Origin of the sequence: Streptomyces sp. JH002 (assembly GCF_050916115.1) — a bacterium.
GTDB classification, from domain to species: domain Bacteria; phylum Actinomycetota; class Actinomycetes; order Streptomycetales; family Streptomycetaceae; genus Streptomyces; species Streptomyces xiamenensis.
Map to the genome: position 1 here is coordinate 3,681,841 of NZ_CP087989.1, position 112,445 is coordinate 3,794,285.

A 112,445-nucleotide genomic window follows, 5' to 3' on the forward strand; every position below is an offset into this window, starting at 1 on the left:
GGAGGAGATCGTGCGCCGCGCGTACTCCCCCAGACTTCGTCCGGGAGGTGCCCCCAGGGAGCGCTCGCCTCCTCCGAGGACGCCCGGGACTTCTACGCGGCGCGCGGCTGGCGGAAGTGGCAGGGGCCCACCTCCGTGCTGACGGCCGAGGGCCTGGCCCGTACGGCGGAGGACGACGACGGGGTGTTCGTCCTGCCGGTACGGCCTGCGGCCGACATCCCGCTCGACCTGGCCGGCGAGCTGTCCTGCGACTGGCGGGACGGCGACGTGTGGTAGGTGCGGCGTAGTGTCGGTGGCACAGCCTTCAGCCACCCCTTCACCCAGAAAGCGTGAGACGCATGAGCACGCACTATGACGTCGTCGTCCTGGGCGCCGGACCCGGCGGCTACACCGCCGCCGTCCGCGCCAGCCAGCTCGGACTGCGGACCGCGGTCATCGAGGCGAAGTACTGGGGCGGGGTCTGTCTGAACGTCGGGTGCATCCCCTCCAAGGCCCTGCTGCGCAACGCGGAGCTGGCCCACCTGTTCACCCATGAGGCGCAGACCTTCGGGATCAAGGTCGAGGGCCGGGTCAGCTTCGACTACACCGAGGCGTACAGCCGCAGCCGCAAGGTCGCCGACGGGCGGGTGGCCGGCGTGCACTACCTGATGAAGAAGAACGGCATCACCGAGTACCAGGGCCGCGGCACCTTCGCCGACGACCACACGCTGCGGGTGGAGCTGAACTCCGGCGGCACCGAGACCGTCACCTTCGACCACTGCGTCATCGCCTCCGGCGCCACCACCAAGCTGCTGCCGGGCACCAGCCTCAGCGAGCGCGTGGTCACCTACGAGGAGCAGATCCTGGAGTCGGAGCTGCCCGGCTCCATCATCATCGCGGGTGCCGGGGCGATCGGGGTGGAGTTCGCGTACGTCCTGGCCTCCTACGGCGTCAAGGTGACGATCGTGGAGTTCCTGGACCGGCTGGTGCCGCTGGAGGACGCGGACGTCTCCAAGGAGCTGGCGCGGCAGTACCGCAAGCTGGGCATCGAGGCGCTCACCTCCACCCGGGTCGAGTCGATCGACGACGGCGACCCGGCCGCGCCGGTGCGGGTGACCGTGACCCGCGCGGATGGCACCCGGCAGGTGCTGGAGGCCGACAAGGTGCTCCAGGCGATCGGCTTCGCGCCGCGGGTGACGGGCTACGGGCTGGAGAACACCGGGGTGCGGCTCACCGAGCGCGGCGCCATCGACGTCGACGGGCGGCTGCGTACCTCGGTGCCGCACATCTTCGCGATCGGGGACGTCACCGCCAAGCTCATGCTGGCGCACGCCGCCGAGTCCATGGGCATCATCGCGGCCGAGACGATCGCGGGCGCCGAGACGATGGAGCTCGACTACGTGATGATCCCGCGCGCCACCTACTGCCAGCCGCAGATCGCCAGTTTCGGCTGGACCGAGGCGCAGGCGAAGGAGCAGGCGGCGGAGCGGGGCTGGGACGTGAAGGTGGTGAAGTTCCCCTTCACCGCCAACGGCAAGGCGCACGGGCTGGGGCAGGCCACCGGGTTCGTCAAGATCATCTCGGACGACACGCACGGCGAGCTGCTCGGCGCGCACCTCATCGGCCCCGAGGTGACCGAGCTGCTTCCGGAGCTGACCCTGGCGCAGCAGTGGGACCTGACCGTCCATGAGGTGGCGCGGAACGTGCACGCGCACCCCACGCTGGGCGAGGCGGTCAAGGAGGCCATCCACGGGCTCTCGGGGCACATGATCAACATGTAGCGAGCGGACGGCGGTCGTTCCGGCCGGGCCGTCACCGGCCGGAACTACTCCCGCTGGTGTACGCGCCCGGGCGGCCGCGCCCGTACGGTGAATCGTGTGGCGAGCGTGGCGAGGCGGCTGACGGTCCGGGATGTGGCGCTGAGCGTGGCCGTGGGCTGCGTCACGACGGCGGACCTGGCCGCCGATGTGCCGGGGTCGGGCGAGCCCGACCGGTTCAGCTGGCTGGTGCTGGCCCTGTCCGTGGCCGGCCTGCTGGCGCACCGTGTGCTGCCGCTGTTCTCGGCGGTGGTGACCGGCGCCGGCTCCCTCACCTGGACGCTGTACGGGCACATCGGCGAGCTGCTGAACCTGCCGTTCATGGTGAGTCTGTACTTCGTGGCGGTCTCGGGGCACCGCGGCCGTACGGTGCGGGTCGCGGTGGTGGCCGCGCTGCTGTCCGGGGCGGCGGCGGTGCTCGCCGGGCGCGAGGCGGGCAACGCCGTGCCCTCGCCCGTACTTGAGCTGGCGGTGCCGCTGGTGCCGCTGCTGCTCGGCGAGGCGGTGCGGGGGCGGCGCGAGCTGACCGCCCACTACGCCGAACGGGCCCGGCACGCCGAGCGGGAGCGGGAGCGGGAGGCGGACCGCCGGGTGCGCGAGGAACGGGTACGCATCGCACGCGAGTTGCACGACATCGTCGCCCACACCGTCTCCGCGATGACCGTCCAGGCCGCGGTCGCCCTGGACGCCCTGGACCACAGACCCGAGGTGGCGCGCGGCGCGCTGCGGCAGGTGCGCGCCTCGGGGCGCGAGGCGGTGCGCGAGCTGAGCGCCACGGTGGCGGTGCTGCGCGAGGACGGTCCCGGCGGTGGCCCCGGCGCGGACGGCGGGCCGCCGCCGACGGCGCCCACACCGCGGCTGTCGCAGCTGGAGGAGCTGATCGCGCGGATGTCGGGTGACCGGCTGCGGGTCACCCTGCGCGACGGATCGGGGGCCGGGGCCGCGCTGCCCACGGTGGTGGAGCTGGCGGCCTACCGGATCGTGCAGGAGGCGCTGACCAACGTGGTCAAGCACTCGGCGGCGCGCACGGCGGGCGTGTGGATCCACCGTTCGGGTGAGGGCGGCGCCGGGCCGCTGACCGTCGAGGTGGTGGACGAGGGTCCGCCGGCGGCGGGCGGCGGCCGGGCGGGGGAGGCCGTAGGCGGTTTCGGGCTGCTCGGCATGCGGGAAAGGGCCGCCACCGTCGGTGGCAGTATCGCCTGCGGCCCGACCCCGGACGGCGGCTTCCGGGTCCGGGCCGTGCTGCCGGTCCATCCGTGCGGCACCCCTGCCACCGCCGTCGCCACGAACACCGGGGAGACGTGATGAACGACGGCAGCCGGGTGCGGGTCGTGCTGGCCGACGACCAGCCGGTGGTGCGCGCCGGGTTCCGGGCGCTGCTCGACCTGACCGGGGACCTGGTGGTGGTGGCCGAGGCGGCGGACGGCGCGCAAGCCCTGGCGGCGGTGCGCACCACCCGGCCCGATGTGGTGCTGATGGACATCCGGATGCCCCGCATGGACGGTCTCGAGGCGATCCGGCACATCGCCGCCGACCCCGCGCTGGACGCCGTACGGGTGCTGGTGCTGACCACCTTCGAGGTGGACGAGTACGTCTTCGAGGCGCTGCGGTCGGGCGCGGCGGGGTTCTTGCTGAAGGACATCGAGCCGGAGCGGCTGCGGGAGGCGATCCGCACGGTGGCGCAGGGGCACAGCCTGCTGGCGGCCTCGGTGACCCGCCGGGTGATCGAGGAGTTCGCCCGGCTGCGGACGGCCCGCCCGGTGGACGCGGAACGGCGGCTGGCGGTGCTGACCGAGCGGGAGCGCGAGGTGGTGTCGCTGGTGGCGGCCGGACTGAGCAACGCGGACATCGGCGCCCGGCTGTTCATGTCGCCGCTGACCGCGAAGACCCACGTCAGCCGGGCCATGACCAAGCTCGGCGTGCGCGACCGCGCGCAACTGGTGGTGCTGGCCTACGAAACGGGCCTGGTCACGGCCGGGGCGGGCCGCGAGCGGCGGCCGGCCCGCTGAATACTCCGGCGGGAGTAGCGGCCGACTCCCGCGGGCGGATTCGGGGGGTACCCGGTCGCTCGTAGCGTCGGGGACATGATCGAGGTACGGGAGCTGACCAAGCGATACGGAGCGCGGACGGCCGTGGAGGGACTGACCTTCACGGTGCGGCCGGGCCGGGTGACCGGCTTTCTCGGCCCGAACGGGGCGGGCAAGTCGACGACGATGCGGATGATGCTGGGCCTGGACGCGCCCACGGCGGGCAGTGTGCTGATCGCGGGCCGCGCCTACCGCGAACTGCCCGCGCCGTTAAGGGACATCGGCTCGTTGCTGGACGCCAAGGGGGTGCACGGCGGCCGGTCGGCGTACGCACATCTGGCAGGGCTGGCCGCGAGCAACGGCATCCCGCGCCGGCGGGTGGACGAGGTGCTGGAGATGGCCGGCCTGGACGCGGCCACGGCCCGGCGCAGAACCCGTGGGTTCTCCCTGGGCATGGGGCAGCGGCTGGGCATCGCGGCGGCGCTGCTGGGTGATCCGCGGACCCTCCTCCTGGACGAGCCGGTCAACGGGCTCGACACCGAGGGCATCCGGTGGATCCGGGACCTGATGAAGTCGCTGGCGGCGGAAGGGCGCACGGTGTTCCTGTCCAGCCATCTCATGAGCGAGATGGAGCTGACGGCGGACCATCTGATCGTGATCGGGCGCGGGAGGCTGCTCGCGGACACCTCGGTGCGGGAGTTCATCGAGGCCAACTCGCGGGCCCACACCGTGGTGCGGGCGGGCGAGGGAGCGGGGGAGGCGGAGCGGCTGCGGGCCCTGCTGGAGGGCGAGCCCGGGGCACGGGTGCGGCTGGACTCCGGTGGCGGCTGGCTGGTGGAGGGCCCGGCCCCGGCACGGATCGGAGAGCTGGCGCGGGCCCACGGCGTGGCGCTGGCGGAGCTGACGCCCCGGCGCGCCTCGCTGGAAGACGTCTACACGGAGATGGCGCGTTCGTCCGTGGAGTTCGGGGGAGTGGACCGGTGAGGGGGATGCGGGCAGCGCTGGCCCACGAATGGATCAAGTTCCGCAGCGTCCGCTCCACGGTGTGGACCACCGTGGTGATGGCGGTGCTGCCGGTCCCCGGCGCGGTGTTCGTCGCGGCCACGGAGAGTCTCCAGCCGGACGACACGGTGCTGGGCGGCGCGCTGACGCTCACGGTTCCGGCGCTGATGCTGGCGGCGGTGGTGGGCGCGCTGGTCATGAGCGGCGAGTACAGCAGCGGCACGATCCGCACCACCTTCGCGGCGACACCGCGCCGGCGCACGGTGCTCGGGGCGAAGGCCGTGCTGGTGGCGGGCGGTCTGTATCTGCTGGCACTGCCGTCCGTCAGTTGCGCCTATCTGGTGGGCGGCGCGCTGCTGGGCGACGGGTACGCGCAGGGCGACCCGATGCCGGCACTGTTGGGGGTGGCGGGTGCCTTCTCGGTCGCCGGGCTGCTCGGTCTCGCGGTGGGCACCCTGGTACGGCACTCGGCGGGGGCTGTGACCACCGTGCTCGGGGTGCTGCTGCTGCCCTCGCTGTTCGGTCCGCTGTTCGGCGACGCGCAGCGCTGGGTGGCGGGCATATCGCCCACGGCGGCGCTGGAGAAGCTGATACAGACCTCCGACGCCACGGCGGAGGCGGTGGGGTCCCTGGCGGCCTGGCCGTCCCTGGCCCTGGTCGGCGGGTACACCGTGCTGCTCCTGCTGGCGGCCGATACGGCTCTGGGCCGCAGGGACGCCTGAGCGTGCGCTGCCGGGCTCCAGCCGATGCGCCCGCCCGGCACGCCGCCCCGCCCGGTCGACGGGCGGAACCGGGTGTCATTCCCGCTCCTCGCGGTCCTCCTCGATCTCCTCCTGGAGGCGCTCACAGATGCGGGTCAGCAGCCGGGAGACATGCATCTGGGAAATACCCATCCGGTCGGCAATCTTGCTCTGTGTCAACTCGTCGAAAAAACGGAGATACAGAATGTGCTGGTCCCGCTCGGGAAGACAGCGGAGTTTCGGTTTGACCGCTTCCCGGAAGACCACCTGGTCATATCCGGGATCAGGTACCCCCAGCGTGTCCTTGAGGGAGTAGCCGTCATCCGTGCCCGGGAGTTCCGCGTCGAGGGACAGCGGACTGTAACTCTCCAGCGCCTCAAGGCCGGTCATGACCTCCTCGGGGCTCAGCCCGCTGAACTCGGCGAGTTCCGCCACGGTGGGCCGCCGGTCGTCGGGGCGGCATTCCAGCTGGCGGCTGGCGGCCCGCACCTGATTGCGGAGTTCCTGGGTGCGGCGCGGCACGTGCACGCCCCACAGGTGGTCGCGGAAGTGGCGTTTCACCTCGCCGACGATCGTGGGCACCGCGAAGCTCTCGAAGGCGCTGCCGCGCCCCGGATCGTAGCGGTGCACCGCCTTGACCAGGCCGAGGGCCGCCACCTGCTCCAGGTCTTCCAGGGCCTCGCCCCGGTCGCGGAAGTTGCGGGCCAGCCGTCCCGCCATCGGCATCCAGGCGCAGATCACCTCCTGGCACAGCTCCTCCCGCTCGGGGCAGTCGGGCAGGGCGGCGATGCGGTCGAATTGGCGAGCGGTGTCGGGGGCGTCGTCGTGCGGATGGCGTCCACGCCGCCGCCGGGGGGCGGCAGCGGTGTGCGGGGTACTCCGTGCGGACGTGCTCATGGCACCTCCCTGAGGTCGAGGGCAGTCAGCCGGCTACTCTCTGTTGTTTCCGCAAGATACTGCGGCGGAGCCATTCCCCCGGGGATCCCCCCTGCATCCACGGCACTTTCTGCCCATGCCCGACCGGTGCGGGCATAAACGCCACCCCTGACAAAGTCCCGGAAGAATGGGGAAGATTTCCGCTGAAGGTGCGGAGAGCGGCGGGCCGCTATACGGTGGTTGCTGCCCGGTTCCATCCCCGATCCCCGCTCGTTCCTCCTCCGCTTTTCTGGAGGTTTTCGGCATGGATATTCTCGTACTGATCGGCCGGATTCTTTTCGCGCTGCTGTTCCTCGGATCCGCTTTCAACCACCTGTCGCAGAGCAGAGCGATGGCGGGTTATGTCGAATCCAAGGGCCTGCCCTCGGGAGAGAACCTCGTACGCGGCTCCGGCATCCTCATGCTGCTCGGCGCGCTGAGCGTCGCCTTCGGCATCTGGGCCGACCTGGGTGCGCTCCTGCTGGTCGTCTTCCTGGTCCCCACGGCGTTCCTCATGCACGCCTTCTGGAAGGAGAGCGACCCCGGCACCCGGCAGAACGAGATGACGCAGTTCCTCAAGGACATCTCGCTGGCCGGCGCCGCCCTGGCACTGCTGGGCCTGTTCGCCATCGCCGGCGACAAGGTGGGCCTCACCTTCACCGGGCCGCTCTTCGGCTGACGCGCGCCGCGCACCGCCCGCGCGGACACAGGGTCACGCGGACACACGCTCACAAGGAAGACATCGGGAACCAGCAGGGCATTCACCCACGTTTCCCATCATGACGAGAGGGGCCCCGGTGAATCTGCTCGATGTCATCCTTGTGATCGCCGCGATCGCCTTCGCGATATCGGGGTACCGGCTGGGCCTGGTCGCCGCCCTGATCACCCTCGCCGGGTTCGTCGGCGGCGCGGCGATCGGCGTGTGGCTGCTGCCGCTGGCCGTGGAACACATGGCGCCGGGCACCCTCACCGTCACCCTCACCGCCCTGCTCCTGGTACTGGTGCCCGCCGCCATCGGCCAGGCCCTGGCCGGGGCGCTCGCCGTGCGGCTGCGCGACGGCCTCACCTGGACCCCGGTGCGCTGGGCCGACGGAGCGGGCGGCGCCGTCCTCAACGCCACCGCCGTCCTGCTGGTGGCCTGGATCGCCGCCAGCGCGCTGATCAGCTCCCCCTACCCCGGGCTCAACCAGGCGATCCGGGAGTCCCGGGTGCTCACCGGTGTGCAGGACCGGATGCCCGCCCAGGCGCCGACCTGGTTCAGCCGGGCCGCCGGCGCGCTCAGCGAAGCCGGCTTCCCCCGGGTCTTCAACCCCTTCGAACGCGACGCGTCCGCCCTCGACACCTCCACCGTGCCGGCGGCCGACGAGGTCACCGCCGCCGCCCAGCAGGCCGCCGAGGACAGCACGGTCAAGATCGTGGCCACCTCGGGGGACCAGATCCAGGAGGGCAGCGGCTTCGTCTTCGACGACGGACTGGTGATGACCAACGCCCATGTCGTGGAGGGCGCCATCACCCAGACCGTGCAGGTCGGCGGCTCGGGCGCCGCCCAGGGCGCCGATGTGGTCCTCTTCGACCCCGAGACCGACGTCGCCGTCCTCCAGGTGAGCGGACTCACCGCCCCCGCCCTCGACTTCGCCGGGGAGGCCAAGCGCGGCGACAAGGCGGTGGTGGCCGGCTACCCCGAGAACCAGGGCCTGGACCTCCGGGGCGCCACCGTCGCCGGCCGCACCGACGCCCGCGGCCAGGACATCTACGGCACCAACGTCGTCACCCGCGACGTCTACACGCTGCGGGCCAACGTCCGCCCCGGGAACTCCGGCGGCCCGCTCCTCACCTCGGACGGCAAGGTCTACGGCATGGTCTTCGCCCGCTCCTCCACCGATGCCGACACCGGCTACGCGCTGACCGCCGACCAGATCAGACCGCAGGCCAAGGAGGCGTCCCAGAGCGCCGGCACCGGTCACTGACCGCCCGGCAGCACCGCCTCCACCTCCGGCGCGGACCAGTGCCCGGCCGCCCCCGGGCAGGACGCCAGAAAGCGCGCCACACGCGCCACCGGCCAGCCGTGCGCCTCGGCGATGCCCGAGCCCAGCTGCCGCAGATACGGCCCCGTCGGCGCCACCGGCGGCACCTCGTGCAGCCCCCACGGCGCCGTGAACGTCAGCAGCGGCAGCCCGTCGCGCGTCCCGGCCCGCACCAGCGTCTCGTACCGTCCAGGACCGAGCCGGTCCCGGCCGTGCCGCAGTACCCGGCGCAGGTCCAGATCCGTCCCCGGCGCGCGGAACATCTCCTGATGCGCGATGTCCGAGAACTGGCCCGCCGTCAGCAGATAGGCGCGCGCCGGGATCTCCCCCGCCACCGCCGGATCGTAGAAGGCCCGGCCGCCGCCCCACACCGGTGACGTGGTGGCGAAGTACAGCGCCCCCGGCAGCATGACGCCCACGGTGCGCTCCGGCGGGCGCGGATCCCGGCAGCCCGGGTACGTCCGGTCGCCCCCGTCCGCCGAGCGCCCGCCCCGCAGATACGCGTCCAGCCGCGCCCGGTGCGTATTGGAGCCGTACGCCACGTACCACAGCCGGGAAACAACCGGGGAAGGCTCGTCGAACTCCGCCGCGGACCCTGTCACCGCTGCCTCCTGCGCACGATACTCAGCCAGGCCGTACCCCCCGCGTCCTGGAGGAACCGTGGCCCATCCCAGCAGGCGGCTCGCCCTCACCGCCACCGCCGGCGCGCTCGCCGTCCCCGTCCTCACCGGTGCCCGTCCCACCCCGCCCGCCGAACCCCCCTTCGCGCGCCGCGCCCACGCCATGGGGGTACCTCCCGGACGAAGTCCGGGGGAGATTACGAGCACCCCCGCCCGCTCCACGACGCCCTCGACCACGGTTTCGCCAGTGTCGAGGCCGACATCTGGCTGGTGGGCGGTCAGCTCCTGGTCGCCCACGACGAGATCGACCTCGATCCGGCGCGCACCCTCCAGTCCCTCTACCTCGATCCGCTCGCCGCCCGCATCCGCGTCAACGGCGGCTCGGTGTACCGCTCCGCGCCCCGCCGCTCCCTGCAACTCCTCATCGATCTCAAGACCGCGGGCGAGCCCACCTACCGCGCGCTGTCCCGGGCGCTGCGCCCGTACCGGTCGATCCTCGGCTCCGCCACCGCCGCCGGGCGGGTACGGCGCGGGGCGGTCACCGCTGTCGTCTCCGGGGACCGGGCGGCGCGCGCCCCGATGGAGGCCGAAGCCGTCCGGTGGGCCTTCTACGACGGCAGGATCGAGGACCTGGGCGGCCCGGCGCCCGCCTCCTTCATGCCGCTCATCAGCGGCAACTGGAACAACTCCTTCCGCTGGCAGGGCACCGGACCGATCCCGGCCGCCGAACGGGAGGCGCTGCACGACCTCACGGCCCGCGCGCACGCGGCCGGGCAGACCTGGGGGCACCCCCGGCCGGAGGCTGGGGGAGGTTCTGGGCCACGCCGGACGCGCCCGGCCCGGCCAGGGACGCGGTGTGGGGTGAACTCCTGGCGGCGGGCGCCGACTGGATCAACACCGATGACCTGCCAGGGCTCGCGGCCTTCCTGCGCACCCATGACGCTGTCAGTGGCGGCCGCTAACTTCGGGACGTATGACGATCCCCGCGGTCATCCCCATCCAGCACGAGCCCGGCCACCGCACCGACACCATCGGCCACTACCAGCACGGACAGTTCTTCGCCTCCGTCACCGCGACCCTCGACGAGCAGGAGAGGCGCTGGTACGCCGTGCTCCACCTGTTCGACGGGGCCGGCCGGCACCGTTCCTCCCGGATCGAGGCCACCTGTACCGCGGCTGACGGGCTGACCCGGCTCGGCGACTGGCTGGCGGCGCTGCCCGGGCGCCGGTTCGCGGACATCGCGATAGGCCCGTTCTCCGTCCACCACGAGGGGCAGTTGTTCGGCCTCGTGGTGGAGGAGGACCGGGAATGGGTCGAGCTCTACCCCGACCGGCTGGGATTCTCCGCACCCTGGGACGGCCTGTACGACACCTGACCCGGGGAGGACAGCGCCTGGTCCAGCAGGCCGGTGGGCGACAGCACGCTGCGGACGATCTCCAGCGCCCCGGCGCGCTCGCCCTCCGGCAGCCCCTCGCGGTCCAGCACCTGGGCGGCTGGGACCGCCACGTCCTCCAGGGCACGTACACAGCGGTAGTACGTCAGCCGGTCCGCGTCGAGGTCGGCCGGGCCGTACCCCTCGAAGAACCACGTGCGCTGTTCGTCCGTCACCTGCGCGAAGGGCAGCACCCCGCCCAGCACGAACAGCAGGTCCTGTTCGGGCGCCGCGCACACCGCGTCGTCCCAGTCGATCAGCCAGACCCGGTCACCGTCCCCGAGCAGCACGTTGCCCAGATGCGGATCGCCGTGGCAGATCACCCCGGGCGCGGCCGGGTCGGTGGCCGCGGGACGCAGCGCGCCGGCCCGGGCCACCAGTGCGGCCAGCCGCCCCGACCCCTCCCGCCAGGCGTCGGCCAGCCCTCGCACCAGAGGATCGCCGGCCGGAGCCGGCGCGGCCCCGGACGCGGGCAACAGCCAGCGCTCCAGCGCCCGTACGGCGTCCGCCATCGGCCGGTGGCTCTGCGCCGGGCGCATCCCCGGCGGCACCGGAGCCGCGTGCACCCGCGCCAGCAGCCGGCCGAACGCCCGCCAGTGCCCGGCACCCATCGGGCCCTCCAGCACCGGGGTGCCGCCGATCCACGGCACCACCGACAGCCGGCGCCCGGTGCGCAGGCTCCACCACCCGCCGCGCCGGGCGGGCAGCGGCCCCGGCACCCCCGGCACCTCCTGCGCCGCCAGCAGCCCGGCCACGCTCAGCCCCGCGGTGGAACCACCGCCGCTCAGCTTGACCGCGTACGCCGCGCCCTCCTCCGTACGCCCGCGCCACAGCCGGGCGTTCTCATCGGCGCCGCCCGCCACGTCCTCCAAGGAGACAAGGCCCACCCCGAAGTCGGCCCGTACCCATCGCCGTACCTTCTCCTCCATCACAGGAACAGGCTCCCACGGCGCGGGGACCGGCCGGGCGGTCGGCGCCGGCCACCCGCCACCCGCCGCCCCGGAAACCGCTGTGACGCTACCGTGGGGCGATGCCGAGCCTCCTGGACAGCGCCGTGTGGGCCGAGCACCGGGCGGCGGTGTTCGGGGCCGCCTACCGGATCCTGGGGAGCGTCGCGGACGCCGAGGACATCGTGCAGGAGGTCTGGCTGCGCGCCCACCGCGCCGATCTGTCGCAGGTGCGGGACCTGCGCGCGTGGCTGGTGACCGTGGCCGCCCGGCGGTCCTACGACGAACTGCGCTCGGCCCGCGCCCGCCGCGAGACCTATGTCGGCCCGTGGCTGCCCGAGCCGCTGCTGACCGGTCCCGACGCCGCCGAACCGGTGCTGCTGGACGAGCTGGTGTCCACCGCCGTGCTCCTCGTCATGGAGGAGCTGACCCCCTCCGAGCGGGTGGCCCTGGTCCTGCACGACGCCTTCGGGCTCGCCTTCGCCGAGATCGCCCCCGTCCTGGGCGGCACCCCGGCCGCCGCCCGGCAGCACGCCTCCCGCGCCCGGCGCCGGATCGCCGCCGCCCGCGAGCGGCAGGTCACGGCCGACCGCGCCGAACACGCCCGCGTCCTGGCCGCGTTCCGGTCCGCCTGCGAGAACGGGGACCTGCCCGCCCTCGTACGGCTGCTGCACCCCGACGCCGTCTACCTCACCGACGGCGGCGGCCAGGTGCACGCCGCCCGCAAACCCATCACCGGCGGCACCCGGATCGCCGAGGTGCTGCTACGCGTCGCACGCCGCCGGTTCGGCGGCGAAACGCGCGCCTTCCGCCCCATCGAGGCGGGCGGCGAACCCGCCCTGCTCGTCGTCCACGCCGGGCGTCCCCTCTGCGTGGACACCCTGAGCGTCGAGGACGGCCGCATCACCGTCCTGCACCGGCTCCTCAACCCGGACAAACTCCGCCACCTGCCCCCCGGACTGTGACCGCCGTCACCGTCACATCCGCGGGACCCGCCCCGTCTCCCTGCCGACAGCACCACCCAGCAGCGAGGGAGCACCGACCCATGACCCGTCTGAACATCGCCGAGGCCGCCCCGGCGTCCTACCAAGCGCTCATCCGCAGCCAGCGCGCGGTGCACGACAGCCCGCTCGACAACGCGCTCTGCGAACTCGTCAAGATCCGTGTCTCGCAACTCAACGGCTGCCTGTTCTGCATCGACATGCACACCACCCAGGCCCGCCGGGACGGCGAGAGCGAGCAGCGGCTGCACCACCTGGCCGCCTGGCACGAGTCGCCCCTGTACGACGAGCGTGAGCGTGCCGCGCTGGCCTACGCCGAGGCCGTCACCCGCTGCGAGCACGTCGGCGACGCCCAGTGGGCCGATCTGCGCGCCCGCTTCCCCGCCGAGGAGGAACTGGGCCACCTGGTACTCCAGGTGGCCCTGATCAACGCCCTCAACCGGCTCGCCGTCCCGCTGCGCACGGAACCGCTGCTCGGGTCTCCCCTGGCCTGAGCCGACCGTCCGGGCGGTGACCGGACGCACGGGGGCAGCGGTCATCAGCTGCCCGCCCGGACCGGTCGCCGCCCACCCGGCGCACGCCGGAGCGGCCCCGCGCACGAAAAAGGTGGCGGCCCCGCCCCGTCGGGGGCAGGGCCGCCACCACGGTCCGCTCCGTCGTCACACCCGCGCGTGCCGCCGCCGCCCCCGCTGCGCGGGCGGCGGGTTGCCGTCCCCGTCGTCGTGCCCGTCCCCGGCCGCCGCGGCCGCCCGCTCCTTGCGGTGACCGATCACCAGCACCGTGGCCACCACCACGAAACCGGCCAGCCCCAGCGCCAGCGTCAGCGGCACACCCTCGGTGGGCGCGTACAGCGAGGTGTCGTGCTCGTCCTCACCCTGCCAGGGCCACAGCGCCCGCAGCGCGCCCGCCATCACACCGGTGAGCACGACCAGCGTCACCCGGTGGAAGTTCTCCAGCAGCCAGCGCAGCACCTTCACAATGAGCGCCAGACCGACGAGCAGTCCGCCCATGAAGACACCGAGATAGCCGAAGTCACGCTCGTTCAGCGCCTCGATCGTCGGCTCGTACATGCCGAGCGCCAGCAGCAGGAACGACCCGGAGAGCCCCGGCAGGATCAGCGCGGAGACCGCGATCGCGCCGGAGAAGAACACCACCAGCATGTTGTCCGGCGACACCGAGGCCGACAGCGAGGTCAGCCAGAACGCGGCGCCCGCGCCCACCAGAGCCAGCGGCCACTCGCGCAGCCCCCAGTGCCGCCCCGAGCCGCTGAACGGCACCCACAGCGAGGCCAGCACCAGGCCGAAGAACACGGCGTACGCGTACTGCTTGTGGTCCGTCACCAGCGGCGCCAGCAGCGCGCTGGACAGCAGCAGGCCCGCCACCATGCCGATCATCAGCGGCACGATCATCCGCCAGTCGGCCTGCCGGAACTCGGCACCGGCCCGGCGCAGACCCTGCCCGCGCGGCACGTCCGCGATGCCCAGACGTATCGCGCTCGTCACATGGCTCGCCCCGGCGATCAGCCGTTCGTAGACGCCGACGATCAGCGCGACGGTGCCCCCGCTGATCCCTGGCAACGCCTCCGACGCTCCGACCAGGGAACCTTTGAAGGCATCGGCCACACGGCTGCTGCTGGCTTGCTTCGCCATGAATCTCCACTCTCGGTATACGCCGGGCATGGCGGAAGGCGCCCTGGGGCGCTCTTGAGGCGTTGCGGTGAGGAACATCCTATGCTTCGCATCGTGGGTCCCTCAGTGGGGCCAACCCCACAATTCCGGGAGGCGAGGAGAGCAGCGGAGTGGCCGGCGAGCACAAACGATTCGGCGAGGACGGCGAGGGTGGCGAAGGCGATCCACGGCGTCTGACCACCCCGCAGCTGATCCCCGTGCTGCGCCCCGAAGGCTACGCCCACCCGCAGCCGGTGCCCGAGGCCGACGACCACCCCACCTCCGAGTTCGCGCTCCCCGAGGGCCTGGCCAGGCCGCCCGCGGCCGAGCCGGAAGAGGAGGAGGCTTCCGGGTTCACCGTCCCCGAGGGCCTCACCACCAGCGCGCCCGTCGAGGAGCGCAGCGAGTTCCGCACCCCCGGCGGGGCCACCCCGCCCACCGGTACGGCTCAGCTGCCCGTGACGCTGCGCCGCGCCGCGCCCGGGATCCTGTGGCAGGACCGGATGCGGTCCATCGTGCGCGCCGCCCCCACCACCGAGCGCATCACCCCGGAGCTGCCGCCGGCCCGCGCCGACGAGGAGGCGGGCGAGCAGCCGGCCGTGCCCCGGGTGCTGGATCTGACGCTGCGCATCGGCGAACTGCTGCTGGCGGGCGGCGAGGGCGCCGAGGACGTGGAGACGGCGATGTTCGCGGTCGCCCACGCGTACGGCCTGGACCGCTGCGACGCCACCGTCACCTTCACCCTCATCTCGATCAGCTATCAGCCCTCGCTGGTGGACCCGCCGTTCACGCTCAGCCGCACCGTGCGCCGCCGGGGCACCGACTACACCCGGCTGGCGGCCGTCTTCCGGCTCATCGACGACATCTCCTCCGGCGAGGTCACGATGGAGGAGTCGTACGGCCGGCTGGCGACCATCCGGCGCAACCGGCACCCGTACACCAAGTGGCAGCTGACCTTCGCCAGCGGACTGCTGGCGGGCGCCGCCTCCACCCTGGTGGGCGGCAACTGGGTCGTCTTCCTGCTGGCGATGGTCGGCGCCATGCTGGGCGACCGGCTGGCGTGGCTGGCGTCGGGGCGCGGACTGCCGGAGTTCTACCAGTTCGTGGCCGCCGCCATGGCCCCCGCCCTGATGGGGGTGGGATGGGCGGCCGGGCACGACAACGCCGCCGGGAAGATCCAGGCGGCCGCCATCATCACCGGCGGCCTGTTCGCGCTGATCCCGGGACGGGCCCTGGTGGCCGGCGTGCAGGACGGGCTGACGGGCTATTACCTGACCGCCTCCGCCCGCCTCCTCGAAGTGGTCTATCTGATCGTCGGCATCGTGTGCGGGGTGCTCGCGGTGCTGTACCTGGGCGAGGTGTCCGGCGTCAGCCTGGAGCCCGAGGTGGTGGTACGGCACAGCCGGCCCGTCATCCAGCTGTGCGCCGCGCTGCTGCTGTCCCTGACCTTCTGCGTCCTCCTCCAGCAGGAGCGCTCCACCGTGCTCGCCGCCACCGTCAACGGCGGGATCGCCTGGCTGATCTACGGCGCGATGCGGGACACCGGTGGCCTGTCGCCGTTCGCGGCCACCGCCGTGGCGGCCGGACTCGTCGGCCTGTTCGGGCAGTTGCAGTCGCGGTACCGGTTTACGTCCTCGCTGCCCTACGTCACGGCCGCCATCGGGCCGCTGCTGCCGGGCTCCGCCGTCTACCTGGGGCTGCTCGGCTTCGCGCAGGGCCAAGTCGACACCGGCATCCAGAACCTGCTGCTGGCGGTCTCGCTGGCGCTCGCGATCGCCATCGGGGTGAATCTGGGCAGCGAAATGGCCCGGCTCTTCATCAAGACGCCGGGCCAGACCACTCCGCTGTCCCCGCTGGGCAGGCGGGGAGCCAAGCGGACGCGCGGGTTCTAGCCGCTCAGTGCTCGCCGCCCTGCTCCGCGAGGCGCTTGTACGAACGCTCGATCTCGGCCTCCGCCTCGACCCGGCCCACCCAGTTGGCGCCCTCGACGGACTTGCCGGGCTCCAGGTCCTTGTACACCTCGAAGAAGTGCTGGATCTCCAGGCGGTCGAACTCGCTGACGTGGTGGATGTCCCGCAGGTGCTCCATCCGGGGGTCGGCCGAGGGCACGCACAGCAGCTTGTCGTCGCCGCCCGCCTCGTCGGTCATCCGGAACATGCCGATGGCGCGGCACTGGATCAGGCAGCCGGGGAACGTCGGCTCGTCCAGCAGCACCAGGGCGTCCAGCGGGTCCCCGTCCTCGCCGAGGGTGCCCTCGACGAAGCCGTAGTCCGCCGGGTAGACGGTCGAGGTGAACAGGTGCCGGTCCAGGCGGATGCGGCCGGTCTTGTGGTCGACCTCGTACTTGTTCCGAGAACCCTTCGGAATCTCGATGGTGACGTCGAACTCCACAGGGGGCTCCTTAAGCGATCTGTGCTGGCTACAGGGGTTAAGTTTCCCTCACGCAAGTGTGTGCTCGCGAAAGGGGCTGGTCGCTGTGCCGGTGCGGTGGTCAAGAGCGGTGCATGTGGTGCTGGGCGCGCCCACCCGGCGGCTGGTCACCGCGGCCGGAGTCGCGGGTCTGGCAGCCGCCGCGCTGACCGTCGCGCTGGCCGGACCGTGGGACTCGGGACAGCGTACGGCCGAACGGCAGGCCGCCGCCGGGCTGGCCGCCGAACGCGAGGTCGCCGACCTGGAGAAGATCGTGGCCGGGCTGCCCTCCGCGCCGCCTGTCCTGGACCCGCTGGGCGAACGCGTCTCGGGCTCGGGCCCGGACGCGGTCACCGACCTGAGCGGGGTCCTGTCCCCCCTGAACGACGCGGCGCTGGGCGGCGGCGCCGCCGTCTCGGTGGTCGACATCGCGGACGGCACCGTGCTGTACGCCTCCGGCCCCGACACCGGCAGGACCCCCGCCTCCACCGTCAAGCTCGTCACCGCCGTGGCGGCGCTCCAGGCCCTGGGCCCCGACCACCGGCTGTCCACCACCACCGGCTGGGACGAGGCCGCCCGGCGGGTGGTGCTGGTGGGCGGCGGCGACCCGACGGTGATGGCCGAGGACTACCAGGCGCTCGCCGAGGAGACGGCCCGGGCGCTGGCGGAGCGCGGCGTCGGCGAGGTGAGCGTGGGCTACGACCTCTCGCTGTGGGACGGCGGCGAGGCACTGCACCCGATCGGCTTCAACGACAACATCGCCGCGCTCACCGCCCTCCAGGTCAACGAGGGCCGGCTGGACGGCTCCACGCACGGCCCGACCGTACGCTCCACGGACCCGGCCGCCGACGCGGTCCGCACCTTCACCGGCGCGCTGTCGGCCGCGGGGGTGACGGTCGTGGGGGAGCCGGCCGCCGCGAGCGGCCAGGACACCGAACGGCTGGGCCGGCACCGCTCGGCGCCGCTGTCGGTCCTGGTGGAGCGGATGCTGACGTACAGCGACAACGACCTGGCGGAGGCGCTGGGCCGGGCGACGGCGCTCAAGGCGGGACAGCCGGTCACCTTCGCCGGGGTCGGCCGGGCGATCTCCGACGAACTCGCCGGGCTCGGACTGCCGATGGACCAGGTACGCATCGCGGACGCCAGCGGCCTGGACCGCGAGGGCGTGGTCACCGCGCAGTTGCTGACCGGTGTGCTGACGGCCGCGGCCGACCCCCGGCGGCCCGAACTGCGGCCCGCGCTGACCGGGATGCCGGTGGCGGGCTTCACCGGCACGCTGACCGGCCGGTACGGGGCCGGATCGGACGTGGCGGGCGGCAGTGGGGACGGCGCGGGTGTGGTCCGGGCCAAGACCGGCACGCTGACCGGCGTCAACACGCTGGCCGGCACGGCCGTCACCGCCGACGGCCGGGTCCTGGCGTTCGCCTTCCTGGCCGGCGACACACTCGACGCGAACGCCGCCCAGAACGCCCTGGACGCGGCGGCGACGGGCCTGGCGACCTGCCACTGCGGTTAGGGCCTGTCCTCCGGATCCTTCGTGGGGCCGCGCCGCCATACACGGCACCTCGCCGCATCACCGCATCCCACGAGTACGGCCAGGTATGAGCTGCGATCCGGTGCCTTGCGACGCACCGCGTCCGACGCCGCGGCCTGATCCACGAAGATCCGGAAGACAGGCCCCAGCCGTCCCTTTCGGACCCTCACGGGGCCGCGCTGCCCGAAGGCCGGGGGCACCGGACGGACCCCCGGCCGGTGACGTCGAGCCGGCCGCTCCCGGCCCTGCGGGGCCGCCCGTCCCCCGTACGGCGCAGTCCCCTCCGGGCCCGCCCCGCCCCGCCCCACGGCGGTGAGGGGGGCCAGGAGGGGGCGGGCGGCGGCTACCGGTCCCGGGGGCGGCGCCGTACCGTGGGGCGCATGACGAGTTTCGGCGGTGGCGGTACGGATCTGGTCGACTGGAATCTCGCCGTGTCCACGGCGGCCCGGATGACGCGGCCGGGGCCCGAGGTGAGTCGCGACGAGGCCCGCGCCGCCGTCGCCGAGCTGCGCCGGCACGCCGAGGCGGCCCAGCTGCACGTGAACGGCTTCACCGGCCTCGACAACGGGGCCGCCGACACCCCGGTGCTGGTCGTGGACCGTCCCGGCTGGATCCGCGCCAACGTCGCCGGATTCCGCGAACTGCTCTCCCCGGTGATGGTGCGGATGCGCGAACGCCGCTCCGCCGTCCCCGGCGGCGCGGCCCTGACCGCCGTCGGCTCCAAGGTCACCGGCGTCGAGGTCGGGATGCTGATGTCCTTCCTGTCCTCCCGGGTGCTGGGCCAGTACGAGACCTTCGCGCCGCCCACCGCCGGTCTCCCGGCCCGCCCCGGCGGTGGCCGGCTGCTCCTGGTCGCCCCCAACATCGTCCAGGTCGAACGCGAACTCGCCGTCAAGCCGCACGACTTCCGGCTGTGGGTGTGTCTGCACGAGGAGACCCACCGCACCCAGTTCACGGCCGTGCCGTGGCTGCGCGACCACATGGAGGGCGAGATCCAGGGCTTCCTCAAGGAGTCCGACGTCGACCCCGGCACCCTGGTGGAGCGTTTCCGGCAGGCCGCCCAGTCCGTCACCGGCCGGGCCCCCGAGTCCGGGGCGGACAGCGGGCGCGGCCTGGTCGATCTCGTGCAGACCCCGCGCCAGCGCGAGATCCTGGACCGGCTCACCGCCGTGATGTCCCTGCTGGAGGGGCACGCCGACTACGTCATGGACGGCGTCGGGCCGGCCATCGTGCCCTCCGTCGCCGAGATCCGGGAGAAGTTCACCCGCCGCCGCGCCGCCGGCGCCGGGCGGCTGGACCGGGCGCTGCGCAAGATGCTGGGCATGGACGCCAAGCTGCGCCAGTACCAGGAGGGCGAGCGGTTCGTGCGCACCGTCGTGGAGCAGGCCGGCATGACCGGCTTCAACAAGGTGTGGACCTCGCCGAACACCCTCCCCACCAAGGAGGAGATCACCGACCCGGAGAAGTGGGTGGCCCGGGTACGGCCCGCCGCGGGGTGAGCCACGGGCGGCCCGGCTCGGTGGCGGACCGGCGGGCCCGGCGGCAGGCATACGCACCGATATCACTCGTACGAGGGACCGTCGGGCGATAGTTGGCGTGCGATGCTCGGGTACCAGGGCTCCTCTGTCACCATTTACGCACCCAGCGTGACATTGCTCCCCGAGCCCCCACCCTCCCCAGCTCCCCCGAGCTTCCCCAGGAAGAAGTGATTCGGACATGGGTCCCCACCCCGCGGTCGCGGCGATACGTCTGGCAGTCCGCCGTGTGCTCCACGAACTGCTGCACGAAGCCCCAGACCCCTCCCCACTCGATCCGCCGCACCACCCCCCGCTCGTCCTGGTCGCCGCCTCCGGTGGCGCCGACTCCATGGCCCTGGCCTCCGCGCTCGCCTTCGAGGCCCCCCGGGCCGGCCTGCGGGCCGGCGCCGTCACCGTCGACCACGGCCTCCAGGACGGTTCCGCCGCCCGCGCCGCCGAAGTCGCCGACCGCCTCACCGCTCTCGGCCTGACCCCCGTGGACGTCGCCGCCGTGACCGTGGGCCGCTCCGGCGGCACCGAGGCCGCCGCCCGCACCGCTCGCTACCGGGCCCTGGACACCGCCGCCGACCGCCACCACGCCGCCGCCGTGCTCCTGGGCCACACCCGCGACGACCAGGCCGAGACCGTACTGCTCGGCCTCGCCCGCGGCTCCGGCGTCCGCTCGCTGTCCGGGATGGCCGCCGTCTCCGGCGGCACCGCGGGGCACACCGGCCGCTACCGCCGCCCGTTCCTGGGCATCGACCGGCAGACCACCCGCAAGGCCTGCCTGGTGCAGTCCCTGCCCGTGTGGGACGACCCGCACAACACCGACCCGTCCTACACCCGCTCCCGGGTCCGCCACGAGGCCCTGCCCATCCTGGAGAAGGCCCTGGGCCGCGGCGTCGTCGAGGCGCTGGCCCGCACCGCCGCCCTCGCCCGCGACGACGCCGACGCGCTCGACCTGTGGGCCGCCGACGCCGAGGGCACCGCCACCGCCGAGGACGGCACCCTCGCCATCGCCGCGCTCGCCCCGCTGCCCCCGGCCGTACGCCGCCGGGTGCTGCGCCGGGCGGCCGTCGCGGCGGGCGCCCCGGCGGGTTCGCTCTTCGCCCGGCACATCGAGGAGACCGACCGGCTCATCACCGACTGGCACGGTCAGCGGCCCCTGAACCTGCCCGGCCGCGTGGAGGTCGCGAGGCAGGGTGGCAGACTGGTTCTCCGGCAGGCGGACCGAGCAGACCGGGCGGACCGCTGAGAGCGGCAAGCGGCAGAGAGTGACGCGGGTGCACGAGAAGGACATGGGCGCGGACCTGGAGTCGGTGCTCATCACCAAGGAAGAGATCGACGCGAAGCTGGCGGAGCTGGCCGCGAAGATCGACACGGAGTACGCGGGCAAGGACCTGCTCCTGGTCGGGGTGCTCAAGGGAGCGGTGATGGTCATGGCGGACCTCGCCCGGGCCCTGTCCTCACCCGTCACCATGGACTGGATGGCGGTGTCCTCCTACGGCGCGGGCACCCAGTCCTCCGGGGTGGTGCGGATCCTCAAGGATCTGGACGCGGACATCAAGGGCCGGGACGTCCTGATCGTCGAGGACATCATCGACTCGGGGCTGACCCTGTCCTGGCTGCTGTCGAACCTCGGTTCGCGCGAGCCGGCGTCGCTCAAGGTGGTGACGCTGCTGCGCAAGCCCGACGCGGCGAAGGTCGACATAGAGGTGGAGTGGGTCGGCTTCGACATCCCGAATGAATTCGTGGTGGGATACGGCCTGGACTACGCCGAGAAGTACCGGAATCTCCCCTTTGTCGGTACGCTCGCGCCGCACGTCTACCAGGGCTGAGCGGACCGCGCGGAACGCATCGGGGCCGTCCGGCGTTGCGTGTTTATGGACAAGCGGCCATATCCCACTGTCCCCGGCGCCGCCGGAGGGCCGCTTTGGGGTACGGTCGCGGTTGAACGAGACGTAGGACACCGCCGCGCACAGCGGATCCCAGCCGGGGGCTGTGCCTCTACATGGCAGGAGGGACGGGGCCGCACCGCCCCGTGTGAATAGACGTGAAGCGCTATTTCCGTGGGCCAGTGATGTGGATCGTACTGGCCGTCCTTGCCGTGGTTCTGCTGATGCAGGTGTTCACCTCGTCCGAGGGCTACAAGAAGGTGGACACGGGCAAGGTCGTCCAGGCGATCGCCCAGAACCACGTCCAGTCCGCCGAGCTCACCACCGGCGACGAGCAGACCATCAAGATCGAGCTGAAGAGCGGCCAGGAGATCGAGGGCAAGACCAAGGTCCAGGCCAACTACATCGACGGTCAGGGCGAGAACCTGGCCGGCACGCTCCAGGACAAGCTCGCCGCCGGCGACCTGGAGGGCGGCTACACCGTCTCCCCGAAGTCGCAGAACCCGTTCGTCGGGATGCTGCTGTCCATCCTGCCGTTCCTGCTGATCATCGTGGTCTTCCTGTTCCTGATGAACCAGATGCAGGGCGGCGGCTCCCGGGTCATGCAGTTCGGGAAGTCCAAGGCCAAGCTGATCAGCAAGGACACCCCGAAGACCACCTTCGCCGACGTGGCCGGTTCGGACGAGGCCGTCGAGGAGCTCCACGAGATCAAGGAGTTCCTCCAGGAGCCGGGCAAGTTCCAGGCCGTCGGCGCCAAGATTCCCAAGGGTGTGCTGCTGTACGGCCCGCCCGGCACCGGCAAGACGCTGCTGGCGCGCGCCGTGGCCGGCGAGGCCGGGGTGCCGTTCTACTCGATCTCCGGCTCCGACTTCGTCGAGATGTTCGTGGGTGTCGGCGCCTCCCGGGTCCGTGACCTGTTCGAGCAGGCCAAGGCGAACGCCCCGGCGATCGTCTTCGTCGACGAGATCGACGCCGTCGGCCGGCACCGCGGTGCCGGCATGGGCGGCGGGCACGACGAGCGCGAGCAGACCCTCAACCAGCTGCTGGTCGAGATGGACGGCTTCGACGTCAAGGGCGGCGTCATCCTGATCGCCGCCACCAACCGCCCCGACATCCTCGACCCGGCGCTGCTGCGGCCGGGCCGGTTCGACCGGCAGATCGCGGTCGACCGTCCCGACATGCAGGGCCGTCTGGAGATCCTCAAGGTTCACCAGAAGGGCAAGCCGGTCGCCCCGGACGTCGACCTGGGGGCCGTCGCCCGGCGTACCCCGGGCTTCACCGGCGCCGATCTGAACAACGTCCTCAACGAGGCGGCGCTGCTGGCCGCCCGCGGCAACGCCAAGCTGATCGACAACAAGTTCCTCGACGAGGCGATCGACCGCGTCGTGGCCGGTCCGCAGAAGCGCACCCGCATCATGAGCGACAAGGAGAAGATGATCACCGCGTACCACGAGGGCGGACACGCCCTGGTCGCGGCGGCCTCTCCGAACAGCGACCCGGTGCACAAGGTGACGATCCTGTCCCGCGGCCGGGCGCTGGGCTACACCATGGTGCTGCCGGAGGAGGACAAGTACTCCACCACGCGCAACGAGATGCTGGACCGGCTCGCCTACATGATGGGCGGTCGCGCCGCCGAGGAACTGGTCTTCCACGACCCGACCACCGGCGCGGGCGACGACATCGAGAAGGCGACGGGCACGGCGCGCTCCATGGTCACCCAGTACGGGATGACCGAGCGGCTCGGCGCGATCAAGTTCGGCTCCGACCAGTCCGAGCCCTTCCTGGGCAAGGAGATGTCCCACCAGCGCGACTACTCCGAGGAGGTCGCCGGGCTGGTGGACGAGGAGGTCAAGAAGCTGATCGAGACCGCGCACAACGAGGCGTGGGAGATCCTGGTGGAGAACCGGGACGTGCTCGACAACCTCGTGCTGGAGCTGCTGGAGAAGGAGACCCTCAACAAGGAGGAGCTCGCGGAGATCTTCCGCCCGGTCATCAAGCGTCCGGCCCGCCCGGCGTGGACCGGCTCCGCCCGGCGCACCCCCTCGACCCGGCCTCCGGTGTCCGTTCCGGTGAAGAACGTGCAGCTGGCCAACGGCAGCGGCGAGAACGGCACCACCTCCCTGGAGAAGGTCATCGGCACCGAGCCGGGGGAGCGGCCCGGCACCGAGTGAACCTGGTCACCACGTCGTACCGGCCGTGCCCCCCACGCCTTAGGCTTGGGGGGCACGGCCGTTCATTCGGGCCGATCAGCCGCATTGCCTGACAGAAACAAGGCGGGAAGTACATGACGGACCCGGTGACGGCGCAAGCGGGCCAGATGGGCACGTTCGACGAGAAGCGCGCCGAGAACGCCATCCGTGAGCTGCTGATAGCGGTCGGTGAGGACCCGGACCGCGAGGGACTGCGGGACACCCCGGCCCGGGTGGCCCGGGCCTACCGGGAGATATTCGCCGGGCTGTGGCAGGAGCCGGAGGATGTGCTGACCACCACCTTCGACCTGGGCCACGACGAGATGGTGCTGGTGAAGGACATCGAGGTGATGTCCTCGTGCGAGCACCACCTGGTGCCGTTCGTGGGCAAGGCGCACGTCGGGTACATCCCGTCCTCCAGCGGGAAGATCACCGGGCTGTCGAAGCTGGCCCGGCTGGTGGACGTCTTCGCCCGCCGCCCGCAGGTGCAGGAGCGCCTGACCACGCAGATCGCCGACTCGCTCATGCGGATCCTGGAGCCGCGCGGGGTGATCGTGGTCGTGGAGTGCGAGCACATGTGCATGACGATGCGCGGGGTCCGCAAGCCGGGCGCCAAGACCACCACCTCGGCGGTACGCGGCCAGCTGCGGGACGCGGCGACCCGTGCCGAGGCGATGAGCCTGATCCTCTCCCGCTGAGCGGCCGGGGGGCGGCGCCGGCCTAACCGCGTTCCACGATGCCCTTGAGGGTGGCCAGATCGGCCTCGACCCTTCCGGCGTCGCGGCGGAAGTCCTCGGGGGTGGTGCCCGGCTGCCGGCGCAGGGTGAAGACCACCTCGCAGGTGTCCTCCTCGTCCGGGATCACGCGCATCGGGTTGAGGACCGTCTCGCCGCTCGGCAGGGTCACCTCGTGGTCGAGCACACCGAACGTGTTGCGCGGGGCGAAGGCCACCTCCACCCGGCCCATGGGGGAGGAGGTCGCGATCCACCGGCCTTTGATCAGTTCGATGGAACCGCCGAGTCCGGCGGCCCAGGCGGGCAGATTGACCGGGTCTGCCGCGTAGGCGTAGACCTCGTCGGCGGCGCGGTCGATGTGGATGCTGAGGTGTGTCGACTCCATGCCGGTCACGCTATCCAGCGGCCGGTGGCCCGGCCTTGAACGAAACGGCCGCGCCGCGGCGTCTCAGGGCTTGGCGGTGCGCGGCTTGCCGAAGAAGTCGAACCCGCCGGCGGGCTCGGTGCTCTCCCGGCCGGCGCCGGCAGGCGCCCCCTGCGGCGGCACCGCCACCGGCGGCACGGGGCGGGCGGGCGCTGCGTCGGCCGTACCGGGGGACTCGGCCACCCCGGCCTCCCGCGGTTCGCGCTGCCGCTCCCGCTCCCGGTTCTCCTGCTGCCGGTTCTCCTCCTGACGGGCGCCGTTGCGCGACAGCTTGCCGAGCGCCTCGTACGCCTGGAGGTAGGTCAGCTGCGACGGCGCGCCGCCCGAGGTGCGGTGGTCGGTGGCCCGGGAGGGCAGCGCCTTGGCCGGCTCGGCCGCCTCCAGCGCCAGCTGCCGGCGGCCCTCCAGCGCCTTGGCCCGCTCGGTCTCGGCGTTGGCGTACCGGCGCAGCAGGTCGGCGTGTTCGGAGCGGAGCCGGCCCAGTTCGATGCGCTTGGCCCTGACCTTGGCCTCCAGGGTGGAGACCAGTTCCTGGGACTCCTCCAGCTCGGCCTGCTTCTCCTCGATCTGCCAGCTGATACCGGCCTTCGCGGCACGTTCGCGGGCGACCTTGCGTCCGGCCTCCAGGTCCCAGCGGCGCAGCAGGAGGGCCGCGCTCACGGCGGCGGCCGCGGCCAGCGCGGTCAGGGAGCGCAGGACGACGATCGCGCCGTCGCTGCTGCCGGTGCCCACGAACCAGGCGGCGCCGGCGCTCAGTACGGCGGCGCCGCCCAGCGCGGCAGGAATCAGCACCCGGTGCAGTGGTGCGTTGCGGTGACGTCCACGTGCCATGCCCGAAACTTACCGTGACGCCCGGGGCTGCCGGGACCCACCCGGCGGACCGTTCTCAGGTGGTTACATTCCGCTGTGGTGGGCTCAGTGGCTCAGCAGCCCCTTGTCGTGCAGGTAACTCCCGGCCACGTCAACCGCCTTGAGGCGCTCGGAGTCCACCTGGCGGTTGAGTTCGATCAGATCGTCGGTGGTGAGGGTTGCGGTGAGGCGGTTGAGGGCGGCGGTGATCTTCTCGTCGTCGCCGATGCCGGAGTGGAGCACGGGCAGCAGATTGTCGGCGAGTTGCAGGTTCTGGTCGTCCTCCAGCAGCACCAGGCCGAAGTCGTCCAGGGTGGCGTCGGTGGTGGAGACCAGCACCAGGTCGTCGGTGCCGTCCTTGACGGCCTGCTTGGCCTGGACGGTGCCGACACCCTTGGGGTCTATGCCGGTGATGTCGATGCCGTAGACGTCCTCAAGACCCGGCTGGCAGAACGGGCGTTCGGAGCATTCATCGCCGGCCGCCAGCTTGATCGGCAGCCCGGAGGCACCGAGGTCGGAGAGGGTGCTCAGCCCGTGTTCCTCGGCGAATTCCCGGGTGACGGCGAAGGCGTTCTGGTTGACGGCCTCGCCCGGCTCCAGCACGGTCAGCCCGCGCGGGGTGGCCAGTTCGCGCAGCGCGTCCACGGTGGCGACCGGGTCGGAGGAGGCGATCAGCGGGGCGTCCTCGCCGTTGACCCGGGCGTTGAGGAACTCGGCCAGGGTGGCGGCGTATTCGGGCACGATGTCGATCGAGCCCTTCTCCAGCTCCGGCGCGTACAGTTCGCGGCTCTGCACCGTGATGACCTCGGTGGTGTAGCCGGCGTCCGTGAGCAGCTGGGAGTACAGCTCGGCCATGATGGTGGCCTCGGTGAAGTCGCCGCCGCCGATGGTGAGGGTGTCGGCGGACTGCGAGGCGTCCTGGTCCCCGCCGCCACCGCCTTCCGACTCCAGGCTGTCCCCTCCGCCGCACGCGGTGAGGGCCAGGGCGAGCGCGGCGCTGCCGCAGGTGGCGCCCAGCAGCCGGCGCAGGGGGGTACGGGGGGTGGTCGCGGTCACGTGTCTTGCCCTTCGACGGTGGATGGTGCCCGGCCCGGGGCCGGACGGTTGCCCGGGGACGTCTTCGTCAGGGAGGCGCCCGCCGCGGCCGGTGCCGGAGCGGCGGGAGCCGGCTCCGGCGGGACGTCCGGGGACTCCCGCCCACCGGCCGGGGCCGCGCTGGTGCGGCGGCGCCGGGGCGAGCGGGGGTCGAGCAGCCGCTGGAGCAGTGCCATCAGCCCTTCGACGGTGAGCGCCAGCAGCGCGACGAGGATGGCGCCCGCCACCACCTGGGAGGTGCGGTAGGTGGCGAAGCCGGCGGTGATGATGCGGCCGAGACCGCCGCCGCCGGGCAGCGCGGCCAGGGTGGCGGTGGCCACGATCTGGACGGCGGCGGTGCGCACCCCGGTCATCAGCAGGGGGAAGGCGAGCGGGAGTTCCACCCGGGCCAGGACCTGGCCGCGCGACATGCCCATGCCGCGCGCGGCCTGCACGATGTCCCGGTCGGTGCCGGCGATCCCCACGTAGGCGTTGGTGAGCAGCGGGGGCACCGCGAACAGCACCAGCGCGATGAGGGTGGGGAGTTCGCCGTAGCGGGCGAGCGGGGTGAGGGTGAGCAGCACCAGCACGGCGAAGGTGGGCACGGCGCGGCCGACGTTGGAGATGTTGATGGCCACCGCCCCGCCGATCCGGCGGCCGCCGCCGTGGCCCAGCCACATGGCGAGCGGCAGCGCGATGGCGCAGGCGGCCAGCAGGGCGAGGGCGGTGAGATACAGGTGCTCGCCCAGCCGCTGGGTGATGCCGCCGTCGCCGCTCCAGTGCGCCGCGGTGGTGAGCCAGCTCCAGGCCCCGGTCATGGCGTTCACGCGACAGCGCCCTTCGACGGGCCGGCGGCGGCCCGCGACCAGGGGGTGAGGGCCCGCTGGACGCCGAGCAGCAGCAGATCGGCGGTGACGGCGAGCAGGACGCACAGCACGGAGGCGGTGAGCACCTCGGCCTTGAAGTAGCTCTGCATGCCGCTGTAGATGAGGTTGCCGAGCCCGCCGTGGCCGACGATGGCGCCGACGGTGGTCAGGGAGACGGCGGAGACGGTGGCGATCCTTATCCCGGCCATGACGGCGGGCAGGGCCAGCGGCAGTTCGACGGTGAGCAGCAGCCGGCCGCGCCCGTACCCCATGCCGAGCGCCGCCTCCCGTACCTCGGCGGGGACCGAGCGCAGCCCGGTGAGCATGTTGCGCACCAGCACGGTCAGCGAGTACAGCACCAGGCCGCACACCACGACCGACATCGACAGGCCGAAGAAGGGCAGCAGCAGCGCGTACATGGCGAGCGAGGGGATGGTGTACAGGACGGTGGTCAGCCCCAGGAGTGAGCCGGCCGCCGGCCGCCAGCGGCGGGCCAGCAGGGCGAGCGGGAAGGCGACCGCGACGGCGATGGCGATCGCGGAGGCCGTGATGGCGAGGTGCTGCACGGTGGCGTCGGTCAGCTCCTGGCCGCGGGTGCGTACGTACTCCCCGCAGATCCAGTCGTTCGCCACCAGACAGCTATTCGCACTCATGTCCATGACCCTAGGCGGTAAACCTGACAAACTCATGAACATGCTGCTCTTCGACCACGTCACCAAGCGCTACCCGGACGGCACCCTCGCGGTGGACGACCTGTGTCTGGAGGTGGCGGAGGGCGAACTGGTCACCCTCGTCGGGCCGTCGGGGTGCGGCAAGACCACCACCATGAAGATGGTCAACCGGCTGGAGGTACCCACCTCCGGACGGGTGCTGCTGAACGGTGAGGACATCGCCGGCCACGACCCGGTGCGGCTGCGGCGCCGGATCGGCTACGTCATCCAGCAGGTCGGCCTCTTCCCGCACAAGACGGTGCTCGACAACACCGCCACCGTCCCCGTCCTGCTGGGCGAGCGCCGCACGGCGGCCCGGCGGCGCGCCGCCGAACTGCTGGAACTGGTCGGCCTGGACCCGGCCGTGTACGGCGGCCGCTACCCCGACCAGCTCTCCGGCGGGCAGCGGCAGCGGGTCGGCGTGGCACGGGCGCTGGCCGCCGACCCGCCGGTGCTGCTCATGGACGAGCCCTTCGGCGCGGTGGACCCGGTGGTGCGCGAGCACCTCCAGAACGAATTCCTGCGGCTGCAGGCCGAGGTGCGCAAAACCGTGCTGTTCGTGACGCACGACATCGAGGAGGCGGTACGGCTCGGGGACCGGATCGCGGTGTTCGGGCAGGGGCGGGTCGAACAGTTCGACACCCCGGCCACGGTGCTCGGCGCGCCCGCCAACGACTATGTGGCCTCCTTCGTGGGCAGCGACCGGGGGCTGAAGCGCCTGTCGGTGACCCCCGTGGAGACCGCCGATCTGGAGCAGCCGCCGGTGGTCCATCTGGCCGATCCGATGGCGCTGGCCTGCGACCGGATGCGGGCCGAGGGCGCCCGCTGGGCCGTGGTGCTGGACGAGCACGACGCGCTGCACGGCTGGGTGCCGATACCGCCGGAGGGCACGGGACCGCAGCCGGAGGGCACCGTCGCCGGGCGGGCCCGGCGGATGGAGGCGTGGCTGCCGGTGGGCGCCTCGCTGAAGCAGGCGTTCGCCACGATGCTCCAGTACGACGCGGGGTGGATCGCCGTGCTGGACGGTGACCGGTTCCTGGGCGTGCTCACCCCGGCGAGCCTGCACGCGGCGCTGCGGCGCTCGGTGCAGGAATCGGCGGCCGTGGAGGCGTAGGGCCTGTCCGGCGCGGCGGATCAGATGGGGGAGCCCATCGGTCCGCGCCGGTCGCGGTGGTCGTCGTCGCCGTTGCCGTCCGGGAGCTTGCACACCCGTTCCAGGTACAGGGCGGCGGCGCACACCGCGACGCCCGCGATGACGGACAGGCCCGCGTACAGGGCCTGTTCGCGGCGGTTGGGGACCTCCATCCGCTCCAGCAGCAGGAACAGTCCGAAGCCCCCGTACAACCCGGCCACCAGGGACGAGACGAGCGCGCTCGCCTGGCCGAAGACCACCGCGCGGGCCGCCATGAGCGGCTCCACCGGGCGGGCGCCCTCCCGGCTCCCCCAGCCTTCGGCCGGGCGGTGCCCCCAGGTGCGCTGCGCCCGCAGCCGGGTGCGCAGGGACAGCGCGGTCGCCAGCAGGACGGCGGCGATCAGCGCCAGGACGACCGGGGCGAGCAGCGGGACCGCGGGCAGCGTGCCCAGCGCGTCCCACAGCCCGGCCCCGGCCCAGCCGAAGGCGAACGCGGCGGCGAACAGACCGGCCAGATTTCTGATCCGCAGTTGATTCACCGCTGTGCGTGCCCCTCGTCCGTCAGCTGTTCCGTGCTCGCCCCGCTCAGTCGGGCAGGGCCAGCTTCAGGTCGGCGCGCGCGGTGATGCCCTGCTCCGGCAGCGCCGACAGAAGATCGGCGACCGGGCCGTGCCCCGGCACTTCGGCCGCCGGATCGACATCGTGCCACGGCACCAGGACGAAGGCGCGCTCGTGGGCCCGCGGATGCGGCAGGGTCAGATCCGGGTCCCGCGAGATGACGCCCTGGTAGGCGACGATGTCCACGTCGATGGTGCGCGGACCCCAGCGCTCGTCGCGTACGCGCTCGAAGGCCTCCTCGATGGCGTGCGCGCGCTCCAGGAGCGAGGACGGCGGGAGCGTCGTCTTCACGACGATCACCGCGTTGAAGTACGTGGACTGGCTGCCGGTGGGCACCCCCCACGGCTCGGTCTCGTACACCGGGGAGACGGCTTTCACCCGCAGCCCCGGGGTGTCCTCCAGCGCGTCGATGGCGCCCTGGAGGGTCTCCAGGCGGTTGCCGAGGTTGCTGCCGAGGGAGAGGACGGCGCGTTTGGGGTTGTGCAGGGTGGTGTCGGCGGCGTCGACCTGCTGCACCACGGAGGCGGGCACCGGCTGGACGGTCGGGTCGGGAGTGGACGCGGCATTGCTGGGGGTCATGCTCGGCTCCGCTTGATGGTGATGGTCACGTCGTCGAAGGGAACGGTGATCGGCGCCTGCGGTTTGTGGAGGGTCACCTCTGCCTCGCGCACCGGGCTGAACGCGAGGCAACGATCGGCGATCCGCTGGGCGAGCGTCTCCAGAAGATCGACGGGCTCGCCGGCGACGACGGCGGTGATCTCCTGGGCCACCATGCCGTAGTCCACGGTCTTCGCCAGATCGTCGGTCGCCGCGGCGGGACGGGTGTCCAGGCCCAGTGTGAGGTCAACCGTGAACCACTGGCCCCCCTCCCGTTCGTGCGGGAGCACACCGTGGAACCCCCTGACCCGCAGCCCGCTGAGCGTGATGCGATCCATGGTCTGCTCCCTTCTCCCGGTCGTGCACCGGCGTGTTGCCGCCGGCACATTCGAATCTACCTGCGGATGGTGACAGCCCTTGTCAGCGGCGGCTACCCGCGCACCGCGACGGCTAAGCTCCGCCGCCACCCCATCACGAGGTCCGGGGCGCCGCCGGGCCGGGGTCGCCGCCGCCCGCCGCCGCCCGCCGCGCCCCCGGCCGGACCGGGCGGGGTGCGGGGATCAGCGGTAGCCCTAGGGTGGAGGCATGGCTGAGATGCGTCGTCGGGTGGCCGGGTTGCCGGAGTGGAATCGGTGTGCGGTCATGGGGGTCGTCAACGTGACGCCCGATTCCTTCTCCGACGGCGGGCGCTGGTTCGACCCGGAGACGGCCGTCAAGCACGGACTCGACCTGGTGGCCGCCGGAGCCGATCTCGTCGATGTCGGGGGCGAGTCCACCCGCCCCGGCGCCACCCGGGTGGACGAGGCCGAGGAACTGCGCCGGGTGCTGCCCGTGGTGCGCGAACTGGCCGCCGAGGGGGTGATCGTGAGCGTCGACACCATGCGCGCCTCGGTCGCCGAGCAGTCGATCGCCGCCGGGGCCCGGATCGTCAACGACGTCAGCGGGGGCCGCGCCGACGCCCGGATGGTGCCCGCGGTCGCCGACGCCCGCGTCCCGTTCGTCGTCATGCACTGGCGCGGCCAGAGCATCGACATGAACGACCGCGCCCGGTACACGGACGTCACCGGCGAGGTCGTCGCCGAACTGCGCGCGTCCATCGAGCGTGCCGTCGCCGGAGGCATCGACCCGGCCCGTATCATCGCCGATCCCGGGCTCGGCTTCGCCAAGCGGGCCGAGCACGATCTGGCCCTGGTGGCGGGCCTTGACCGGCTGCGCCGGAAACTGGAGTGGCCGCTGCTGGTGGCGGCCTCCCGCAAGCGGTTCCTCGGCCGGGTGCTGGCCGGCCCCGGGGGTACTCCGCCGCCCGCCGCCGAGCGGGATCACGCCACCGCCGCCATCTCGGCGCTCGCGGCCCGTGTGGGGGCATGGGCAGTGCGGGTACACGAGGTACGAGCCAGCGCGGACGCGGTCCGGGTGGCCCAGGCCGTCGAGGACGCGACGCACGTGCACGCCGGAACGGAAGGGGATACGGCCCATACATGAGTGGTACCCGGACGGACATCGAAGCGGTGGAAGCCGCCAACACCGCGCTGTACGACGCGCTGGAGCAGGGCGATCTGGACGCCATGGCGGACCGCTGGATCGACGCCGAGGAGATCAGCGTCATCCATCCGGGCTGGCCGGTGATCACCGGCCGCGGGGAGGTGCTGCGCTCCTACGCGCTGATCATGGCGAACACCGAGTACATCCAGTTCTTCCTCACCGATGTCGAGGTCTCCGTGATGGGCGACACGGCCCTGGTGACCTGCACCGAGAACATCCTCAGCGGCGGGCCCGCCGAGGAGGACGGCAGCGCCGGGCCGCTGGTGGGCGGCCTGGTGGTGGCCACCAACCTCTTCCGCCGCGCCGAGGGCGGTGAGGGCGAGTGGAAGCTGTGGTCGCATCACGGCTCGCCGGTCCTCATCGACCAGGAGGAGGACGAGGGCGACGAGGAGCAGCAGCCGGACGACGGCGGTGGCGGCACGGTGATCTGACGGGCGGTGGCGCGGCGCCGCACCACCGCCCGCCGCCCCTTCGCCCGGCCGCACCACCGGCCCGGCCGGCGGCCGTCAGCGCGTCAGCCAGCGCTCCGGGGCGGCGTTGCGCCGCCCCAGCCGGGAGCGGTCCGCCTGCGCGGCGACCTCCCGGGCCGCCTCGGCCGCGTCCCGCAGCCGGGCGGTGGCCGTCCCGTTGGCGCCGTGATCGACATGGATGTCGGCCAGCCCGAGCCGCTGCTCCCACGGCCCCTGGGTCATCCGTACGCTCTGCACCTTGGCGTGCGGCACCAGCGTGTAGCGGCGGCTCAGCCGTCCCGCGCGGGCCACGAACACGGCGTCGGTCACCCCGTGCCCGTACCCGTGCCGCCACACCGGGACCGCCCAGCGCGAGCGCCGCGGCACGGCCGTGATGGACGCCATCGTCTTGTCGATGTCGACCTCGGGCAGGATCCGCCCGATCAGCTCACCCGCCTGCGCGCGGCCGGCGACCGGGACGAGCAGCCCGCTCTCGTTGCCCTCACCGGCCACCGACAGTTCCACCCGCACCCAGCCCTGGCGGCGCCACAGCAGCGGTTCGACGATGCGCACCGACTGCACCCGGCCGGGCGGCACGGTGGCGTGGTCGCGCTGGAGCAGCCCGTGGTCCAGCCGGAGCCCGTCCGGGGACTCGCTGACGGTCCAGCCGTACTGGGTGAGGAAGCGGCCCAGGGTGCCGCCCCACACGCCGGCCAGCATCGGCAGCGCGACGGTGAGCGCGACGAACAGGCCCGCCCCCAGCACGTACAGCGTCACGGGCAGGGCGATCCCGGCGACCAGCAGCAGGGCCCAGCCGCCGCTGAGGGACTCCAGGGCGAGGGCCTTGGCCAGCACCGGCGTCGGCACGGCCGCCACCTGGCGGGCCGGGGCCTCTCCGGCGCTGGGCGCGGCGAGCGGGTCGATGCCGGCCGCGCGGGCGAGGAGTTCGGCGCGCAGCGCGGTGGCCTCGGACTCCCCGAGGTAGGCGAGTTCGTCGGAGTCGCCGGAGCCGACCACGTCCATCTTGAGCTTGGCGACGCCGACGGCGCGGGCGAGCAGCGGGCGGGTGACGTCGATGGACTGGATGCGGTCCAGCCGCAGGTGCGCGGTGCGGCGGAACAGCAGACCGGTACGGATGCGCAGTTCGGTGTCGGTGACGAGGTAGCGGGTGACGCGCCAGGACAGGAAGCCGTAGCCGGCGCCGCACAGCATGAGGGCGACCAGCAGGGCGGCGAGCCAGCCCAGGCCCAGGGAGGTGGTCCAGGAGCGGATGTTCTCGGCGTTGTTGAGACCGACCGCGAACAGCCCGGCCAGGGGGGCCCAGGCCCGCCGCCAGGGGGTGACGGGGTGCAGACGCTTGCCGTCGTTCTCCAGCGAGGGCTCGGTGGGCGGGGCCGTCGGGTCCGCGGTCATGGTCACCCCGTTCGTGTTCACAGTCCCGCCGACCGGGCTTCGCCGAGCGCGGTGAGCCGGTCGCGCAGCCGTTCCGCCTCGGCCGGTTCGAGGCCCGGGATGGTGGCGTCGCTGGCGGCCGCCGCGGTGTGCAGCTGAAGTCTGGCCAGGTCGAACTTGCGGTCCAGCGGTCCGGAGGTGACCTCGACGAGCTGCATCCGGCCGTAGGGCACCACCGTCAGCTGCCGCCACAGCACGCCCCGGCTGATCAGCAGATCGTCGTCCCGTTCCTGGTAGCGCCAGGAGCGGAAATTGCGCCCCAGCGCCCGCCACCCCCACGCGCCCAGCAGCAGCGGCGCCAGCGCGGGCAGCGACCACACCGGCGCCCCGAGCAGCGCCGGAATGACGGCCGCGGCCAGTACCAGCGGGCCCAGCCACAGTGCCAGTACCAGCCGCCGCATGGTCAGCAGTCCCGGCCGTACCCCGTGCCAGGCGGCCTCTTCCCCTACCTCGTCCATGCCAAAAGCTTAGAGCGCGCTCACTGATCGTGGTGGGCTGTCCGGGTGAGCTGTCAGACTGTCGCCATGACGGAGACGATGGTCGGGGTCGGCGGCGCCGCCGAGTCCACCGACATGGTGCTCAACATCGGTCCTCAGCATCCCTCCACCCACGGCGTGCTGCGGCTGCGCCTGGTGCTCGACGGGGAACGGATCTCGGCGGCCGAACCGGTGATCGGCTACATGCACCGGGGCGCGGAGAAGCTCTTCGAGGCGCGCGACTACCGGCAGATCATCGTGCTGGCCAACCGCCACGACTGGCTGTCCGCGTTCTCCAACGAGCTGGGCGTGGTGCTGGCCGTCGAGCGGATGCTGGGCATGGAGGTCCCCGAGCGGGCCGTGTGGCTGCGCACCCTGCTCGCCGAGCTGAACCGGGTGCTCAACCATCTGATGTTCCTCGGCTCCTATCCGCTGGAGCTGGGCGGCATCACCCCCATGTTCTACGCCTTCACCGAGCGCGAATCCCTCCAGCACGTGATGGAGGAGGCGTCCGGCGGACGGATGCACTACATGTTCAACCGGGTCGGCGGCCTCAAGGAGGACCTGCCGGCCGGCTGGACCGGGCGGGCCCGGCAGGCGGTCGCGGCGGTACGCGGCGGCATGGACCGGCTGGACGGCCTGATCCTGGGCAACGAGGTCTTCCGGGCCCGCACCCGCGGCATCGGCGTACTGGCCCCGGAGACCGCCCACGCCTACGGGATCTCGGGCCCCATCGCCCGCGCCAGCGGCGTCGACTTCGACCTGCGCCGCGACGAGCCGTACCTGGCGTACGGGGAGCTGGGGGACGTGCTGAGGGTGAGCACCCGCACCGCCGGGGACAGCCTCGCCCGCTTCGAGGTGCTGCTGGAGCAGACCAAGAACTCCCTGGAGCTGGCCGACGCCTGCCTGGACCGGCTCGCCGAACTGCCGCCGGGCCCCGTCAACCAGCGGCTGCCCAAGGTCCTCAAGGCCCCCGAGGGCGCCACCTACGCCTGGACCGAGAACCCGCTGGGCCTCAACGGCTACTACCTGGTCTCGCGCGGCGAGCGCACCCCGTACCGGCTGAAGCTGCGCTCCGCCTCCTTCAACAACATCCAGGCGCTCAGCCGGCTACTCCCCGGCACCCTGGTGGCCGACATGGTGGCGATCCTGGGCTCGTTCTTCTTCGTCGTCGGCGACATCGACAAGTAGCCGGGCCGCCGCCACTCCGCCTGGGCCGGCCGCCGACAGCAGCCAGCCGAAGCCGCCGAGCCCGCCGGGATCGGTCAGCTCCGCCGCCTGTCCGGCCAGCGCCAGGGCGCGTACGTACCCGGCCGGGTCGGTGGCGGCCAGCGCGAGCGGCGGCCGGTCGCCGCGCACCCCGAGACGGTGCAGCGCCGTGCGCTGGGTCAGCCGCCAGGACGGGGCGCCGCCCGGCGCGGTGGCGGCGGCGCAGGCGTCCAGTGCCACATGGGCGGTCAGATCGCAGCCGCCGTCCGGCACCGGCGGCACCTCGCGCCCGTCCCGGAACCCGGTGAGGGAGCCCAGCGGCGGGCGGGTCGCGGCGGTGTGTCCGTAGTCGGCCGCCACCGCCAGGCCGTCGGCGAGGGTGCCCACGGCGGCCGCCCAGGCGGCGTCGCGCGGCCCGCCCGGTTCGGCGCGCAGCCCCGGTTCCGGCGGCAGCGGCCACCAGCGGGCCAGCCAGTCGGCGTCCGGGCCGGTCACCGGGTCGCCGAGCCGTTCCCGGCCGTCGGGGGCGACCAGCACGTACCGGGGGACGCCGTCCCCGTCGACCTCGGCCACCTCCACCGGGACGTTGTCCAGCCACTCGTTCGCGAACAGCAGCCCGCGCACCCCGCGCGGCGGCTGGGCGCACCAGCGCACCCGGGCGTCGAGCCCGGCCGGCCGGGCCGCCCGCTCCACCGCGTACGGCACCACGCGCGCCGCCACCGGTGCCTCCAGCGCCGCCAGGACCCCGGCCGTCAACTCGCCGCGTCCGGCGCCCAGGTCCACCAGGGCGAGCTCCTCGGGGTGCCCCAGCGCGGTGTCGACGCCCGCCAGCAGCCGGGCGACGGCCCGCGCGTACAGCGGGGAGGCGTGCACCGCGGTGCGGAAGTGCGCGGCGGGGGCGTGCCGCACGTAGAACCCGCCGGGCCCGTACAGCGCGCGCTCCGCCGCCACCCGCCACCGTGTCGCCTCACCGCTCATCGGCCACACGGTACGCTCCCCCAGCCTTCGGCCGGGGTGCCCCCAGCTCCCGGCCGGGAGCGCCCCTGGCCTGCCGTGTCCACCTTGAGGAGTAGCCGGTGGCCGCACGGATCGACCCATCGGCTGACTCCCGAGCCGGGCGCGATCCCTACTGTGGGTGACATGAACCGGCTCTACGACCTCGTGCGCCGTCACCCCGGCTGGGTGGACGGGTTCTGGGGCGTCGTATGGCTGTTGGGCACCGTGGTGGTGCTGGTGGCGCCGGGCAACGCGGACTCCGTGTACCGCGGCTCCGAGGCCGCGGCCATGGTCACCGCCCTGACGCTGACCGGCGCGCTGGCCGTGCGCCGCCGGGCGCCGGAGAAGGCGCTGCTGGTGGGCATCGCCGCGGGCCTGTTCCAGCTGGCCGCCGACGTCCCGCCGATGCCCTCCGACTTCGTCTTCCTGATCCTCGTGTTCACCGTGGCGTCCCGGCCGGTGCGCTGGGCGTCCCGGCTGGCGCTGGGCGCCTCGCTCACCGCGCCGGGCCTGGCCTCCGTGCGCTGGCCGGACAGCAACGAGGACTCGCTGGCCGGCACCATCGTCTCCACCGTCTTCCTCACCGTGATGTTCCTGCTCGCCTGGGTGCTGGGCGACTCGCTGCGCACCCGCCGCGCCTACTACGCCGAGCTGGAGGAGCGCGCCGCCCGGCTGGAGCGCGAACGCGAGACCCAGTCGCGGATCGCGGTCGCCGCCGAACGCGCCAGGATCGCCCGCGAACTCCACGACGTCGTGGCCCACAACGTGTCCGTGATGGTGGTGCAGGCCGACGGCGCCGCCTACGTCCTGGACAGCCACCCCGAGCAGTGCCGCACCGCCCTGGCCACCATCTCCGGCACCGGGCGGCAGGCGCTCACCGAGATGCGCCGGCTGCTGGGCGTGCTGCGCGGGGACGGCGCGAGCACCGCCACCGCGCAGGACTACGTGCCGCAGCCCGGCGTCGAGCAGCTCGCCGAACTCGTCGACCAGGTCCGCGACACCGGGCTGCCCGTCGACTTCCGGATCAGCGGCACCCCGCGCCCGCTGCCCAGCGGCGTCGAGCTGACCGCGTACCGCATCGTCCAGGAGGCGCTGACCAACACCCGCAAGCACGGCGGCCCCGACGCCGGCGCCCGGGTCTGCCTGGACTACGCGGGCGACGCGCTGACGGTGCTCGCCGAGGACGACGGGCGCGGCGCGCAGCGCGAGCTGTACGAGGAGCGTGGCGTCGACGGTCTGGGGCAGGGGCTGATCGGGATGCGCGAACGGGTCGGGATGGTCGGCGGCGAACTGCTCGCCGGGCCCCGGCCCGGCGGCGGCTTCCGGATCTCCGCCACACTGCCACTGGCCGCCCATCCCTGAGCCCCACCGCCCCGACCACGACCGCCCGAGCCACGATCCGCGCGCCACAACCCCCGGGCCCCGGCCCCGAGGAAGGACCCCTTGGTGACCACGACACCGCAGCCGCCCATCAAAGTCATGCTGGTGGACGACCAGGTCCTGCTGCGCACCGGCTTCCGGATGGTGCTGGACGCCCAGGAGGACATGACGGTCGCCGCCGAGGCCGGGGACGGCGTCGAGGCGCTGGAGGTGCTGCGCTCCACCACCGTGGACGTGGTCCTGATGGATGTGCGGATGCCGCGGCTGGACGGGGTGGAGACCACCCGCCGGATCTGCAAGGAGGGCGCGGGCGGCCCCGGGGACCCCAAGGTGCTGATCCTGACCACCTTCGACCTCGACGAGTACGCCTTCTCCGGCCTCAAGGCGGGCGCGGCCGGGTTCATGCTCAAGGACGTGCCCCCGGACGAACTGCTGGCCGCCATCCGCTCCGTGCACAGCGGCGACGCGGTGGTCGCCCCCTCCACCACCCGGCGGCTGCTGGACCGCTTCATGACGCTGATCCCGGCCGAGCGGCAGCCCGCCCACCCCGAGATCGAGCAGCTCACCGACCGCGAGCGCGAGGTGCTGCTGCTGATCGCGCAGGGCCTGTCCAACGGGGAGATCGCCGGGCAGTTGTTCGTCTCCGAGGCCACCGTGAAGACCCATGTCGGCCGCATCCTCGCCAAGCTCCAGCTGCGTGACCGGGTGCAGGCCGTGGTGCTCGCGTACGAGACGGGCCTGGTGCAGGCGGGCGGGAACGAAAGGCGGCTGGGCCCGTGACCGCGCCGGGCCCGTAGCATGGCGTCGACGTCCGGTACCGAGCACACGGACCGGAACGGATGCGAAAGAGGCTGAGCGAGCGCCGTGAACGAGTCGTGACCACCTCCCGCCCCGCCCGGCTCCGCGTGGGCGTGGTCGGCGCCGGCCGCGTCGGCCCCGCGCTGGCCGCCGCCCTCGCCCTGGCCGGACACCGGCCGGTCGCCGCCTCCGGGGTCTCCGACGCCTCCCGGCGGCGCGCCGAGGCGCTGCTGCCCGGGGTGCCGCTGGTCGAGCCCGCCGAGGTACTGGCCCGCTCCGAACTGGTCCTGCTGACCGTCCCGGACGACGCGCTGCCGGCGCTGGTCGCCGGGCTGGCCGAGACCGGGGCCGTGCGCCCGGGCCAGCTGATCGCGCACGCCTCGGGCCGGTACGGCACCGCCGTCCTCGACCCCGCCACCCGGGCCGGCGGGCTGCCGCTGGCCCTGCACCCGGTGATGACCTTCACCGGCTCGGCGGTGGACGTGCAGCGGCTGGCCGGCTGCTCCTTCGGGGTGACCGCCCCGCTGGAGCTGCGGCTGGCCGCCGAGGCGCTGGTCATCGAGATGGGCGGCGAACCCGAGTGGATCGAGGAGCGCGACCGTCCGCTGTACCACGCGGCGCTGGCGCTCGGGGCGAACCATCTGGTCACCCTCGTCGCCCAGTCCCTCGAACTGCTGCGCACCGCCGGGGTCGAGGCTCCCGACCGGATGCTCGGCCCGCTGCTGGGCGCGGCGCTGGACAACGCGCTGCGCTCCGGGGACGCGGCTCTCACCGGCCCCGTGGCGCGCGGTGACGCCGGTACGGTCGCGGCGCACCTGGCCGAACTGCGGGCGCACGCCCCCGGCGCGCTGCCCGGCTACCTGGCGATGGCGCGCACCACAGCCGACCGCGCCCTGGACCACGGGCTGCTGCGTCCGGAGGCGGCCCAGGAACTGCTGGGCGTGCTGGCGGACGGCCCGGGTCCCGACGAGGGCGGGACGGAAGGAGACGAGGACCGATGAGGATCGTGCACACACCGCGGGAGCTGGGCGAGCCGTACGGTGCCGGGCCGCCGCGCGCGGTCGTCCCCACCATGGGCGCGCTGCACGAGGGGCACGCGGCGAACATCCGCGCGGCGCGCGCGCTGCTGCCGCCCGGCGGCCAGGTGATCGTGACGGTGTACGTCAACCCGCTCCAGTTCGGGGCGGGCGAGGACTTCGACCGCTACCCGCGCACTCTGGAGGCCGACGCCCGGGTGGCCGAGGCCGCCGGTGCCGATGTGATCTTCGCACCGTCGGACGCGCTCATGTACCCGTCCGGCGAGCCCCTGGTCCGGCTGAGCGCCGGCCCGATGGGCGAACCGCTGGAGGGCGCCACCCGGCCCGGTCACTTCGACGGCATGCTGACGGTCGTCGCCAAGCTGCTGCATCTGACGGCCCCGCGCTACGCGATGTTCGGCGAGAAGGACGCGCAGCAGGTCGCGCTGGTACGGCGGATGGTCGCCGATCTGAACTTCCCAGTGGAGATCGTCGCCGTCCCCACGGTGCGCGAGGAGGACGGCCTGGCGCTCTCCAGCCGCAACCGCTACCTGAACGCGGCGGAGCGGCGCACCGCGCTGACGCTGTCCCGGGCGCTGTTCGCGGCCCGCGACCGGCTGTCGGCCGAGGCCGCGCTCGCCGACCGGGCCGCCGCCGGCAGGGCGCCCTTCGGCGACCGCGCCCAGGCCCTGGCCGCCCTGCACGAGGAACGCGCCTCAGCCGACGCCGCCGCCCTGGCCGCCGCGACCGCCGTGCGCACCGGCTCCGCCGCCTCGGCGCGGGCCGCCGCGCACACCGTCCTGACCGAGGCGGCCGGGCTGAACCCGCCCCTGGACCTGGACTACCTGGCCCTGGTGGACCCGGCCACCTTCCGCGAGGTCCCCGACACCCACACCGGCGAGGCGATCATGGCGGTGGCCGCGAAGGTCGGCAGCACCCGGCTGATCGACAACACCCGGCTGACCCTGGGAGCCCCGAGATGACGGCACCCGGCACGACCCCCGCCCCGGCCGCGTCCTCCGCGCCCGCCGCCGGGCCCGCGCCCGCCCTCGCCCTGCTGCCCGCCCCCGCCGCCGGCTGGGAGGTGGACGCCGACGTCGTCGTGGTCGGCTCTGGCGTCGCCGGGCTCACCGTCGCGCTGCGCTGCGCCGCCGCCGGGCAGCGCACCGTCATCGTCACCAAGGCCCGGCTCACCGACGGCTCCACCCGGTGGGCCCAGGGCGGCATAGCCGCCGCCCTGGGCGAGGGCGACACCCCCGAGCAGCACCGCGCCGACACCCACACCGCCGGCGCCGGGCTGTGCGACGACGCGGCCGTCACCACCCTGGTCACCGAGGGCCCCGGCGCCGTGCGCCGGCTCATCGCCGAGGGCGCGCGCTTCGACACCACCGACGACGGTGCCATCGCCCTCACCCGTGAGGGCGGCCACCACCGGCGCCGCATCGCCCACGCGGGCGGTGACGCCACCGGCGCCGAGATCTCCCGCGCGCTGCTCTCCGCCGTCCGCGCGGCCGGCATCGAGACCATCGAGAACGCCCTCGCGCTCGACCTCCTCAAGGACGCCGAAGGGCACGCCGCCGGCGTCACCCTGCACGTCATGGGCGAGGGCCGGCACGACGGCGTCGGAGCCGTACGGGCCCCCGCCGTCGTGCTCGCCACCGGCGGCATGGGGCAGATCTTCTCCGCCACCACCAACCCCCCGGTCTCCACCGGCGACGGCGTCGCCATCGCGCTGCGCGCCGGCGCCGAGGTCTCCGACCTGGAGTTCGTGCAGTTCCACCCCACCGTCCTGTACCTGGGCCCCGGGGCCGAGGGACAGCAGCCGCTCATCTCCGAGGCGGTGCGCGGCGAGGGCGCCCACCTGGTCGACGCCGACGGCGTCCGCTTCATGACCGGGCAGCACGAGCTGGGCGAACTGGCCCCGCGCGACATCGTCGCCAAGGGCATCATGCGGCGCATGCGCGAGCGCGGCACCGACCACATGTATCTCGACGGCCGGCACTTCGGGGCGGCCATGTGGGAGCACCGTTTCCCCACCATCCTGGCCGCCTGCCGCGCCCACGGCATCGACCCGGTCACCGGCCTCATCCCCGTCGCGCCCGCCGCCCACTACGCCTCGGGCGGGGTCCGTACCGATCTGCACGGCCGGACGACGGTGCCCGGCCTGTACGCCTGCGGCGAGACCGCCTGTACGGGGGTGCACGGCGCCAACCGGCTCGCCTCGAACTCCCTCCTCGAAGGACTGGTCTTCGCCGAGCGCATCGCGCAGCACATCGCGTCGGCGCCCCGCACGGAGGCCACCGCCCCCAGCGGCGCCCGGCCGGCGGGTACCGCCCCGTCCGTACGGCTGCTGCCCCCCGAGGCCAGGACCGCCATCCAGCGGATCATGACCGAGGGCGCCGGAGTGCTGCGCGACCACGCGGGACTCACCGCCGCCGCCCGCGCCCTGGACGAGCTGGCCGGCGGCCCCGCGGAGGCCGACCGCAAGCCGGCCGAGCCCGGCGCCGACACCTGGGAGACCGCTAACCTGCATCTGGTCGCCCGGGTCCTGGTGACCGCCGCCCTGCGCCGCACCGAGACGCGCGGCTGCCACTGGCGCGAGGACCATCCGGGGCGGGACGACCAGAACTGGCGGCACCACCTCGTGCTCGCCCTGCGGCCGGGCGGCGACGGCGCCCGCGACCCGTACATACGCCCCGATCAGTCAGAGCTTTCGTTCCGAGGAGACACCCCGTGACCACCCCACCGCCCCGGCCGGCCCCCGTGGAGCTGACCCTGCTGCCCTTCGGCACCGCCCCGGGCGCCTCCGGCCCCGCTCCCGGAGGCTGCGGCGACGGCTGCGGCTGTGGCGACGACGGCGCCGGCCCGGCCCACGACCCGCTGGAGTGCGGCCTGGACCCCGATCTGGCGGCGCTGCTGTCGGACGCCGGTCTTGACCCGGTGCTCGTCGAGGACATCGCGCACCTCACCATCGAGGAGGACCTCGACAACGGGGTCGACGTCACCACCGTGGCCACCGTTCCCGAGGACGCCGTCGCGACGGCCGACTTCACCGCCCGCGAGGCCGGTACGGTCGCCGGGCTGCGGATCGCCGAGGCCGTGCTGTCCGTGGTCTGCACGGACGAGTTCGAGGTCGAACGGCACGCCGAGGACGGGGACCGGGTCGAGGCCGGGCAGGTGCTGCTGTCGGTGACCGCCCGCACCCGCGATCTGCTCACCGGCGAGCGCGGCGCGCTGAACCTGCTGTGCCGGCTCTCCGGCGTGGCCACCGCCACCCGGGCGTGGGCGGACGTGCTGGAGGGCACCGGCGCCCGGGTCCGCGACACCCGCAAGACCACCCCCGGGCTGCGCGCCCTGGAGAAGTACGCGGTGCGCTGCGGCGGCGGCGTCAACCACCGGATGTCGCTGTCGGACGCGGCCCTGGTGAAGGACAACCACGTGGTGGCGGCCGGTGGTGTCGGGGAGGCGTTCCGGCGGGTGCGCGAGGAGTTCCCCGGGGTGCCGATCGAGGTCGAGGTGGACCGCCTGGACCAGCTGGCCGAGGTGCTCGACGAGGGCGCCGACCTGATCCTGCTGGACAACTTCACCCCCGAGGACACCGCCCGCGCCGTGGAGCTGACCGCGGGGCGCGCCGTGCTGGAGTCCTCGGGCCGGCTCACCCTCGCGAACGCGGCCCGGTACGCGGCCACCGGCGTCGACTACCTCGCGGTGGGGGCGCTCACCCACTCCGCGCCCATCCTGGACATCGGTCTGGACCTGCGCGCGGCCGAGGGGCGGGGCTGAGGATGCTGCTCACCATCGATGTCGGCAACACCCACACGGTGCTCGGCCTGTTCGACGGCGAGGAGATCGTCGAGCACTGGCGGATCTCCACCGACGCCCGCCGCACCGCGGACGAGCTGGCGGTGCTGCTCCAGGGGCTGATGGGCATGCACCCGCTGCTGGGGGAGGAGCTGGGGGACGGCATCGACGGCATCTGCGTGTGCTCCACCGTGCCCTCGGTGCTGCACGAGCTGCGCGAGGTGACCCGGCGCTATTACGGGGACATCCCGGCGGTGCTGGTGGAGCCGGGAGTGAAGACGGGGGTGCCGATCCTCACGGACAACCCCAAGGAGGTCGGCGCGGACCGCATCATCAACGCGGTGGCGGCGGTGGAGCTGTACGGCGGCCCCTGCATCGTGGTCGACTTCGGTACCGCCACGACGTACGACGCGGTCTCGGCGCGCGGCGAGTACGCGGGCGGGGCGATCGCGCCGGGCATCGAGATCTCGGTGGAGGCGCTGGGGCTGCGCGGCGCGCAGCTGCGGAAGGTGGAGCTGGCCAGGCCGCGCCATGTGATCGGCAAGAACACCGTGGAGTCGATGCAGTCCGGCATCCTGTACGGCTTCGCCGGGCAGGTGGACGGCGTGGTGGAGCGGATGGCGCGGGAGCTGGCGGACGATCCGGACGATGTGACGGTGATCGCGACCGGCGGGCTGGCGCCGATGGTGCTGCGCGAGGCGACGGTGATCGACGAGCACGAGCCGTGGCTGACGCTGGTGGGGCTGCGGCTGGTGTACGAGCGGAACGCCACCCGTTCCTGACGCCTCCGGGATCCGGGCGGGGCGGCGCCACGCCGTATGGCAGAGCAATAAGTGCAGATTGTCTGCTAAGCACTTAATGTCAGATTATGTTCACGTCAAAGGGTTCTCCCGTCTTCGCGAAGGCCGGTGACGAGCGCGGCAGGGGCGAGCAGGAGCCGCGCCGCCCCGGGAAGGCGCCCGCGCCCGGTGCGAAGCCCAAGCGGCCCGTACCGACCCCCGCGGAGGTCTTCCCGCCGCACCGGCGCAAGCCCGCCCCGGCGCAGCAGCCGCCGGCCCCCGCCGCTCCGCCGCCGGACAAGGACGGCGCGGAGCAGGGGGGCGGTCCGGGCGAGGGGTGACGCCGGTTCCGGCTCCGCGCGGTGCGGTCGGTAGTGTGGTCCCGCACGGACACAGGAGGCCGGTCACTCATGGACTACATCGCCGCACTCTTCCCTCCCACGGTGATGGCCATCGCCTTCATCGGGGTCATCGTGACGATGGTCAAGTCGCAGGGCGGGGCGAACAAGTACAAGGAAGACGCCGCCGTGGACGCGGCGTTCGCCGCGCGGGCGAAGGCGGAGCCGGGCGCGGGCGAGACCCGCGACTGAGCGGGAGCGCGCTCACCAAACCGGACCAAAGCCATATTCCGCCGCCCGGCGGCTATTCTTCAGCTGTGCCTCGGCCATTGGGTGAACTGGAAGACGCGGTGATGACCCGCGTATGGGAGTGGAACCGTCCTGTGACGGTCCGGGAAGTTCTCGAAGATCTGCGCCAGGATCGTTCGATCGCCTATACGACGGTGATGACGGTCCTGGACAACCTGCACCAGAAGGGCTGGGTCCGCCGCGAGCAGGAGGGGCGGGCCTATCGCTATGAGGCCGTCTCCACCCGGGCCGCTTACTCTGCGGCATTGATGAATGACGCCTGGTCCGAGTCGGACAACCCGGCCGCGGCCCTCGTCGCATTCTTCGGGATGATGTCGGCCGAGCAGACCGAGGCATTGCGCGACGCGCTCCGGGTTACCGCTCTGGACAGCTCCCGGGAGGGAACCCGCGACCGGCCCCCCGGGCCGGAAGAGGGACCTTCCCAGCGATAGCCTCCGTTCGTGTCAGACGCATCGGAAGCCAAGAACGCCCCGCGCCGGGTAACGGAAGTCACGGTCCGCAGGGCCAGGACCTCGGATGTGCCCGAGGTGCGCCGTCTCATCGATCTCTACGCGCGCGACCGCATCCTCCTCGACAAGGCGACGGTGACCCTTTACGAGGACATTCAGGAGTTCTGGGTGGCCGAACGCGACTCCGATGCCCGCCTGGTCGGCTGCGGCGCCCTGCACGTCATGTGGGAGGACCTGGCGGAGGTGCGCACCCTGGCCGTCGATCCCCAGTTGAAGGGGCACGCGGTCGGCCACCGGGTACTGGAGAAGTTGCTCCAGACGGCGCGCTGGCTCGGTGTTCGACGCATTTTCTGTCTGACCTTCGAAGTGGAGTTCTTCATGCGCCACGGCTTCACCGAGATCGGTGAAGCCCCGGTCGCGGGGGATGTCTACAGCGAGCTGCTCCGTTCCAATGACGAGGGCGTGGCGGAGTTCCTCGGTCTCGAGCGAGTGAAGCCCAACACATTGGGTAACAGTCGGATGCTGCTGCATCTCTGATAGCAACAGAGGCGCGGGAGTTATGTCCGAATCGTCCCTCTGTGTCTTATGGAGTTGCCGGGTAATCAGCACTCGGGGTTTGTGTTTTCCCAGGAATGGCGGTTTGATTACACCGCAAGCATGTATTGGTATTCGGCGACTATGAATGAGGAGCAGCCCGGTGGCACAGAAGGTTCAGGTCCTTCTCCTCGATGACCTCAGCGGTGGCGAGGCGGAGGAGACCGTTACGTTCGCCCTTGACGGCAAGACTTACGAGATCGACCTCAACTCCGAAAACGCGGACAAGCTGCGTGACGCTCTCGACCCCTACGTGAAGGCCGGCCGGCGTGCCGGGAGCGGTCGTGGTGCGCGTGGCCGTGGCCGTACCGCGGCCCCGGCGGCGGGAAGCGGTCAGGACACCGCGAAAATCCGCGCGTGGGCGAAGGAAAACGGATTCGACGTGAATGACCGGGGCCGTGTTCCCGCCAACATTCGCGAGGCTTACGAGAAGGCCGGCGTCTGATTCAGCGGCCGGGCGCCGGGGGTGCTTCCCCCGGCCGCGCTCAGTCGCCCCGCCGGGCCTGTCCCGGCGGACCAAGCGCTTCCCCACCTGGGGGGCCGTACCCCCGTGGGCGGCCCCCCGCGGTGTGTCCCGGGGCCGCCGGTTCACCGGTGTCATGTCTTGAGCGGCCGACCGCGGCATGCGAGGGTTACGCACAGTCGGCACGCGGACGCACAGCGTGTGCGCGCTGCGGGTGTCCCCCGACCGGCCGGAACACGGCTGAGGAATTATTCGCGTTCGCCTGTAGCGGATGTCCGTTGCCGCGGCGGCATGGAGTGTCAGTCTTGACGGGTAGGAATCCCACATGGTTGCCCATGACTGAAGGGGCGATTTCCGTAGGTCCGGGTGTGTTGCCCGGCGGCGTTCGCCGTCGGCGTACTCATCCGGGGGTCAAGAGCTTGGCCAGCGGGAACATCGTCTCGCACCATCGGGTTGGAACTGATGTCGCCTGTTCGGGGCACCGGGGCCGGGGACAGGAGCAGACAGTCGGAATGAGCGGTCCCCCGTTGCGGGACTAAGCTGCGGAAGGACAGGGAGGGGACCGACCCCTTTACTGCCTGACCGCTCTGAGGAGCGATTAACGATGTTCGAGAGGTTCACCGACCGTGCGCGGCGGGTTGTCGTCCTGGCTCAGGAAGAAGCCCGGATGCTCAACCACAACTACATCGGCACCGAGCACATCCTCCTGGGCCTGATCCACGAGGGTGAGGGTGTCGCCGCTAAGGCCCTGGAGAGCCTCGGGATCTCTCTTGAGGCGGTCCGTCAGCAGGTGGAGGAGATCATCGGCCAGGGCCAGCAGGCGCCCTCCGGCCACATCCCCTTCACCCCCCGGGCGAAGAAGGTCCTGGAGCTGTCGCTCCGCGAGGCCCTTCAGCTCGGCCACAACTACATCGGCACCGAGCACATCCTGCTCGGCCTGATCCGCGAGGGCGAGGGCGTCGCCGCCCAGGTCCTCGTGAAGCTGGGCGCCGATCTCAACCGGGTGCGGCAGCAGGTCATCCAGCTGCTCTCCGGTTACTCGGGCGGCAAGGAGGCGGCCACCGCGGGCGCCGGCCCCTCCGAGGGCACGCCGTCCACCTCCCTCGTCCTGGACCAGTTCGGCCGCAACCTCACGCAGGCCGCCCGGGAGACCAAGCTCGACCCCGTCATCGGGCGCGAGAAGGAAATCGAGCGGGTCATGCAGGTGCTGTCCCGCCGCACCAAGAACAACCCGGTCCTCATCGGCGAGCCCGGCGTCGGCAAGACCGCCGTCGTCGAGGGGCTGGCGCAGGCCATCGTCAAGGGCGAGGTGCCCGAGACCCTCAAGGACAAGCACCTCTACACCCTGGACCTGGGCGCGCTGGTCGCCGGCTCCCGGTACCGCGGTGACTTCGAGGAGCGCCTGAAGAAGGTGCTCAAGGAGATCCGCACCCGGGGCGACATCATCCTGTTCATCGATGAGCTGCACACCCTGGTCGGCGCGGGCGCCGCCGAGGGCGCCATCGACGCGGCGAGCATCCTCAAGCCGATGCTGGCCCGCGGCGAGCTGCAGACCATCGGTGCCACCACCCTGGACGAGTACCGCAAGTACCTGGAGAAGGACGCGGCCCTCGAGCGCCGCTTCCAGCCCATCCAGGTGGCCGAGCCGTCCCTGCCGCACACCATCGAGATCCTCAAGGGTCTGCGGGACCGGTACGAGGCGCACCACCGTGTGTCCATCACCGACTCCGCGCTGGTGGCGGCGGCCCAGCTGGCCGACCGGTACATCTCGGACCGCTTCCTGCCGGACAAGGCGATCGACCTGATCGACGAGGCCGGCTCCCGGATGCGCATCCGCCGGATGACCGCGCCGCCGGACCTGCGGGAATTCGACGAGAAGATCGCGAACGTGCGCCGGGAGAAGGAGTCCGCGATCGATTCGCAGGACTTCGAGAAGGCCGCTTCGCTGCGCGACGACGAAAAGCAGCTGCTGACGGCCAAGGCGCAGCGCGAGAAGGAATGGAAGTCCGGCGACATGGATGTCGTCGCCGAGGTCGATGAAGAACTGATCGCCGAGGTGCTGGCGGCTTCCACCGGTATTCCGGTCTTCAAGCTGACCGAGGAGGAGACCTCCCGGCTGCTGCGCATGGAGGACGAACTCCACAAGCGCGTCATCGGGCAGAAGGACGCCATCAAGGCGCTCTCGCAGGCCATTCGCCGTACGCGGGCAGGTCTGAAGGACCCGAAGCGCCCCGGTGGCTCGTTCATCTTCGCCGGCCCCTCCGGTGTCGGTAAGACGGAGCTGTCCAAGACGCTCGCCGAATTCCTGTTCGGCGACGAGGACGCGCTGATCGCGCTCGACATGTCGGAGTTCGGCGAGAAGCACACGGTCTCGCGTCTCTTCGGTTCCCCGCCCGGATACGTGGGCTACGAAGAGGGCGGCCAGCTGACGGAGAAGGTGCGGCGCAAGCCGTTCTCGGTGGTCCTTTTCGACGAGGTCGAGAAGGCGCACCCGGACATCTTCAACTCGCTGCTGCAGATCCTGGAGGACGGTCGTCTGACCGACTCCCAGGGCCGGGTCGTGGACTTCAAGAACACCGTCATCATCATGACCACCAACCTGGGGACGCGTGACATCTCCAAGGGCTTCAACATGGGCTTCGCGGTGGCCGGCGATGTCGCCACCGGGTACGACCGGATGAAGGCCAAGGTCAATGACGAGCTGAAGCAGCACTTCCGGCCGGAGTTCCTCAACCGTGTCGACGACACGGTGGTCTTCCACCAGCTGACGCAGGACGACATCATCCAGATCGTGGACCTGATGATCGCCCAGGTGGACGAGCGGCTGAAGGACCGCGACATGGGGATCGAGCTGTCGACGGACGCCAAGCAGTTCCTGGCGAAGCGCGGCTACGACCCGGTCCTCGGCGCCCGCCCGCTGCGCCGGACGATCCAGCGCGACATCGAGGACATCCTGTCGGAGAAGATCCTCTTCGGCGAGCTGCGCCCCGGTCACATCGTGGTGGTCGACACGGAGGGTGAAGGGGACGACAAGAAGTTCACCTTCCGCGGCGAGGAGAAGTCCTCTCTGCCGGACACCCCCCCGGTCGAGCAGGCGGCGAAGGGTGGCCCGAACCTCTCCAAGGAGGCGTAGGGCGACCCCTGGCCACTGAGCCGGTCCGAGGCCCCCGCAACCCGTCAGGGTTGCGGGGGCCTCGGCGTGTGCGGGGGTGTACGGGGTCAGTAGCGGGCCGGGGGTTGGAGCAGGACGCTGATGTGGGGAGGGAGCTGATCGGCGTCGGTGACCGGGATGGTGTCGGAGCAGGTGATCCGGCGCAGGCCGGGGAGCGCGGCGAGCGGCGCCAGGGAGACGGGGACGCGGCGCAGGCCGGTCAGGTTGAGGGTGGCCAGTGACGGGAAGCTGTCGGCGACGGCGGACAGCCGGTGCGGTGCCTCGGAGATGTCGGCCGTCAGTGTGGTGACCGTCGGAAAGCACAGGCCGGTGCCGGTCAGCTCGGAGAATCCCACGGCGGGGACGGCCAGTGAGGAGAGCGCAGGCAGGGCGGCGACGGCGTTCCAGCTCGCGGCGCCCATCCGGCTGTGCCGTTCCTGGAGTCTCAGGCCGCGCAGTGTCGGCCAGCCGGCGATGCCGGTCAGATCCTCGACGTACCCGGGCAGGCTCAACTGCACGAGCGCCGCCCTGGCGGGGAGCGTGGTCAGATCGCCGTGGATGACGTCGTCCCACAGATAGAGCTCGCAGAGGTGAGGCAGCTCGTTCATCCATCCCAGGTCGCCGGCGTTCCCAGGGCCCCGCAGATTCAGGCTGCTGATCGGGAGGCCGGCGAGTGCCGAGAGGTCGTCCTGTCCGGTCACATTCGACAGGAGCAGCCGCTGCAGTCCGGGAAACCGGTGGAGAAAGCCGAGTTCGTACAGTCGGTCACCGAGGAAGAGATGGACTTCGGCCACATCCTTTCCGTCCAGGGCCCGGCTGACCTCGGCGGCTGTGAAGTTCCCGCGCAGCGAGTAGTACCGGTGGTCCGGCAGGTCGCGCAGCAGTTCCAGCTCTCGCGGGGTGGACGCGGCGATCCGGTAGTGGCCCTCCCGGGAGAGCTGGGACAGCACCTCCCGCGCGTACCTCTCGGTGTCGAAGGAGCTCCACTCGGAGGCGAGCCAGCTCCGTACGGAGGGCGAAGGGTGCCGGCAGTAGGGCACCAGCCGGGGAATGGCGGCGTCCGTGCCGATACGGGTGGCCGTGATGACCACGGCGCGTGCCTCCTGCTCGGACAGCCCTTCCGGCCCCGGAAGCAGCTCCAGGACCACGGGCCCGAGGTCGGCCAGCCGGTTGGCCTCGGACTCCAGGCGCGGCGGGATCAGCGCGGAGGCCCGCCGTTCCACCAGCTCCCGGACAGCGGGGTCCAACTGGGTGGCCTGCTCCAGACAGGCCATGGCCAGCAGATGCAGGCGGACCCGGTGGCCCTCTTCCGCGTCGCCCCGCCGCACCAGGGAGCCGAGGAGAGCGGCGCGTTCGTCGGGGCGGGCGTGGGCGACCGCCATGCGGAGGATGTCCTCCCACTGATCCAGGTGGGCGTTGCGCAGCAGCACGCCGAAGTCCCGTTCCTCCACGGCCTCCCGGGCGCCGAGGTAGTCCTGGAAGGTGCGGTGGACGAAGTCCACGGTGCCCGGAGCCGGCTCGCGCAGCAGGCCCGAACGGTCCAGGAGATGGCGGAAGATCTCCTCGGCCGTGCCCTGGCCGGCGACATGCGGCATGGCCGGCAGTAACCGCCGGATCAGGCCGAGGGCGATGTCCGTCTCCATCTCGTACTGGCCGTTGCGGATCAGCCAGTAGGCGAGTTTCTGGAGCAGCAGGGACGTCGATTCGGCGTCCAGTTCGACGCGGGTGCCGGTGATGCCGCGTTCGCGGTCGCGGCGTTCCAGCAGCATCAGCAGGGCGGCGTCGTACAGCCCCTTGCGGCCGTGCGGGAGATAGCCGCGCCGTTCGCGGTGCAGGGCGCAGATCAGGCCGCACATCAGGGGGTTGGTGGCCAGCCGTCCGAGGTCCCGCTGGGTGCGGATCGCCGTCAGCAGGCGCTCGCCGAGTGCGGGCTCCGTCCGAGCCGCCCGGTGCCAGCGGTCGGTGAAGGCGACGATGTCCTGCCGGCTCATCCGGGCGAGGGCGAGGTCGGTGAATCCCTCCCCCGCCAGCCAGTTGTCGCGTACCGCCGAGGGCCGGGAGGTGACCAGCCACAGGTTGCCGGGGTACGCGTGCAGCAGCTCGCGCAGCCAGCGGCGGGCGGGCTCGCGGTCCTCCTCGGGGATCTCGTCGATGCCGTCGACCAGCAGCAGCCCGCGCCGGGAAGCCAGGACCCGGTCGATCCAGCCGGCCGGCTGGGCGGTGTGGAACGGGCAGCCGACGGCGGACAGGAAGGCGTCGGGGGAGGGGAGATCCCGGCCGCCCCGGGTGAGGGTCCGCAGCGGCAGGACGAAGGGGATGCGGCCCAGGAGGTGGGTCATACCGTCCGCCGCCTCCTGGCGGGCGGTGGTGGTGGCGAGCCACTGGACGAGGGTGCTCTTGCCCGACCCGGCCTCGCCGCGCAGCAGGACCCGGTCACGGCCCGCCAGGGCGCGGTCGGCGGGCTGGGGAGGGCTCGGCGGCGTCGCCGACTCCTCGGCCTCGCTCTCCCCGACCGGGTGGGGCGCGTCGCGCTCCGTCGTCCGCAGGCTCAGATAGGCGGTGTCCAGGGGCCAGTCCCGGGACTGGTGGAGGTCGATCCCGTAGATGGTGAGGGTGCTGTGCTTGTCGGTGATGTAGCGGAGGTACCGCTCCTCGAAGCGGGCGTCCTCCACCGTCTGGAGGGGGATGCGCTCGGCCAGCAGGTCCACTTTCCGGATCAGGAGGTCCAGATCGCGGCTCTGCTCGACCAGGGTGCGGGCGACGAACGTCGAGCGCTGGGTGAAGAAGTTCAGGATGTGGACGCAGGTGGCCAGGAGGAGTCCGTCGTAGCGGGCCCCGGCCGCCGCCGAGAGGTCGCCGGGGTGGGCGATGCGGGCCGCCAGGCGTTCCGGGCCCAGCCGGACGGCCTGGACGTCGTCCATGTCCAGCCGGCCGAGGTCACTGAGGGACCGGGTCAGGGCGTCGGTCAGTTCCTCCCGCACCTCGGCCGTGGGGGCCTCGTGCGGGCCCGCCGCCTTCGTGGCGCGGGCGACCAGCTCCCCGCTGAGCTTGCGCAGTTCCTTCTCGCCCAGCGTGCGCGTCTCGCCACGGAAGGACACCAGTGCGGAGATGCGCACCGGGCGGTCGACCAGGCCGGCGCCCGGGCCGTCCTGGTGGAAGAGTTTCTTGATCAACGGCGCGATGACACTCGATGCGAGTCGGAGCCCGCCCCCGGTCGGATCCATGGACAGGAGCGTAGGCGTTCGGCTCGCATCCCGTGAGGGGGAGTTCCATCATGGAAGGAGGGCGTTACAAGGAGGTGAGCCGCCATGGCTTCGTCGCACACGATGTGGGCGGAGTACGTCGATCCCGGTGAACCCGGGGCTGTGAAGTGGTGGCACATGGTGCGTGAGGGGGACGGGAACGTCGCCATGTGCGGCAAGGAGATGGGGGACGGTGTTGAGCGGCGGTCGGACCGGGAGTGGGGGAACACCGCGGAGCCGTCCTGCCACACCTGTGGCGCGATGTATCTGCGGGAGGTCCCGTACCGGGCGGCGGCCTGAGCCCGGGCGGGATTGTCGGTGCCCTGATGCACACTGTGGGGCATGAGCGACACAACGCGTGCGGTGGCCGGCCCGGACGGGCGGCTGCGCTGCCCCTGGGGCGTGCAGCCGGACGACTACCGCGCGTACCACGACACGGAATGGGGCCGGGAGGTCCGGGGGGACGACGAGCTGTTCGAGCGGCTGTGCCTGGAGGCGTTCCAGTCCGGGCTGTCCTGGCTGACGATCCTGCGCCGCCGGGAGGGCTTCCGGTCGGCCTTCGCGCAGTTCCGGATCGAGAAGGTGGCGGCGTACACGGAGGAGGACGCCGCCCGGCTGCTCGCGGACCCGGGGATCATCCGGAACCGGATGAAGATCGACGCCACGCTGCACAACGCGCGGGTGCTCGCGGAGTGGAAGAAGGGCGAGCTGACCGAGTTGATCTGGTCGCACGCCCCGGTGGCGCAGGGCCGTCCCGCGCCCATGGGTCACGATGACATACCGGCCACGACGGCCGAGTCGACGGCCCTGGCCAAGGACCTCAAGAAGCGCGGCGTCCGCTTTGTCGGGCCGACCACGGCGTACGCCCTGATGCAGGCGTGCGGTCTGGTCAACGACCACCTGGCGGACTGCGCCTACCGCTGACGCGGCGCGTGGTCCCGGAGGTGGAGCCCGCCGGTCTTGATGCGGGTCAGTAACGCCCGGGTGGCGGCGGGTGAGGCGGCGAGAGTGATGGCCGGGACGTCGCTCTCCCGGATCCAGACCGCGGCGGTGGTGGCCGCCAGTTCGACGCAGGCTCCGTTGCCGCCGGAGCCGCTGAAACTGGACTTCTGCCAGGCCAGATGACGCATGGTTCCCTTCCTACAAGGTGTACAGCGGATGCTGCGGGGACGATTGAGGGCCGGGAGGCCCCGAACGACCCTTCCCCGCAAGGCATTCCGCTTAACGCCGGGCCGCGAGTCCGCAGCCAGTTTGTAGATGTTCCACAGGTTGGCCGCCCGGGTGTTGTGCTCACGGGGCCGCCGGGCAGCACGGTCGCTGTGCCGTAACTCAAGGGGCATCCGTCACGGCGCGTCGGTGACATCGCGTCACCGCTCGACGGGCGGGCCGGTGTCCGTGGCGCGGGGTGCGACCGCCCGATCCGTCAGTGGGGAGGGCAGCGCCGTATCCCCGGGCGGGCACGCTGTGTTGCCCGCCCGGTCCTTCCCGGCCGGGGCCGGGGCTGCTGCGGGGGTGGTGCCAGCGACACCCCTGGGCGGGGATCTTGGGCCATGGAAGGCCGGGACAGCCATCCCCTAGGGTGAATCGCGTGGCCGAATCCAGCGTGTGCGCCGGGGTGTTGACCTGGCCCGTACCGGATGTCGGCGCGCGCCGCACGCGGCGCCCTTCCCGTTGTGCCATCCCCCACGGAGGACCTCATGAGCCGTCAGAAGTTCGCGACAACCGCCGGAATCGCCCTGTGCTGCGCCGTCGTCGGGGTGGGGCTGGTCGGCTGCGACGCGGACACGGACGGTGACTCCTCGGCCCCGGCCCCCGCCCCCGAGGAGGGCACCGGCGAGGACCTCCTCACCGGAACCCAGACGATCACCGTCGGTGACCACACGGTGAAGGTGTCCTGCTCGGGCGAACCGGCGGACGGCCGGCCGCTCGTCGTCCTGCTGCACGGCGGCGGCGACGACCTGACCACCATGGCCCCCTTCCAGGAGACGCTCAGCGCGGACGGCCGCGTCTGCTCCTACGACCGGCTCGGCGCGGGCGGCAGCGACCAGCCCGGGGGCCCGCAGGACTACGACAGCGTCGGCGAGACACTGACCGGCGTGCTGGACCAGGTCGCGGGTGAGGAACCGGTCGTCCTCGTCGGGCACTCCATGGGCGGGCTGATCGCCGGCCGGTACGCCCCCGACCACCAGGACCGGGTCGCCGGGCTGGTGCTGCTGGACAGCACCTCGCCCACCGCGGTCGCCGATGTCAGCGACCGGATCCCCGAGTCCGACACCGGTCCGGCCGGCGAACTGCGCGCGCAGACCCTCGCGATCTTCGCCGGGGAGAACCCGGAACTGCTCGTCTTCACCGACGGCGATGTCGCCTCCGCCGGGGACATCCCGGTGCGGGTGATCCAGCACGGTCAGCAGTACCTGGGCGAGGTGCCCGAGTACGGGGAGGGCCTGGAGGAGGACTGGACCGCCGGCCAGAACAAGTGGCTGGCGCTCTCCGAGGACAGTGAGCTGAGCACCGCGGAGAACAGCGGCCACTACATCCACGTCGATGAGCCCGACGTGGCCGTGGCCGCCATCGACGAGGTCACCACGCGGGCCGCCGGCTGACGGCCGTCCTCACCGCTTCCGCGCGACCGTGCCGACCTTGCCCTTGCGCAGGTGCAGAACCCGGTCGGACCCGGCGGCCAGCGCCTGGTCGTGGGTGACGACGATGACGCACTTGTGCTGCTCGTGGGCGAGTTCCCCGAAGAGCGCGACGATGCCCCCGGCCGTCTCCTCGTCGAGATTGCCGGTGGGCTCGTCCGCGCACAGCACGTCGACGTCGCAGGCGAGCGCCCGGGCGATGGCGACGCGCTGCTGCTGACCGCCGGACAGCTTCAGCACGTTGCGGCGGGCCAGGTCGCCGTCCAGGCCGACCTTCGCCAGCAGCTCGAGCGCGTGGGCCCTGCGGCTCGTGCCGGCGGGCCGGGACCCGGTGATCTCCATGGCGGTGGTGACGTTCTGCAGCGCCGTCATGTACGTCAGCAGGTTGTACTGCTGGAAGATCGTCGCCACGTGCCTGTTGCGGTAGCGCTGCAGCCCCAGCGCCGCCACGTCCTGTCCGTCGAAGCGGACGGTGCCCCTGGTGGGGCTCTCCAGGCCGCCCGCCAGACTGAGCAGCGTGGTCTTCCCGCTGCCCGAGGGGCCCAGGATCGTGGAGAAGGTGCCCCGTTCGAAGTCGAGGCTGACCTGCCGCAGCACGGTGCTCTTGCGGCCCCGGTCCTGGTACGTGTGGCTGACCTCGGTCAGGGACAGGACGGGCGGCTGCGCGGTGGTGGAGGTCGTCGCGGTCACGGTCAGATGCCCTTCGTGAGGATCGTACGGGGGGTCAGGCGCAGGACGGCGGTGGCCGGTACGGCGGCGGCGAGCAGGCCGATGCCGAGCCCGGCGCCGGCGAGGGTGCCCACGGCCGAGGGGTCGAGCCGTACGGTGATGGTGTCGATGGGGTCGGCGTTCTCGACCGGGGCGTCCAGGGGGTCGATGCCTTCGGCGAGCCCGGTGGAGCCGGGCGCCGGGGCCTGCCAGGCGTCGATCTCCTCGTGGGCGGCGGTGACTTCCCGCCGCAGCAGCGCGTCGCCCGCCCACTGCGTCACCCGCTCGGCGAGGACCGCGCTCAGCGCGATGGCGAACGCCGCGACCACCACGATCTCCAGGGTCTGCTGAGCGATCAGTTTCCCCTTCGGCTCGCCCATCGCCAGCAGGATGCCGCACTCCCTGCGACGGCCCTTGACCGTGAGCGCGGTGAACAGGCCCAGGACGACCGCGCCCGCCCCGCCGATCAGCCACATGGCGGCCGTCGCGGACGCGGTGATGCCGCGCAGCGGGCCGGTCATCTGCCGGATCGCCTTGTCGTTGACGGTGAGCGCGAACCCGTCCAGCTCCGCCCCGGCCGTCTCGCGGGCCATCGCGGTGAACGCGTCGAACGTCGCGGGGTCCTTCAGCTGGAAGGTGGCCGAGCCGACCTGCACCGGCACGTCGTCACCCCCGGAGTTCAGCCGGCTCAGCGCCCGCGCCGGGATGATCAGCCAGTCCCCGGGCTCCTGCCAGTACTCCGGGTCGGGCTCGTCGGAGGGGTTGCGGAAGATGCCCTGGACGGTGAAGTCCTCCTGGTTGTCGCCCGCGGGGTCGTTCTCGGTGAGGGTGAGGGTGTCGCCCACCGCGAGCCGGTTGTGCCGCGCCAGCCGCTCCTCGATGAGGATCACGTTCCGGTCCTGGTCCTCGGCCGTGATCGGCGCGCCGGACAGCAGCCGCCAGGTTCCGCTGCTGAAGTCGGGCAGCAGCGAGGAGTCCAGGACACCGTGCACCAGGGTGTGGCCGTCGCCCAACCCGTCGCCGACGGTGGAGTGCCCGCCGAGCAGCCGGGTGCCGTCGAAGGACCGGTAGGTGTGCTTCTCGACCAGCGGGGAGCCGCCGATGCGGTCCACCGTCTCCGCACCGATCCGCGGCGCGGTCAGCTGCCCGCCGCTGACCAGCGCGTCCATGTCGAGGTCCAGTGCGACCTCGGCGCCGACCCGTTCCCTCGCCTCCCGTCCGGCCTGCGCCGCGGCGTCCCTGATGAGGACGCCGCTGAGCACCATGACGGAGATGACCAGGAAGGTCAGCAGCAGGAGCAGGGTTCTGCCGGGGCGGGAGCGCAGGCTCAGCGCCGCGCGGGTGATGACGTTCATGACCGTGTTCGCCTTCGGTTATTCGCTGTGGGTGAGGAGGGAGCGCGGGTGCAGGCGCACGATGGCGGCGCCGGGCAGGACGGTGGACGCCAGTGCGATGCCGAGCCCGATCGCGGCGACCGAGCCCACATCGCCGGCCGTCATCAGCAACGGAGCGGGCCCGTCCGGTGACGGCGGCAGCAGCGCCTCGCCCGCCGGCCGGGCCAGGACCAGCCCGAGCACGGCCGCCAGCGCCAGGGCGGGAACGGCGACGGCCACCGCCTCCGCCGTGTGCTGGCCGATGAGCTTCCACTTCCGCTCACCGAGGGAGAGCAGCATCCCCAGTTCGGCGCGCCGGGACCGGATCTCCAGCGTCACGATGAGCCCGAGCACCGCCGCTCCGCCCAGCGAGGCCAGCCACCCGAAGACCCCCGCGAGCGCGCCGGCCCGCTGGATCGGCTCGACCTGTTCCCGGTACGCCTTGTCGTTGATGTCGGCGCGGAACCCGTCCGGGCCCAGCAGGTCTTCGGCCAGTGCCGCCAGTTCCCGCGCCGCGTCCGGGGAACCGGCCTTGAGGACCGTCTCGTCCAGCGCGCTGCCGAACCCGAGCGCGGAGACCGCCGCAAGGGGCGCGTAGAGCTGGTTTGCGGGGATGTCGCGGGGCGGCACCCACGCGGCGGGGGTGGGCAGCGGTGTGCGGTAGAGGCCGATGATCTCGAAGGGGGTGCGTACCGTGCCGTCCGGCGAGGCCAGTTCGACGGTGTCCCCGACCCGCAGCCCGTTCCGCTCGGCCAGCCGTTCCTCCAGCAGGAGCACCTCGCGGTCCGCGTCGTGTGCGGTGATGCCGCGGCCGGCGACGAGCTCCGTACGGCCCCGGGCGAAGCCGGGCAGCAGCCCGCTGTCCCGTATCCCGCTCAGTGCCAGCCCGTCGCCCCCGGCGCCGTCCCGGCCGTCGTCCTCCGCCCCGGCCGGCTCCGGCGCGTCCGGGGTGACCGGGTCAAGACCCGGCGGCGCCGTGGTCCCCCGCAGCATCGGGTTGTACCGCTCCACCAGGGGCGACCCGCCCAGCGCGGCGGCGGTGTCCGTGGTCAGCCCGTCCCCGCGCACCGTGACGTCCACGCCGATCCGGCGCTGGGCGTCGGCCTCCTGCCGGGCCGTCGCGCCGCGCAGCAGGGAACTGCCGAGGAGCAGCACGCCGATGACCAGGAAGATCCCCAGCAGCATCGCGGTTCTGCCCTTCCGGGCGGCGAGGCTGTGGGCCGCGCGCTTGACGAAGTTCATGCCGCAGAGCACAGCAGGCGGGCGTTCGCAGGCGGGTAAGGCCCGTTACACGCGGATAAGCTCCGCCGCCGCGCACGCTTACCGTGCTGCAACCGGGCCCGTGCTTTCATCGGCGCCATGCGGATCCTGGTAGCCGAAGACCACCGTGTGCTCGCGCGGAACATCGCCACCGGCCTGCGCCGGCAGTCCATGGCGGTCGACATCGCCGCGTCGGGCGACGAGGCCGAGCGGATGTGTCTGCTCACCGAGTACGACGTGCTGATCCTGGACCGCGACCTGCCGGTGCTGACCGGCGACGAGGTGTGCCGGCGGCTCAACGAACGGGCCGACCGGCCGCGCATCCTCATGCTCACGGCCGCCGGGGAGATCGGGGACCGGGTCTACGGCCTGGAGCGGCTGGGTGCCGACGACTATCTCGCCAAGCCCTTCGACTTCGCCGAACTCGTCGCCCGGGTACGGGCCCTGAGCCGCCGCGCCCCCAAACCGGCGGCGGTCGCCCTGCGGCACGGCGGCATCGTCCTGGACCGGGCCCGGCACGAGGTCAGGATCGACGGCACCCCCCTGGAGCTCACGCCCAAGGAGTTCGCCGTCCTGCGGATGCTGATGGAGGCGGGCGGCGAGGCGGTGCCCCACCGGGAACTGGTGCGCGCCGTGTGGGACGAGCACCTGAACCCCCGGACCAGCGCCGTGCGCGCCACCGTCAGCCGGCTGCGCGGCAAGCTGGGCACCCCGGACCTCATCGCCGCGGACACCGGCGAGGGGTACCGGCTGTGCGGCTGACGGGTCCGGGGAGGCCGGATCAGCGCGGCGGGCCCGGCAGGTGGCGACGCCTGCCCCGGCCGACCTTCCGCGCCCGCCTCGCCCTGGCCATCACCGGCCTGCTCCTGCTCGCCGGCGTCGCCCTGCTCACCTTCGTGGTGCTGCTGGCCCGGCACGGCACGGCCCAGCAGGTCGGCTCCATGGAGGTGGTCCGCCTGGACTGCCTGACGCGACCCGCGGACGCCGGGTGCCACGAGAGCGGGTCCGTGGGCCCGATGCGACCGGTGGGACCCACGGGGGCCGGGACATCGCCCGCACCCCGGGAGCCCCTGCCGGACGCGGTGGCCCTGCGCCTGGTGGACGAGACGGTACGCGCGGTGCAGGACACCGTGCTCCGGCAGCTGCTGCTGTGGTCCGCGATCGGCCTGGTGCTGATCGCCGCGCTGACCGGCCTCATGGGCTGGTGGCTCGCCGGCCGGGCGCTGCGGCCGGTCGCCGCCGTCACCGACACCGCCCGCCGGATCAGCGAGCAGCATCTGCACGAACGCCTCGCGCTCACCGGCCCCGACGACGAACTGCACCGGCTCGCCTCCACCTTCGACAGCATGCTGGACCGGCTGGAGAAGTCCTTCGAGAGCCGCCGCCGCTTCGTCGCCAACGCCTCGCACGAACTGCGCACCCCGCTGGCCGTCCAGCGCACCAGCCTGGAGGTGGGGCTCGCCGATCCGCTCCCGGACGGGCTGGCGGAGGTACGGGAGGAACTGCTCGCCGTCAACCGGGACGCCGAGCGGCTGATCGCCTCCCTGCTGCTGCTCGCCCGCAGCGATCTCGGCCTGGACGAGGAGGAGAGCCGGGAGAGCGATCTGGCGGACGCCGCCCGGCAGGCGATCAGGGAAGGGGGGCCACGGGCGGCGGAACGCGAGGTCGCCGTCTCCCTGGACGCGGTGGGACCGTTCCCGGTGGCCGGGGACCCGGTGCTGCTGCGGCACCTGGTGACCAACCTGGTGGACAACGCCGTACGGTACAACCGGCCCGGCGGCACCGTGGCGGTACGGCTCGCCGGACGCACGCTCACCGTCGTCAACACCGGCCCCCCGGTGGAACCCGGCCAGGTGGAGCGGCTCTTCGAACCGTTCCAGCGGCTGGGCCAGGACCGCACCAGCGTCTCGGGGCACGGTCTCGGCCTGTCCATCGTCGCCTCGATCGCCGAGGCCCACCGGGCCAAGGTCACCGCCCGCCCGGGGCGGGACGGGGGGCTCGCCGTCTCGGTGGTGTTCGCCGCCGCTCCGTGACCGGCCGTGCGGCCGGCCGGTCCGGCTCCGGAGCGGCGATCCGCGTCAGTCCGTGCCGGGCAGCCGGTAACGCCCGTCCGGCAGCCGTTCCACCAGACCATCGGTGAGCAGCCCGGTCAGGGCGCGGGACCGCTGCTCCGGGTCGTGCCACACCGCGTCCAGCGCGGCCCGCTCCACCGGCCGGGTCGACTCCCGCAGAACGGCGAGCAGTTTGCCGCGTACCTGCCGGTCGGTCCCGGCGTACGTCTGGCCCCGGCGCGGCGGCCCCTCGTGGGCGGGGGAGCCCGCCGCCCGCCAGGCGCACAGGTCGGCGATCGGGCAACCACCGCACGACGGCGTGCGCGCCGTGCACACCAGCGCACCCAGCTCCATGGTGGCCGCCGCCCAGCGCGAGGCTGTTGTGTCGTCCTCCGGCAGCAGCATGCGGGCCAGCTTGCGCTCGGCGGCGGTGGTGGCGTTCGGCGGGTACTGGGAGCCGCTCACCGCGCGGGCGAAGACCCGGCGGACGTTGGTGTCCAGCACCGCGTGCCGCTGTCCGTACGCGAAGGAGGCCACGGCCGCCGCCGTGTACTCCCCGACGCCGGGCAGCGCCAGCAACTGATGGTGGTCCTTGGGGACATCACCGCCGTGCCGTTCCGCTATGGCGGCGGCGGCGCCGTGCAGCCGCAGCGCCCGGCGGGGATATCCGAGGCGGCCCCAGGCGCGGACCGCCTCACCGGCCGCCTCGGCGGCCAGGTCGGCGGGGCGTGGCCAGCGGGTGAGCCACTCCTCGTACACGGGCAGCACCCGGTTGACCGGGGTCTGCTGAAGCATGAACTCGCTGACCATGACCCCCCACGCCCCCGCTTCGGGGCGCCGCCAGGGCAGATCGCGGGCATGCTCGTCGAACCAGTCGATGACGGGGGTGTGGAGGGCGGTGGGTTCGGCTTCTCGCGTCGTCGTGCTCGTCGCAGTCATGGCCCGATGATCCTGGCATGTCCGGCGCACGGCGCCCAAGCGGCCCCGCCGTTGTGACAGCCCTGCGGGCTAACCGTTCGATACGCAATGGTGCCCTGCCCGGACCCGGGTGAGGCATCGGAGCCCCGCCACCGTCTCGTAAGGTTTCCGCGTGGGATCTCTGCGCACTCCTGTCGGTCCGCTGCCCTCCTCCATCTATTGGCGGCGGAGGGTCGTTGTGCTGCTGGTGGTCGCGCTGGTGGCGGCGCTGGCCTTCTGGGCCACCCGCTCGGGCGGCGGCACGCAGAACACCGGCGCCTCGGACGGCGCGGACGGCCCCGCGCAGTCCATCACCCCCGGGCCCACCGCCGACGAAGACCTCATCGACGAACGGCCCGGTGGCCGTGAGGAGGACGAGGAGGACGGCGCGGGCGAGAGCGCGGGAGAGGACGATGCCGAGGGGGACGGCGCCGACTCCGGCGGCGAAGGGGACGACGTCTCCGGGGGCGGGAACGCCGATGGCGGCGCCTCGGACGGCGAGGACGGCACCGGCGACGCGGAGGCCGGCTCCCAGAGCGGCGGCAGCGGGAGCGGCGGTACGAGCGGGGCCGGGCTTCCCGGCTGCGGGCCCGGCGCGGTGACCCTCTCGCTGCGCAGCGCGGAGAACGCCTACGCGCCCGGCGAGAAGCCCGAACTGCGGCTGAGCGCCGAGAACTCCTCGGGCGACGCCTGCGCGCTGGACTTCGGCCACGCCTCACTGACGCTCACCGTCGCCGACAGCGAGGACGAGGAAGTGTGGTCCTCCGCGGTGTGCCCCACCGGCAAGAGCCGTCAGCTGGTGGCCGTCCCCGCCGGGGACAGCGCCACCCACACCGTGCTGTGGGACCGCCGGCACAACGCCGGAGACTGCGACAGCGGCGAACCGGGAGCGCCGGCCGCCGCCGGAACGTACGTCGCCGAGGCCGCCGTGGACGGTTTCCCCGTCGCGAAGACATCCTTCCGGCTGAACCGCGACTGACCGCGGACGCGGGCAACCGCCCCCTCGGGAGCGGGCCCGCCGCCTACACGTACCGTTCCAGGATCGAGGACTCGGCCAGCCGGGACAGGCCCTCGCGCACCGAGCGCGCCCGGGTCTCCCCGACGCCGTCCACCGCCTGCAGATCGTCCACACTCGCCGCCAGCAGCTTCTGCAACCCGCCGAAGTGGTCCACGAGCCGGTCGATGACCAGCCCCGGCAGCCGCGGAACCTTCGCCAGCAGCCGGAAACCCCGCGGGGAGACCGCGCCGTCCAGCGCCTCGGGCGAGGCGCCATGGCCCAGCGCCCGCGCCACGATGGGCAGTTCCAGCAGTTCGGCGTGGGTCAGCGCGTCCAGCTCGGACAGCGCCGTGCCCACCCGGCGCGAACGCTTGCCGCCCGGGGGCTCCGTGCCCTGCGCCGATTCCGGCAGGTAGTCGCGCACGATCAGCTGCCGTTCCGGCTCCACGCCCGCGATCAGCTCGTCCAGCTGGAGCGACAGCAGCCGCCCGTCCGTGCCCAGCTCCACCACGTATTCGGCGATCTCGGCCGCGATCCGGCGCACCATCTCCAGCCGCTGCGCCACCGCCGCCACGTCGCGGACCGTGACCAGGTCCTCGATCTCCAGCGCCGACAGGGTGCCCGCGACCTCGTCGAACCGCAGCTTGTACCGCTCCAGGGTGGCCAGCGCCTGGTTCGCCCGGGACAGGATGGCGCCCGAGTCCTCCAGGACCCGCCGCTGCCCGTCCAGGTACAGGGCGATCAGCCGCATCGACTGGCTGACCGACACCACGGGGAACCCGGTCTGGATGGAGACCCGCTGCGCCGTACGGTGCCGGGTGCCGGTCTCCTCGGTCGGGATGCTCGCGTCCGGGACCAGCTGCACGCCCGCGCGGACGATCTTGGTGATGTCGCGGTCCACGATCACCGCGCCGTCCAGCTTGCACAGCTCGCGCAGCCGGGTCGCGGTGAACTCCACGTCCAGCACGAAACCGCCGGTGCACAGGGATTCGACGGTACGGTCCACGCCGAGGACGATCAGGCCGCCCGTGTTGCCCCGCAGGATGCGCTCCAGGCCGTCCCGCAGCTGGGTTCCGGGGGCCACCGCGCTCAGCGAGGCGCGCAGCAGTCCGTCCGCTCCGGAACCTCCCCCGGCACCCCCGGCCCTGCCGGGACCCGCCGGCCGGTCGTTGGCTGCCATCTCTTCCTCCGGTGACGAAACCGCTTGAGTCCGGATGAGTCTACCGGCGTGCCCCCGTCACCCGTTCTGACGCTCCGCTCCCGGCCCGCTCACCGCCCCCGTCATCGCTGCCCCGGGAGCGGCGCGGCCCGCGCGGCAGCACCCGCAGCGCCTCGCCGATGTCCGCGACCTCCAGCACCCGCATGCCCGCCGGGGCCTCGCCCGAGTCCGCCGGGACCAGCGCGTGCGTGAACCCCAGCCGGGCCGCCTCCGCCAGCCGCCGCTGCACCCCGGTCACCCGCCGCACCTCGCCGGCCAGACCGACCTCGCCGATCGCCACCAGGTTGTTCGGCAGCGGGGTGTCGCTGGCGGCGCTCGCCAGCGCCAGCGCCACCGCCAGGTCGGCGGCCGGCTCCGACAGCCGCACCCCGCCCACGGTGGCCGTGTAGATGTCGTTCTTGCCCAGCGAGGTGATCTGCCCGCGCTGCTCCAGCACCGCCAGCATCATCGACACCCGGGAGGTCTCCAGGCCCGAGGTGGTACGGCGCGGGGACGGGATCTGGGTGCTGACCGTCAGCGACTGCACCTCGGCGACCAGCGGGCGCCGGCCCTCCAGGGTGACCGTCAGGCAGGTGCCGGGCACCGGCTCCTCGCGCCGGGTCAGGAACAGGCCCGAGGGGTCGGCGAGCGAGGTGATGCCCTGGTCGTGCAGTTCGAAGCAGCCGACCTCGTCGGTGGCCCCGTACCGGTTCTTCACGCCGCGCACCAGGCGCAGCCTGGCGTGCCGGTCGCCCTCGAAGTGCAGCACCACGTCCACCAGGTGCTCCAGCAGCCGGGGCCCGGCGATCGCCCCGTCCTTGGTGACGTGGCCCACCAGCAGCGTGGCCATGCCGCGTTCCTTGGCGGCCCTGATCAGCGCCCCCGCCACCTCCCGGACCTGGGCCATGCCGCCGGGCGCGCCGTCGATCTCGGCGGAGGCCACGGTCTGCACCGAGTCCAGCACGAGCAGGGAGGGCTTCACCGCGTCCAGCTGGCCCAGCACGGACCCCAGATCGGTCTCGGCGGCCAGGTACAGCTCGTCGTGGACCGCCCCGATCCGGTCCGCCCGCAGCCGCACCTGCCCGGCCGACTCCTCGCCCGTGACGTACAGCGTGCGGTGCTCGGCCGAGGCGGCCTTGGCGGCCACGTCGAGCAGCAGCGTGGACTTGCCGACCCCCGGCTCGCCGGCCAGCAGCACCACGGCGCCCGGCACCAGGCCGCCGCCCAGCACCCGGTCCAGCTCCGGCACCCCGGTGCTGCGCGCGGTCACCCGCCGGGTGTCGACCTGGCCGATCGGCACGGCCGGGGACGTCACCCGGGCCACCGCCGCCGTCCGCACCGCGGGGGCGCCGCCCACTTCCTCGACGGTGCCCCACGCCTGGCATTCGGGGCAGCGGCCCAGCCATTTGGCGGTGGACCAGCCGCACTCCGTACACCGGTAGGCGGGGCGATCAGATTTACGAGCCATGCGTCGACGTTAACCCCGGGCACTGACAGCGGATCAGCGCCCCTTGTCACCCATTAGGAGGAACCTTGTGCCGGTCGGGTTCTTGGGCGTCCGCCGGGCGCCTACCGTCGCCTGGTAATGAACAGCTGCCCCGAGCGTGCCACACGCACCACGACGCGCCCCCGCCCCGCCTCGGCGCCCGGCGCTCATCGCGTTCCCCGCGGGCGGGCGGCGGCGGACAAGGCCGCCTCCGGCAAGGCGGCGGGCAAGGCGGCGGAACGGCGGGGCCGCCGCCCGGCGGCGTACGAGGACGCCCATCTGGACGGCCTGTTCACGTACTGCCTGTCCATCATGTGCGAGCACGACACCGCCACAGCCGCGCTCGGCGAGGCGCTGGCCCTGGCGCGGCGGCAGCACGACCGGGGCCGCCGGCCGGCCGCCCCCGGCCAGTCCCGGGCGTGGCTGTACGCGCTGGCCCGCTGGACGTGCCTGCGGCGGCTCGCCGTGCAGCGGGAGGCGGGCGGCGCGGCGGAGCCCCGGGCGGCGGGCACGGCCGGGGCGGAGGCCCAGCTGCGCCGCCGTGAACTGGCGGCGCTGGCCTGGCCGGAGGCGGCGGGCACCAGCCCGGAACAGCGGGAGGCGCTGGAGCTGGCGGTGCGTCACCAGCTGTCGCCGGCCGAGGTCGCGCTCGTGCTGCGGCTCTCGGTGGACGCGGCGCGGGCGTTGCTGACCAGCGGGGCGTGCGAGGTGGAGCGCACCCGGGCGTCGCTGGCGGCGGTGGAGACGGGCGGCTGCCCCACGGTGGCCTCCCTGGCCGGCGAGGACCGACTCATGCTGCTGCGACCCGGTCTGCGCCGCGAACTGGTGCGGCACGTGGACGGCTGCGCGGTGTGCCGGCGGGCGGCCCAGCGGGCGATGGCGGGCGTGACCTGGCCGGGGACGGCGCCGGGCGAGGCGCGGCTGGCCGTCGTGGCGGCGCCGCGTTCGGCCGTGCACGCCGCGCTGCTGGTGGTGGAGCGGGCGCGGGCCCAGTACACGCCGCGGTTCGACCGCTCGGGGTTCCCGCTGACGGAGAAGGACCGGGCGGCGCGCCGGGACCGGCTGCGCAGCCGGGCGGTGACCACGACGGTGGTCGCCACGGTGCTGGCGGCGCCCGCGCTGGCGCTGTGGGCGGCGTACCGGGGCGCGCCGGTGACGGGAGAGGCGAGCGGGCCGGACGCGTCGGCGTCCGAGGACGACCGCGGCCTGGGCACGGCCGGCGGCGACGACTACGCGTACGAGAACACCGGGCGCTGGGAGGACTCGGCCGAGCTGGACGCGGACGGCGGGCGCGAACCGGCGGGCGAGGCCGGCGGGGAGACGCAGGAGCGGGAGCCGGTCGACGCCTCGCCCGAGGCGGACCCCGAGTCGCCGTCGCCGCCCGCCGCGTCGGACGGGGGCGCGGGCGGGGGCACCCGCCCGGCGCGGCCGGGGCGGCTGACGGTGGACGCCATGTCCACCGGCACCGGTACGGAGATCACCCTGACCGCCTCGGGCGGCGCGCCGGTGCGGTGGAGCGCGGTGTGGTCGGCGGAGTGGCTGTGGCTGAGTGCCACGTCGGGCACGTTGCAGCCGGGGGAGTCGGTCACGCTGGTGGTGACGGTGGACCGGGAGCGGGAGCCGTCCGGGCCCTGGCAGGGCCGGATCACCATCGAGCCCGCCGGTGCCACGGTCACCATCGAGGGCCACGGCCGGCAGTCACCCGAGCCGACCCCGACACCGCCGCCGCCGACCGAGGAGCCCACCCCGGAGCCGACGGACCCGCCCGCGACCGACCCGGCCCCGTCGGACCCGCCGCCCGCCGAACCGACCTGACCTGAGCCGGCCCGACGGTGCGCCGTACGGCCCGCTCAGCTCGCCGACGGGGCGGCGCCGGTCAGGTGGTGCTGGACCACCGGGGCCAGGCGGGCGATCAGGGTCTCGGCGTCCTCGGTGGCGATCGGCGGCATCTTCAGCGCGTACCGCAGCAGCACCGTGCCCACCAGCTGGGCCGCCGCCAGTTCGGCGCGCAACTGCGCGTCGGCCGCGTCCAGGGTTTTGGCCAGCCGCGACAGCAGCTGGCCCGCGATGAACTCACGGAAGATCCGGGCCGCCGTCTCGTGGGTGAGGGCCGAGCGGACGATCGCCAGCAGGGGCGCGCGGGTCACCGGGTTCTCCCAGATCCGGAAGAACATCCGGGTGAACTCCTCGCCCGCCCGGTCCGGCGCGACCCGGTCGAGAGCGGCGATCCGGTCCGTCACCGGCGCCGCCGTCAGGGCCACGGCCGCGGAGAACAGACCTTCCTTCGTACCGAAGTAGTGGTGCACCAGTGCCTGGTCGACCTCCGCGCCGCGCGCGACGGCCCGGACCGAGGTCTTCTCGTAGCCGCGCTCGGCGAACAGCTCGCGGGCCGATGCCAGGATCCGCTCCTGGGTGCCGGGCCCGCCGCCGCTCTCGCCCCTGGCCGGCCGGCCCCGTCGCCTGCGCGGTGTTCCGTCGCTCCCCGCCGTCCCGTCCGGCGGCGCCCCGTCGGCGCGCCCGGCGGATCCGTCCGTGGCGGCCCGGGTGTCCTCAGCGCTCACCGTCGGGGCCTCCGGCCGCCGCCCCGGCGCGCAGGTGCATCCGGGTGTAGGCCAGCGCCTCGGCCAGGTCGGCCTCCCGCTCGGCCGCCGACATGGCGCGCCGGGTGTTGACCTCGATCACCACGTGCCCGTCGTACCCGGCCGCCGCCAGTGTGTGCAGCAACTCCGCGCAGGGCTGGGTGCCGCGTCCCGGCACCAGGTGCTCGTCCCGTCCCGATCCGCTGCCGTCGCCCATGTGGACGTGCCCGAGCCGGTCGCCCATCCGGGTGGCCATGGCCAGGGCGTCGCTGCGGGAGGTCGCCGCGTGCGACAGATCGAGGGTGAAGTGCCGGAAGTCCTCCTCGGTGGGGTCCCAGCCGGGGGCGTACGCCAGCATCTCGCGGTCCCGGTACCGCCAGGGGTACATGTTCTCCACGGCGAACCTGACGTCCGTCTCGTGCGCCATCCGGCCGACGCCGGCCACGAAGTCCCTGGCGTAGCCGCGCTGCCAGCGGAACGGCGGGTGCACGACCACGGTGCTCGCGCCGAGCCGGTCGGCGGCGTCGCGGGCCCGGAGCAGCTTGCGCCACGGGTCGGTGGACCACACCCGCTGGGTCACCAGCAGGCAGGGGGCGTGAATGGCGAGCACCGGGACCCCGTACTGGTCGGAGAGCCGGCGCAGTGCCTCGATGTCCTGGCTCACCGGGTCGGTCCACACCATGACCTCGACCCCGTCGTAGCCGAGGCGAGCGGCTGTCGCGAAGGCGGCCGCGGTGTTCTCCGGATACACCGAGGCGGTCGACAGCGCGACCTTCGTCCCCGGTTTCGCCTGATGTGCCACGCGCTCCAGCCTAAGGGGCCGCTTTCGCTTGACGGGCGCGGCCGTGCGCAGCAATATTCATCGCATGATGAATAAACGACCGGATGCGGAGGCCGTCGCCGCCGCGGTACGGGCCACCGGTCTCGATGTCGTCCGCGGCGGCGCCCGGGTCATCAGGGATCTCGACTTCACCGTCCCATCCGGCAGCGTCACCGGGCTGCTGGGCCCGTCCGGCTGCGGCAAGACCACCCTGATGCGCGCCGTCGTCGGCGCCCAGGCCCGGGTCGGCGGCACCCTGGAGGTGCTCGGCCTCCCGGCCGGCAGCCCGCCGCTGCGGCACCGGATCGGGTACGTCACCCAGGACCCGTCCGTCTACCGGGATCTGACCGTGCGGCAGAACCTCGACTACTTCGCCGCCGTACTCGGCATCCCGCGCGCCCGGCGCGCGGAAGCGGTCTCCGCGGCGCTCGGCGACGTGGACCTGACCGGCAAGGCGGACGCGCTCACCGCCTCGCTCTCCGGCGGTCAGCGCTCCCGCGTCTCGCTGGCCGTCGCCCTGCTCGGCACCCCCGAGCTGCTGATCCTGGACGAGCCGACGGTCGGCCTCGACCCGGTGCTGCGGCGCGATCTGTGGGACCTGTTCCACCGGCTGGCCGCCGAACGCGGCACCACGCTGCTGATCTCCTCGCACGTCATGGACGAGGCCGACCGCTGCCACCGGCTGCTGCTGATGCGCGAGGGCGTCCTCCTCGCCGAGGGCAGCCCGGACGAACTGCGCGCCACCACCGGCACCGCCACCATCGAGGGCGCGTTCCTGCGCCTGGTCGACACCGCTGACGAGGGAGGCGCGTCCGCGTGAGCCCCGCCCGTACCCTCGCCACCGCCCGCCGCGTCCTGCGCCAGCTGCGCCACGATCCGCGCACCGTGGCGCTGCTGCTGCTCGTCCCGGTGCTGCTGCTGACGCTGCTCTTCTACGTCTTCGACAACAAGAACGCCGAGTTCGACCGCATCGGTTCGTCCCTGCTCGGCATCTTCCCGATGCTGACCATGTTCCTGGTGACCTCCATCGCCACCCTGCGCGAACGCACCTCCGGCACCCTGGAACGGCTGCTCGCCATGCCGCTGGCCAAGGCCGACCTGATCCTCGGCTACGCGCTGGCCTTCGGCACCCTCGCCGTCCTCCAGGCGGGACTGGTCACCGGGATCGCCGTGTGGCTGCTGAACCTCACCGTCGCCGGATCGCCCTGGCTGCTGCTGCTCGTCGCCGTCCTCACCGCCCTGCTCGGCACGGCGATGGGCCTGTTCGTCTCGGCCTTCGCCGCCTCCGAGTTCCAGGCGGTGCAGTTCATGCCGGCGTTCGTCTTCCCGCAACTGCTGCTGTGCGGGCTGTTCACGCCCCGCGACACCATGCAGCCGGTGCTCCAGTACGTCTCCGACGTGCTGCCCATGTCCTACTCCGTCGACGCCGCCGAGCAGGTGCTCCGGCACAGCGGCGTCACCGGCCACTACCTGCGCGACCTGGGCATCGTCGCGGCCGTCGCGCTCGGCGTCCTGATCCTGGGCTCCGCCACCCTGCGGCGGCGCACCGCATAGGACCGCGCGCCGCGCAGAACCGCGCCCGGGAACCGCGCCCCGCCCGTCCGGGCGGGGCGGCCCGGCACCGTCACCGCTCGGGCGAGCCGTTGCGCATCCCGTCCAGCCGGCGCAGGATCACCCCTTCGCGCAGCGCCCACGGGCAGATCTCCACCGACTCCACGTCGAACAGATCCAGCGCCGCCTCCGCGACCACCGCCCCGGCCAGCAACTGCGGAGCCCGCCCCTGCGAGACCCCCGGCAACTGGGCCCGCTCCGCCGCCGGCATCACCATCAGCTTCGGCGCCCACGAGCGCAGGTCCTCACGGCTGAGGTCACGCCGTACGTACAGCCCTTCCGCCGCCCGTGCCGCGCCCGCCAGCCGGGCCAGCTGCCGGAACGTCTTGGAGGTGGCCACCACCCGGTCCGGTGCCCCGAAACGGGTGAAGTCGCCGACCACCCGGGCGATCTCGCTCCGCACCTCGCGCCGCAGCGCCTTCACCGCCGCCGGGTCCGGCGGATCCCCGGGCAGCCGCGCCGCCGTCAGCCGCCCCGCGCCCAGCGGCAGCGACACCGCCGTGTCCGGCGCCTCGTCCACCCCGTACGCGATCTCCAGCGAGCCGCCGCCGATGTCGAACAGCAGCAGCCGCCCCGCCGACCAGCCCAGCCAGCGGCGCGCGGCCAGGAACGTCAGCCGCGCCTCGTCCGCCCCCGAGAGCACCTGGAGGGCCACGCCGGTCTCCCGCGCCACGCGTTCCAGCACCACGTCCGCGTTGCTCGCCTCGCGCACCGCCGAGGTCGCGAACGGCAGCAGCTCCGCCACCCCCTGGTCCTCGGCGACCTCCAGCGCTTCCTTGACCACCGCGATCAGTCGCTCTATCCCGACGGTGTCGATCGCACCCCTGTCGTCCAGCAACTCCGCCAGCCGCAACTCCGCCTTGTGCGAGTAGGCCGGCAGCGGCCGCGCACCCGGATGCGCGTCGACGACCAGCAGATGCACCGTATTGGATCCCACGTCGAGAACACCGAGCCTCATGAGGGTCAACGCTACCCGGGGCCCTTACCCTGGCGTGGTGGCAATCACGAAGAGGGCGAAGGCGGGCAGAACAGTCAGGCAGCTCGATGGAGCACGGCGGCGTGCCGCCGGCGACGAGGTGGCGCTGGATCACCCCCGCGCATGGGTGGAGTTCCCCGATCCCGCCGACCCCGAGCAGGTCTTCCGCTGTGATCTGACCTGGCTGACGTCCCGCTGGCACTGTGTGTTCGGCGACGGCTGTCAGGGCATCAAGGCGGGCCGCGCCTCCGACGGGTGCTGCACCCTGGGCGCGCACTTCTCGGACGAGGAGGACGAGGCCCGGGTGGCCTCGCACGCCGCCCGGCTGACCGCCGAGACCTGGCAGTTCCACGCAGAGGGCACCTCCGAGCGCGGCTGGATCCAGCTGGACGACGACGGGGAGCGGCAGACCCGGCGCTTCGAGGGGGCGTGCATTTTCCTCAACCGCCCCGGGTTCGGCGCGGGCGCCGGCTGCGCGCTGCACACCATGGCGCTCGCCGAGGGCCGCGAGCCGCTGGAGACCAAGCCCGACGTCTGCTGGCAGCTGCCGGTGCGGCGCACCTACGAGTGGGTGGAGCAGCCGGACGGCGAGGAACTGCTGTACGTGTCGATCGGCGAGTACGACCGGCGCGGCTGGGGCCCCGGCGGCCACGACCTGCACTGGTGGTGCACGGGCGCGCCCAGCGCGCACGGCGCCGGGCGCCCGGTGTACGTCTCCTACCGGCCCGAGCTGATCGAGCTGATGGGCAAGGACGGGTACGAGGAGCTGGCCCGGCTGTGCGAGCAGCGGCTGGCCGTGCACGCCGCCGTGCCCCCGGGCGTGCGCCCGCTTCCGCTGCTGGCACCGCACCCCGCCGACCAGGCCGACCCTGTGTGCTCCGTCTCGGATTCCGGGATGTCCGTCCCAGCTCCCGGGCGGGAGGCGTAGCCTCGACGTACGCAGCTCCATGTCCTGAAGGAGAGCAGAATCATGGCGACCCTGAGGTCCCGCACCGTCACCCACGGCCGCAACATGGCGGGCGCCCGCGCCCTTCTCCGGGCCGCCGGCGTAGAGCGGGAGGACTTCGGCAAGCCGATCATCGCCGTAGCCAACAGCTTCACCGAGTTCGTGCCGGGCCACACCCACCTCCAGCCGGTGGGCCGCATCGTCTCCGACGCCATCAAGGCGGCCGGCGGCATCCCGCGCGAGTTCAACACCATCGCGGTGGACGACGGCATCGCCATGGGCCACAGCGGGATGCTGTACTCCCTGCCCTCGCGCGATCTGATCGCCGACTCCGTGGAGTACATGACGGAGGCGCACTGCGCGGACGCGCTGATCTGCATCTCCAACTGCGACAAGATCACCCCCGGGATGCTGATGGCAGCCCTGCGCCTGAACATCCCCACCGTCTTCGTCTCCGGCGGCCCGATGGAGGCCGGCAAGACGACCCTGGTGGACGGCACCGTCCGCTCCAACCTCGACCTGGTGCACGCCATGTCCGAGGCCGTCTCCGACGCGACCTCGGACGAGGACCTGCTGCGGATCGAGGAAGCGGCCTGTCCGACGTGCGGCTCGTGTTCCGGGATGTTCACCGCGAACTCCATGAACTGCCTCGTCGAGGCGCTGGGCCTGGCCCTGCCCGGCAACGGCTCGGTGCTGGCCACCCACACCGCCCGCAAGGAGCTGTACGAGGCGGCCGGCCGTACCGTCGTGGAGATCACCCAGCGGTACTACGACCAGGACGACGCCACGGTGCTGCCGCGCGCGCTGGCCTCGCGGGCGGCGTTCGAGAACGCGATGGCGCTGGACGTGGCCATGGGCGGCTCCACCAACACCGTGCTGCACCTGCTGGCGGCGGCCGTCGAGGCGGAGCTGGACTTCGGCCTCGCCGACATCGACGCCGTCTCGCGCCGGGTGCCGTGCGTGTGCAAGGTCGCGCCGAACGGGGCGTACCACATGGAGGACGTGCACCGGGCCGGCGGCATCCCCGCCATCCTGGGCGAGCTGCACCGCGCCGGGTTCCTGAACGAGGACGTGCACGCGGTGCACGCCGACTCGCTGGACGAGTGGCTCAAGCAGTGGGACATCCGGGGCGGCTCGCCCGCGCCGGAGGCGGTGGAGATGTTCCACGCGGCGCCGGGGTGTGTGCGCTCGGCCAAGGCGTTCTCGCAGTCCGAGCGGTGGGCCACGCTGGACGTGGACGCGGCCGGCGGGTGCATCCGGGACGCGGCCCACGCGTACTCGGCGGACGGCGGGCTCGCCGTGCTGACCGGGAACCTGGCGCCCGACGGCGCCGTCGTGAAGACGGCCGGCGTGGACGAGTCGATCTGGACCTTCACCGGCCCGGCCGTCGTCGTCGAATCGCAGGAGCAGGCGGTCGACGCGATCCTGGCCAAGCGGGTCAAGGAGGGCGACGTGGTCGTCGTCCGCTACGAGGGCCCCAAGGGCGGTCCGGGCATGCAGGAGATGCTGTACCCGACCGCGTTCCTCAAGGGCCGCGGGCTCGGAGCCAAGTGCGCGCTGATCACCGACGGCCGGTTCTCCGGCGGCACCTCGGGCCTGTCCATCGGCCATGTCTCCCCGGAGGCGGCCTCGGGCGGCGCGATCGCGCTGGTCCGGGACGGCGACATGATCAGCATCGACATCCCCAACCGGGCCATCGAGCTCCAGGTGCCGGAGGCCGAGCTGGCGGCGCGCCGCGAGGCGCTCGGCGGCCGGTACGCGCCGGTGGGGCGCGAGCGCAAGGTGTCGCTGGCGCTGCGCGCGTACGCGGCGATGGCTCTGAGCGCGGACAAGGGCGCGGTGCGCGACATCAGCAAGCTGGAGGGCTGACCTTCCGGGGCTGCCCCGAGCAGCCGGGCCGATGGCGGCGCCGGAGCGCTCCGTACGCGGGTCTCCCCGGCCGGGACGGTTCACTCGTCCGGGCCGGGGAGACCCGCGACGACGTTTCGGGGAGCACCCACCCCCCGGCGCGGGTCACAGGTCGGGCAGCCGCACCGAGTAGAGCGTGTTCCCCAGCGTCACCACGTACGCCCAGCCGTCCGCCACCACCGGCGCCGGCGCCCAGGCGCCGCTGCCCAGGCCCGGGGTGCCCTCGTGCGGCTCGCCCGACCACAGCGTGCCGCCGTCGGCGCTGTCCACGATGACCAGCCGCCCCCGCCCGTCCACGGTGTACAGCCGGCCGTCCGCCACCGTCGGCGTGGACGCGCCGCTCACCCCGGTGTCCTCGCTCCAGCGGATCTCGCCCGCCGCCGCGTCCACCGCCGTCACCCGGCCCGCCGAGTCCGTCGCGTACACCAGGCCGTCGTCCGCGAGCACCGAGCGCGGATCGGCCATGTGCGGCAGCTCCGTCCGCGTCCACTCCCCGGTGTCCAGATCCATCCGCTGCACGGCCACCGACACCGGCAGCTCCGGGTCCCACTCGTCGAAGTACGCCGCCTGACCGTCGAGCCCCACCAGCTCCAGCAGGCTGCCGGTGTCCGGGGGCGTGCGCGGGGCGTGCCAGCGCGGATTGCCGGACTCGTCCAGCAGCATCAGCTCGGGGAAGCCCCCGGACTCCTCCTCACGGCTCACCACCAGCACGCGGTCCTCGTGGGCCCGCATGTCCGTCAGATAGCGCCCCGGGGCCTCCCACAGGCCCACCCGCTCCGGGGCGTCCTGGGCGTAGAACCGCACCGTGCTGTCGCCGTTCCGCAGCGCGATCCGGTCGCCCACGGCCACCAGCTCCCCGTTCAGCTCCGGCGCGTCGATCTCCCACAGCTCCTCGCCGCCGTCCGGATCGAGGGCGACCAGGCCCTGCTGCGAGCGCGCGAAGACCACCTCGCCCGCCGCCAGCCCTTCCGGCGGCAGCATCGCGGTGCGCGGCCCGTCGTGCCGCCACAGCTCGCCGCCGGACACCTCCAGCGCGACGGTACGCAGCCCCTGCGCCGTGCACAGCAGACCGTCCGGGGCCAGCGCCCGGCAGCGGAACCCCTCGGTCGGCGCGTCCTGCACCCCGAACGCGGTCAGGTCCAGCTCCCACGGCTCGGCGGCCGGCGCGGGGGCCGCCGACGTCCCGCCGGGGTCTCCCGCGGGCGGCGCCGTCGAACCGTCGTGCGGCCACAGCAGACGCGCCCCGACCCCGGCCGCCGCCAGGACGGCCACCGCGACCGCCGCGACCAGCAGCAGCCTCCGTGTGCGCGACCCGCGCGGTCCGGCCGTGACCGGACCCGGCCCCGTGGCCGGCTCCGCCGTGCCCCGCGCGGCCTGCCACACCGGCGACGCCCGTACCTCACCCGCCTGCGCCCGGGAGTCCGCCCACGCCGCCATCCGCAGCACCGTGGCCACGTCCGGCCGCCGCTCCGGGTCCTTCGCCAGACACAGCGCCACCAGTTCGCGCAGCGGCTCGGGCACCGCGGCGAGATCCGGCTCCTCGTGCACCACCCGGTAGGCCACGGCCAGCGGATCGGGCCCCGGCAGCTCGCCGCCCGACTCGAAGGGACTGCGCCCTGTCGCCGCGAACGCCACCACCGCGCCCAGCGCGAACACATCCGCAGCCTGCGTCACCTCGGCGCCGCCGGTCAGCTGCTCCGGCGCCATGAAGGGCGGCGAGCCCAGCACCGCGCCCGTCTCCGTCAACCGGTGCGAGTCCGACAGCGCCCGCGAGATGCCGAAGTCGATGACCCGCACCCCGTCCCCGGCCAGCAGCACATTGCCCGGCTTCAGATCCCGGTGCACCAGCCCCCGGCCGTGGATGTCGCGCAGCGCCTCCGCCAGCTGCGCGCCCACCCGCGCCGCCTCGCGCGCCCCCAGCGGGCCGTCGCGGCCCACCCGGTCGGTGAGCGAACCGCCGGGAACGAACAGCGTGGCCAGCCACGGCGGATCGCCGTCCGGGTCGGCGTCGATCACCGGGGCGGTGTACGCGCCGCCCACCTTGCGGGCCGCCGCCACCTCCCGGCGGAACCGGGCCCGGAACCCCGGGTCCTGGGCGTACTCCCGGCGGATCACCTTCACCGCGACCTGCCGTCCCGCGACCGTGCGGGCGAGGTAGACCACCCCCATGCCGCCGCTGCCCAGACGCCGTTCCAGCACGTAGTCGCCGAGCCTGTCCGGCGCGGTGCCGTCCGTCATGGCCGCTCCCCTGAGACAAGTGGAAACTCACCCTACAAAGGGCAAGGGCCCGCCCGTCATAATCGACAACATGTCCACACCCCAGACACAGCGACCCCAGCCGGACCCGATCCGCTTCTACGGCACCAGCTGGGTGGACCACACGCGCGGTTACGGCGCGCGGCGCTTCGCGCTCGGCCTCGGGGCGTCCCTGCTGGCGGCCCTCGGCATCCTGGGGCTGAAGCTGGGCTACAACGGGCTGACGCTGTCGCAGAGCGCGTCCTGGCTGCGCGTCCTGGTGATCGTCGCCTTCGCGGGCTGCACGGCCATGGCCTTCACCCGCGCCATGCGCGGCTGGACCCGCCCCCAGCCTTCGGCCGGCGCGGACGAGGCCGCCTTCCGCAGCATCAAGATCATCGGCTTCGTCGGGATCCTGCTGGCGTACGCGCTGCGCAGCGCGGTCGAGGCGCCGGGCGAGCGGATGCGCCGCATGGACCACGAGGCGGCCGTCGAGCATTACGAACGCCTCACCTCCAAGCGCTCCCGCAACCCCTCCCGCAAGGCCGGCCGCGCCGGGGATGGGGGCACCCCCGGCCGAAGGCGGGGGGAGGGTGCCAGGCGCCGCTGAGCGGGAAGGGGAGAGCGTATGACCGCCTCCAAGGCCACCCTCGCCTCCTCCTTCAACGCCATCGCCACCGAGTACGCGGCCAGCCGCCCCGGCTACCCCACCGCGCTCTACGACGCCGTCGAGGAATTGACGGGACGTCCGCTGGCCGGGGCCGACGTCCTGGACGTGGGCGCGGGCACCGGCATCGGCACCGCCCCGATGGTGGCGCGCGGGGCACGGGTCACCGCCGCCGAACCCGGCCCCGGCATGGCCGCCCAACTCCGCTCCCAGCTCCCGGACGTTCCCGTCGTGCGCGGCTCGGGCGACGCGCTCCCCTTCGCCGCGGATTCCTTCGATCTGGTGACCTACGCCCAGGCCTGGCACTGGACGGACCCCACCCGTTCCGTCCCCGAAGTGCTGCGCGTCCTGCGGCCCGGCGGCGCGCTCGCGCTGTGGTGGAACGTCCCCGACGACTCCGTCCAGTGGGTCGCCGCCCAGCAGGACCGCCTCACCCCCCGCCACCAGTTCGACGTCACCGACCGCGCTCCCGCTCTCGTCCGGGACCTCGCCCCCGCCCTCACCCCCCGTTACCGCGAGCTGCGCTGGTCCCGCACCATCCCGCTGGACACCCACGTCGCCTCCCTCGCCACCCACTCCACGCTCGCCACCCTGCCCGCCGACCGCGCCGCTGCCCTGCTGGAGGCCGAGCGCGCCGCGCTGCGCGAGGTCTTCCCGGACGGACAGGTCACCGAGCCGTACCTCGTGCGGCTGACCGCTGTGCGGACACCGGCCTGACACCCCCGGCCCGCAGTGCACCATGGGGGAATGACTCAGAAGATCGCTGTTCTCGGCACCGGCAAGATCGGTGAGGCCCTCCTCGGCGGCATGCTGCGCGGCGGCTGGGCCCCCGGCGACGTGCTGGTGTCCGCGCGCCGGGCCGAGCGGGCCGAGGCCCTGCGCGCCCGGTACGGGGTCACCGCCGTCTCCAACGCCGAGGCCGCCAAGAGCGCCGACACCCTCATCCTGTCCGTCAAGCCCCAGGACATGGGCGCCCTGCTCGACGAACTCGCCCCGCACACCCCCGCCGACCGGCTCGTCATCTCGGTCGCCGCCGGCATCCCCACCGCCTTCGTCGAGGAGCGCCTGACCCCCGGCACGCCGGTGGTGCGGGCCATGCCCAACACGGCCGCGCTGGTGGACGAGGGCATGACCGTCATCTCCGGCGGCGCGCACGCCACCGAGGAGCAGCTCGCGCACGCCGAACGCCTCCTGGGCGGCGTCGGCGCGACCATGCGGCTGCCGGAGTCCCAGCAGGACGCCGCCACCGCGCTGTCCGGCTCGGGGCCCGCGTACTTCTACTACCTGGTCGAGGCCATGACGGACGCCGGCATCCTGCTGGGCCTGCCCCGCGACAAGGCGCACGACCTGATCGTGCAGGCCGCCGTCGGCGCCTCCGTGATGCTGCGCGACAGCGGCGAACACCCCGTCGTGCTGCGCGAGGCCGTCACCTCGCCCGGCGGCACCACCATCAACGCGATCCGCGAACTGGAAAAGCACGGCGTGCGCGCCGCCCTCATCGCGGCACTGGAGGCGGCCCGCGACCGCAGCCGCGAACTCGCCTCCGGACGGTAGCCGCCGGGTGGGCCGCCGGGCGGGGGCGATGGCGGCCAGGACGTTCGCCCCGGCCGCCGGAACACCAGGACCCTCGCCGCCCGGCCCCGGCCGAGGACCCCGCACGACGATGTTCACGACCGCCCGCTCAGGACGTCACCCCCACCGCCTCCCCCTGGGCGTCCCCGGCGTACATCCGGGCGATGACATCCTCGATGTCCGGCTCTTGCACCGACAGATCGACCAGCGGATACGCCTCGGCGACCCGCGCCACCAGCGGGGCCGCGCTCGCCCCGGCCGGGAACGCCAGCCACTGGCGCGGGCCCTCCACCCGTACGGTGCGCGCCCCCTCGACACTGATCGGCGGCTGCTCGCGCTCCAGATCCACCACCAACTGCCGCTCGCTCGCACCGGCCTCGTGCAGCCCGGCCAGGTCGCCGTCGTACATCAGCCGTCCGTGGTCGATCACCATCACCCGGCGGCACAACTGCTCGATGTCGGTCAGATCGTGGGTGGTGAGCAGCACCGTCGTGCCCCGCTCGGCGTTCAGGTCCCGCAGAAACCCGCGCACCTTCGCCTTGCTGATCACATCGAGCCCGATCGTCGGCTCGTCCAGGTACAGCACCTCAGGATCGTGCAGCAGCGCCGCCGCGATGTCGCCGCGCATCCGCTGCCCGAGCGACAACTGCCGCACCGGTACGTCCAGCAGCTCCGCCAGATCCAGCAGTTCCACGCAGCGCTCCAGGTTCTCCCGGAACCTGGCGCGCGGCACCCGGTACATGCGGCGCACCAGACCGTACGAATCTCGCAGCGGCAGATCCCACCACAGCGTGGTGCGCTGACCGAACACCACCCCGATCCGCCGGGCCAGCCGGGCGCGCTCGCGCTGCGGATCGATGCCCGCCACCCGCAGCCGGCCCCCGCTCGGGGTCAGGATCCCGGTCAGCATCTTGATCGTGGTCGACTTCCCGGCACCGTTCGGACCGATGTACCCGACCATCTCGCCGCGCCGCACGGTGAACGAGATGCCGTCCACCGCCCGCACCTCGGTACGGGTCCGCCGGAACCGGCCCGCCTTCCGCCGCACCTGGAAGACCTTCTCCAGATCCTCCAGCACGATCAGCTCGTCCCGCGTCGTGTCCATGCCGCTCATCTCAGCTCCCCGTACTCCGATAGGTCCGGATCCCCACCCGCCACACCACGGCGGTCAGCACGCACAGGGCGACCGCCACCAGCGGGGAGAGGAAGTCCACCCAGCCGGGCAGCCCCAGAGGGCTCTCCCGGTCCAGCAACCGCAGCAGCGGTATCCAGTTCACAAAGGCCAGCGGGACGAGGTACGTCACCCCGCGCAGCAGCTCGGTGCCGTAGATCGTCGGCGGGTACTGGAGCAGCCGGTTGCCGCCGTAGGTCACCGAGTTCTGCACCTGGGCCGCGTCCTGCGCCCAGAACTGGAACGCCCCGCCGAGTGCCCACAGCGCCCCGAAGATCACCGCGCCGCACCCGATCACCCCGGCCAGCAGCACGTACTCCAGCGGCGAGAACGTGGTGTCCAGGCGGGAGATCGCCCAGCCCAGCACCAGCACCCCCTGGATGATCCGGCCCACCCGGCGCAGCACGAACCGGTCGGCGGCGACCTGGGCGAACAGCGGAACGGGACGGATCAGCATGGTGTCAACGCTGCCGTCCCGGATCCGGGCGCCCAGCTGGTCCATGTTGCCGAGGAACAGGTCCGCGAGCCCCAGGGAACAACTGGCGGTGGCGTACATGAGCGCCACCTCGCCGACCGAGAAACCGCCCAGCTGGTCGACGTGCGAGAAAATAATCAGAATGCCCACGAATTCCAGCGCGCTGCTCGCCGCGTGCCCGAGCGTGGTGAGCACGAACGAGGCGCGGTACGCGAGCGTGGAACGGAACCACATCGCGGCGATCAGCGCGTAACCGCGCAGACCCTCAACCACCCTGCACCACCACACGCCGCGTCGCCGCCGCCTGCACGGCGCGCCCCAGCAGCAGCAGGACGACCGCCCACACCAGCGGGAACAGCAGCACGGCGAACGCGCCGGCGCCCGAGTACCGCCCCAGCAGCACATCGGCCGGCACCTGGAGCAGCGCCGCCCACGGCAGCCACTGGAGGAAGGTGCCGAGTTGTTCGGGGAACACCGTGAGCGGCATCACCATCCCGGAACAGAACATTCCGAGCAGATTGCTGACCATGTTCAGCCCGTTGCCGTCGAGCAGCCAGAAGGCGACCAGCGCCACCAGGAAGTTGATCGCGAAACTCACCAGCAGGGCCAGCAGCACCGCGCAGCCGAACAGCAGCCAGCGCAGCGGATCGGTGGGCAGCGCCAGCTCGAAGACCAGCGCCCCGACGGCCAGCGGCACCACCCCGCGCCCCAGCAGATGGAAAACGGCCCGGCCGAGATCGGCCGAAAGCCACCACATCTGGAGATCCACCGGCCGGTAGAGATCGATGGAGACCGCTCCGGTACGGATCCGCTCCTGCAGTTCCTCACGGAAACCGCCGCCGATGACGGCGGTGGCGGCGAGCAGTCCCTGGCCCACCCACGCGAAGGTGAGCGCCTGCGCCTGGTCGTAACCCCCGAGATCGGGGCGCTGATCCCACAGCGCGATAAACGTGTAGCTCATGAAGAAACCGAAGATCGTATTGGTGAATACACCGGCGGCAGTAGCGACCCGATAGGTCGCATAACGCCGGAAACTACTGCCTGCGACAGCGCGGTACAGCCCGGACGTCCGCATGTCAGAAACCCCCTTTTCCTCCGGAGCCAAAACGCCGGAGCCTAGGGGGCCGCGGGAGAGGCCCGCTACCGAATATCGGGGCCGCGCCGGCGGAATCGGCGGATACGCAGGAACGCCCGCGGTCGCCGCCGCAGCCGGTGCAGCTGTACGGCGTCCCAATAGGCCGCGTCGAGTTCGCCGGTGGAGGAACGCCAGGGATGGCGGGGATCGAAGAACGAGGTGTCGGTGCCCATGGCCACACGCTGCGCCAGGCAGCGGCCAGGGCGCGCGTGGATTGACGAGGACGGTCAACCGACTCCCCGGTGGGCCCCGCGCTCACCAGAATGGGGACATGACCGTGGTCATCGACATCGCAGGACTGCCTGCCGAGCACTTCCACTTCGGTCCCTCCCCGCTGGCCGAACTCGGCGCGGCGCTGCACGTGCTGTCCGAGCCGGGCCACCATCCCGACCGCGCGGAATGGGCCGCCGCCGTGCACCGCGCGCTGCCCGCCGATCTGGCCGACCGGCTGACCGAGGCGGACTTCCTGTGGCGTTCGACCCGCTCCGACATCCTGCTGCCGACCGCTCCGGGCCGCACGTTGCGGGAGGAGCTCGACGTGGCGGAGGAGATGAGCGACGAGCGGTACGTCGGGGCCGCCCTGGAGATATCTTGCGCGGCCTGGCGGTACGGGGATCCCGGCGCGACGAATCCGCTCACGGACCCCCGGGGACGGGATCACGCCCTGGAGCGCGCGGCGGCCCGCGGCCCGCGCCAGCGGGCCTTCGTGGAGCGGCTGCTGCTGGACCCGGCGGCGGTGCGGGCGTGGATACGGCGACTGCTGGAGGACTGCCACGAGGCGTTCTTCGCACAGATGTGGGAGGAGATACGCCCCGGGCTGGCCGCCGACGCCCGGCACAAGACCGAGCTGTTGCGGCACAAGGGGCTGGCCGCCGCGATGCGGGCGGTGTCGCCCGTCATCACGGTGGACGAGGCCGGGGGCAGGCTCACGATCGACAAGATCCACGACGGACGGACGACGGCGCTGGACCGGACGGCGGGCCTGGGCATCGCCCTCTTCCCGACAGCTTTCGGCCGGCCGCATCTGATCGCGCTGCACGCCACCGGATGGCGGCCGGTGATCCAGTACCCGGTGGCCTCCTCGAACCTGCCGCACCCGGCGACACCGGAGACGCTGGCGCGACGGCTGGAGGCACTGGCCCATCCGACACGGCTGCGGATGTGCCGCAGTCTGGCCCTCGCCCCGCACACGACGGGGGAGTTGGCCGGCTCGCTGCGCATGAGCGCGCCCGAGGTCTCCCGTCATCTGGCGGTGATGCGCAAGGCCGGCCTGCTGACGACACGGCGGCAGGGGCGGTACGCGCAGCACTGTCTGGACCTGGGTGTGGTGGCCCGGCTGGGGACCGAGTTCCTGGAAACGGTGCTGCGTTGAGGCCGCTCCGGGGGTGGTCGGAGAGCACCTGGGACAGGGGTGCGCCCGGCCGTGTGACCTCGATTTGACACTGTCTCCGCGGGGTCCGTAAGGTCCACCAGGTTGCCGCCCAGGGGGCACGTTCTCAGGCCAGGATCCGGATTTGGATCGGCCGGGGAAATCCCCTAAAGTGGTGGACACGCCGGAGGGCGAAAAACTTACCGGGCCGAAAGGCTCAACTCCTCCCAGCGGAGGCCAAGTTCGGGAAACCGAGTGTGGTAAGCTGGGAAACACGAAGGGAAAGCCCGGAGGGGCCTGAGAGGGAACCAAAGGAAGCATCCGTTCCTTGAGAACTCAACAGCGTGCCAAATAGTCAATGCCAGATTATTTACTGAGTCTGCATCTCGACCTCGTCTGAGGTGCAGCATTTAAGCGAGGATTTTCCTTGCTCTTACATGAAGCATTCATGGAGAGTTTGATCCTGGCTCAGGACGAACGCTGGCGGCGTGCTTAACACATGCAAGTCGAACGATGAACCGGTTTCGGCCGGGGATTAGTGGCGAACGGGTGAGTAACACGTGGGCAATCTGCCCTGCACTCTGGGATAAGCCCGGGAAACTGGGTCTAATACCGGATACGACACATGAGCGCATGCTCGTGTGTGGAAAGTTCCGGCGGTGCAGGATGAGCCCGCGGCCTATCAGTTTGTTGGTGGGGTAGTGGCCTACCAAGACGACGACGGGTAGCCGGCCTGAGAGGGTGACCGGCCACACTGGGACTGAGACACGGCCCAGACTCCTACGGGAGGCAGCAGTGGGGAATATTGCACAATGGGCGAAAGCCTGATGCAGCGACGCCGCGTGAGGGATGACGGCCTTCGGGTTGTAAACCTCTTTCAGCAGGGAAGAAGCGAAAGTGACGGTACCTGCAGAAGAAGCACCGGCTAACTACGTGCCAGCAGCCGCGGTAATACGTAGGGTGCAAGCGTTGTCCGGAATTATTGGGCGTAAAGAGCTCGTAGGCGGCCTGTCGCGTCGATTGTGAAAGCCCAGGGCTTAACCCTGGGTCTGCAGTCGATACGGGCAGGCTAGAGTTCGGTAGGGGAGATCGGAATTCCTGGTGTAGCGGTGAAATGCGCAGATATCAGGAGGAACACCGGTGGCGAAGGCGGATCTCTGGGCCGATACTGACGCTGAGGAGCGAAAGCGTGGGGAGCGAACAGGATTAGATACCCTGGTAGTCCACGCCGTAAACGGTGGGCACTAGGTGTGGGCAACATTCCACGTTGTCCGTGCCGCAGCTAACGCATTAAGTGCCCCGCCTGGGGAGTACGGCCGCAAGGCTAAAACTCAAAGGAATTGACGGGGGCCCGCACAAGCGGCGGAGCATGTGGCTTAATTCGACGCAACGCGAAGAACCTTACCAAGGCTTGACATACACCGGAAACGGCCAGAGATGGTCGCCCCCTTGTGGTCGGTGTACAGGTGGTGCATGGCTGTCGTCAGCTCGTGTCGTGAGATGTTGGGTTAAGTCCCGCAACGAGCGCAACCCTTATCCTGTGTTGCCAGCGGATCCCTTCGGGGGTGCCGGGGACTCACGGGAGACTGCCGGGGTCAACTCGGAGGAAGGTGGGGACGACGTCAAGTCATCATGCCCCTTATGTCTTGGGCTGCACACGTGCTACAATGGCCGGTACAATGAGCTGCGATACCGCGAGGTGGAGCGAATCTCAAAAAGCCGGTCTCAGTTCGGATTGGGGTCTGCAACTCGACCCCATGAAGTCGGAGTCGCTAGTAATCGCAGATCAGCATTGCTGCGGTGAATACGTTCCCGGGCCTTGTACACACCGCCCGTCACGTCATGAAAGTCGGTAACACCCGAAGCCGGTGGCCTAACCCCTTGTGGGAGGGAGCTGTCGAAGGTGGGACTGGCGATTGGGACGAAGTCGTAACAAGGTAGCCGTACCGGAAGGTGCGGCTGGATCACCTCCTTTCTAAGGAGCTTCTAGACCGCGAGAGCGGTCCAGAGCCACTACGCCGGCGAGTGTTCGGCGGTGGTTTGCTCATGGGTGGAACATTGACTGCATCATTTGGTTCGCTGTTGGGTGTCTGAAGGTACGGCTGTGAAAGGTCGAATCTTCGGTTGTTGTTTGAGAATTGCACAGTGGACGCGAGCATCTGTGGCCAAGTTTTTAAGGGCGCACGGTGGATGCCTTGGTACCAGGAACCGATGAAGGACGTGGGAGGCCGCGATAGTCCCCGGGGAGTTGTCAACCTAGCTGTGATCCGGGGGTTTCCGAATGGGGAAACCCGGCAGTCGTTATGGGCTGTCACCCACTGCTGAATGTATAGGCGGTGTGGAGGGAACGCGGGGAAGTGAAACATCTCAGTACCCGCAGGAAGAGAAAACAACCGTGATTCCGGGAGTAGTGGTGAGCGAAACCGGAGGAGGCTAAACCGTATGTGTGTGATACCCGGCAGGGGTTGCGCATGCGGGGTTGTGGGAGCTTTTTTGATCGTTCTGCCGGACGGTCGGTGAGTAAGAAACTGTGTGGATAGGCGAAGGGCATGCGAAAGGCCCGGCGTAGAGGGTAAGACCCCCGTAGCTGAAATCTGCATGGCTCACTTAAAGGTTTCCCAAGTAGCATGGGGCCCGAGAAATCCTGTGTGAATCTGGCGGGACCACCCGTTAAGCCTAAATATTCCCTGGTGACCGATAGTGGATAGTACCGTGAGGGAATGGTGAAAAGTACCGCGGGAGCGGAGTGAAATAGTTCCTGAAACCGTGTGCCTACAAGCCGTGGGAGCGTCGTCATGCGCACTTGTGTGTATGGCCGTGACTGCGTGCCTTTTGAAGAATGAGCCTGCGAGTTTGCGGTGTGTTGCGAGGTTAACCCGTGTGGGGTAGCCGTAGCGAAAGCGAGTCCGAACAGGGCGATTGAGTAGCATGCCCTAGACCCGAAGCGGAGTGATCTAGCCATGGGCAGGGTGAAGCGAGGGTAAGACCTCGTGGAGGCCCGAACCCACCAGAGTTGAAAATCTGGGGGATGACCTGTGGTTAGGGGTGAAAGGCCAATCAAACTCCGTGATAGCTGGTTCTCCCCGAAATGCATTTAGGTGCAGCGTCGTGTGTTTCTTGCCGGAGGTAGAGCACTGGATAGGTGATGGGCCTTACCGGGTTACTGACCTTAGCCAAACTCCGAATGCCGGTAAGTGAGAGCGCGGCAGTGAGACTGTGGGGGATAAGCTCCATGGTCGAGAGGGAAACAGCCCAGAGCATCGACTAAGGCCCCTAAGCGTGTGCTAAGTGGGAAAGGATGTGGAGTCGCAGAGACAACCAGGAGGTTGGCTTAGAAGCAGCCACCCTTGAAAGAGTGCGTAATAGCTCACTGGTCGAGTGATTCTGCGCCGACAATGTAGCGGGGCTCAAGTACACCGCCGAAGTCGTGTCACTGCAACAATACTTCTAACGAGGGTTGTGGTGGGTAGGGGAGCGTCGTGTGCCGGGTGAAGCAGCCGTGGAAACGAGTTGTGGACGGTATGCGAGTGAGAATGCAGGCATGAGTAGCGATACAAGAGTGGGAAACTCTTGCGCCGATTGACTAAGGGTTCCTGGGTCAAGTTGATCTGCCCAGGGTAAGTCGGGGCCTAAGGCGAGGCCGACAGGCGTAGTCGATGGATAACCGGTTGATATTCCGGTACCCGTTGTGGAGCGCCAACGCTGAATCAGGCGATGCTAAGCCCGCGAAGCCGCCATCTGTCCCTTCGGGGGTGGGTGGAGTGGTGGAGTCGGTGGTCCAGACCTGTAGTAGGTGAGTGATGGGGTGACGCAGGAAGGTAGTCCAGCCCGGGCGGTGGTTGTCCCGGGGTAAGGGTGTGGCCCGTGGAGCAGGTAAATCCGTTCCACACGAGGGTGAGACCTGATGCCGAGCCGATTGTGGTGAAGTGGATGATCCTATGCTGTCGAGAAAAGCCTCTAGCGAGTTTCACAATGGCCCGTACCCTAAACCGACTCAGGTGGTCAGGTAGAGTATACCGAGGCGTTCGGGTGAACTATGGTTAAGGAACTCGGCAAAATGCCCCCGTAACTTCGGGAGAAGGGGGGCCATTTCCGGTGATGAGACTTGCTCTCTGAGCTGGGGGTGGCCGCAGAGACCAGCGAGAAGCGACTGTTTACTAAAAACACAGGTCCGTGCGAAGCTGTAAGGCGATGTATACGGACTGACGCCTGCCCGGTGCTGGAACGTTAAGGGGACCGGTTAGTCACATTTCGGTGTGGCGAAGCTGAGAACTTAAGCGCCAGTAAACGGCGGTGGTAACTATAACCATCCTAAGGTAGCGAAATTCCTTGTCGGGTAAGTTCCGACCTGCACGAATGGCGTAACGACTTCTTGACTGTCTCAACCATAGGCCCGGTGAAATTGCACTACGAGTAAAGATGCTCGTTTCGCGCAGCAGGACGGAAAGACCCCGGGACCTTTACTATAGCTTGATATTGGTGTTCGGTTCGGTTTGTGTAGGATAGGTGGGAGACTGTGAAGCCTGGACGCTAGTTCAGGTGGAGTCGTTGTTGAAATACCACTCTGATCGTGCTGGATGTCTAACCTGGGTCCGTGATCCGGATCGGGGACAGTGTCTGGTGGGTAGTTTAACTGGGGCGGTTGCCTCCTAAAGAGTAACGGAGGCGCCCAAAGGTTCCCTCAGCCTGGTTGGTCATCAGGTGGTGAGTGTAAGTGCACAAGGGAGCTTGACTGTGAGACTGGCAGGTCGAGCAGGTGCGAAAGCAGGGACTAGTGATCCGGCGGTGGTTTGTGGAAGCGCCGTCGCTCAACGGATAAAAGGTACCCCGGGGATAACAGGCTGATCTTCCCCAAGAGTCCGTATCGACGGGATGGTTTGGCACCTCGATGTCGGCTCGTCGCATCCTGGGGCTGGAGTTGGTCCCAAGGGTTGGGCTGTTCGCCCATTAAAGCGGTACGCGAGCTGGGTTTAGAACGTCGTGAGACAGTTCGGTCCCTATCCGCTGCGCGCGCAGGAGTCTTGAGAAGGGCTGTCCCTAGTACGAGAGGACCGGGACGGACGAACCTCTGGTGTGCCAGTTGTTCTGCCAAGGGCATGGCTGGTTGGCTACGTTCGGAAAGGATAACCGCTGAAAGCATCTAAGCGGGAAGCCTGCTTCGAGATGAGGACTCCCACCCACTTGATGGGTTAAGGCTCCCTGTAGACGACAGGGTTGATAGGCCAGATATGGAAGCCTTGTAAGAGGTGGAGTTGACTGGTACTAATAGGCCGAGGGCTTGTCCTCAGATGCTCGCGTCCACTGTGATTTTTTTTCGAATGACAACCATTTAGAGTTTCGGTGGTCATGGCGAAAGGGAAACGCCCGGTTACATTCCGAACCCGGAAGCTAAGCCTTTCAGCGCCGATGGTACTGCATGGGGGACCGTGTGGGAGAGTAGGTCGCCGCCGAACAATTTTTATACAGAGTAGGCCCGTTGGGGATTCCGATCCCCAACGGGCCTACTCTTGTTTCATGGACTCGTCGGACCCGTACACGATCCGCAGGACCCGCCGTGAGGACTGGGCGCGGCTGCGGGAGCTGCGACTGGCCGCGCTGCGGGACCCATTGGCCGGTGTGGCGTTCTACCAGACCCACGAGGCCGCCCTGGAGATCCCCCGGGAGGAATGGGAACGGCGGGCCGCCGGCGCCCGTACCGTCACCTTCATCGGGGAAACCGGGGAGCACCGGCCCTGGGCCGGCATGGTCAGCGTGTATGCGGAGCCCGACCCCGCGGCGGATCACGTGGTCGTGGTGGGGGTGTACGTGCGGCCCGAGCACCGCGGCACCGGCATGGCCGCGGAGCTGATGGAGGAAGCCATCTCGTGGGCCGGTGACCGCGAGATCCGGCTCCGCGTCCACGAGAACAACCCGCGCGCGGCCCGCTTCTACGCCTCGCTCGGCTTCCTCCCCAACGGCAGGAGCCACGTCGACCCCCGGGCCCCCGGGACACGGGCGCTGGAGCTCACGCTCTCCCGATGACCGTCAGCTTCGGCTGCTCGGCCACCAGCGCGTCCACCAGGGCCGCCCGGAACGGCGCCGTCGGCGCGTGGTCGCCGACGACGTACAGGGTGGCGCCCTCGTTGGCGAGATTGTCCAGCGCCAGGGTGTCCACCCGGCCCGGGGTACAGGACTGACGGATGTGCAACTGATCCAGGCCGTCCAGCGCACGGCCGATGAGCACCAGCGCGGCGTCCCTGCGGTCGGGCATCGAGGTCAGGGCGCTCTCCAGCTCCATCGAGGCGCCGCCGGCCGCGCGCGGGTGGGTGCGCAGGATCTTGCCCGGCTCACCGCCCGCCTTCCCCTGGGCCCAGCGCTGGACGCTCTGGATCGGCTCCCCGGCGAGAGCGGCGGCGTGCAGATAGCAGCGCAGCAGTGTCTCCGAGGTCTCCGCGTCCAGTTGGAAGATGGGCTCCGTGGGCCGTACCGGGCTCAGCAGAGCCCTCGCGCGGCTCCGTGCGGCCGGCATGTCCTCCGCGCCGCGCTGGGGCGTCCAGCGCAGGCGTACGGGCGCGTCCGAGGCGTGGCCGGGATCGTAGACGTGGACGGGCCCCTGTTTGCCGCGCCGGGCCGCCGTCCTGGCCCACAGCCGGGTGTCGGGGTCGATGACGATCAGGCCCTCGGGGGCGGCCAGCACCGCCGCGGTGAAGTCCGGTGCGGGGGCGGGCGGGACGGGCACCGGATCGGCCGGGGCGGGCTGCTGGGGGTGGGGCGGCTCGTACGCACGCGGTGCGGGTGCCGGTGCCTCCGCCGGTGCCGCTGCCCGTACGGCCGGCGGAGCCTCGTACTCCGCCGCCTCTTCTGGTACCGGCCGGCGGCCGGGGCGGGCGCGCCAGCGCGAGACGCGGATGGCGATCCACAGGACGCCGCCGAACAGCATGATGACCAGCACCAGGAAGATCAGCCACAGCAGTCCGGCGCCGGGCAGGGTCTCCGCGTCGGCCTGCGGCCAGGCGGCGGGCACGTCGCCCGGCGCCGTCAGGAAGGACCGCAGGGCGGTGGCCGTCCGCAGGAAGGTCACGCCGTCCGGCCAGGCGCCGTGCGCGACCCAGCCGGCGAGGCCGGTGGCGGTCCAGGTGAGGACGGTCAGACCGAGGACGAAGCCGAGCCCGCCGACGAGAAGGGTGTCCGGGACGCCGCCGCGGCGGTCGCGGTCCGGGGGTGGGGTGCTGCCGCTCATCCGACGCCCTGCCGTTTCTCGAAGGAGATGACCCGTTCCTCCGTCTCGGCCTCGAAGGGGTCGGCGAGGCCCAGCGGGTTCCCGTCCCCGGAACCGGCCTCCAGCGCCGCGGGCCCCTGCGCGAGGGCATCCCGCTGGGCGGAGGACTCCGTCATGGCGCGGTCGGTGAAGACGAGGGGGCGTTCGGACTCGGTCACCAGGTGCTTGACGACCTGGACGTTGCCGTTGACGTCCCACACGGCCATGCCCGGGGTGAGGGTGGGGATGATCTCCACGGCCCAGCGGGGCAGGCCCAGTACCTGCCCGGTGGCGCGGGCCTCGTCCGACTTCTGGGCGTAGATGGTCCGGGTGGACGCCATCTTGAGGATCGCCGCGGCCTCCTTCGCGGCCGCGCCGTCCACGACGTCCGAGAGGTGGTGCACGACGGCGACGAAGGACAGGCCGAGCCGGCGGCCGAACTTCAGCAGCCGCTGGAAGAGCTGGGCGACGGAGGGCGAGTTGATGATGTGCCACGCCTCCTCGACCAGGAAGATGCGCTTCTTGCGGTCCGGCCTGATCCAGGTGTGTTCCAGCCAGACGCCCACGATCGCCATCAGGATCGGCATCGCTATGGAGTTGCGGTCGATGTGGGAGAGGTCGAAGACGATGAGCGGGGCGTCGAGGTCGATGCCCACGGTCGTCGGGCCGTCGAACATGCCGCGCAGGTCGCCGTCGACGAGGCGGTCCAGCACCAGGGCCACATCCAGGCCCCAGGCGCGGACATCCTCCAGCGCCACGTTCATGGCGTCGGCGGACTCGGGGAGCGGGTGCCGCAGCCGTTCCACGATGTCGGTGAGGATCGGCTGGCGGCGCTGCGGGCTCTCGGCGGCGGCCTTGTTGACGTAGGCGTGGGCCACCTTGAGGGCGAAGCCGGAGCGTTCGTCCAGGCCGCGCCCCAGGGCCACCTCGATGATGGTGCGCAGCAGGGCGAGCTGGCCGGTGGTGGTGATGGCCGGGTCGAGGGGGTTGAGCCGTACGGTGCCATCGAGGGCGGCCATCGGGTCCAGGCGGATGGGAGTGATGCCCAACTGCTGGGCGACCAGGTTCCACTCGCCGACGCCGTCCTCGCCCTGGGCGTCCAGGACGACGACCTGCCGGTCCCGGAAGCGCAGCTGGCGCAGGACGTACGTCTTCTCCAGCGCGGACTTGCCGTTGCCGGACTCGCCGAGGACCAGCCAGTGCGGGGCGGGGAGTTGCTGGCCGTACAGCTGGAACGGGTCGTAGATGTAGCCCTTGCCGGAGTAGACCTCGCGGCCGATGATCACCCCGGAGTCGCCGAGTCCGGGAGCGGCGGTGGGCAGGTAGACGGCCTGGGCCTGCCCGGTGGAGGTGCGCACGGGGAGCCGGGTGGTCTCGGTGCGGCCGAAGAGGAGGCTGGTGAACGCTTCGGTGATCAGGCTCAGCGGGTCGCGGGCCGGCATGGCGGCTCCTCCCTGGAGGGAATGAGCGGGGGGACGGTCATCGCCTGATCCCGGTGGCGAAAGGGAGGGTGTTGACGAACGCGCGGTGGTGTTCCCGGTCGCACCACTCCAGTTTGAGGTACGACTTGCCGGCGGAGGCGCGGATGGTGCGCTTGTCGCGGGCCAGCGCCTCGGGGTTGGGGGAGGAGACCGTCAGGTAGCCGACCAGGTTGACGCCGGCGGCACCGGAGGCGAGGTCGTCGCCGCGCTGGTCGACGCGGCTGTGGGCGGCGACGTCGCGCGGGTCGACGGTGCGGTTCATCTTCGCGGCGCGGGACGCCTCGGCGTCGTCGTTGGTCTTCTCGGTGAGCATGCGCTCGATGGCCAGCTCGGTGGGTTCGAGGTCCATGCAGACGGCGACAGTGCGGATCACGTCCGGGGTGTGGACGAGGATCGGGGCGAGGAAGTTGACGCCGACCGGGGTCATCGGCCACTCCTTCACCCAGGCGGTGGCGTGGCACCACGGCTCGCGGGTGTCGGACTCGCGGGTCTTGGCCTGGAGGTAGGTGGGCTCGCGGGCGTCGAGTTCGGCCGGCCAGGCGTTGCGGCGGGACATGGCCTGGAGGTGGTCGATCGGGTGGTCCGGGTCGTACATGGAGTGGATGAGGGAGGCCAGCCGGGCCTCGCCCAGGGGCTGGCGGACGCGGATGTCGGCCTCGGTCAGGCGGGCGCAGATGTCGGCGAGTTCGCGGGCCATGATGACGGCCAGGCCCTCGTCCTGGGACATGCGGCGCCGGCCGGTGGCGCGGTCGGCGCGGGCCACGGCCTGCGCCTCGTTGCTCAGGTCGCGGGAGTGGTGCATGCAGGCGACCAGGTAGGCGCGGTGCTGCTCGCTGGAGGTGGACACCATGGACTGGAGCTGGTCGTAGGAGTCCTGGAGCCAGGCGGGGGAGCCCGGGTCGCCGCGGTCGGCGACGTCGTTGGCGTGCGCGTCGGGGTCGGCCGGGAGCGTACGGGCCAGCATCTGGAGCCGGGTGACGTGGCCGTCGCCGTTGGCGACGTGCTTGAGGAGCGTGCCGAAACGTTCGACCAGGGCTTCCTGGTCCTCGCTGTCGCGCAGGCCGACGCCGGGGCCCTCGATTTCTATGGCCGCCGTGATGGTGCGCTTCTCCGTGTGGAGGAGGACGGCGATCTCGTCCGGGCCGAAGGGCGCTGCCAGCCACTGGACGCGGCCGACGCCGGGGGGCGCGCCGATCTCGACCTCGCTGCCGCTGAGGCTGGTGCCGGCCTCGGCGGCGCCGGAACGGTAGGTGGCGCCGGTGCGCTGGGTGCGGCGGAAGTGTCGGTTGATTTCGTACCACTTGTAGAACGTGCGGCCGTTGTACGGCATGTAGATGGCCGCGAGGGCGAGGAAGGGGAAGCCGACGAGGCCGACGATCCGCAGCGTGAGCTGCGGGACGAGGATGCCGCTCATCATGCCGAGGAAGGCCCCGGCGACGATCAGGGCGATCTCGCCCGTCTCGCGGTTGCGGCCGACGAGGGCCTGGGGGCGGGCCCGGCCGATGAGGTACGTACGGCGGCGGGTGAGTGTGTGCGGCGGGCTGGTCACCTGCTGCCTCCTCCTCGGTTACCGGGGGCCGGGCCGCTGGGCGATCCGGTGGACGACGTTCCGGTGCCGCGGTTGCCGTGGGCGGCGACGCCGCCGGAGACGGCGCTGCCGCCGGCCCCGCCGCGCTGGCCGCCGCCCGTGGCGGCCTGGGCGCCGCCGGCCGCCGCGCCGTCGCGGGCGCCGTGCGTGCCCATGCCCTGGCGCAGGACGGTGGCGGGGGTGGCGATGGCGGCCTTGGCGGCGCGGCTGGAGGTGTCCTGGCGGGCGGCGCGGTGGCTGACGATCTCGTCGCCGAAGCCCGGGACGAAGCGGTAGATCATGGCGGACGCGAAGATCGCCAGGATGATGATGGCCAGCCCGGAGACGACGGCGGAGAAGGCGGAGGGGCCGTCGGTCGTGGAGAGCGCCGAGGCCAGGCCGAGGACGATCACGATGACCGGCTTGAGGAGGATGACGGCGATCATGATGCCGGCCCAGCGGCGTACGTGGCCCCACAGGTTCTTGTCGACGAGGCCGGCGTAGACGGCGGTGCCGAGCAGGGCGCCGACGTACAGCAGGGCGGCGCGGATGACCAGTTCGAACCACAGCACGCCGGCGGCGAGGATGGAGATGAGGGAGACGACGATCAGCATGATGGGCCCGCCGCCGATGTCCTCGCCGGCGGCGAGGGCGGCGGAGAACGAGCCGAAGAACTGGTCGGAGTTGTCCCCTGTACCCGTGACGATGGCGTCGGTGACGCCGTCGGTCGCCGCGACCACCACGTAGAGGATGAGCGGGGTGAAGGCGGAGGCCATGACGGTGAGCCACAGGAAGCCGATGGCCTCGGAGATGGCGGTCGACAGCGGGACGCCGCGGATGGCGCGCTTGGCGATGGCCAGCAGCCACAGGATGAGGGTGAGGACGGTGGAGGCGGCGAAGACGACGGCGTACTGGCGCAGGAAGGCGCCGTTGGTGAAGTCGACGTTGGTGGTGCCGGAGACGGCGGCGGACAGCTGGTCGACGATCCAGGCGGCGGCGTCGGCGCAGCCCTGGGCGAGGGAGGACAGCGGGTCGAGGGTGGAGTCGAGCCGGCTCGTGCCGCCGCCTCCGCCGCCGCCCGTTCCGGCGTCACCTTCGCAGTAGTCGCGGGCGGAGCCGGTGATGAGTTCGCAGTCGGGGTTGCCCTCGTCGGCGGGGGTTTTGTCCTCGGGGGTCTCGTCCTCCTCGTCGGCGCGGGCGCGCGTGGCGAACGCGAGACCGGTGACGAGAGCGGCGGCGCCGGTGGCCATGAGTGTGGCCAGACGCAGCCGGAGGCTAGCGCGCATAGGTGAACCCTCCGTACTCCTCGACAGCTTCCGCGATCTCCTCGGCGCCCGACGCCCGGTTGTCACCGGGTACCGGGGTCGGCCCCTCGGTCTGGGTGGAGCCGGTGACCTTCCAGTCGCCGTTCTCCCAGGCCAGGGTGAAGTTGATGGTGAACCAGGAGCTTCTGACCGGGGCCAGGGACTCGGTCCCGGCGAGGCCGAAGAGCCCCGAGCACCACACGGACACCTCGGCTGTGGTGTCGGTGTAGGCGGTCAGATAGGAGCCGATGGGGGTGGCGCGGCTGACGAAGGTGAGGCCGTCGGGGGCGTTGCCGTCTGCGTCGATGCCGACGCGTTCGTTGAACGCGGGGCTGTAGTCGGCGTTGAAGGCCTGAAGAAGACCGGCGGTGGCGTCGGAGGCGCTGATGGTGGTGACGATCAGCTCGCGCTCCTGCGCGTTGAACATCCCTTCCCCACCGAGCGCCACGGCATAGTTCGTGGCGGCGCTCTCCGCGCCCTCGGCGCTCTGCGGGAAGCCGGAGGGGATGCCGTTGGTGAAACCCTCCACAGGCTGCTGGCCCGAGGGGGCGGTCGGGTTGGCTCCGGGACGGTTGCCGTCGTCCGTTCCGCCGCCGTCCGAACCGGTGCTGTCATCGGCACGGTTGGCGAAGACGATGGCGGCGATCAGGATGAGGACGATGCCGACGATCGTGACCACGCTGCGGCCGGGGGAGGCGGCGGGGCGGCGGTCGGCGAAGCCGTCCTGCTCGGGCAGCCGGGTACGGGTCTGTGAGGGGACGCCGCGGTCGCGCTCATCGTCGTAGCCATCGCCGCCATAGCTCATGTCGTGCCCCCTCAACAACCGCCGTGAGTCTATTACCTCCTCACACGACGTTAGCGTCCCAGACCGGCAACAGTGCGCTTTGGCCGGAACGATCAGTCAGGGTTGCCTGAGTTGGCCCGGTACGCGTTGTGAAGGTCTAGTGTGTGGCGCCACTTCCGGCCGCGCGCAGCAGGCCGCCCACCGGGCCGGGGTGGTGACCAGGACGGTGCCGGGGTCGTCGCTCTCCCGGAGGTAGAGGGAGCCGGACGGACCGTGTGCTACCTCGATGCAGTCGCTGCTGGGGTCGCCGCTGCTGTAGCTGGACTTCTGCCAAGTGGGCCCCGGAATCACTTGCGTGCCAGCCGGAGAAGGGCGACCAGACGGGTTGAGTTGGTTATGAGGACGACGCTGGGATCGTCGCTCTCCCTGAGGTAGAGACGCCCCTCAGCGGAGCGAGCGGCCTCGATGCAGTTCTGGTTGGGGTCGCCGCTGCTGTAGCTGGACTTCTGCCAGAGCAGGTCCGACATGCTTCCCTCCTAGAGGATGTATCGCAGGTGCTGTACGAGCGCGTAGGAGTTTTCCCGGTGTTGCTGGGATGGCTCAACAGGCTCCAGCGAAACGATACTGAGGCGTTGGAAGTCAGCCTCGAACCGGTCTACTTGCTCCTCGTCGTGAAGGAAGACCTGTGAGATCGGGTGCTCGACGTGCACCGTGCGGAGTTCACGGGCACCCGCGTCGTGGATGGTGAAGGGCGATCCTGCCGTCACCGGGTGAGACTCCGCCTTGAAGGGGAGCAACTGAATGGTGATGTTGGGCGCCTGGGACAGCTCTACCAGGTACGCCAACTGATCGCGCATCGTCTTGCGGTCGACGAACTGCATGTGGAAGGCCGCTTCGTGGATGACCGCGTGGCAAGTCGGCTGTGGGTCTGCCACGAGCGCCTCTTGTCGGTGGAGCCGGAAATCGACGTACTTGTCGATGGCGCCCGGGTCGGGATCCTGGACTCCGTTGGCATAGAGCTTTCGCATGTACTCCGGCGTTTGCAGCAGTCCGGGAACGTACAGCCACTCAAAGGTCCGGAACGCTGTGGTCGTGTGCTCCAGCTCGGCGAGATCCCTGGCTCGGTCGTCGAGGAGGTCGCGGTATGCGGTCCACCAACCCTTCCCCGTCGCGTTCGTCATCGCCACCAGCCCGTCAATGAGTGGCTCATTAACGCAACCGTAGACAGCGGCGAGTTCCCGCAGTCGTGGCTCTGCGCAAGCGGTTCGACCCGCCTCGATGTGGCTGACATGAGCCTGGCCGAGCCCGACCCGGCGACCGGCCTCCGCTGTTGTCAGCCCCGCCGCTTCTCGCAACTTACGAAGCTCGTGTCCCAGCCGCCTCTGCCGCTGGCTCTGGTTGGAGCGCAATCCCATGATTCAACCTCCTCACCGGTCAGGCTGTCTGTCCGGACTTCGCGGCTCCGCCACTCGATGGAGTGACTCTTTCACTCACGGTTGCATTAATGATCGGCGGCATCCTACCGTCGAGGACGCACCAACCCGGACCGCCATAAGTCCGAAGTGCACCGCGACGGGCGGCCGTTGTGGCGAGCCACGGTGGGCGGCCGGGTACATCCGAGAGGAGCTGGTCCGTATGTGTGCTGTCGCTGTCCTCCCCCCGCCCGGCGGGGACTTCTCCTTCACGTTCCCGCCCGACGTCCGGTGGGTGCGGAGCGCCCGGGAAGCGATCCGTACCGCCTTGGGGGCCGTGTCCCCTTCGTCCCCCGAGAAGTCCGACCTGGTCGAAAAAACCACGCTGCTGACGTCAGAGGTGGTGACCAATGCCGTGGTCGCGTCGTTGAACAGCGTGCGGCCAAGCCCCGTCGCGCTCTACGCGGCGTGGACCCCGGCGGGGGCGGTGCGGGTGTCTGTACACGACTCCGCGCCAGGAGTGCCGCAGCCCCCGGCCGGCTTTCCTCTGCCAGAGGACGAGCACGGCCGGGGTCTGCTCCTCATCGACCTCTACGCCTCCGACTGGGGCGTGTGTCATCACACCCCGGGGCCGGGGAAGCTGGTGTGGTTCACGATCACCGGCGGGCTGCGGTGAGGGTCACCCTGGACCACGGGCAACTCCGTTCCGCCGCACGGCTGGTGGCGCGATGGACCGGCGTGCGGGTCGACGTACCCGGGGCGCCGGAGCCCCCGCCCCGTGGCAAGCGGTACGGCGTTCTGCGGCAGATCGAGGCGCAACTGGCGCCTCTCGTGGCGCCCGACCTCGTACCGTTGTGGGCGCCCGCGGTGGCCAGGCCGGACGCCGGTCCGGACGCGTATCTGACACCGGACCTCGCGGTGTGTCCGTACGGATTCCTCGGTTCCGACGAGTCGCTGCTGCATCCGCGCGCCGTGGAACTGGCCGTGGTGGTAAGGCCGGTCGCCGGAAGCGGTACCGCCGCCGACGTGAGCGCGTACGCGGGGGCCGGAGTTCGGCTGCTGGTGCGGGTGGACCCGCTGCGCGGCAGATGGTCGCTGAACAGCCATCCACGGGGCGGGCGTTACCGCGTCGAGCGGCGCGGCGCGTACGGGGAAGGGATACCCCTCCCCGTACCGCTCGGCTGCGGGATCGAGACGGCCCGCCTTCCGCGCTACGCGGCCGTCACCGCTCAGTAGCGGCTCTTGGCGACGAAGTGGAAGCCGTCGTCGTCGCGGTTGAGGGAACTGATACGCAGATCGTCCTCGTCGTCCTCGTCGGGGCGCAGGACCAGGGCCCTGCTGTCGATGGCGCACGAGTCGTCGTAGTCGTACGTGGGCACCAGCGGGCCCACGAGGACGGTCGTCGGGTCCGCGTAGACCAGTGACGCGTCCCAGGAACAGGTGTAGTCCGGGGCGTAGATGCTCAGCGTGCGATCGCCGAGGTCGGTGACCAGCAGGCTGACCCGGTAGGGCTCCCCGCCCGGGTACTCCGGCCCGCCGGCCTTCTCGAACTCCTCGGCCTCCAGGTCGTACGAACCCCCGTACCGCAGCGGTTCGGGGAAGGTCATTTCCTTGTCCTCGAACGAGGGGATCATCGGGAGTTCGAGGTCCATCGCCGAAGAGGTCCAGGTCAGTTCCTCGTCGCCGGAGACGGTGAGGCTCTGGTCGCCGAAGTCGCAGTCCTCGCGCGAGGCGTCCTCGGGAGTGACGGTCAGTTCTCCGGGGGAGAACACGAGGTCTCCGGAGGCACTGGTGGCCACCGTCTGCACGTGGTGGCACAGGACGTACGGGGTGAGGAACCAGGAGGTGGCGCGGGTCTCCGTACGGCTCTGCTCGATGACGACGCGGTGCAGCAGCTGGTCGTCCACGCCGTCGTCAGCGGTGAGTACGCCGTCCCAGGCGCCGAGGTAGGCGCGGTCGACATCGCCGCTCGCGGGCTCGTCGTCCGGGTCCTCCGGCTCGTCCGGGTCCTCGACGGGGCCGGGGTCCTGCTCGGTGGGCGTCGGGGTGGGGTCCTCGGCCTGGTCGTCCTTGTCGCCGCCCTTAAGGGCGACGGCGGCGACGACCGCGCCGATCACGAGCAGGGGAACGGCGATGGCGGCCGCGATGACCCAGGGCGCCGTCTTCTTCTTGACCGGCGGGTGAGGGGCGAAGGGGGCGGTGGCCGGGCCGAATCCGGGCGGCGCCCCGGTTCCGTAACCGTGCGCCGTCGGGGGCAGCGGGCCGGCGGGTCCGTACAGCGCGGGGACGGGCGACGGCGGACCGGGCGGCGCCGGAGGCAGGGACGGCGGCTGCGTGGCCGCCGGCGGGTGGGCGTCGTCCGCGTCCTCGGAGGTGAGGAGGGCTATCGCGTCCTTGCCGAGTCCGGCCAGGACGGAGGCGGGCAGCCAGTGCTCCTGGGCGGCGCGCGGATCGGGCGCCTGCGAGGTGGCGAGCAGCTCGTCGATCTGGTCGGGGGTGGGGCGCCCGGCCGGGTTCTGGGACAGGCATATCTCGATCAGCGGACGGAGTCTGTCGGGGACGCCCGTCAGATCCTCCTCGCCCTGAACGATGCGCAGCAGCATGGTGTGCAGCGTGCTGTCGAGGCTGCCGAACGGGCTACGGCCGGTGGCGGCGAACGTCAGCACGGAGCCGAGCGCGAAGATGTCGCTGGCCGGGGAGACCGGCAGAGCGCGGGCCTGTTCGGGCGACATGAAGCCGGGGGAGCCGACGATGGCCCCGGCGTGCGTCATGGTGGTGCCGCCGGTGCTCTCGACGGCGCGGGCGATGCCGAAGTCGATGACGCGGGGGCCGTCGATGGTGATGAGGATGTTCGACGGCTTCAGGTCGCGGTGGATGAGGCCGGCGCCGTGAATGTCGCGCAGGGCCTGGGTGAGGCCGGAGGCGAGGTGCCGGATGCTGTGCTCGGGGAGCGGGCCGTAGGTGGAGGTGACCACGGTGTGCAGGGACGGGCCCGCGATGTAGTCGGTGACGACCCAGGGGGCCTCGCCCGTGGAGTCGTGGTCGAGGACGGGGGCGATCCACTGGCCGCCGACGCGGGTGGCCGCCTCGATCTCCGCCTGGAAACGGCGGCGGAAGTCGGGATGTCCGGCGAGTTCGTTGCGGATCAGCTTGACGGCGACGGTGCGCCCGCGTGCTGACCTGGCCAGATAGACCTGGCCCATGCTGCCCTCGCCGAGCTTTCCGAGCAGCTTGTACGTGCCGACCTGACGCGGATCGGCCGCCCCCAGCGGTTCCATTCGCCGTTCCTCCCCGTGTGGTTGCCCCCTGCTACGGCGTGGAGCCCAACCGAGCGTACGTGTAAGCGCCATCCTCCAGCGGTGCGGGGCACCGGATTAGGCTGCCATATGCCAATCCGCGACAGACTCGTGACATCCCGAGGGCCGAATGGTGCGCGTCCGCCCTCTTGACAACCTGCCATCGAGGCCCGGACGGCAGGCTCAGGGGTTGTCGTGCACCCTGGCCTCATTGGGGTGTTCCACTGGCGCCTCCCCCGCTACGGACTTCAGGCTGTATCGCAGACCTCTTCATCGATTTCGGCCATTCGAACATCTGCATACTCCGTGATGATGCTGCTCAAATCACGGTCCTGATCACCTCCTCGGTAGACGGAAAGAGTGAAGCCCAGCCCTGTGTATTCAGCTCGAGAATTCATGCACGTGATGAAAGCGATCGAATGGTCCGCAGAGGTGGCCAGCTGGTAGTTGCCACTGGTCGTCCATTGCGCCTCTTTCAGGTCTCCGCGGAAATTACTTTCTTCGATGAAGGCCTCAAGATCCGACGATTTCTTGGCTGCTCTGGAGTGGATCGAGAAGGCATCCTCTCCATCAACAGTAGCGATGCAGGCCCCTTGGGCGCTGGTCTTGCCCGGGCTCACCTCTCTCGCGGAGACGTGCAGTTCCAAATCGGCTCCTGGAGGGAAGAGCGCCTCGATGGGACCGTCCCCCTTCATTCCGCACGGCTGTTCGGGTATCGAGTAGGACTTCTCGCCCGGGGCAGGACTTCCCGTGCATGCGGAAACTGTCAGGACTATTATTGCTGCCGGAACAATAGCTGATCGAAGGGCCGGTCGACGCATCATCGCTTCTTCCTTATGGTGCCTTGTTCAAAGCCGCCGTTGGAGCCACTCTCTATGGCGTCTGTCAGGAGTACCTGATCGATGCTGGCGGGATCGATTCCATGGCGTTCCAGTGCGAAATCAACGGCCGCAGTGGAGTTGTCCAAATGGATGGTCCCAGACTCGTTGTACTGTTGTTCTGCCTGTGCAGCCGCTGCGGCCGAATTGTCTGCCCTGAATTGGCTGAAAATGGAATCTGTCACCTGCTGCTGAACTGGCGCAGCCATCGCAGCTGTGCCCGGGTTCTCGCCCATTCCTCCATAGATCACTCCTCCGAGCAGGAGGTCCACGGTGAATTGAAGATCGTCGATCTTTTCGTTGTGTCTAGCATCCTGCTGATGTTGCTCGTCCTCTGCCGCAGTTGCGTGAGCGTCAGTCATGATGCCTGTCACTACGCCGGAGCGCTCGATCGTGTAGCGCACCTTCTCGCGTAGGTCGGCCTCGTCTTCATGGCCATATTGAGCAACTGCCCGATCGGTCTCAATATAGAGCTGAGCCTGATTGGCCGCAGTTACTTTCTCGTAGGAATCTTGATGGGTGCCGACCTCCCACAGGAGATGGCCCGTATTCTCCCGCGAGAAAGATGCCTCACTGTCTTCCGGTCCGGAGCTGGAGCGATTGGCGGCATACAAAATATCCGGCATGTAGTCGGCTGCAATGGTTCCCAAGGTCGGTCGCAAGTCCGGCGTCACGAGGTCGCCGCTCGCCTGCGCAGGTGCCTCGGCGTAGGTGTTCCACAGGTGCTCTGCGATGCGAATATTGACAGCAGAATGACCTTCGGTTCCCAGAATTTCCGATCCGCCCGGTGGGCGGCCTGTTGATGCGGCCTCCAGCGCAGCGGTCAGCCCAGGGGCCTGCCCGTAAACATTCGAGATCTCGGCAAGATCGGCAAGCCCAGAGTCGGTGGACAGCATCCCACCCCATCCATGGGAATGACTATCCTCCAAGGGCCTGCGTTGATCTCCATTAAGTCCGATGAAATAATCTATATTATCCTCATTGTATTTCGGATCGAAGAATCGGGAGACTGCGTCGATATTGTCTTGGGAGCCAATTCCAAGAAGGCGATCGGTGCCGTTCTCCTTGGGATTCCATCCATTTCCCGAGTCCGAGTATCGCTCGCCAAACCAGATGGTGTGGTCTGTCTTCTCCGCCGCGACCATGCCGTCGAGCATGTCGTAGTAGAAGATGTCGTTCATCGGCGCGTCCGCGCTCTCCATGAGATCGAGGAAGAGGTCGTAGCCGATTCGGTTGTCCTGGACGGAGTCGAGCCAGGCAGGCTCCTCCGGCTCGTGCAGCCGCTCGGGGCCGAGGGCATTCAGGGCGTTCAGGCGGCGTTCGTATGCCTGGCCTTCTTCTGTGCGGAGCCAGTTCTGGTAGCCCGATCCCGGGGGGTGGGTGGAGATGTCGATGGACGGCTGCATGGCGGTGTTGAGGGTGTTGGCCATGCCGGTCCTGATGCCGTCGATGTCGAGGTTCGCCGAGGCGAGTTCGGTCGCGGAGTGGTCCAGTTCCTGGGCCAGCGTCAGGTACTGCTCCATGCCGAGGGTGTCGATGACGTGGTTCGCGAACTCCGGGTCGTCCGCGTGGAGGGCGAAGTAGTCGCCCATCAGGCGCCAGTCCGCCGCTGTCTTGTTCTCTTTGCCGGCCAGGACGGCAGCGGCTTCGGCATCCTGCTGGACCTGGTTCTCGCGGGCGTCGTCGATGCCGGTCAGGTCGGTGTGGCTGAACCTGCCATTGCCTTCCGCCAGGATGTCGGTGAGCGCGCGGGCCGCGATGCCGTCCGATTCCCCCGCCTTCTCGACGATCTCGTTGATCCGGGAGTGCGCGTGCCACATGGCTTGTTGCGTCTCCGGGGAAACTCCTTCCGGGTCCGGTTCCCCGATACCGCCCATGCCGATGCCGGCGTTCAGCTGGTCCAGACGCAGATGAGGCGGCCCGGCGCTGGAGACCACCCCCTCCGGGGAGATCCGGAACCCTTCGGCTTCGGAGTTCGCTTCCAGCCGGAGCAGTCCGTCCTGACAGCCCCGCAGGTCGGTCAGGAGGTCATGGAGGATGTTGTGGAGGGCTTCCGCCTGAGTGCGGGCGTGGGTGAACTTACCGGCGGTCCGGCGGATGTGCGCCCGGGAGACCGTCGCGTTGAGCCCTGCCCACAGCGAGCCGTGCGCCATCCCGTTCATGGCCGTGGCGTCCTGTTCCAGCTCGGTGAGCTTGGCCGTCAGGGCGCTGAGGGAGTCCACGGCGCCGCTCAGCGTGTTGAGGTCGGCGTTGCGGACGCTCTCGTAGGTGACGTTCGCCCCGAGGGGGAACGGGTTGATGGTGGAGAAGAGGGAGCCCGCTCCCGCGCCGGTCCAGTCGGGCATCAGGCCTTCCCCCAGTCGATCTCGGTGGGCGGGGGATCGGTGGGCGCGGGGTCGGTGACGCCGGCCAGGGCGACGATTCTGTCGTAGGCGGAGGTGGACTGCTGGATCTGCTGGAACTCCGCCTGGATCTGGTACTCCAGCTCGGTGTGCGCGCTGACCGTCTGGTCCAGGTGGCCCGAGATGCGGGCGCAGTCGTTCAGCAGGTCCTCGACCTGGCGGCTCCAGCCCTCGGCCAGCAGGGTCAGGGAACGGCCCGTGGCGAACCGGTGGGCGGACAGGGTCTCGCCGGCGGCGCGTTCGTCGGTCTCGGCCATCCGGCCGTGTTCGGTCAGTTCGTCGTGGAGACCGCGCGCCGCGTCCGCGATCGGGTCCAGTTCGTCCGAGCTGACATACAGGTCCAGTTGATCGGCCATGGCCTGGCGTCCCCCCCCGTGCCGGTGTCATGTATCCGATGAGCAAGCCTAGCAATGCGGTGTGTGACCAGGTTGGGGGGCTTGTAGGGTTTTCGGTATGGGTGCTGATGTGACCGTTCGTGCTGCTGGGGTCGATGATGTGGCCGCCGTGCTGGTGTTCTGGAAGGGCGCGGCCGAGGGGACCAGCATCAGCGATGATCAGGCCGGGGTGACGCGGCTGGTGGAGCGGGACGCGGGGGCCCTGCTGCTGGCCGAGCGGGACGGGGAGTTGGTCGGGACCGTCATCGCCGGATTCGACGGATGGCGTTGTCATCTGTACCGGCTGGCCGTCGCGCCCGGGGCGCGGCGGCAGGGGATCGGGCGGGCACTGCTCGCCGCCGCCGAGGAACGGTTCGTCGCGCTGGGCGGACGGCGGGCCGACGCCATGGTGTTGCGGCGGAACGAGACGGCCCACCGGGCCTGGGACGCCGGGGGCTACGGGCCCCAGGAGCAGTGGGTCAGGTGGGTCAAGCCTCTGGGCTGAGCTTCGGCGGCAGGTCGAACAGCGGGAACCAGCGCTCCGTTTCCAGGAACGCGTTGATGCCGCTGATCCTGCCGTCCCTGGTCTCGATGATCTGCAGGGCCCAGGGTTCGCCGCCCGGACGGTACTGGGCGAAGGCCGGGGCGCCGTTGGCCCGGGTGGGGATCAGGCGGGAGCCACGGCAGCCGATGCCGTGGCCCGTCAGCCAGGCGCGGATGTGGGGAGTGCCGCGCAGCCACAGGTCGAAAGGGGGCATCGTGAGCGTCGCCTCCTCGTGGAGCAGAGCGGTCAGGGCGTCCAGGTCGTACGCCTCGAACGCCACCATGTAGCGGGTCAGCAGCCTCTCGTCCCCCGGCTCGAGCCGCCGCGGGGCCTCCCCCTGAACGTTCGCCAGGGTGGCGCGGGCGCGTTGCAGGGCGCTGTTGACCGAGGGGACGGTGGTGTCCAGCAGTTCGGCCACCTCGCTCGCCCGCCAGCTGAGGACCTCGCGCAGGATCAGCACGGCACGCTGGCGGGGCGGGAGGTGCTGGAGGGCGGCCACGAACGCCAGGCGGACGGACTCCCTCGCCTGCGCCACCTCCGCCGGGTCCAGCCTGCTGTCGGGTATCGGTTCGACCCAGGTGGTCTCGGGCAGCGGCGCGCCCGGGGGGAATTCGGGGGTGCCGGCGGTCGTCAGGTCCATGGGGCGGGCGCGGCGCTTGTTGCCGTCCAGCGTCGTCAGGCAGACGTTGGTGGCGATGCGGTACAGCCACGAGCGCAGTGCGGACCGGCCCTCGAACCGGTCCAGGCCGCGCCAGGCGCGGATCATCGTCTCCTGGACCGCGTCCTCCGCCTCGAAGGCCGAGCCCAGCATCCGGTAGCAGTAGCCGGTCAGCTCGCGGCGGTACGGCTCCAGCACGTCTTCCGTCATGCCGTCACGGTAGGACCAGGCACTGACAGTCCCCGCGCCCGGAAGTTATCCACAGGGGTGGATATCTTTCTCGCTACCGTGTGTGATCACTGTGTGAGCACGTTCGATGCCGGGTGGGAGGAGCTGGGGTCCGTCATGGGGGAGTGGTGGTCGTGGAGGACAGGGTGCGGGCCGGGGCCGGGATCGGCACGGTGCGCGGGGTGTTGCGGCGGCGCGGGTGTCAGCGGGTGGACTTCTTCTTCGCGGCTCAGGGGGCCAGGCGGGCGGCCAGCTCCTCGGCCTCCTCCCGGGTGAAGCTGCCGGAGATCTGTACCTGTCCGCCGTCGATGCGCGCCATGACGGAGGGCGCGGTGAGCAGTTCGCCGTCGAGCAGCATCGCCAGCTGGTTCCCGGGCGCGGGACGGGCGGCGACGGCTTCCGTCAGGTCACCGAAGAGGGCGCCGTCCTCGGCGGTGAAGGTCAGCTGGATGAGCCAGCCTCCGGCGGCCGTGTCGTGGTCGGCGGCCACTTCCAGCAGGCGGTCGACGGTCATGGTGTGCGTGACGGTGTCCAGGATCAGGCAGGAGGTGATGTCGGGGGCGAAGACAGCGGTGCCACCGGCCTGTTCAGCGGCGGGGCACTCCTGGTCCGCCAGGATGTCGTCCACGGCGTGGATGTACAGCGGGGCGGCCGGGTCGCCGCCGGGTTCGGTGCGGCCCTGTTCCTGCTTGCCGCTCGCCGACTGGTAGGCCAGGAAGCCGAGGAGCGCGCCCACGATGATCAGCGCGGAGATCAGCAGGTAGGGGCCGGGGGAACGGCCCTGTCCGCCGGGTGTCGAGTGGGCCGGCGGGTAGGGCGGCCAGGGGGGTTGGGCCGGATTTCCGGTGCCTCCTGCTATGCCACTCATCCCTGTCCCCTCTTCACGGCCGCCTGTGCCGCATAAAGTTAGCGTCAGCGGCGCCCTTTCCGCTGGCAGACAGCAGAACGGCTAACGTACCCGGGGCGGCGAACAGTTCGTTGTGCCAGGGGGTGCAGAAGATGCAGGGCCGGGTTCTCGATGACCGGTACCAGATCGGGCCGCTGCTGGGAGCGGGCGGCATGGGCACCGTGTGGGAAGCGCTCGATATGCGGCTGGAGCGGCAGGTCGCCATCAAGGTGGTGAACACCTCGGCGGTCGGCCGCGATCCGCAGGCCGGGCAGCGCTTCGCCCGTGAGGCCAAGCTGCTGGCGGGGCTGTCCAGTCCGTACATCGTCACGGTGCACGATGTCGGTGAGGCCGAGTTCGACGGCAGCACCGTGCTGTATCTGGTGATGGAGCGGCTGCCGGGGCGGTCGCTGGACCAGGTGCTGGCGGAGGAGATCCCGCCGCTGGGCGAGGTCGCCCGGTGGGGGGAGAAGATCTGCCGCGCGCTGGCCGTGGCTCACGACGCGGGGGTGGTGCACCGTGATCTGAAGCCCGGCAATGTGATGGTCGAGTCGGACGGTCTGGCCCGGGTCCTCGACTTCGGGATCGCCGCCGTGCTCGCCGAGTCCACCGATCACGCCCGGCTCACCTCTACCGGTGTGGTCATCGGTACCCCGGCCTACATGTCGCCCGAGCAGGTCGAGGGCGGCACGGTGGACGCGCGCAGCGACCTGTATGCCTTCGGCTGTGTGCTGTACGCGCTGGCCACCGGCCGGCCCCCGTTCCACGGCGCCTCGCTGTACCAGCTGCTGCGGCAGCAGATGGAGAGCGACCCGCCGCCGCCCAGCGAGCTGCGCCCCGAGCTGCCGGCGGAGTGGGACGAGCTGATCATGGCGCTGCTGGCCAAGGACCCGGACGACCGGCCGGACAGCGCCTCGGAGGTCGCCGAGCGGCTGCGCGAGCTGGCGATCCTGGCCGTCGACCTGCCGGCCGAGCCGGTGGAGGAGGCGCTCGCCTACCAGCCGACCCGGGTGGACCCCCGGGCCGTGCTGCTGTCGAGCTGCCCGCGCCCCGGCGGCGGCCGGCTGCCGCTGGCGACCGGGCAGCGGCTGCTGCTCGACGATGTGCTGCCGGGCGCCGAGACGTTCATCATCGGGCTCGACTGGCAGGACCCGGAGGACATGGAGCCGGAGGACGCCCCCGAGGTCGATGCCTCCGCGCTGATCCTCGACGAGGACGGCCAGGTGCTCTCGGACGGGCACTTCATCTTCTACAACAACCTCGACCCGGGCGACGAGAGCGTTCAGCTGGCCGCCGAGGAGCCGGGCGAGGGCGAGGAGGAGGGCACCCGGGAGGCGCGCATCACCGTGCGGCTGCCGGAGCTGGACGAGCGGGCGGTGACCGTACGGTTCGCTCTGTCCGTCCACGACGCCGAGGCGCGCGGGCACGACCTGTCGCACGCGCGGGCGCTGCACATCCGGCTGCTGGACCCGGCCGGTGACACCGAGCTGCTGTGCTACGGCTTCCCGGTCGGCCCGGTGCACTGCACGGGTCTGACGCTGGGCGAGCTGACGCTGGGAGAGGACGGCTGGGGGTTCCACGCCATCAGCCGGGGGTACGCCGGCGGGCTCGGCGAGATCGCCGAGACGCACGGGGTCAATGTCCGCGGCGACACCGACGGGGGCGAGGACGGGGAAGCGCAGGACGCGGACGAGGACGCGGAGTCACTTCAGGAAGCGTGAGGTGCGCCGGTCGGCCAGCGGCTTGCCGCCGGTCTGACAGGTGGGGCAGTACTGGAGCGAGGAATCCCGGTAGGACACCTCGCGGATGGTGTCCCCGCACACCGGGCAGGGTTCGCCGGTGCGGCCGTGGACGCGCAGTCCGCTCTTCTTCTCCGCCTTGAGCTTTCCGGCGGCGACGCCCCGGGAGCGGGCGATGGCCTCACCCAGGGTGGTGCGGATCGCCTCGTGGAGGGCGGTGGTCTCGGATGCGGTCAGGTGGCCCGCGGGCTTGAAGGGTGACATGCGCGCGACATGCAGGATCTCGTCCGAGTAGGCGTTGCCGATCCCGGCGATGGTCGACTGGTCGCGCAGCACGCCCTTGAGCTGCCGGCGTTCCCCGTCGAGGATCGCCGCCAGCGCCTCGACCGTGAACGCGTCCGCGAGCGGATCCGGGCCCAGCCGGGCGATGCCGGGGACCTCGGCCGGGTCGCGGACCACGTACACCGCCAGCCGCTTCTGGGTGCCGGCCTCGGTCAGGTCGAAGCCCGCGCCCGCGGGCCTCTTCCCGGGGGAGGAGTCCGGGGGAAGGTCGGCGAGGGTGACGCGCAGCGCCAGCGGGCCCTTGCCGGGGCGCGGCGGCGCGGCGGGCAGCTTCTCCTGCCAGCGCAGCCAGCCGGCCCGTGCCAGGTGGGTGATCAGATGCAGCGGGGGGTCCTGCCCGCCGCCGAGCGTCAGGTCCAGGAACTTGCCGTGCCGGGCCACGCCCGTCACCGTGCGCCCGGCCACGGCGGTCAGCGGCGGGTCGTAGGTCTTCAGTACGTGGAAGGACACCGGCAGCGCGCCGGCCACCTCGCGTCCCACGAGGTGGCCGGTGAGGAAGTCGCGCAGTGCCTCGACCTCGGGAAGTTCCGGCATATGTTCAGCATATATGTCCGGCTTGTCGTGCGGTCAGCGCTTGCGGACCACCGTCACCCCGTCGCGCAGCGGCAGCAGCACGCTCTCCACCCGCTCATCGGCCGCGATCGCGTCGTTCAGCCCCCGGATCACCACATCCGCCTCGTCCCGCGCCGCCGGATCCACCACCCGGCCACCGCGCAGCACGTTGTCCAGCACGATCACCCCGCCCGGCCGCAGCCGCGACAGCAGCTCCTCGTAGTACACGGGGTAGCCGGTCTTGTCCGCGTCGATGAAGGCGAAGTCCAGGTACTCCTCGCGCGGCAGCGCCCGCAGCGTCTCGGCGGCCGGCGCGATCCGCAGGTCGATGCGGTCCGCGACCCCGGCCCGCTCCCAGTAGCGCCGGGCCGTCCCGGTCCACTCCTCGCTGACGTCGCAGGCCAGCAGCCGGCCGCCCGGCGCCAGGCCGCGCGCGATGCAGATCGAGGAGTAGCCGGTGAAGGTCCCCACCTCCACGGCGTGCAGCGTGCCGGTCATCTTCACCAGCAGCGTCAGGAACGTGCCCTCGTCATGGCTGACCTGCATGCCGGCATTGCGCGGCAGCACCCGGTGGGTCTCCTCCGCCAGCTCGCGCAGCACGTCGTCCGCCGGGGTGGCGTGGTCGAGCAGATAGTCGTTCAGTGCGGGATTGACGATGTCGATGCTCATGATGTGACTGTAGTCACCCCGGGTGCCCCGGTGGCGGCCCCGTCAGCCCCCGCCGGTCCCACACCGATCGGCGGCGCGGCCGGGTGCCCGCGCGGTCGCCCCGGCGCAGCCAGAACGCCGATGCCACCCCGCCCAGCAGCCCGAACAGATGGCCCTGCCAGGACACCCCGTTCTGGGTCGGCAGCACCCCCCACAGCAGCGAGCCGTACAGCAGGAAGACGGTCAGGCCGACTGTGATGTCCAGCGCGTTGCGCTCCACGAAGCCGCGCGCCAGCAGATAGCCGAACAGGCCGAAGACCACCCCGGAGGCGCCGGCCGTGATCGAGCCGCCCGAGGCCGTCAGCCACACGCCGAGCCCCGAGACCGTGATGATCACGAACGACACGGCGAGGAAGCGGGCGATGCCGCGCAGCGCGGCCAGGAAGCCGAAGATGACCAGCGGCCAGCTGTTGGCCGCCAGATGATCGAAGCCGAAGTGCAGGAACGCGGCCGGATAGATGTCCAGCAGCCCGCCGGTGTCGCGCGGCTCGATGCCGTAGTCGCACACCAGCGGCGGGTCGTAGTCGAACGGCAGACAGTACGGGTCGCCGCCGTCCGCGGCGGCCAGGATCCACAGCAGCCCGAGCCAGGCCAGCATCAGCGCCCCGGCGGCCAGCGCGCGCCGGCCGCGGGTTCCTCCGTACGGCATGGTGTCCCCTCCCTGCTGATGCGTGCCTCGTACTCCGTAACTCCTACCCGGTGCGCGGGGCTCCCCGCCCGACGAAGACCCGTCGGACCAGCCTAGGGCTGGAGGGGGCCGGGGATGTTGGCCCGCTCCGGGTTCTCGGCGCGGATCTCGCGCTGCGTCTCCAGGTACATCAGGGCCACCGTGAGGTCCTGCGGGGTCAGCACGTCCCGGTTCTCCGGCGGCGGGGTCAGCCCGATCGCCGAGCCGCCGGTCAGCGTCATCCGCAGCGGCAGTTCGCCGGCGCCCGCGCCGCCGAACTGCCCCAGGTCGAAGGTGACCTCGCTCAGCACGCCGTTGCGGATCGCCAGCCGCGCGCTGACCTCCTCGTCCGGGTCGGCCGGCGGATGGAAGACCGGCGGCAGCCCGAACCGCGCGCCCTGCTCGGTCAGCAGCGTCAGCAGCGGGGACAGCGCCCGCTGCGCCTGCCCGGCCGGCAGCCGCACCTCGACCACGTCCGCGCCCCGCTCCTGCCCGGCGGGCCGCAGGGTCGCCCCCGAGCGCAGCGCCGAGCCCAGGTCCGCGGCGAACCGCCACTGCCCGGCCGGGTCCAGCGTGTTGCCGCCGTCCGACATCGCGGCGGCGAAGACCTCGGCCTCGCGCTCGCCCAGCACCGTGTGCTCGCTGACGGCGCGCGCGTACCCGTCGTACTGGTACGGGTCGATCTCCACCCACTCGCCGCGCAGCGCCCCGCGCGCCACCCGCAGCGAGTCGGGCAGCGCCCCGGCGTCGCGCAGGAAGTACGCGGCCTCGGCGTTGGCGGCCTCGTCGCCCTGGTAGACGTCGCGGACGACGGTGTCCACCGAGACCCGCACGAACGTCCTGCCCAGTATGTTCTTCACACCGACCGCGTCCAGGCCGCCGAAGTTCAGGGCGACGGCGCCGGCCAGCGGGTCGGCGTTCTCGCGGTCCTTCATCCGGATCTCGCGTTCCGGGTCGCCGATCACCGCGAGCAGTTCCATGTCGGCCAGCAGCCGCGCCTCGTCCATCGACGGCTCGGGGCCGCCGTCCCGCGACGCCATCCGCAGCAGGTAGTCGTACATCTCATCGGGGGTGGCGTCGAGCGTGGCCTGGAGGGACAGCCCTTCCCAGGAGAGCAGCTGATCGGCCGCGCCGCTGACGGTCAGCCCGGTCTGGGCCTGCTGGATCAGGGTGCAGCCGCCGGTGCTGATGGCGAGCGCGGCGACCCCGCCGAGGGCGGCCATCCGGCGCAGTACGGTGCGTCGCGGGGTATCGATGTCGGGCTCCTGGGGCGTACGGGTGGGGGGACGGTGGTGCGGGCCGTGCGGTTCGGTGCGCCTCCAGTTTCCATGGGGCGGGCACCGCAGGAGCGCGCAGGCACTCTTCTGTGGCGAAGGCGTCACCGTCCGGTAAGGGGACTGTTAGCTCCCGCGGGCCGGTTCGTTACGCTCGGACCCATGCCGAGCAGCGCCGGAACGAGTGGGCGACGCCCCTGGATCGTGGGGGTGTCGGGGGCTTCGGGCACTCCGTACGCCGCCGCCGTGCTGCGGGCGCTGCTCGCCGCGGGGGAGGCGGTGGATCTGGTGGTCAGCCGGGCGGCCCGGCTCACCCTTCTGGACGAGACGGGCGCGCCGTTCCGCGACGCGCACTGGCGGGCGGATCTGACCGGCTGGCTGGAGCAGGGCGCCGACGGCAAGCCGGGCGTCTTCACGGTGGAGACGGGGGACGCCGTGCGGTACTGGCCGGCCGGCGACCTGGGCGCGGGGCCCTCCTCCGGCTCGTACCCGGCCAAGGGCATGCTGATCGTGCCGGCTTCGACGGCGGCCGTGGCGGGGGTGGCGCTCGGGCTCTCCAAGGACCTGCTGCAGCGGACCGCCTCGGTGACGCTGAAGGAGCGCAGGCCGCTGGTGGTGGCGGTGCGCGAGTCCCCGCTGACCGGGCCGACGCTGCGCCATCTGGTCGCGCTGGACGAGGCGGGCGCCGTGGTGGCCCCGGCCTCGCCCGCCTTCTACGCGGGGGCGCGCGACCTTCAGCAACTGGTGGACTTCGTCGCCGGGCGGGTGCTGGACGCGGCCGGGGTGCCCCACGCGCTGTACCGCCGTTGGGATGGA

Annotated in this window: 105 protein-coding genes, 3 rRNA genes and 2 pseudogenes (2 of these 110 only partly in view); 60 read left to right on the top strand and 50 right to left on the bottom strand. The window is 71.5% G+C overall.

Translation table 11 applies throughout. The features are described from left to right. The 6 genes and pseudogenes from H7827_RS16685 to H7827_RS16710 form a co-directional block, all read left to right on the top strand. Positions 1–276 (top strand): annotated as a pseudogene (locus H7827_RS16685) (GNAT family N-acetyltransferase); it begins 314 nt to the left of the window's first position. A gap of 62 nt (positions 277–338) precedes the next feature. Continuing rightward, positions 339–1,760 carry a dihydrolipoyl dehydrogenase gene (lpdA, locus tag H7827_RS16690; RefSeq protein WP_030735074.1) on the top strand — a complete coding sequence of 474 codons (1,422 nt, stop codon included), beginning with the start codon at positions 339–341 and terminating at the stop codon, positions 1,758–1,760. 96 nt (positions 1,761–1,856) lie between these two features. Beyond that, positions 1,857–3,101: a sensor histidine kinase gene (locus H7827_RS16695; protein ID WP_432746202.1), complete on the top strand. Its 1,245-nt coding sequence runs from the start codon at positions 1,857–1,859 to the stop codon at positions 3,099–3,101. Continuing rightward, positions 3,101–3,805, top strand: coding sequence for a response regulator (locus tag H7827_RS16700; protein ID WP_432746204.1), 705 nt, complete (start codon positions 3,101–3,103; stop codon positions 3,803–3,805). Before H7827_RS16695 ends, H7827_RS16700 begins: the two co-directional genes overlap by 1 nt. 75 nt (positions 3,806–3,880) lie before the next feature. Then, entirely contained in the window at positions 3,881–4,807 is a 927-nt protein-coding gene (locus H7827_RS16705; RefSeq protein ID WP_432746206.1) for an ATP-binding cassette domain-containing protein, read from the top strand. A 5-nt stretch (positions 4,808–4,812) separates the two neighbouring features. Beyond that, on the top strand, positions 4,813–5,547 hold the full coding sequence (locus H7827_RS16710) for an ABC transporter permease subunit (RefSeq protein ID WP_432746208.1): 735 nt from the start codon (positions 4,813–4,815) through the stop codon (positions 5,545–5,547). Between the two features lie 75 nt (positions 5,548–5,622). On the opposite strand, the gene H7827_RS16715 is transcribed toward H7827_RS16710, so the two are convergent. After that, the gene (locus H7827_RS16715) at positions 5,623–6,462 is read right to left on the bottom strand and encodes a SigB/SigF/SigG family RNA polymerase sigma factor (protein WP_043178101.1); all 840 of its coding nucleotides are present in this window, start codon (positions 6,460–6,462) and stop codon (positions 5,623–5,625) included. Between the two features lie 283 nt (positions 6,463–6,745). On the opposite strand from H7827_RS16715, the gene H7827_RS16720 reads away from it, so the two are divergent. Both H7827_RS16720 and H7827_RS16725 read left to right on the top strand, forming a co-directional pair. Beyond that, on the top strand, positions 6,746–7,159 hold the full coding sequence (locus H7827_RS16720) for a DoxX family protein (RefSeq protein WP_432746211.1): 414 nt from the start codon (positions 6,746–6,748) through the stop codon (positions 7,157–7,159). A gap of 118 nt (positions 7,160–7,277) precedes the next feature. Further along, the gene (locus tag H7827_RS16725; RefSeq protein ID WP_432747993.1) at positions 7,278–8,447 is read left to right on the top strand and encodes a MarP family serine protease; all 1,170 of its coding nucleotides are present in this window, start codon (positions 7,278–7,280) and stop codon (positions 8,445–8,447) included. Here the strand turns inward: H7827_RS16725 and H7827_RS16730 are convergent. Further along, a complete protein-coding gene (locus tag H7827_RS16730) occupies positions 8,441–9,106 on the bottom strand; it encodes a histone deacetylase (protein WP_432746213.1) in 666 nt (221 codons plus the stop codon). The genes H7827_RS16725 and H7827_RS16730 overlap by 7 nt on opposite strands. 58 nt (positions 9,107–9,164) lie before the next feature. Here H7827_RS16730 and H7827_RS16735 point away from each other — a divergent pair. Next, positions 9,165–10,086: pseudogene (locus tag H7827_RS16735) on the top strand (phosphatidylinositol-specific phospholipase C/glycerophosphodiester phosphodiesterase family protein). Positions 10,087–10,097: 11 nt separating this feature from the next. Beyond that, on the top strand, positions 10,098–10,499 hold the full coding sequence (locus H7827_RS16740; RefSeq protein ID WP_030735046.1) for a hypothetical protein: 402 nt from the start codon (positions 10,098–10,100) through the stop codon (positions 10,497–10,499). Here H7827_RS16740 and H7827_RS16745 read toward each other — a convergent pair. Beyond that, a complete protein-coding gene (locus H7827_RS16745) occupies positions 10,445–11,485 on the bottom strand; it encodes a phosphotransferase enzyme family protein (protein WP_432746215.1) in 1,041 nt (346 codons plus the stop codon). The two genes, H7827_RS16740 and H7827_RS16745, sit on opposite strands and share 55 nt — an antisense overlap. A 101-nt stretch (positions 11,486–11,586) precedes the next feature. Here H7827_RS16745 and sigJ point away from each other — a divergent pair, with 101 nt between their 5' ends. Both sigJ and H7827_RS16755 read left to right on the top strand, forming a co-directional pair. Further along, positions 11,587–12,468, top strand: a complete 882-nt coding sequence (sigJ, locus tag H7827_RS16750) for an RNA polymerase sigma factor SigJ (RefSeq protein ID WP_432746217.1) — start codon at positions 11,587–11,589, stop codon at positions 12,466–12,468. An 80-nt stretch (positions 12,469–12,548) separates the two neighbouring features. Beyond that, positions 12,549–12,998: a carboxymuconolactone decarboxylase family protein gene (locus H7827_RS16755; protein ID WP_386532142.1), complete on the top strand. Its 450-nt coding sequence runs from the start codon at positions 12,549–12,551 to the stop codon at positions 12,996–12,998. 165 nt (positions 12,999–13,163) lie between these two features. Here H7827_RS16755 and H7827_RS16760 read toward each other — a convergent pair whose 3' ends face one another. After that, a complete protein-coding gene (locus H7827_RS16760) occupies positions 13,164–14,153 on the bottom strand; it encodes a DUF368 domain-containing protein (RefSeq protein ID WP_432746219.1) in 990 nt (329 codons plus the stop codon). Between the two features lie 149 nt (positions 14,154–14,302). On the opposite strand from H7827_RS16760, the gene H7827_RS16765 reads away from it, so the two are divergent. After that, on the top strand, positions 14,303–16,063 hold the full coding sequence (locus H7827_RS16765; protein ID WP_200366327.1) for a threonine/serine ThrE exporter family protein: 1,761 nt from the start codon (positions 14,303–14,305) through the stop codon (positions 16,061–16,063). Between the two features lie 4 nt (positions 16,064–16,067). On the opposite strand, the gene H7827_RS16770 is transcribed toward H7827_RS16765, so the two are convergent. Further along, positions 16,068–16,562, bottom strand: a complete 495-nt coding sequence (locus H7827_RS16770; protein WP_030735028.1) for an inorganic diphosphatase — start codon at positions 16,560–16,562, stop codon at positions 16,068–16,070. A 91-nt stretch (positions 16,563–16,653) separates the two neighbouring features. On the opposite strand from H7827_RS16770, the gene dacB reads away from it, so the two are divergent. The 6 genes from dacB (at position 16,654) to folE (ending at position 24,413) form a co-directional block, all read left to right on the top strand. Further along, positions 16,654–18,096 (top strand): D-alanyl-D-alanine carboxypeptidase/D-alanyl-D-alanine endopeptidase, encoded by a 1,443-nt coding sequence (gene dacB, locus H7827_RS16775; protein ID WP_432746222.1) that lies wholly within the window; start codon positions 16,654–16,656, stop codon positions 18,094–18,096. A gap of 398 nt (positions 18,097–18,494) precedes the next feature. Beyond that, a complete protein-coding gene (locus tag H7827_RS16780) occupies positions 18,495–19,613 on the top strand; it encodes a zinc-dependent metalloprotease (RefSeq protein WP_030735022.1) in 1,119 nt (372 codons plus the stop codon). 217 nt (positions 19,614–19,830) lie between these two features. Next, positions 19,831–20,886: a tRNA lysidine(34) synthetase TilS gene (gene tilS / locus H7827_RS16785; RefSeq protein WP_200366333.1), complete on the top strand. Its 1,056-nt coding sequence runs from the start codon at positions 19,831–19,833 to the stop codon at positions 20,884–20,886. A 43-nt stretch (positions 20,887–20,929) separates the two neighbouring features. After that, on the top strand, positions 20,930–21,469 hold the full coding sequence (gene hpt, locus H7827_RS16790) for a hypoxanthine phosphoribosyltransferase (RefSeq protein ID WP_030735016.1): 540 nt from the start codon (positions 20,930–20,932) through the stop codon (positions 21,467–21,469). A gap of 209 nt (positions 21,470–21,678) precedes the next feature. Continuing rightward, positions 21,679–23,697 (top strand): ATP-dependent zinc metalloprotease FtsH, encoded by a 2,019-nt coding sequence (gene ftsH, locus H7827_RS16795; RefSeq protein WP_432747994.1) that lies wholly within the window; start codon positions 21,679–21,681, stop codon positions 23,695–23,697. Between the two features lie 113 nt (positions 23,698–23,810). Further along, the gene (folE, locus tag H7827_RS16800) at positions 23,811–24,413 is read left to right on the top strand and encodes a GTP cyclohydrolase I FolE (protein ID WP_030735010.1); all 603 of its coding nucleotides are present in this window, start codon (positions 23,811–23,813) and stop codon (positions 24,411–24,413) included. Positions 24,414–24,435: 22 nt separating this feature from the next. Here the strand turns inward: folE and H7827_RS16805 are convergent, their stop codons facing one another. The 5 genes from H7827_RS16805 to H7827_RS16825 all read right to left on the bottom strand — a co-directional run bounded on the left by H7827_RS16805 (position 24,436) and on the right by H7827_RS16825 (position 28,315). After that, the gene (locus H7827_RS16805; RefSeq protein WP_432746225.1) at positions 24,436–24,834 is read right to left on the bottom strand and encodes an SRPBCC family protein; all 399 of its coding nucleotides are present in this window, start codon (positions 24,832–24,834) and stop codon (positions 24,436–24,438) included. A gap of 63 nt (positions 24,835–24,897) precedes the next feature. Continuing rightward, positions 24,898–25,704, bottom strand: coding sequence for a hypothetical protein (locus tag H7827_RS16810; protein WP_432746227.1), 807 nt, complete (start codon positions 25,702–25,704; stop codon positions 24,898–24,900). Between the two features lie 84 nt (positions 25,705–25,788). After that, the gene (locus tag H7827_RS16815; protein WP_432746229.1) at positions 25,789–26,778 is read right to left on the bottom strand and encodes an ABC transporter substrate-binding protein; all 990 of its coding nucleotides are present in this window, start codon (positions 26,776–26,778) and stop codon (positions 25,789–25,791) included. Continuing rightward, on the bottom strand, positions 26,775–27,623 hold the full coding sequence (locus H7827_RS16820) for an ABC transporter permease (protein ID WP_432746231.1): 849 nt from the start codon (positions 27,621–27,623) through the stop codon (positions 26,775–26,777). Before H7827_RS16820 ends, H7827_RS16815 begins: the two co-directional genes overlap by 4 nt. Beyond that, positions 27,620–28,315, bottom strand: a complete 696-nt coding sequence (locus H7827_RS16825; protein ID WP_200366341.1) for an ABC transporter permease — start codon at positions 28,313–28,315, stop codon at positions 27,620–27,622. The genes H7827_RS16820 and H7827_RS16825 overlap by 4 nt, the downstream gene beginning before the upstream one ends. Positions 28,316–28,355: 40 nt before the next feature. Between H7827_RS16825 and H7827_RS16830 the strand changes: the two genes are divergently transcribed. After that, the gene (locus H7827_RS16830) at positions 28,356–29,486 is read left to right on the top strand and encodes an ABC transporter ATP-binding protein (RefSeq protein ID WP_432746233.1); all 1,131 of its coding nucleotides are present in this window, start codon (positions 28,356–28,358) and stop codon (positions 29,484–29,486) included. Between the two features lie 20 nt (positions 29,487–29,506). Here the strand turns inward: H7827_RS16830 and H7827_RS16835 are convergent, their stop codons facing one another. Genes H7827_RS16835 through folB form a run of 3 tightly spaced genes read right to left on the bottom strand, consistent with a single transcriptional unit; the run spans position 29,507 to position 31,057 of the window. Then, complete coding sequence (locus tag H7827_RS16835) at positions 29,507–30,043, bottom strand: DUF3180 domain-containing protein (RefSeq protein WP_432746235.1); 537 nt, start codon at positions 30,041–30,043, stop codon at positions 29,507–29,509. Positions 30,044–30,089: 46 nt separating this feature from the next. Beyond that, positions 30,090–30,701, bottom strand: a complete 612-nt coding sequence (gene folK / locus H7827_RS16840; RefSeq protein ID WP_386540027.1) for a 2-amino-4-hydroxy-6-hydroxymethyldihydropteridine diphosphokinase — start codon at positions 30,699–30,701, stop codon at positions 30,090–30,092. Continuing rightward, the gene (gene folB, locus H7827_RS16845; protein WP_386540029.1) at positions 30,698–31,057 is read right to left on the bottom strand and encodes a dihydroneopterin aldolase; all 360 of its coding nucleotides are present in this window, start codon (positions 31,055–31,057) and stop codon (positions 30,698–30,700) included. Before folB ends, folK begins: the two co-directional genes overlap by 4 nt. 247 nt (positions 31,058–31,304) lie before the next feature. On the opposite strand from folB, the gene folP reads away from it, so the two are divergent. Then, positions 31,305–32,201 (top strand): dihydropteroate synthase, encoded by an 897-nt coding sequence (folP, locus tag H7827_RS16850; protein WP_432746238.1) that lies wholly within the window; start codon positions 31,305–31,307, stop codon positions 32,199–32,201. Further along, on the top strand, positions 32,198–32,692 hold the full coding sequence (locus H7827_RS16855; RefSeq protein ID WP_030734978.1) for a nuclear transport factor 2 family protein: 495 nt from the start codon (positions 32,198–32,200) through the stop codon (positions 32,690–32,692). The genes folP and H7827_RS16855 overlap by 4 nt, the downstream gene beginning before the upstream one ends. A gap of 75 nt (positions 32,693–32,767) precedes the next feature. Here H7827_RS16855 and H7827_RS16860 read toward each other — a convergent pair whose 3' ends face one another. Further along, on the bottom strand, positions 32,768–34,123 hold the full coding sequence (locus H7827_RS16860) for a PH domain-containing protein (protein ID WP_432746240.1): 1,356 nt from the start codon (positions 34,121–34,123) through the stop codon (positions 32,768–32,770). A 17-nt stretch (positions 34,124–34,140) separates the two neighbouring features. Then, positions 34,141–34,620 carry a PH domain-containing protein gene (locus H7827_RS16865; RefSeq protein ID WP_386540034.1) on the bottom strand — a complete coding sequence of 160 codons (480 nt, stop codon included), beginning with the start codon at positions 34,618–34,620 and terminating at the stop codon, positions 34,141–34,143. A 66-nt stretch (positions 34,621–34,686) separates the two neighbouring features. Between H7827_RS16865 and H7827_RS16870 the strand changes: the two genes are divergently transcribed. After that, positions 34,687–35,829 carry an NADH-quinone oxidoreductase subunit D gene (locus H7827_RS16870; RefSeq protein ID WP_200366350.1) on the top strand — a complete coding sequence of 381 codons (1,143 nt, stop codon included), beginning with the start codon at positions 34,687–34,689 and terminating at the stop codon, positions 35,827–35,829. Here the strand turns inward: H7827_RS16870 and H7827_RS16875 are convergent. Next, positions 35,749–36,825: an SAM-dependent methyltransferase gene (locus H7827_RS16875; protein WP_432746243.1), complete on the bottom strand. Its 1,077-nt coding sequence runs from the start codon at positions 36,823–36,825 to the stop codon at positions 35,749–35,751. The genes H7827_RS16870 and H7827_RS16875 overlap by 81 nt on opposite strands. Before the next feature lie 162 nt (positions 36,826–36,987). Between H7827_RS16875 and H7827_RS16880 the strand changes: the two genes are divergently transcribed. From H7827_RS16880 to H7827_RS16940, 13 genes are all read left to right on the top strand, one after another. Next, positions 36,988–38,205, top strand: coding sequence for a sensor histidine kinase (locus H7827_RS16880; protein ID WP_432746245.1), 1,218 nt, complete (start codon positions 36,988–36,990; stop codon positions 38,203–38,205). Positions 38,206–38,322: 117 nt separating this feature from the next. Then, on the top strand, positions 38,323–39,003 hold the full coding sequence (locus H7827_RS16885; protein WP_030734959.1) for a response regulator: 681 nt from the start codon (positions 38,323–38,325) through the stop codon (positions 39,001–39,003). Between the two features lie 59 nt (positions 39,004–39,062). After that, a complete protein-coding gene (locus H7827_RS16890) occupies positions 39,063–40,022 on the top strand; it encodes a Rossmann-like and DUF2520 domain-containing protein (protein WP_052385357.1) in 960 nt (319 codons plus the stop codon). Further along, positions 40,019–41,020 carry a pantoate--beta-alanine ligase gene (gene panC, locus H7827_RS16895; RefSeq protein ID WP_432746248.1) on the top strand — a complete coding sequence of 334 codons (1,002 nt, stop codon included), beginning with the start codon at positions 40,019–40,021 and terminating at the stop codon, positions 41,018–41,020. Before H7827_RS16890 ends, panC begins: the two co-directional genes overlap by 4 nt. Continuing rightward, a complete protein-coding gene (locus H7827_RS16900; protein ID WP_432746250.1) occupies positions 41,017–42,774 on the top strand; it encodes an L-aspartate oxidase in 1,758 nt (585 codons plus the stop codon). The genes panC and H7827_RS16900 overlap by 4 nt, the downstream gene beginning before the upstream one ends. Continuing rightward, entirely contained in the window at positions 42,771–43,820 is a 1,050-nt protein-coding gene (gene nadC / locus H7827_RS16905) for a carboxylating nicotinate-nucleotide diphosphorylase (RefSeq protein WP_386540043.1), read from the top strand. The genes H7827_RS16900 and nadC overlap by 4 nt, the downstream gene beginning before the upstream one ends. Positions 43,821–43,822: 2 nt before the next feature. Beyond that, a complete protein-coding gene (locus H7827_RS16910) occupies positions 43,823–44,620 on the top strand; it encodes a type III pantothenate kinase (RefSeq protein ID WP_200366354.1) in 798 nt (265 codons plus the stop codon). A gap of 86 nt (positions 44,621–44,706) precedes the next feature. Further along, positions 44,707–44,958, top strand: coding sequence for a hypothetical protein (locus H7827_RS16915; RefSeq protein ID WP_386540044.1), 252 nt, complete (start codon positions 44,707–44,709; stop codon positions 44,956–44,958). A 69-nt stretch (positions 44,959–45,027) separates the two neighbouring features. Continuing rightward, the gene (locus H7827_RS16920; RefSeq protein WP_030734939.1) at positions 45,028–45,207 is read left to right on the top strand and encodes a hypothetical protein; all 180 of its coding nucleotides are present in this window, start codon (positions 45,028–45,030) and stop codon (positions 45,205–45,207) included. A gap of 65 nt (positions 45,208–45,272) precedes the next feature. Continuing rightward, complete coding sequence (locus H7827_RS16925) at positions 45,273–45,695, top strand: BlaI/MecI/CopY family transcriptional regulator (protein WP_432746253.1); 423 nt, start codon at positions 45,273–45,275, stop codon at positions 45,693–45,695. 9 nt (positions 45,696–45,704) lie between these two features. Then, positions 45,705–46,250 carry an amino-acid N-acetyltransferase gene (locus H7827_RS16930; RefSeq protein WP_078635645.1) on the top strand — a complete coding sequence of 182 codons (546 nt, stop codon included), beginning with the start codon at positions 45,705–45,707 and terminating at the stop codon, positions 46,248–46,250. Between the two features lie 160 nt (positions 46,251–46,410). Beyond that, positions 46,411–46,752, top strand: coding sequence for a histone-like nucleoid-structuring protein Lsr2 (locus H7827_RS16935; RefSeq protein WP_030734930.1), 342 nt, complete (start codon positions 46,411–46,413; stop codon positions 46,750–46,752). A 622-nt stretch (positions 46,753–47,374) separates the two neighbouring features. Then, positions 47,375–49,903 (top strand): ATP-dependent Clp protease ATP-binding subunit, encoded by a 2,529-nt coding sequence (locus H7827_RS16940; RefSeq protein WP_030734928.1) that lies wholly within the window; start codon positions 47,375–47,377, stop codon positions 49,901–49,903. An 86-nt stretch (positions 49,904–49,989) separates the two neighbouring features. Here the strand turns inward: H7827_RS16940 and H7827_RS16945 are convergent, their stop codons facing one another. Then, positions 49,990–53,145 carry an NACHT domain-containing protein gene (locus tag H7827_RS16945; protein WP_432746256.1) on the bottom strand — a complete coding sequence of 1,052 codons (3,156 nt, stop codon included), beginning with the start codon at positions 53,143–53,145 and terminating at the stop codon, positions 49,990–49,992. Between the two features lie 84 nt (positions 53,146–53,229). On the opposite strand from H7827_RS16945, the gene H7827_RS16950 reads away from it, so the two are divergent. Then, positions 53,230–53,463 (top strand): hypothetical protein, encoded by a 234-nt coding sequence (locus H7827_RS16950; protein WP_030734922.1) that lies wholly within the window; start codon positions 53,230–53,232, stop codon positions 53,461–53,463. 42 nt (positions 53,464–53,505) lie between these two features. Then, positions 53,506–54,087 (top strand): DNA-3-methyladenine glycosylase I, encoded by a 582-nt coding sequence (locus tag H7827_RS16955; protein ID WP_432746259.1) that lies wholly within the window; start codon positions 53,506–53,508, stop codon positions 54,085–54,087. Here the strand turns inward: H7827_RS16955 and H7827_RS16960 are convergent. Beyond that, on the bottom strand, positions 54,078–54,293 hold the full coding sequence (locus H7827_RS16960; RefSeq protein ID WP_432746261.1) for a DUF397 domain-containing protein: 216 nt from the start codon (positions 54,291–54,293) through the stop codon (positions 54,078–54,080). The genes H7827_RS16955 and H7827_RS16960 overlap by 10 nt on opposite strands. A 567-nt stretch (positions 54,294–54,860) precedes the next feature. On the opposite strand from H7827_RS16960, the gene H7827_RS16965 reads away from it, so the two are divergent. Beyond that, on the top strand, positions 54,861–55,766 hold the full coding sequence (locus H7827_RS16965; protein WP_432746263.1) for an alpha/beta fold hydrolase: 906 nt from the start codon (positions 54,861–54,863) through the stop codon (positions 55,764–55,766). A gap of 9 nt (positions 55,767–55,775) precedes the next feature. On the opposite strand, the gene H7827_RS16970 is transcribed toward H7827_RS16965, so the two are convergent. The 3 genes from H7827_RS16970 to H7827_RS16980 are packed head-to-tail and all read right to left on the bottom strand — an operon-like array spanning position 55,776 to position 59,125. Further along, positions 55,776–56,492, bottom strand: a complete 717-nt coding sequence (locus tag H7827_RS16970; protein WP_386540208.1) for an ABC transporter ATP-binding protein — start codon at positions 56,490–56,492, stop codon at positions 55,776–55,778. Between the two features lie 2 nt (positions 56,493–56,494). Next, on the bottom strand, positions 56,495–57,865 hold the full coding sequence (locus H7827_RS16975; protein WP_432746265.1) for an ABC transporter permease: 1,371 nt from the start codon (positions 57,863–57,865) through the stop codon (positions 56,495–56,497). A gap of 18 nt (positions 57,866–57,883) precedes the next feature. Beyond that, the gene (locus H7827_RS16980; RefSeq protein WP_432746267.1) at positions 57,884–59,125 is read right to left on the bottom strand and encodes an FtsX-like permease family protein; all 1,242 of its coding nucleotides are present in this window, start codon (positions 59,123–59,125) and stop codon (positions 57,884–57,886) included. Between the two features lie 117 nt (positions 59,126–59,242). Here H7827_RS16980 and H7827_RS16985 point away from each other — a divergent pair, with 117 nt between their 5' ends. After that, on the top strand, positions 59,243–59,905 hold the full coding sequence (locus tag H7827_RS16985) for a response regulator transcription factor (protein WP_432746269.1): 663 nt from the start codon (positions 59,243–59,245) through the stop codon (positions 59,903–59,905). After that, complete coding sequence (locus H7827_RS16990) at positions 59,896–61,176, top strand: sensor histidine kinase (RefSeq protein WP_432746271.1); 1,281 nt, start codon at positions 59,896–59,898, stop codon at positions 61,174–61,176. Before H7827_RS16985 ends, H7827_RS16990 begins: the two co-directional genes overlap by 10 nt. A gap of 45 nt (positions 61,177–61,221) precedes the next feature. On the opposite strand, the gene H7827_RS16995 is transcribed toward H7827_RS16990, so the two are convergent. Continuing rightward, the gene (locus tag H7827_RS16995; protein WP_386540201.1) at positions 61,222–62,133 is read right to left on the bottom strand and encodes an A/G-specific adenine glycosylase; all 912 of its coding nucleotides are present in this window, start codon (positions 62,131–62,133) and stop codon (positions 61,222–61,224) included. A 151-nt stretch (positions 62,134–62,284) separates the two neighbouring features. On the opposite strand from H7827_RS16995, the gene H7827_RS17000 reads away from it, so the two are divergent. Next, positions 62,285–63,130: a hypothetical protein gene (locus H7827_RS17000; RefSeq protein WP_432746274.1), complete on the top strand. Its 846-nt coding sequence runs from the start codon at positions 62,285–62,287 to the stop codon at positions 63,128–63,130. 43 nt (positions 63,131–63,173) lie between these two features. On the opposite strand, the gene disA is transcribed toward H7827_RS17000, so the two are convergent. Continuing rightward, a complete protein-coding gene (gene disA / locus H7827_RS17005) occupies positions 63,174–64,328 on the bottom strand; it encodes a DNA integrity scanning diadenylate cyclase DisA (protein ID WP_386540198.1) in 1,155 nt (384 codons plus the stop codon). Positions 64,329–64,368: 40 nt separating this feature from the next. Further along, positions 64,369–65,814 carry a DNA repair protein RadA gene (gene radA / locus H7827_RS17010; protein ID WP_386540196.1) on the bottom strand — a complete coding sequence of 482 codons (1,446 nt, stop codon included), beginning with the start codon at positions 65,812–65,814 and terminating at the stop codon, positions 64,369–64,371. Positions 65,815–65,931: 117 nt separating this feature from the next. Between radA and H7827_RS17015 the strand changes: the two genes are divergently transcribed. Continuing rightward, on the top strand, positions 65,932–67,647 hold the full coding sequence (locus tag H7827_RS17015; RefSeq protein ID WP_432746277.1) for a BACON domain-containing protein: 1,716 nt from the start codon (positions 65,932–65,934) through the stop codon (positions 67,645–67,647). Positions 67,648–67,682: 35 nt separating this feature from the next. Here the strand turns inward: H7827_RS17015 and H7827_RS17020 are convergent, their stop codons facing one another. Both H7827_RS17020 and H7827_RS17025 read right to left on the bottom strand, forming a co-directional pair. Further along, complete coding sequence (locus tag H7827_RS17020) at positions 67,683–68,393, bottom strand: TetR family transcriptional regulator (protein WP_432746279.1); 711 nt, start codon at positions 68,391–68,393, stop codon at positions 67,683–67,685. Continuing rightward, on the bottom strand, positions 68,383–69,222 hold the full coding sequence (locus H7827_RS17025; protein WP_386540218.1) for a sugar phosphate isomerase/epimerase family protein: 840 nt from the start codon (positions 69,220–69,222) through the stop codon (positions 68,383–68,385). Before H7827_RS17025 ends, H7827_RS17020 begins: the two co-directional genes overlap by 11 nt. A 58-nt stretch (positions 69,223–69,280) precedes the next feature. Between H7827_RS17025 and H7827_RS17030 the strand changes: the two genes are divergently transcribed. Beyond that, complete coding sequence (locus H7827_RS17030; protein ID WP_432747995.1) at positions 69,281–70,051, top strand: ABC transporter ATP-binding protein; 771 nt, start codon at positions 69,281–69,283, stop codon at positions 70,049–70,051. Continuing rightward, positions 70,048–70,785 carry an ABC transporter permease gene (locus H7827_RS17035; protein WP_386540190.1) on the top strand — a complete coding sequence of 246 codons (738 nt, stop codon included), beginning with the start codon at positions 70,048–70,050 and terminating at the stop codon, positions 70,783–70,785. Before H7827_RS17030 ends, H7827_RS17035 begins: the two co-directional genes overlap by 4 nt. A 70-nt stretch (positions 70,786–70,855) precedes the next feature. Here H7827_RS17035 and H7827_RS17040 read toward each other — a convergent pair whose 3' ends face one another. Next, complete coding sequence (locus tag H7827_RS17040) at positions 70,856–71,800, bottom strand: Ppx/GppA family phosphatase (RefSeq protein WP_432746281.1); 945 nt, start codon at positions 71,798–71,800, stop codon at positions 70,856–70,858. Here H7827_RS17040 and H7827_RS17045 point away from each other — a divergent pair. Then, positions 71,799–72,746 carry a hypothetical protein gene (locus H7827_RS17045; RefSeq protein ID WP_432746283.1) on the top strand — a complete coding sequence of 316 codons (948 nt, stop codon included), beginning with the start codon at positions 71,799–71,801 and terminating at the stop codon, positions 72,744–72,746. The two genes, H7827_RS17040 and H7827_RS17045, sit on opposite strands and share 2 nt — an antisense overlap. A gap of 42 nt (positions 72,747–72,788) precedes the next feature. Continuing rightward, the gene (gene ilvD / locus H7827_RS17050) at positions 72,789–74,633 is read left to right on the top strand and encodes a dihydroxy-acid dehydratase (protein WP_030734874.1); all 1,845 of its coding nucleotides are present in this window, start codon (positions 72,789–72,791) and stop codon (positions 74,631–74,633) included. Between the two features lie 144 nt (positions 74,634–74,777). On the opposite strand, the gene H7827_RS17055 is transcribed toward ilvD, so the two are convergent. Then, complete coding sequence (locus tag H7827_RS17055; RefSeq protein WP_432746285.1) at positions 74,778–76,910, bottom strand: protein kinase domain-containing protein; 2,133 nt, start codon at positions 76,908–76,910, stop codon at positions 74,778–74,780. 70 nt (positions 76,911–76,980) lie between these two features. Here H7827_RS17055 and H7827_RS17060 point away from each other — a divergent pair, with 70 nt between their 5' ends. From H7827_RS17060 to proC, 3 genes are read left to right on the top strand one after another with little or no spacing between them, the layout of a single operon-like run. Continuing rightward, positions 76,981–77,517, top strand: coding sequence for a hypothetical protein (locus H7827_RS17060; RefSeq protein ID WP_432746287.1), 537 nt, complete (start codon positions 76,981–76,983; stop codon positions 77,515–77,517). A gap of 18 nt (positions 77,518–77,535) precedes the next feature. Next, positions 77,536–78,291 (top strand): class I SAM-dependent methyltransferase, encoded by a 756-nt coding sequence (locus H7827_RS17065; protein ID WP_432746289.1) that lies wholly within the window; start codon positions 77,536–77,538, stop codon positions 78,289–78,291. 30 nt (positions 78,292–78,321) lie between these two features. Beyond that, positions 78,322–79,128: a pyrroline-5-carboxylate reductase gene (gene proC / locus H7827_RS17070; RefSeq protein WP_432746291.1), complete on the top strand. Its 807-nt coding sequence runs from the start codon at positions 78,322–78,324 to the stop codon at positions 79,126–79,128. A gap of 127 nt (positions 79,129–79,255) precedes the next feature. On the opposite strand, the gene H7827_RS17075 is transcribed toward proC, so the two are convergent. From H7827_RS17075 to H7827_RS17090, 4 genes are all read right to left on the bottom strand, one after another. Then, positions 79,256–80,260 (bottom strand): ABC transporter ATP-binding protein, encoded by a 1,005-nt coding sequence (locus H7827_RS17075; protein ID WP_432746293.1) that lies wholly within the window; start codon positions 80,258–80,260, stop codon positions 79,256–79,258. Between the two features lies 1 nt (position 80,261). Continuing rightward, complete coding sequence (locus H7827_RS17080; RefSeq protein ID WP_432747996.1) at positions 80,262–81,026, bottom strand: ABC transporter permease; 765 nt, start codon at positions 81,024–81,026, stop codon at positions 80,262–80,264. 31 nt (positions 81,027–81,057) lie between these two features. Then, positions 81,058–81,867 (bottom strand): ABC transporter permease, encoded by an 810-nt coding sequence (locus tag H7827_RS17085; protein ID WP_386541871.1) that lies wholly within the window; start codon positions 81,865–81,867, stop codon positions 81,058–81,060. A gap of 65 nt (positions 81,868–81,932) precedes the next feature. Beyond that, on the bottom strand, positions 81,933–82,100 hold the full coding sequence (locus H7827_RS17090) for a hypothetical protein (protein ID WP_386541869.1): 168 nt from the start codon (positions 82,098–82,100) through the stop codon (positions 81,933–81,935). A 98-nt stretch (positions 82,101–82,198) separates the two neighbouring features. Between H7827_RS17090 and H7827_RS17095 the strand changes: the two genes are divergently transcribed. The 5 genes from H7827_RS17095 (at position 82,199) to H7827_RS17115 (ending at position 89,317) form a co-directional block, all read left to right on the top strand. Further along, complete coding sequence (locus H7827_RS17095; RefSeq protein ID WP_432746296.1) at positions 82,199–83,299, top strand: DUF5937 family protein; 1,101 nt, start codon at positions 82,199–82,201, stop codon at positions 83,297–83,299. Between the two features lie 442 nt (positions 83,300–83,741). Continuing rightward, a 16S ribosomal RNA gene (locus H7827_RS17100) occupies positions 83,742–85,271 on the top strand. A 188-nt stretch (positions 85,272–85,459) separates the two neighbouring features. After that, positions 85,460–88,582 (top strand): 23S ribosomal RNA (locus H7827_RS17105). A 50-nt stretch (positions 88,583–88,632) separates the two neighbouring features. Next, positions 88,633–88,749 (top strand): 5S ribosomal RNA (rrf, locus tag H7827_RS17110). Together the 16S, 23S and 5S rRNA genes form the textbook arrangement of a ribosomal RNA operon. Before the next feature lie 61 nt (positions 88,750–88,810). After that, the gene (locus H7827_RS17115; RefSeq protein WP_432746298.1) at positions 88,811–89,317 is read left to right on the top strand and encodes a GNAT family N-acetyltransferase; all 507 of its coding nucleotides are present in this window, start codon (positions 88,811–88,813) and stop codon (positions 89,315–89,317) included. Here the strand turns inward: H7827_RS17115 and H7827_RS17120 are convergent. The 8 genes from H7827_RS17120 to H7827_RS17155 form a co-directional block, all read right to left on the bottom strand. Further along, complete coding sequence (locus tag H7827_RS17120) at positions 89,301–90,515, bottom strand: type VI secretion protein (RefSeq protein ID WP_432746300.1); 1,215 nt, start codon at positions 90,513–90,515, stop codon at positions 89,301–89,303. The two genes, H7827_RS17115 and H7827_RS17120, sit on opposite strands and share 17 nt — an antisense overlap. Continuing rightward, the gene (locus H7827_RS17125) at positions 90,512–91,975 is read right to left on the bottom strand and encodes an ATP-binding protein (protein ID WP_432746302.1); all 1,464 of its coding nucleotides are present in this window, start codon (positions 91,973–91,975) and stop codon (positions 90,512–90,514) included. Before H7827_RS17125 ends, H7827_RS17120 begins: the two co-directional genes overlap by 4 nt. 37 nt (positions 91,976–92,012) lie before the next feature. Continuing rightward, on the bottom strand, positions 92,013–93,563 hold the full coding sequence (locus H7827_RS17130) for an SCO6880 family protein (protein ID WP_386539373.1): 1,551 nt from the start codon (positions 93,561–93,563) through the stop codon (positions 92,013–92,015). Next, positions 93,560–94,867, bottom strand: coding sequence for a hypothetical protein (locus H7827_RS17135; RefSeq protein ID WP_432746303.1), 1,308 nt, complete (start codon positions 94,865–94,867; stop codon positions 93,560–93,562). Before H7827_RS17135 ends, H7827_RS17130 begins: the two co-directional genes overlap by 4 nt. Continuing rightward, positions 94,857–95,690: a hypothetical protein gene (locus H7827_RS17140; RefSeq protein ID WP_432746305.1), complete on the bottom strand. Its 834-nt coding sequence runs from the start codon at positions 95,688–95,690 to the stop codon at positions 94,857–94,859. The genes H7827_RS17135 and H7827_RS17140 overlap by 11 nt, the downstream gene beginning before the upstream one ends. Positions 95,691–95,786: 96 nt before the next feature. Next, positions 95,787–96,020, bottom strand: coding sequence for a DUF397 domain-containing protein (locus H7827_RS17145; RefSeq protein ID WP_432746307.1), 234 nt, complete (start codon positions 96,018–96,020; stop codon positions 95,787–95,789). Next, entirely contained in the window at positions 96,017–96,196 is a 180-nt protein-coding gene (locus H7827_RS17150) for a DUF397 domain-containing protein (RefSeq protein WP_200366392.1), read from the bottom strand. The genes H7827_RS17145 and H7827_RS17150 overlap by 4 nt, the downstream gene beginning before the upstream one ends. Before the next feature lie 9 nt (positions 96,197–96,205). Continuing rightward, positions 96,206–97,084 carry a helix-turn-helix domain-containing protein gene (locus tag H7827_RS17155; protein ID WP_432746309.1) on the bottom strand — a complete coding sequence of 293 codons (879 nt, stop codon included), beginning with the start codon at positions 97,082–97,084 and terminating at the stop codon, positions 96,206–96,208. A 334-nt stretch (positions 97,085–97,418) separates the two neighbouring features. Between H7827_RS17155 and H7827_RS17160 the strand changes: the two genes are divergently transcribed. Beyond that, positions 97,419–97,757 (top strand): ATP-binding protein, encoded by a 339-nt coding sequence (locus tag H7827_RS17160; protein WP_386539364.1) that lies wholly within the window; start codon positions 97,419–97,421, stop codon positions 97,755–97,757. After that, entirely contained in the window at positions 97,727–98,317 is a 591-nt protein-coding gene (locus tag H7827_RS17165) for a Uma2 family endonuclease (RefSeq protein WP_432746312.1), read from the top strand. Before H7827_RS17160 ends, H7827_RS17165 begins: the two co-directional genes overlap by 31 nt. On the opposite strand, the gene H7827_RS17170 is transcribed toward H7827_RS17165, so the two are convergent. The 4 genes from H7827_RS17170 to H7827_RS17185 all read right to left on the bottom strand — a co-directional run bounded on the left by H7827_RS17170 (position 98,311) and on the right by H7827_RS17185 (position 104,013). Next, the gene (locus tag H7827_RS17170; protein WP_432746314.1) at positions 98,311–100,359 is read right to left on the bottom strand and encodes a serine/threonine protein kinase; all 2,049 of its coding nucleotides are present in this window, start codon (positions 100,357–100,359) and stop codon (positions 98,311–98,313) included. The genes H7827_RS17165 and H7827_RS17170 overlap by 7 nt on opposite strands. A gap of 266 nt (positions 100,360–100,625) precedes the next feature. Next, a complete protein-coding gene (locus H7827_RS17175; RefSeq protein WP_432746316.1) occupies positions 100,626–101,024 on the bottom strand; it encodes a hypothetical protein in 399 nt (132 codons plus the stop codon). Between the two features lie 173 nt (positions 101,025–101,197). Next, positions 101,198–103,600 (bottom strand): hypothetical protein, encoded by a 2,403-nt coding sequence (locus tag H7827_RS17180; RefSeq protein WP_432746318.1) that lies wholly within the window; start codon positions 103,598–103,600, stop codon positions 101,198–101,200. Beyond that, entirely contained in the window at positions 103,600–104,013 is a 414-nt protein-coding gene (locus H7827_RS17185; protein WP_386539357.1) for a hypothetical protein, read from the bottom strand. Before H7827_RS17185 ends, H7827_RS17180 begins: the two co-directional genes overlap by 1 nt. Positions 104,014–104,110: 97 nt before the next feature. Here H7827_RS17185 and H7827_RS17190 point away from each other — a divergent pair, with 97 nt between their 5' ends. Then, positions 104,111–104,536 carry a GNAT family N-acetyltransferase gene (locus H7827_RS17190; RefSeq protein ID WP_386539355.1) on the top strand — a complete coding sequence of 142 codons (426 nt, stop codon included), beginning with the start codon at positions 104,111–104,113 and terminating at the stop codon, positions 104,534–104,536. Here H7827_RS17190 and H7827_RS17195 read toward each other — a convergent pair. Continuing rightward, entirely contained in the window at positions 104,520–105,443 is a 924-nt protein-coding gene (locus H7827_RS17195) for a sigma-70 family RNA polymerase sigma factor (RefSeq protein ID WP_432746320.1), read from the bottom strand. The two genes, H7827_RS17190 and H7827_RS17195, sit on opposite strands and share 17 nt — an antisense overlap. 247 nt (positions 105,444–105,690) lie before the next feature. After that, positions 105,691–106,329 carry a SecDF P1 head subdomain-containing protein gene (locus tag H7827_RS17200; RefSeq protein WP_432746322.1) on the bottom strand — a complete coding sequence of 213 codons (639 nt, stop codon included), beginning with the start codon at positions 106,327–106,329 and terminating at the stop codon, positions 105,691–105,693. Between the two features lie 131 nt (positions 106,330–106,460). Here H7827_RS17200 and H7827_RS17205 point away from each other — a divergent pair, with 131 nt between their 5' ends. Then, on the top strand, positions 106,461–108,068 hold the full coding sequence (locus H7827_RS17205) for a protein kinase domain-containing protein (RefSeq protein ID WP_432746324.1): 1,608 nt from the start codon (positions 106,461–106,463) through the stop codon (positions 108,066–108,068). On the opposite strand, the gene H7827_RS17210 is transcribed toward H7827_RS17205, so the two are convergent. The 4 genes from H7827_RS17210 to H7827_RS17225 form a co-directional block, all read right to left on the bottom strand. After that, on the bottom strand, positions 108,051–108,962 hold the full coding sequence (locus H7827_RS17210) for an Fpg/Nei family DNA glycosylase (RefSeq protein WP_432746326.1): 912 nt from the start codon (positions 108,960–108,962) through the stop codon (positions 108,051–108,053). The genes H7827_RS17205 and H7827_RS17210 overlap by 18 nt on opposite strands. Positions 108,963–108,995: 33 nt before the next feature. Further along, positions 108,996–109,649: an O-methyltransferase gene (locus H7827_RS17215; protein WP_046723779.1), complete on the bottom strand. Its 654-nt coding sequence runs from the start codon at positions 109,647–109,649 to the stop codon at positions 108,996–108,998. 13 nt (positions 109,650–109,662) lie between these two features. Then, positions 109,663–110,337 (bottom strand): rhomboid family intramembrane serine protease, encoded by a 675-nt coding sequence (locus H7827_RS17220; RefSeq protein ID WP_432746328.1) that lies wholly within the window; start codon positions 110,335–110,337, stop codon positions 109,663–109,665. Positions 110,338–110,429: 92 nt separating this feature from the next. Next, positions 110,430–111,578, bottom strand: coding sequence for a hypothetical protein (locus H7827_RS17225; protein ID WP_386539345.1), 1,149 nt, complete (start codon positions 111,576–111,578; stop codon positions 110,430–110,432). 213 nt (positions 111,579–111,791) lie between these two features. Between H7827_RS17225 and H7827_RS17230 the strand changes: the two genes are divergently transcribed. Beyond that, positions 111,792–112,445 carry the 5' portion of a UbiX family flavin prenyltransferase gene (locus H7827_RS17230; RefSeq protein ID WP_432746331.1) on the top strand. It continues 39 nt past the right edge of the window, so 654 of the gene's 693 nt are visible here — the first part of the coding sequence; the start codon lies at positions 111,792–111,794; its stop codon lies beyond the right edge, outside the window.

Coding starts and splice junctions, on each gene's coding strand:
- lpdA (WP_030735074.1), top strand. CDS start 339: ATGAGCACGCACTATGACGTCGTCGTCCTGGGCGCCGGACCCGGCGGC.
- H7827_RS16700 (WP_432746204.1), top strand. CDS start 3,101: ATGAACGACGGCAGCCGGGTGCGGGTCGTGCTGGCCGACGACCAGCCG.
- H7827_RS16705 (WP_432746206.1), top strand. CDS start 3,881: ATGATCGAGGTACGGGAGCTGACCAAGCGATACGGAGCGCGGACGGCC.
- H7827_RS16710 (WP_432746208.1), top strand. CDS start 4,813: ATGCGGGCAGCGCTGGCCCACGAATGGATCAAGTTCCGCAGCGTCCGC.
- H7827_RS16715 (WP_043178101.1), bottom strand. CDS start 6,462: ATGAGCACGTCCGCACGGAGTACCCCGCACACCGCTGCCGCCCCCCGG.
- H7827_RS16720 (WP_432746211.1), top strand. CDS start 6,746: ATGGATATTCTCGTACTGATCGGCCGGATTCTTTTCGCGCTGCTGTTC.
- H7827_RS16740 (WP_030735046.1), top strand. CDS start 10,098: ATGACGATCCCCGCGGTCATCCCCATCCAGCACGAGCCCGGCCACCGC.
- H7827_RS16745 (WP_432746215.1), bottom strand. CDS start 11,485: ATGGAGGAGAAGGTACGGCGATGGGTACGGGCCGACTTCGGGGTGGGC.
- sigJ (WP_432746217.1), top strand. CDS start 11,587: ATGCCGAGCCTCCTGGACAGCGCCGTGTGGGCCGAGCACCGGGCGGCG.
- H7827_RS16755 (WP_386532142.1), top strand. CDS start 12,549: ATGACCCGTCTGAACATCGCCGAGGCCGCCCCGGCGTCCTACCAAGCG.
- H7827_RS16760 (WP_432746219.1), bottom strand. CDS start 14,153: ATGGCGAAGCAAGCCAGCAGCAGCCGTGTGGCCGATGCCTTCAAAGGT.
- H7827_RS16780 (WP_030735022.1), top strand. CDS start 18,495: ATGACGAGTTTCGGCGGTGGCGGTACGGATCTGGTCGACTGGAATCTC.
- tilS (WP_200366333.1), top strand. CDS start 19,831: ATGGGTCCCCACCCCGCGGTCGCGGCGATACGTCTGGCAGTCCGCCGT.
- hpt (WP_030735016.1), top strand. CDS start 20,930: ATGGGCGCGGACCTGGAGTCGGTGCTCATCACCAAGGAAGAGATCGAC.
- folE (WP_030735010.1), top strand. CDS start 23,811: ATGACGGACCCGGTGACGGCGCAAGCGGGCCAGATGGGCACGTTCGAC.
- H7827_RS16805 (WP_432746225.1), bottom strand. CDS start 24,834: ATGGAGTCGACACACCTCAGCATCCACATCGACCGCGCCGCCGACGAG.
- H7827_RS16810 (WP_432746227.1), bottom strand. CDS start 25,704: ATGGCACGTGGACGTCACCGCAACGCACCACTGCACCGGGTGCTGATT.
- H7827_RS16825 (WP_200366341.1), bottom strand. CDS start 28,315: ATGAGTGCGAATAGCTGTCTGGTGGCGAACGACTGGATCTGCGGGGAG.
- H7827_RS16830 (WP_432746233.1), top strand. CDS start 28,356: ATGCTGCTCTTCGACCACGTCACCAAGCGCTACCCGGACGGCACCCTC.
- folK (WP_386540027.1), bottom strand. CDS start 30,701: ATGACCCCCAGCAATGCCGCGTCCACTCCCGACCCGACCGTCCAGCCG.
- folB (WP_386540029.1), bottom strand. CDS start 31,057: ATGGATCGCATCACGCTCAGCGGGCTGCGGGTCAGGGGGTTCCACGGT.
- folP (WP_432746238.1), top strand. CDS start 31,305: ATGGCTGAGATGCGTCGTCGGGTGGCCGGGTTGCCGGAGTGGAATCGG.
- H7827_RS16855 (WP_030734978.1), top strand. CDS start 32,198: ATGAGTGGTACCCGGACGGACATCGAAGCGGTGGAAGCCGCCAACACC.
- H7827_RS16860 (WP_432746240.1), bottom strand. CDS start 34,123: ATGACCGCGGACCCGACGGCCCCGCCCACCGAGCCCTCGCTGGAGAAC.
- H7827_RS16865 (WP_386540034.1), bottom strand. CDS start 34,620: ATGGACGAGGTAGGGGAAGAGGCCGCCTGGCACGGGGTACGGCCGGGA.
- H7827_RS16870 (WP_200366350.1), top strand. CDS start 34,687: ATGACGGAGACGATGGTCGGGGTCGGCGGCGCCGCCGAGTCCACCGAC.
- H7827_RS16875 (WP_432746243.1), bottom strand. CDS start 36,825: ATGAGCGGTGAGGCGACACGGTGGCGGGTGGCGGCGGAGCGCGCGCTG.
- H7827_RS16880 (WP_432746245.1), top strand. CDS start 36,988: ATGAACCGGCTCTACGACCTCGTGCGCCGTCACCCCGGCTGGGTGGAC.
- H7827_RS16885 (WP_030734959.1), top strand. CDS start 38,323: ATGCTGGTGGACGACCAGGTCCTGCTGCGCACCGGCTTCCGGATGGTG.
- H7827_RS16890 (WP_052385357.1), top strand. CDS start 39,063: ATGCGAAAGAGGCTGAGCGAGCGCCGTGAACGAGTCGTGACCACCTCC.
- panC (WP_432746248.1), top strand. CDS start 40,019: ATGAGGATCGTGCACACACCGCGGGAGCTGGGCGAGCCGTACGGTGCC.
- H7827_RS16900 (WP_432746250.1), top strand. CDS start 41,017: ATGACGGCACCCGGCACGACCCCCGCCCCGGCCGCGTCCTCCGCGCCC.
- H7827_RS16910 (WP_200366354.1), top strand. CDS start 43,823: ATGCTGCTCACCATCGATGTCGGCAACACCCACACGGTGCTCGGCCTG.
- H7827_RS16915 (WP_386540044.1), top strand. CDS start 44,707: ATGTTCACGTCAAAGGGTTCTCCCGTCTTCGCGAAGGCCGGTGACGAG.
- H7827_RS16920 (WP_030734939.1), top strand. CDS start 45,028: ATGGACTACATCGCCGCACTCTTCCCTCCCACGGTGATGGCCATCGCC.
- H7827_RS16940 (WP_030734928.1), top strand. CDS start 47,375: ATGTTCGAGAGGTTCACCGACCGTGCGCGGCGGGTTGTCGTCCTGGCT.
- H7827_RS16945 (WP_432746256.1), bottom strand. CDS start 53,145: ATGGATCCGACCGGGGGCGGGCTCCGACTCGCATCGAGTGTCATCGCG.
- H7827_RS16950 (WP_030734922.1), top strand. CDS start 53,230: ATGGCTTCGTCGCACACGATGTGGGCGGAGTACGTCGATCCCGGTGAA.
- H7827_RS16955 (WP_432746259.1), top strand. CDS start 53,506: ATGAGCGACACAACGCGTGCGGTGGCCGGCCCGGACGGGCGGCTGCGC.
- H7827_RS16960 (WP_432746261.1), bottom strand. CDS start 54,293: ATGCGTCATCTGGCCTGGCAGAAGTCCAGTTTCAGCGGCTCCGGCGGC.
- H7827_RS16965 (WP_432746263.1), top strand. CDS start 54,861: ATGAGCCGTCAGAAGTTCGCGACAACCGCCGGAATCGCCCTGTGCTGC.
- H7827_RS16975 (WP_432746265.1), bottom strand. CDS start 57,865: ATGAACGTCATCACCCGCGCGGCGCTGAGCCTGCGCTCCCGCCCCGGC.
- H7827_RS16980 (WP_432746267.1), bottom strand. CDS start 59,125: ATGAACTTCGTCAAGCGCGCGGCCCACAGCCTCGCCGCCCGGAAGGGC.
- H7827_RS16985 (WP_432746269.1), top strand. CDS start 59,243: ATGCGGATCCTGGTAGCCGAAGACCACCGTGTGCTCGCGCGGAACATC.
- H7827_RS16995 (WP_386540201.1), bottom strand. CDS start 62,133: ATGACTGCGACGAGCACGACGACGCGAGAAGCCGAACCCACCGCCCTC.
- disA (WP_386540198.1), bottom strand. CDS start 64,328: ATGGCAGCCAACGACCGGCCGGCGGGTCCCGGCAGGGCCGGGGGTGCC.
- radA (WP_386540196.1), bottom strand. CDS start 65,814: ATGGCTCGTAAATCTGATCGCCCCGCCTACCGGTGTACGGAGTGCGGC.
- H7827_RS17015 (WP_432746277.1), top strand. CDS start 65,932: ATGAACAGCTGCCCCGAGCGTGCCACACGCACCACGACGCGCCCCCGC.
- H7827_RS17030 (WP_432747995.1), top strand. CDS start 69,281: ATGAATAAACGACCGGATGCGGAGGCCGTCGCCGCCGCGGTACGGGCC.
- H7827_RS17045 (WP_432746283.1), top strand. CDS start 71,799: ATGAGGGTCAACGCTACCCGGGGCCCTTACCCTGGCGTGGTGGCAATC.
- H7827_RS17040 (WP_432746281.1), bottom strand. CDS start 71,800: ATGAGGCTCGGTGTTCTCGACGTGGGATCCAATACGGTGCATCTGCTG.
- ilvD (WP_030734874.1), top strand. CDS start 72,789: ATGGCGACCCTGAGGTCCCGCACCGTCACCCACGGCCGCAACATGGCG.
- H7827_RS17055 (WP_432746285.1), bottom strand. CDS start 76,910: ATGACGGACGGCACCGCGCCGGACAGGCTCGGCGACTACGTGCTGGAA.
- H7827_RS17060 (WP_432746287.1), top strand. CDS start 76,981: ATGTCCACACCCCAGACACAGCGACCCCAGCCGGACCCGATCCGCTTC.
- H7827_RS17065 (WP_432746289.1), top strand. CDS start 77,536: ATGACCGCCTCCAAGGCCACCCTCGCCTCCTCCTTCAACGCCATCGCC.
- proC (WP_432746291.1), top strand. CDS start 78,322: ATGACTCAGAAGATCGCTGTTCTCGGCACCGGCAAGATCGGTGAGGCC.
- H7827_RS17075 (WP_432746293.1), bottom strand. CDS start 80,260: ATGAGCGGCATGGACACGACGCGGGACGAGCTGATCGTGCTGGAGGAT.
- H7827_RS17080 (WP_432747996.1), bottom strand. CDS start 81,026: ATGTGGTTCCGTTCCACGCTCGCGTACCGCGCCTCGTTCGTGCTCACC.
- H7827_RS17085 (WP_386541871.1), bottom strand. CDS start 81,867: ATGCGGACGTCCGGGCTGTACCGCGCTGTCGCAGGCAGTAGTTTCCGG.
- H7827_RS17090 (WP_386541869.1), bottom strand. CDS start 82,100: ATGGGCACCGACACCTCGTTCTTCGATCCCCGCCATCCCTGGCGTTCC.
- H7827_RS17095 (WP_432746296.1), top strand. CDS start 82,199: ATGACCGTGGTCATCGACATCGCAGGACTGCCTGCCGAGCACTTCCAC.
- H7827_RS17115 (WP_432746298.1), top strand. CDS start 88,811: ATGGACTCGTCGGACCCGTACACGATCCGCAGGACCCGCCGTGAGGAC.
- H7827_RS17120 (WP_432746300.1), bottom strand. CDS start 90,515: ATGAGCGGCAGCACCCCACCCCCGGACCGCGACCGCCGCGGCGGCGTC.
- H7827_RS17125 (WP_432746302.1), bottom strand. CDS start 91,975: ATGCCGGCCCGCGACCCGCTGAGCCTGATCACCGAAGCGTTCACCAGC.
- H7827_RS17135 (WP_432746303.1), bottom strand. CDS start 94,867: ATGCGCGCTAGCCTCCGGCTGCGTCTGGCCACACTCATGGCCACCGGC.
- H7827_RS17140 (WP_432746305.1), bottom strand. CDS start 95,690: ATGAGCTATGGCGGCGATGGCTACGACGATGAGCGCGACCGCGGCGTC.
- H7827_RS17150 (WP_200366392.1), bottom strand. CDS start 96,196: ATGTCGGACCTGCTCTGGCAGAAGTCCAGCTACAGCAGCGGCGACCCC.
- H7827_RS17155 (WP_432746309.1), bottom strand. CDS start 97,084: ATGGGATTGCGCTCCAACCAGAGCCAGCGGCAGAGGCGGCTGGGACAC.
- H7827_RS17170 (WP_432746314.1), bottom strand. CDS start 100,359: ATGGAACCGCTGGGGGCGGCCGATCCGCGTCAGGTCGGCACGTACAAG.
- H7827_RS17180 (WP_432746318.1), bottom strand. CDS start 103,600: ATGCCCGACTGGACCGGCGCGGGAGCGGGCTCCCTCTTCTCCACCATC.
- H7827_RS17185 (WP_386539357.1), bottom strand. CDS start 104,013: ATGGCCGATCAACTGGACCTGTATGTCAGCTCGGACGAACTGGACCCG.
- H7827_RS17190 (WP_386539355.1), top strand. CDS start 104,111: ATGGGTGCTGATGTGACCGTTCGTGCTGCTGGGGTCGATGATGTGGCC.
- H7827_RS17195 (WP_432746320.1), bottom strand. CDS start 105,443: ATGACGGAAGACGTGCTGGAGCCGTACCGCCGCGAGCTGACCGGCTAC.
- H7827_RS17200 (WP_432746322.1), bottom strand. CDS start 106,329: ATGAGTGGCATAGCAGGAGGCACCGGAAATCCGGCCCAACCCCCCTGG.
- H7827_RS17205 (WP_432746324.1), top strand. CDS start 106,461: ATGCAGGGCCGGGTTCTCGATGACCGGTACCAGATCGGGCCGCTGCTG.
- H7827_RS17210 (WP_432746326.1), bottom strand. CDS start 108,962: ATGCCGGAACTTCCCGAGGTCGAGGCACTGCGCGACTTCCTCACCGGC.
- H7827_RS17215 (WP_046723779.1), bottom strand. CDS start 109,649: ATGAGCATCGACATCGTCAATCCCGCACTGAACGACTATCTGCTCGAC.
- H7827_RS17220 (WP_432746328.1), bottom strand. CDS start 110,337: ATGCCGTACGGAGGAACCCGCGGCCGGCGCGCGCTGGCCGCCGGGGCG.
- H7827_RS17225 (WP_386539345.1), bottom strand. CDS start 111,578: ATGGCCGCCCTCGGCGGGGTCGCCGCGCTCGCCATCAGCACCGGCGGC.